This is a genomic window from Streptomyces sp. DS1-CR2 (assembly GCF_055760475.1).
Map to the genome: position 1 here is coordinate 112,904 of NZ_CM147085.1, position 112,353 is coordinate 225,256.

At 68.1% G+C, this 112,353-nt stretch carries 109 protein-coding genes and 9 pseudogenes (1 of these 118 running past the window's edge); 63 read left to right on the forward strand and 55 right to left on the reverse strand.

Annotation, left to right across the window (positions count from 1 at the left end):
- Window positions 1-429 precede the first annotated feature (429 nt).
- The 13 genes from ACY0PA_RS00580 to ACY0PA_RS00640 all read left to right on the forward strand — a co-directional run bounded on the left by ACY0PA_RS00580 (window position 430) and on the right by ACY0PA_RS00640 (window position 12,325).
- Window positions 430-807, forward strand: coding sequence for a hypothetical protein (locus tag ACY0PA_RS00580; RefSeq protein WP_473082813.1), 378 nt, complete (start codon window positions 430-432; stop codon window positions 805-807).
- On the forward strand, window positions 801-1,673 hold the full coding sequence (locus ACY0PA_RS00585; RefSeq protein WP_473082814.1) for an ATP/GTP-binding protein: 873 nt from the start codon (window positions 801-803) through the stop codon (window positions 1,671-1,673). The genes ACY0PA_RS00580 and ACY0PA_RS00585 overlap by 7 nt, the downstream gene beginning before the upstream one ends.
- Window positions 1,674-1,700: 27 nt before the next feature.
- A complete protein-coding gene (locus ACY0PA_RS00590) occupies window positions 1,701-2,417 on the forward strand; it encodes an SAF domain-containing protein (protein WP_473082815.1) in 717 nt (238 codons plus the stop codon).
- Between the two features lie 4 nt (window positions 2,418-2,421).
- Window positions 2,422-3,339, forward strand: coding sequence for a hypothetical protein (locus ACY0PA_RS00595; RefSeq protein ID WP_473082816.1), 918 nt, complete (start codon window positions 2,422-2,424; stop codon window positions 3,337-3,339).
- On the forward strand, window positions 3,336-4,952 hold the full coding sequence (locus ACY0PA_RS00600; RefSeq protein WP_473082817.1) for a CpaF family protein: 1,617 nt from the start codon (window positions 3,336-3,338) through the stop codon (window positions 4,950-4,952). Before ACY0PA_RS00595 ends, ACY0PA_RS00600 begins: the two co-directional genes overlap by 4 nt.
- A complete protein-coding gene (locus ACY0PA_RS00605) occupies window positions 4,952-5,860 on the forward strand; it encodes a type II secretion system F family protein (RefSeq protein WP_473082818.1) in 909 nt (302 codons plus the stop codon). Before ACY0PA_RS00600 ends, ACY0PA_RS00605 begins: the two co-directional genes overlap by 1 nt.
- Before the next feature lie 2 nt (window positions 5,861-5,862).
- Window positions 5,863-6,753 carry a hypothetical protein gene (locus tag ACY0PA_RS00610; protein ID WP_473082819.1) on the forward strand — a complete coding sequence of 297 codons (891 nt, stop codon included), beginning with the start codon at window positions 5,863-5,865 and terminating at the stop codon, window positions 6,751-6,753.
- Window positions 6,754-6,774: 21 nt separating this feature from the next.
- Complete coding sequence (locus ACY0PA_RS00615) at window positions 6,775-6,969, forward strand: hypothetical protein (protein WP_389491604.1); 195 nt, start codon at window positions 6,775-6,777, stop codon at window positions 6,967-6,969.
- A 189-nt stretch (window positions 6,970-7,158) separates the two neighbouring features.
- Window positions 7,159-7,356 (forward strand): hypothetical protein, encoded by a 198-nt coding sequence (locus tag ACY0PA_RS00620; protein ID WP_473082820.1) that lies wholly within the window; start codon window positions 7,159-7,161, stop codon window positions 7,354-7,356.
- A complete protein-coding gene (locus tag ACY0PA_RS00625) occupies window positions 7,353-7,778 on the forward strand; it encodes a TadE/TadG family type IV pilus assembly protein (RefSeq protein WP_473082821.1) in 426 nt (141 codons plus the stop codon). Before ACY0PA_RS00620 ends, ACY0PA_RS00625 begins: the two co-directional genes overlap by 4 nt.
- The gene (locus ACY0PA_RS00630; protein WP_473082822.1) at window positions 7,775-8,302 is read left to right on the forward strand and encodes a TadE/TadG family type IV pilus assembly protein; all 528 of its coding nucleotides are present in this window, start codon (window positions 7,775-7,777) and stop codon (window positions 8,300-8,302) included. The genes ACY0PA_RS00625 and ACY0PA_RS00630 overlap by 4 nt, the downstream gene beginning before the upstream one ends.
- Complete coding sequence (locus ACY0PA_RS00635; protein ID WP_473082823.1) at window positions 8,299-8,769, forward strand: pilus assembly protein TadG-related protein; 471 nt, start codon at window positions 8,299-8,301, stop codon at window positions 8,767-8,769. The genes ACY0PA_RS00630 and ACY0PA_RS00635 overlap by 4 nt, the downstream gene beginning before the upstream one ends.
- Before the next feature lie 7 nt (window positions 8,770-8,776).
- Window positions 8,777-12,325 carry a LysM peptidoglycan-binding domain-containing protein gene (locus ACY0PA_RS00640; protein ID WP_473082824.1) on the forward strand — a complete coding sequence of 1,183 codons (3,549 nt, stop codon included), beginning with the start codon at window positions 8,777-8,779 and terminating at the stop codon, window positions 12,323-12,325.
- A 681-nt stretch (window positions 12,326-13,006) separates the two neighbouring features.
- On the opposite strand, the gene ACY0PA_RS00645 is transcribed toward ACY0PA_RS00640, so the two are convergent.
- From ACY0PA_RS00645 to ACY0PA_RS00665, 5 genes are all read right to left on the reverse strand, one after another.
- A complete protein-coding gene (locus ACY0PA_RS00645; RefSeq protein WP_473082825.1) occupies window positions 13,007-14,512 on the reverse strand; it encodes a DUF2637 domain-containing protein in 1,506 nt (501 codons plus the stop codon).
- 355 nt (window positions 14,513-14,867) lie between these two features.
- A complete protein-coding gene (locus ACY0PA_RS00650; protein WP_473082826.1) occupies window positions 14,868-15,113 on the reverse strand; it encodes a hypothetical protein in 246 nt (81 codons plus the stop codon).
- A gap of 1,048 nt (window positions 15,114-16,161) precedes the next feature.
- On the reverse strand, window positions 16,162-16,905 hold the full coding sequence (locus ACY0PA_RS00655) for a hypothetical protein (RefSeq protein ID WP_473082827.1): 744 nt from the start codon (window positions 16,903-16,905) through the stop codon (window positions 16,162-16,164).
- The gene (locus tag ACY0PA_RS00660) at window positions 16,905-17,180 is read right to left on the reverse strand and encodes a hypothetical protein (RefSeq protein WP_473082828.1); all 276 of its coding nucleotides are present in this window, start codon (window positions 17,178-17,180) and stop codon (window positions 16,905-16,907) included. Before ACY0PA_RS00660 ends, ACY0PA_RS00655 begins: the two co-directional genes overlap by 1 nt.
- Before the next feature lie 353 nt (window positions 17,181-17,533).
- Window positions 17,534-18,151 carry a zeta toxin family protein gene (locus tag ACY0PA_RS00665; protein WP_473082829.1) on the reverse strand — a complete coding sequence of 206 codons (618 nt, stop codon included), beginning with the start codon at window positions 18,149-18,151 and terminating at the stop codon, window positions 17,534-17,536.
- A gap of 276 nt (window positions 18,152-18,427) precedes the next feature.
- Here ACY0PA_RS00665 and ACY0PA_RS00670 point away from each other — a divergent pair.
- Window positions 18,428-21,544 (forward strand): annotated as a pseudogene (locus tag ACY0PA_RS00670) (Tn3 family transposase); the annotation flags it as partial.
- A 58-nt stretch (window positions 21,545-21,602) separates the two neighbouring features.
- On the opposite strand, the gene ACY0PA_RS00675 reads toward ACY0PA_RS00670, so the two are convergent.
- The 4 genes from ACY0PA_RS00675 to ACY0PA_RS00690 form a co-directional block, all read right to left on the reverse strand.
- Window positions 21,603-21,833 carry a hypothetical protein gene (locus ACY0PA_RS00675; RefSeq protein ID WP_473082830.1) on the reverse strand — a complete coding sequence of 77 codons (231 nt, stop codon included), beginning with the start codon at window positions 21,831-21,833 and terminating at the stop codon, window positions 21,603-21,605.
- 169 nt (window positions 21,834-22,002) lie between these two features.
- Window positions 22,003-23,007 carry an NADP-dependent oxidoreductase gene (locus ACY0PA_RS00680; RefSeq protein ID WP_473086197.1) on the reverse strand — a complete coding sequence of 335 codons (1,005 nt, stop codon included), beginning with the start codon at window positions 23,005-23,007 and terminating at the stop codon, window positions 22,003-22,005.
- Window positions 23,008-23,009: 2 nt separating this feature from the next.
- Window positions 23,010-23,444: a hypothetical protein gene (locus ACY0PA_RS00685; protein WP_473082831.1), complete on the reverse strand. Its 435-nt coding sequence runs from the start codon at window positions 23,442-23,444 to the stop codon at window positions 23,010-23,012.
- 60 nt (window positions 23,445-23,504) lie between these two features.
- Window positions 23,505-24,197: an SDR family oxidoreductase gene (locus ACY0PA_RS00690; RefSeq protein ID WP_473082832.1), complete on the reverse strand. Its 693-nt coding sequence runs from the start codon at window positions 24,195-24,197 to the stop codon at window positions 23,505-23,507.
- Window positions 24,198-24,322: 125 nt separating this feature from the next.
- Between ACY0PA_RS00690 and ACY0PA_RS00695 the strand changes: the two genes are divergently transcribed.
- From ACY0PA_RS00695 to ACY0PA_RS00705, 3 genes are all read left to right on the forward strand, one after another.
- Complete coding sequence (locus ACY0PA_RS00695; RefSeq protein ID WP_473082833.1) at window positions 24,323-24,925, forward strand: TetR/AcrR family transcriptional regulator; 603 nt, start codon at window positions 24,323-24,325, stop codon at window positions 24,923-24,925.
- A 335-nt stretch (window positions 24,926-25,260) separates the two neighbouring features.
- Entirely contained in the window at window positions 25,261-26,331 is a 1,071-nt protein-coding gene (locus tag ACY0PA_RS00700) for a recombinase family protein (protein WP_473082834.1), read from the forward strand.
- Window positions 26,332-26,345: 14 nt separating this feature from the next.
- Window positions 26,346-26,699, forward strand: coding sequence for a hypothetical protein (locus ACY0PA_RS00705; RefSeq protein ID WP_473082835.1), 354 nt, complete (start codon window positions 26,346-26,348; stop codon window positions 26,697-26,699).
- 100 nt (window positions 26,700-26,799) lie between these two features.
- Here ACY0PA_RS00705 and ACY0PA_RS00710 read toward each other — a convergent pair whose 3' ends face one another.
- From ACY0PA_RS00710 to ACY0PA_RS00725, 4 genes are all read right to left on the reverse strand, one after another.
- Window positions 26,800-27,603, reverse strand: coding sequence for a hypothetical protein (locus tag ACY0PA_RS00710; RefSeq protein ID WP_473082836.1), 804 nt, complete (start codon window positions 27,601-27,603; stop codon window positions 26,800-26,802).
- 162 nt (window positions 27,604-27,765) lie between these two features.
- Window positions 27,766-28,332: a Uma2 family endonuclease gene (locus tag ACY0PA_RS00715; protein WP_473082837.1), complete on the reverse strand. Its 567-nt coding sequence runs from the start codon at window positions 28,330-28,332 to the stop codon at window positions 27,766-27,768.
- Window positions 28,333-28,616: 284 nt separating this feature from the next.
- Window positions 28,617-28,838, reverse strand: coding sequence for a hypothetical protein (locus ACY0PA_RS00720; protein WP_473082838.1), 222 nt, complete (start codon window positions 28,836-28,838; stop codon window positions 28,617-28,619).
- Window positions 28,839-28,859: 21 nt separating this feature from the next.
- On the reverse strand, window positions 28,860-29,747 hold the full coding sequence (locus tag ACY0PA_RS00725; RefSeq protein WP_473082839.1) for a Nal1-like putative serine protease: 888 nt from the start codon (window positions 29,745-29,747) through the stop codon (window positions 28,860-28,862).
- A gap of 325 nt (window positions 29,748-30,072) precedes the next feature.
- Here ACY0PA_RS00725 and ACY0PA_RS00730 point away from each other — a divergent pair, with 325 nt between their 5' ends.
- The 6 genes from ACY0PA_RS00730 to ACY0PA_RS00755 all read left to right on the forward strand — a co-directional run bounded on the left by ACY0PA_RS00730 (window position 30,073) and on the right by ACY0PA_RS00755 (window position 35,573).
- A complete protein-coding gene (locus ACY0PA_RS00730) occupies window positions 30,073-30,345 on the forward strand; it encodes a hypothetical protein (RefSeq protein WP_473082840.1) in 273 nt (90 codons plus the stop codon).
- A 178-nt stretch (window positions 30,346-30,523) separates the two neighbouring features.
- A complete protein-coding gene (locus ACY0PA_RS00735; RefSeq protein WP_473082841.1) occupies window positions 30,524-30,958 on the forward strand; it encodes an ATP-dependent DNA ligase in 435 nt (144 codons plus the stop codon).
- A gap of 54 nt (window positions 30,959-31,012) precedes the next feature.
- Window positions 31,013-32,176, forward strand: coding sequence for a tyrosine-type recombinase/integrase (locus tag ACY0PA_RS00740; RefSeq protein ID WP_473082842.1), 1,164 nt, complete (start codon window positions 31,013-31,015; stop codon window positions 32,174-32,176).
- Window positions 32,173-32,502, forward strand: a complete 330-nt coding sequence (locus tag ACY0PA_RS00745; protein ID WP_473082843.1) for a helix-turn-helix domain-containing protein — start codon at window positions 32,173-32,175, stop codon at window positions 32,500-32,502. Before ACY0PA_RS00740 ends, ACY0PA_RS00745 begins: the two co-directional genes overlap by 4 nt.
- Before the next feature lie 20 nt (window positions 32,503-32,522).
- On the forward strand, window positions 32,523-34,916 hold the full coding sequence (locus ACY0PA_RS00750) for a hypothetical protein (protein ID WP_473082844.1): 2,394 nt from the start codon (window positions 32,523-32,525) through the stop codon (window positions 34,914-34,916).
- A gap of 321 nt (window positions 34,917-35,237) precedes the next feature.
- Complete coding sequence (locus ACY0PA_RS00755) at window positions 35,238-35,573, forward strand: hypothetical protein (RefSeq protein ID WP_473082845.1); 336 nt, start codon at window positions 35,238-35,240, stop codon at window positions 35,571-35,573.
- 37 nt (window positions 35,574-35,610) lie between these two features.
- Here the strand turns inward: ACY0PA_RS00755 and ACY0PA_RS00760 are convergent, their stop codons facing one another.
- From ACY0PA_RS00760 to ACY0PA_RS00775, 4 genes and pseudogenes are all read right to left on the reverse strand, one after another.
- Window positions 35,611-35,904, reverse strand: a complete 294-nt coding sequence (locus ACY0PA_RS00760; RefSeq protein ID WP_473082846.1) for a hypothetical protein — start codon at window positions 35,902-35,904, stop codon at window positions 35,611-35,613.
- Window positions 35,905-36,138: 234 nt separating this feature from the next.
- Window positions 36,139-37,515 (reverse strand): IS1380 family transposase, encoded by a 1,377-nt coding sequence (locus tag ACY0PA_RS00765; RefSeq protein ID WP_473079639.1) that lies wholly within the window; start codon window positions 37,513-37,515, stop codon window positions 36,139-36,141.
- Window positions 37,516-38,308: 793 nt separating this feature from the next.
- On the reverse strand, window positions 38,309-38,611 hold the full coding sequence (locus ACY0PA_RS00770) for a hypothetical protein (protein ID WP_473082847.1): 303 nt from the start codon (window positions 38,609-38,611) through the stop codon (window positions 38,309-38,311).
- Window positions 38,612-38,760: 149 nt separating this feature from the next.
- Window positions 38,761-38,950 (reverse strand): annotated as a pseudogene (locus ACY0PA_RS00775) (NF041680 family putative transposase); the annotation flags it as partial.
- 191 nt (window positions 38,951-39,141) lie between these two features.
- Between ACY0PA_RS00775 and ACY0PA_RS00780 the strand changes: the two are divergent.
- The gene (locus tag ACY0PA_RS00780; RefSeq protein WP_473082848.1) at window positions 39,142-39,645 is read left to right on the forward strand and encodes a hypothetical protein; all 504 of its coding nucleotides are present in this window, start codon (window positions 39,142-39,144) and stop codon (window positions 39,643-39,645) included.
- A 593-nt stretch (window positions 39,646-40,238) separates the two neighbouring features.
- On the opposite strand, the gene ACY0PA_RS00785 is transcribed toward ACY0PA_RS00780, so the two are convergent.
- The gene (locus ACY0PA_RS00785) at window positions 40,239-40,910 is read right to left on the reverse strand and encodes a recombinase family protein (RefSeq protein ID WP_143606564.1); all 672 of its coding nucleotides are present in this window, start codon (window positions 40,908-40,910) and stop codon (window positions 40,239-40,241) included.
- Between the two features lie 277 nt (window positions 40,911-41,187).
- A complete protein-coding gene (locus ACY0PA_RS00790; RefSeq protein WP_181649889.1) occupies window positions 41,188-41,661 on the reverse strand; it encodes a MarR family winged helix-turn-helix transcriptional regulator in 474 nt (157 codons plus the stop codon).
- 184 nt (window positions 41,662-41,845) lie between these two features.
- Between ACY0PA_RS00790 and ACY0PA_RS00795 the strand changes: the two genes are divergently transcribed.
- From ACY0PA_RS00795 to ACY0PA_RS00815, 5 genes are all read left to right on the forward strand, one after another.
- On the forward strand, window positions 41,846-42,457 hold the full coding sequence (locus ACY0PA_RS00795) for an NADPH-dependent F420 reductase (RefSeq protein ID WP_398378859.1): 612 nt from the start codon (window positions 41,846-41,848) through the stop codon (window positions 42,455-42,457).
- 263 nt (window positions 42,458-42,720) lie between these two features.
- Entirely contained in the window at window positions 42,721-43,092 is a 372-nt protein-coding gene (locus ACY0PA_RS00800) for a DoxX family protein (RefSeq protein ID WP_057582123.1), read from the forward strand.
- Window positions 43,093-43,230: 138 nt separating this feature from the next.
- Complete coding sequence (locus tag ACY0PA_RS00805; protein WP_473082849.1) at window positions 43,231-43,884, forward strand: FMN-dependent NADH-azoreductase; 654 nt, start codon at window positions 43,231-43,233, stop codon at window positions 43,882-43,884.
- Window positions 43,885-43,932: 48 nt separating this feature from the next.
- The gene (locus tag ACY0PA_RS00810) at window positions 43,933-44,256 is read left to right on the forward strand and encodes a hypothetical protein (RefSeq protein ID WP_473082850.1); all 324 of its coding nucleotides are present in this window, start codon (window positions 43,933-43,935) and stop codon (window positions 44,254-44,256) included.
- The gene (locus ACY0PA_RS00815) at window positions 44,253-44,771 is read left to right on the forward strand and encodes a hemerythrin domain-containing protein (protein ID WP_398378857.1); all 519 of its coding nucleotides are present in this window, start codon (window positions 44,253-44,255) and stop codon (window positions 44,769-44,771) included. The genes ACY0PA_RS00810 and ACY0PA_RS00815 overlap by 4 nt, the downstream gene beginning before the upstream one ends.
- Before the next feature lie 316 nt (window positions 44,772-45,087).
- On the opposite strand, the gene ACY0PA_RS00820 is transcribed toward ACY0PA_RS00815, so the two are convergent.
- Window positions 45,088-48,219, reverse strand: coding sequence for a Tn3 family transposase (locus tag ACY0PA_RS00820; protein ID WP_473082851.1), 3,132 nt, complete (start codon window positions 48,217-48,219; stop codon window positions 45,088-45,090).
- Between the two features lie 98 nt (window positions 48,220-48,317).
- Entirely contained in the window at window positions 48,318-48,509 is a 192-nt protein-coding gene (locus tag ACY0PA_RS00825; protein ID WP_473086198.1) for a transposase, read from the reverse strand.
- 307 nt (window positions 48,510-48,816) lie between these two features.
- Between ACY0PA_RS00825 and ACY0PA_RS00830 the strand changes: the two genes are divergently transcribed.
- Window positions 48,817-49,359: an ATP-dependent DNA ligase gene (locus tag ACY0PA_RS00830; protein ID WP_473082852.1), complete on the forward strand. Its 543-nt coding sequence runs from the start codon at window positions 48,817-48,819 to the stop codon at window positions 49,357-49,359.
- A gap of 721 nt (window positions 49,360-50,080) precedes the next feature.
- Here ACY0PA_RS00830 and ACY0PA_RS00835 read toward each other — a convergent pair.
- Window positions 50,081-51,064: an NADPH:quinone reductase gene (locus ACY0PA_RS00835; RefSeq protein WP_473082853.1), complete on the reverse strand. Its 984-nt coding sequence runs from the start codon at window positions 51,062-51,064 to the stop codon at window positions 50,081-50,083.
- 20 nt (window positions 51,065-51,084) lie between these two features.
- Window positions 51,085-51,663 carry a PadR family transcriptional regulator gene (locus ACY0PA_RS00840; protein ID WP_473082854.1) on the reverse strand — a complete coding sequence of 193 codons (579 nt, stop codon included), beginning with the start codon at window positions 51,661-51,663 and terminating at the stop codon, window positions 51,085-51,087.
- A 99-nt stretch (window positions 51,664-51,762) separates the two neighbouring features.
- Here ACY0PA_RS00840 and ACY0PA_RS00845 point away from each other — a divergent pair, with 99 nt between their 5' ends.
- Window positions 51,763-52,182, forward strand: a complete 420-nt coding sequence (locus tag ACY0PA_RS00845) for an ester cyclase (protein WP_473082855.1) — start codon at window positions 51,763-51,765, stop codon at window positions 52,180-52,182.
- A 440-nt stretch (window positions 52,183-52,622) separates the two neighbouring features.
- Complete coding sequence (locus ACY0PA_RS00850; RefSeq protein WP_331718291.1) at window positions 52,623-52,853, forward strand: LexA family protein; 231 nt, start codon at window positions 52,623-52,625, stop codon at window positions 52,851-52,853.
- A 263-nt stretch (window positions 52,854-53,116) separates the two neighbouring features.
- On the opposite strand, the gene ACY0PA_RS00855 is transcribed toward ACY0PA_RS00850, so the two are convergent.
- Window positions 53,117-53,326 carry a hypothetical protein gene (locus tag ACY0PA_RS00855; RefSeq protein WP_473082856.1) on the reverse strand — a complete coding sequence of 70 codons (210 nt, stop codon included), beginning with the start codon at window positions 53,324-53,326 and terminating at the stop codon, window positions 53,117-53,119.
- Window positions 53,327-53,678: 352 nt separating this feature from the next.
- Here ACY0PA_RS00855 and ACY0PA_RS00860 point away from each other — a divergent pair.
- Window positions 53,679-54,475, forward strand: a protein-coding gene (locus ACY0PA_RS00860) for an IS5 family transposase (protein WP_376692667.1) whose coding sequence is annotated in 2 segments (ribosomal slippage) — window positions 53,679-54,011 and window positions 54,014-54,475 — 795 coding nt in all. Because the reading frame shifts where the segments join, the coding sequence is not laid out codon by codon here.
- Between the two features lie 114 nt (window positions 54,476-54,589).
- On the opposite strand, the gene ACY0PA_RS00865 is transcribed toward ACY0PA_RS00860, so the two are convergent.
- Window positions 54,590-54,883 carry a hypothetical protein gene (locus tag ACY0PA_RS00865; protein ID WP_473082857.1) on the reverse strand — a complete coding sequence of 98 codons (294 nt, stop codon included), beginning with the start codon at window positions 54,881-54,883 and terminating at the stop codon, window positions 54,590-54,592.
- Window positions 54,884-55,382: 499 nt separating this feature from the next.
- Between ACY0PA_RS00865 and ACY0PA_RS00870 the strand changes: the two genes are divergently transcribed.
- Window positions 55,383-55,646, forward strand: a complete 264-nt coding sequence (locus tag ACY0PA_RS00870; protein ID WP_473082858.1) for a ribbon-helix-helix domain-containing protein — start codon at window positions 55,383-55,385, stop codon at window positions 55,644-55,646.
- 99 nt (window positions 55,647-55,745) lie between these two features.
- Here ACY0PA_RS00870 and ACY0PA_RS00875 read toward each other — a convergent pair whose 3' ends face one another.
- Together ACY0PA_RS00875 and ACY0PA_RS00880 are read right to left on the reverse strand one after the other, a co-directional pair.
- Window positions 55,746-56,441 carry a hypothetical protein gene (locus ACY0PA_RS00875; RefSeq protein ID WP_473082859.1) on the reverse strand — a complete coding sequence of 232 codons (696 nt, stop codon included), beginning with the start codon at window positions 56,439-56,441 and terminating at the stop codon, window positions 55,746-55,748.
- On the reverse strand, window positions 56,441-57,028 hold the full coding sequence (locus ACY0PA_RS00880; protein ID WP_473082860.1) for an RNA polymerase sigma factor: 588 nt from the start codon (window positions 57,026-57,028) through the stop codon (window positions 56,441-56,443). Before ACY0PA_RS00880 ends, ACY0PA_RS00875 begins: the two co-directional genes overlap by 1 nt.
- Window positions 57,029-57,247: 219 nt before the next feature.
- Here ACY0PA_RS00880 and ACY0PA_RS00885 point away from each other — a divergent pair, with 219 nt between their 5' ends.
- The 5 genes and pseudogenes from ACY0PA_RS00885 to ACY0PA_RS00905 form a co-directional block, all read left to right on the forward strand.
- Entirely contained in the window at window positions 57,248-57,553 is a 306-nt protein-coding gene (locus ACY0PA_RS00885; protein ID WP_473082861.1) for a DUF6233 domain-containing protein, read from the forward strand.
- Window positions 57,496-58,707: a helix-turn-helix domain-containing protein gene (locus ACY0PA_RS00890; protein WP_473082862.1), complete on the forward strand. Its 1,212-nt coding sequence runs from the start codon at window positions 57,496-57,498 to the stop codon at window positions 58,705-58,707. Before ACY0PA_RS00885 ends, ACY0PA_RS00890 begins: the two co-directional genes overlap by 58 nt.
- A 480-nt stretch (window positions 58,708-59,187) precedes the next feature.
- Window positions 59,188-59,391, forward strand: a complete 204-nt coding sequence (locus ACY0PA_RS00895; protein WP_473082863.1) for a hypothetical protein — start codon at window positions 59,188-59,190, stop codon at window positions 59,389-59,391.
- 106 nt (window positions 59,392-59,497) lie between these two features.
- Entirely contained in the window at window positions 59,498-60,712 is a 1,215-nt protein-coding gene (locus ACY0PA_RS00900; protein ID WP_473086199.1) for an IS256 family transposase, read from the forward strand.
- 117 nt (window positions 60,713-60,829) lie between these two features.
- A pseudogene (locus ACY0PA_RS00905) lies at window positions 60,830-61,198 on the forward strand (ISAzo13-like element transposase-related protein); the annotation flags it as partial.
- A 130-nt stretch (window positions 61,199-61,328) separates the two neighbouring features.
- On the opposite strand, the gene ACY0PA_RS00910 reads toward ACY0PA_RS00905, so the two are convergent.
- Together ACY0PA_RS00910 and ACY0PA_RS00915 are read right to left on the reverse strand one after the other, a co-directional pair.
- Window positions 61,329-62,240 carry a carbohydrate kinase family protein gene (locus tag ACY0PA_RS00910; RefSeq protein WP_473082864.1) on the reverse strand — a complete coding sequence of 304 codons (912 nt, stop codon included), beginning with the start codon at window positions 62,238-62,240 and terminating at the stop codon, window positions 61,329-61,331.
- Complete coding sequence (locus tag ACY0PA_RS00915) at window positions 62,237-63,604, reverse strand: oligosaccharide MFS transporter (protein ID WP_473082865.1); 1,368 nt, start codon at window positions 63,602-63,604, stop codon at window positions 62,237-62,239. The genes ACY0PA_RS00910 and ACY0PA_RS00915 overlap by 4 nt, the downstream gene beginning before the upstream one ends.
- 292 nt (window positions 63,605-63,896) lie before the next feature.
- On the opposite strand from ACY0PA_RS00915, the gene ACY0PA_RS00920 reads away from it, so the two are divergent.
- On the forward strand, window positions 63,897-65,282 hold the full coding sequence (locus ACY0PA_RS00920) for a glycoside hydrolase family 32 protein (protein ID WP_473082866.1): 1,386 nt from the start codon (window positions 63,897-63,899) through the stop codon (window positions 65,280-65,282).
- A 231-nt stretch (window positions 65,283-65,513) separates the two neighbouring features.
- Here the strand turns inward: ACY0PA_RS00920 and ACY0PA_RS00925 are convergent, their stop codons facing one another.
- Window positions 65,514-66,548, reverse strand: coding sequence for a LacI family DNA-binding transcriptional regulator (locus ACY0PA_RS00925; protein WP_473082867.1), 1,035 nt, complete (start codon window positions 66,546-66,548; stop codon window positions 65,514-65,516).
- A 112-nt stretch (window positions 66,549-66,660) separates the two neighbouring features.
- Between ACY0PA_RS00925 and ACY0PA_RS00930 the strand changes: the two genes are divergently transcribed.
- The 6 genes from ACY0PA_RS00930 (at window position 66,661) to ACY0PA_RS00955 (ending at window position 72,813) form a co-directional block, all read left to right on the forward strand.
- On the forward strand, window positions 66,661-67,824 hold the full coding sequence (locus ACY0PA_RS00930) for a LacI family DNA-binding transcriptional regulator (RefSeq protein ID WP_473082868.1): 1,164 nt from the start codon (window positions 66,661-66,663) through the stop codon (window positions 67,822-67,824).
- A gap of 159 nt (window positions 67,825-67,983) precedes the next feature.
- Window positions 67,984-69,588, forward strand: a complete 1,605-nt coding sequence (locus tag ACY0PA_RS00935) for a glycoside hydrolase family 32 protein (protein ID WP_473086200.1) — start codon at window positions 67,984-67,986, stop codon at window positions 69,586-69,588.
- Between the two features lie 605 nt (window positions 69,589-70,193).
- The gene (locus tag ACY0PA_RS00940; RefSeq protein ID WP_473082869.1) at window positions 70,194-71,081 is read left to right on the forward strand and encodes an RNA-guided endonuclease InsQ/TnpB family protein; all 888 of its coding nucleotides are present in this window, start codon (window positions 70,194-70,196) and stop codon (window positions 71,079-71,081) included.
- Window positions 71,051-71,626 (forward strand): RNA-guided endonuclease InsQ/TnpB family protein, encoded by a 576-nt coding sequence (locus ACY0PA_RS00945; RefSeq protein WP_473082870.1) that lies wholly within the window; start codon window positions 71,051-71,053, stop codon window positions 71,624-71,626. The genes ACY0PA_RS00940 and ACY0PA_RS00945 overlap by 31 nt, the downstream gene beginning before the upstream one ends.
- Window positions 71,627-71,634: 8 nt before the next feature.
- Window positions 71,635-71,904: a hypothetical protein gene (locus tag ACY0PA_RS00950; RefSeq protein WP_473082871.1), complete on the forward strand. Its 270-nt coding sequence runs from the start codon at window positions 71,635-71,637 to the stop codon at window positions 71,902-71,904.
- A 360-nt stretch (window positions 71,905-72,264) separates the two neighbouring features.
- Window positions 72,265-72,813: an orotate phosphoribosyltransferase gene (locus tag ACY0PA_RS00955; RefSeq protein ID WP_473082872.1), complete on the forward strand. Its 549-nt coding sequence runs from the start codon at window positions 72,265-72,267 to the stop codon at window positions 72,811-72,813.
- 15 nt (window positions 72,814-72,828) lie between these two features.
- Here the strand turns inward: ACY0PA_RS00955 and ACY0PA_RS00960 are convergent, their stop codons facing one another.
- Window positions 72,829-73,080 (reverse strand): hypothetical protein, encoded by a 252-nt coding sequence (locus tag ACY0PA_RS00960; RefSeq protein WP_473082873.1) that lies wholly within the window; start codon window positions 73,078-73,080, stop codon window positions 72,829-72,831.
- On the opposite strand from ACY0PA_RS00960, the gene ACY0PA_RS00965 reads away from it, so the two are divergent.
- Window positions 73,081-73,326, forward strand: coding sequence for a hypothetical protein (locus tag ACY0PA_RS00965; protein WP_473082874.1), 246 nt, complete (start codon window positions 73,081-73,083; stop codon window positions 73,324-73,326).
- Window positions 73,327-73,486: 160 nt separating this feature from the next.
- Here ACY0PA_RS00965 and ACY0PA_RS00970 read toward each other — a convergent pair whose 3' ends face one another.
- On the reverse strand, window positions 73,487-73,729 hold the full coding sequence (locus ACY0PA_RS00970) for a hypothetical protein (RefSeq protein WP_473082875.1): 243 nt from the start codon (window positions 73,727-73,729) through the stop codon (window positions 73,487-73,489).
- Entirely contained in the window at window positions 73,696-74,220 is a 525-nt protein-coding gene (locus tag ACY0PA_RS00975; RefSeq protein WP_473082876.1) for a hypothetical protein, read from the reverse strand. The genes ACY0PA_RS00970 and ACY0PA_RS00975 overlap by 34 nt, the downstream gene beginning before the upstream one ends.
- Window positions 74,221-74,550: 330 nt before the next feature.
- Here ACY0PA_RS00975 and ACY0PA_RS00980 point away from each other — a divergent pair, with 330 nt between their 5' ends.
- Window positions 74,551-76,131, forward strand: coding sequence for a hypothetical protein (locus ACY0PA_RS00980; RefSeq protein ID WP_473082877.1), 1,581 nt, complete (start codon window positions 74,551-74,553; stop codon window positions 76,129-76,131).
- Window positions 76,132-76,362: 231 nt separating this feature from the next.
- Here ACY0PA_RS00980 and ACY0PA_RS00985 read toward each other — a convergent pair whose 3' ends face one another.
- From ACY0PA_RS00985 to ACY0PA_RS01005, 5 genes and pseudogenes are all read right to left on the reverse strand, one after another.
- Complete coding sequence (locus ACY0PA_RS00985) at window positions 76,363-76,875, reverse strand: RipA family octameric membrane protein (protein ID WP_473082878.1); 513 nt, start codon at window positions 76,873-76,875, stop codon at window positions 76,363-76,365.
- 115 nt (window positions 76,876-76,990) lie between these two features.
- A protein-coding gene (locus ACY0PA_RS00990) for an IS3 family transposase (RefSeq protein WP_473082610.1) occupies window positions 76,991-78,243 on the reverse strand; the annotation gives its coding sequence in 2 pieces (ribosomal slippage) (window positions 76,991-77,961 and window positions 77,961-78,243; 1,254 coding nt in all).
- 135 nt (window positions 78,244-78,378) lie between these two features.
- Entirely contained in the window at window positions 78,379-78,870 is a 492-nt protein-coding gene (locus ACY0PA_RS00995) for a hypothetical protein (protein ID WP_473082879.1), read from the reverse strand.
- 353 nt (window positions 78,871-79,223) lie between these two features.
- A complete protein-coding gene (locus tag ACY0PA_RS01000) occupies window positions 79,224-79,364 on the reverse strand; it encodes a hypothetical protein (protein ID WP_473082880.1) in 141 nt (46 codons plus the stop codon).
- 54 nt (window positions 79,365-79,418) lie between these two features.
- A pseudogene (locus ACY0PA_RS01005) lies at window positions 79,419-79,496 on the reverse strand (telomere-protecting terminal protein Tpg); the annotation flags it as partial.
- Window positions 79,497-79,721: 225 nt separating this feature from the next.
- Here ACY0PA_RS01005 and ACY0PA_RS01010 point away from each other — a divergent pair.
- From ACY0PA_RS01010 to ACY0PA_RS01030, 5 genes are read left to right on the forward strand one after another with little or no spacing between them, the layout of a single operon-like run.
- Window positions 79,722-81,014, forward strand: coding sequence for a helix-turn-helix domain-containing protein (locus ACY0PA_RS01010; protein WP_473082881.1), 1,293 nt, complete (start codon window positions 79,722-79,724; stop codon window positions 81,012-81,014).
- Window positions 81,015-81,026: 12 nt separating this feature from the next.
- Entirely contained in the window at window positions 81,027-81,782 is a 756-nt protein-coding gene (locus ACY0PA_RS01015) for a TIR domain-containing protein (RefSeq protein WP_473082882.1), read from the forward strand.
- Complete coding sequence (locus tag ACY0PA_RS01020; protein WP_473082883.1) at window positions 81,779-83,776, forward strand: hypothetical protein; 1,998 nt, start codon at window positions 81,779-81,781, stop codon at window positions 83,774-83,776. The genes ACY0PA_RS01015 and ACY0PA_RS01020 overlap by 4 nt, the downstream gene beginning before the upstream one ends.
- A complete protein-coding gene (locus ACY0PA_RS01025) occupies window positions 83,773-84,810 on the forward strand; it encodes a hypothetical protein (protein ID WP_473082884.1) in 1,038 nt (345 codons plus the stop codon). The genes ACY0PA_RS01020 and ACY0PA_RS01025 overlap by 4 nt, the downstream gene beginning before the upstream one ends.
- Before the next feature lie 51 nt (window positions 84,811-84,861).
- Complete coding sequence (locus ACY0PA_RS01030) at window positions 84,862-85,305, forward strand: hypothetical protein (protein ID WP_473082885.1); 444 nt, start codon at window positions 84,862-84,864, stop codon at window positions 85,303-85,305.
- Between the two features lie 96 nt (window positions 85,306-85,401).
- On the opposite strand, the pseudogene tpg reads toward ACY0PA_RS01030, so the two are convergent.
- Window positions 85,402-85,676, reverse strand: a pseudogene (tpg, locus tag ACY0PA_RS01035) (telomere-protecting terminal protein Tpg); the annotation flags it as partial.
- A 39-nt stretch (window positions 85,677-85,715) separates the two neighbouring features.
- Between tpg and ACY0PA_RS01040 the strand changes: the two are divergent.
- A complete protein-coding gene (locus ACY0PA_RS01040; RefSeq protein WP_473082886.1) occupies window positions 85,716-86,825 on the forward strand; it encodes a mechanosensitive ion channel family protein in 1,110 nt (369 codons plus the stop codon).
- 576 nt (window positions 86,826-87,401) lie between these two features.
- Here ACY0PA_RS01040 and ACY0PA_RS01045 read toward each other — a convergent pair.
- Complete coding sequence (locus tag ACY0PA_RS01045; protein WP_473082887.1) at window positions 87,402-87,902, reverse strand: hypothetical protein; 501 nt, start codon at window positions 87,900-87,902, stop codon at window positions 87,402-87,404.
- 146 nt (window positions 87,903-88,048) lie between these two features.
- Here ACY0PA_RS01045 and ACY0PA_RS01050 point away from each other — a divergent pair, with 146 nt between their 5' ends.
- The 4 genes and pseudogenes from ACY0PA_RS01050 to ACY0PA_RS01065 all read left to right on the forward strand — a co-directional run.
- Window positions 88,049-88,174, forward strand: coding sequence for an ATP-binding protein (locus ACY0PA_RS01050; protein ID WP_473082888.1), 126 nt, complete (start codon window positions 88,049-88,051; stop codon window positions 88,172-88,174).
- Between the two features lie 123 nt (window positions 88,175-88,297).
- A complete protein-coding gene (locus tag ACY0PA_RS01055) occupies window positions 88,298-89,920 on the forward strand; it encodes an ISL3 family transposase (RefSeq protein ID WP_473082889.1) in 1,623 nt (540 codons plus the stop codon).
- A 126-nt stretch (window positions 89,921-90,046) separates the two neighbouring features.
- Window positions 90,047-91,218 (forward strand): annotated as a pseudogene (locus ACY0PA_RS01060) (IS30 family transposase).
- 71 nt (window positions 91,219-91,289) lie between these two features.
- Window positions 91,290-92,876: pseudogene (locus ACY0PA_RS01065) on the forward strand (reverse transcriptase/maturase family protein); the annotation flags it as partial.
- A 325-nt stretch (window positions 92,877-93,201) separates the two neighbouring features.
- Here the strand turns inward: ACY0PA_RS01065 and ACY0PA_RS01070 are convergent.
- Both ACY0PA_RS01070 and ACY0PA_RS01075 read right to left on the reverse strand, forming a co-directional pair.
- Window positions 93,202-93,726, reverse strand: a pseudogene (locus ACY0PA_RS01070) (transposase family protein); the annotation flags it as partial.
- A gap of 76 nt (window positions 93,727-93,802) precedes the next feature.
- Window positions 93,803-94,171, reverse strand: a complete 369-nt coding sequence (locus tag ACY0PA_RS01075; protein WP_155347478.1) for a VOC family protein — start codon at window positions 94,169-94,171, stop codon at window positions 93,803-93,805.
- 146 nt (window positions 94,172-94,317) lie between these two features.
- On the opposite strand from ACY0PA_RS01075, the gene ACY0PA_RS01080 reads away from it, so the two are divergent.
- Entirely contained in the window at window positions 94,318-94,692 is a 375-nt protein-coding gene (locus tag ACY0PA_RS01080) for a MarR family winged helix-turn-helix transcriptional regulator (RefSeq protein WP_473082890.1), read from the forward strand.
- Between the two features lie 627 nt (window positions 94,693-95,319).
- Here the strand turns inward: ACY0PA_RS01080 and ACY0PA_RS01085 are convergent.
- The 3 genes from ACY0PA_RS01085 to ACY0PA_RS01095 all read right to left on the reverse strand — a co-directional run bounded on the left by ACY0PA_RS01085 (window position 95,320) and on the right by ACY0PA_RS01095 (window position 96,872).
- Entirely contained in the window at window positions 95,320-95,559 is a 240-nt protein-coding gene (locus tag ACY0PA_RS01085) for a LysR substrate-binding domain-containing protein (RefSeq protein WP_473082891.1), read from the reverse strand.
- Window positions 95,560-95,769: 210 nt separating this feature from the next.
- A complete protein-coding gene (gene istB, locus ACY0PA_RS01090; RefSeq protein ID WP_473082892.1) occupies window positions 95,770-96,540 on the reverse strand; it encodes an IS21-like element helper ATPase IstB in 771 nt (256 codons plus the stop codon).
- On the reverse strand, window positions 96,537-96,872 hold the full coding sequence (locus tag ACY0PA_RS01095) for a hypothetical protein (RefSeq protein ID WP_473086639.1): 336 nt from the start codon (window positions 96,870-96,872) through the stop codon (window positions 96,537-96,539). Before ACY0PA_RS01095 ends, istB begins: the two co-directional genes overlap by 4 nt.
- Between ACY0PA_RS01095 and ACY0PA_RS01100 the strand changes: the two genes are divergently transcribed.
- Both ACY0PA_RS01100 and ACY0PA_RS01105 read left to right on the forward strand, forming a co-directional pair.
- The gene (locus ACY0PA_RS01100; RefSeq protein WP_473082893.1) at window positions 96,840-97,133 is read left to right on the forward strand and encodes a transposase; all 294 of its coding nucleotides are present in this window, start codon (window positions 96,840-96,842) and stop codon (window positions 97,131-97,133) included. The two genes, ACY0PA_RS01095 and ACY0PA_RS01100, sit on opposite strands and share 33 nt — an antisense overlap.
- Before the next feature lie 77 nt (window positions 97,134-97,210).
- Window positions 97,211-98,007 (forward strand): IS5 family transposase gene (locus ACY0PA_RS01105; protein ID WP_376692667.1). Its coding sequence is split into 2 segments (ribosomal slippage): window positions 97,211-97,543 and window positions 97,546-98,007, totalling 795 coding nucleotides; the frame shifts between segments, so codons are not numbered across the junction.
- A 277-nt stretch (window positions 98,008-98,284) separates the two neighbouring features.
- Here the strand turns inward: ACY0PA_RS01105 and ACY0PA_RS01110 are convergent.
- Window positions 98,285-99,154, reverse strand: coding sequence for a hypothetical protein (locus ACY0PA_RS01110; protein ID WP_473082894.1), 870 nt, complete (start codon window positions 99,152-99,154; stop codon window positions 98,285-98,287).
- 235 nt (window positions 99,155-99,389) lie between these two features.
- A complete protein-coding gene (locus ACY0PA_RS01115; protein WP_473086201.1) occupies window positions 99,390-100,607 on the reverse strand; it encodes an IS701 family transposase in 1,218 nt (405 codons plus the stop codon).
- Between the two features lie 604 nt (window positions 100,608-101,211).
- On the opposite strand from ACY0PA_RS01115, the gene ACY0PA_RS01120 reads away from it, so the two are divergent.
- The gene (locus ACY0PA_RS01120) at window positions 101,212-101,493 is read left to right on the forward strand and encodes a hypothetical protein (RefSeq protein WP_473082895.1); all 282 of its coding nucleotides are present in this window, start codon (window positions 101,212-101,214) and stop codon (window positions 101,491-101,493) included.
- On the opposite strand, the gene ACY0PA_RS01125 is transcribed toward ACY0PA_RS01120, so the two are convergent.
- The 4 genes and pseudogenes from ACY0PA_RS01125 to ACY0PA_RS01140 all read right to left on the reverse strand — a co-directional run.
- Window positions 101,416-101,910 (reverse strand): transposase, encoded by a 495-nt coding sequence (locus ACY0PA_RS01125; RefSeq protein ID WP_473082896.1) that lies wholly within the window; start codon window positions 101,908-101,910, stop codon window positions 101,416-101,418. The two genes, ACY0PA_RS01120 and ACY0PA_RS01125, sit on opposite strands and share 78 nt — an antisense overlap.
- Window positions 101,911-101,942: 32 nt before the next feature.
- Window positions 101,943-102,227: an IS3 family transposase gene (locus ACY0PA_RS01130; protein ID WP_473082897.1), complete on the reverse strand. Its 285-nt coding sequence runs from the start codon at window positions 102,225-102,227 to the stop codon at window positions 101,943-101,945.
- A gap of 89 nt (window positions 102,228-102,316) precedes the next feature.
- On the reverse strand, window positions 102,317-102,622 hold the full coding sequence (locus tag ACY0PA_RS01135; RefSeq protein WP_473082898.1) for a transposase: 306 nt from the start codon (window positions 102,620-102,622) through the stop codon (window positions 102,317-102,319).
- 151 nt (window positions 102,623-102,773) lie between these two features.
- Window positions 102,774-102,998: pseudogene (locus ACY0PA_RS01140) on the reverse strand (IS30 family transposase); the annotation flags it as partial.
- Between the two features lie 1,038 nt (window positions 102,999-104,036).
- Here ACY0PA_RS01140 and ACY0PA_RS01145 point away from each other — a divergent pair.
- A complete protein-coding gene (locus ACY0PA_RS01145; protein ID WP_473082899.1) occupies window positions 104,037-105,200 on the forward strand; it encodes a hypothetical protein in 1,164 nt (387 codons plus the stop codon).
- A gap of 69 nt (window positions 105,201-105,269) precedes the next feature.
- Here the strand turns inward: ACY0PA_RS01145 and ACY0PA_RS01150 are convergent, their stop codons facing one another.
- The 4 genes from ACY0PA_RS01150 to ACY0PA_RS01165 all read right to left on the reverse strand — a co-directional run.
- Entirely contained in the window at window positions 105,270-106,292 is a 1,023-nt protein-coding gene (locus ACY0PA_RS01150; RefSeq protein WP_473082900.1) for an RICIN domain-containing protein, read from the reverse strand.
- Between the two features lie 55 nt (window positions 106,293-106,347).
- The gene (locus ACY0PA_RS01155; protein WP_473082901.1) at window positions 106,348-109,044 is read right to left on the reverse strand and encodes a right-handed parallel beta-helix repeat-containing protein; all 2,697 of its coding nucleotides are present in this window, start codon (window positions 109,042-109,044) and stop codon (window positions 106,348-106,350) included.
- Complete coding sequence (locus ACY0PA_RS01160; protein WP_473086202.1) at window positions 109,041-110,123, reverse strand: scabin-related ADP-ribosyltransferase; 1,083 nt, start codon at window positions 110,121-110,123, stop codon at window positions 109,041-109,043. The genes ACY0PA_RS01155 and ACY0PA_RS01160 overlap by 4 nt, the downstream gene beginning before the upstream one ends.
- 1,067 nt (window positions 110,124-111,190) lie before the next feature.
- A protein-coding gene (locus ACY0PA_RS01165; protein WP_473082902.1) for a hypothetical protein crosses the window boundary here: on the reverse strand, window positions 111,191-112,353 show its end. It continues 1,717 nt past the right edge of the window; only the last 1,163 of its 2,880 coding nucleotides appear in the window; its start codon lies beyond the right edge, outside the window — the gene reads right to left on this strand; it ends in the stop codon at window positions 111,191-111,193.

The following is a 112,353-nucleotide window of genomic DNA, read 5'->3' on the forward strand; positions in this document are numbered from 1 at the left end:
CGATGCGTCCCGTTGGACGGGATTGACGCGGTCGCAGCTTGTGAACTGCCGTTACCGGCTGTGCTGTTGGCGTGAATATGCGTAACGTGTGCATGTGCACGGCAACCACACCCGTCTCGCGCAGCACGACCACACCATCACCCAGCGCGATGCGCCACAGGTCACCGGCACAGCGGACGAGGAGAACGGGGAGGCGTAGTGACGCCAACGGCAAAGGCCAAAAAGAACCAGCTTCGCAGTCGAAATCGACTTATCGGCACGGCACTTGTGGGCTGTTCCGTCTTCGCCCTCACTGCCTGCAGTTCGGACTCCGACGGCAATTCCAAGTCGGCTGATACGCCATCCAGTTCGCCGAAATCCGTTGCGCCTTCAAACACTGCCGACCCTGACGCGGAGCAGAAGGCCGCAGCGTTGAAGGTGTACAACGCGATGACGGCCGAGGAGACAAAGGCGTACCAGCACGCCGACGTGAAGGGCACGGATCTGGAGAAGTACGCCTCTCTCGACGCTCTCGGAAAGATCCGCAACGACGTCGCGTTGATGAAGGAGGCCGGCACCGTCGTACGCGGAGGCGTTCAGCACGACGCCGAGGTGACGGGGATCAACCTCACTGCAAAGGTGCCCGAGGCGAAGCTCAAGGACTGTGTCGACCTGTCCAAGTACGAGACGTACGACACCAAGGCCAAGAAGGTCATCCCGCTGCCCACCAGCCAGCCGCTGCGGTACTACGCGACCGCCACGGCACAGCGGTGGGATGGGCGCTGGATCGTGACCGACGTGGACACCCAAGGGGGGTCCAAATGCTGAGGCGCACCATCATCGCAGCCGGGAGCACGACGCTCCTGGTGGTGGTCATCAGCGCGCCCACTTACGCAGCGGGCAGCGGACACGGCGGCGTGTGCAGGGGCGCCTCCAGGTACGTGAAGGTATGCGCTCGGGATTCGGCGGTACGCCCCGGCACGGGAGGGGCGAAGGGGGCCAGCAGTGCCAGCTCCGGCAAGTCGGCGTCCAAGGAAGCCTCCAAGTGCACTTACACGAAGCTCGTGCCGCAGCCGCCCGCGGAGAACCTCGCGCAGAAGGACGGCAAGAAGCAGGGTCGTAAGGGCGCCGTCTACCAGGTGAACTGCCCTGCCACCGGCCGCGTGGGCACCGTGTGGGTTCCGCAGGGAGCCGCTCCCAATGCACCGACCATCGACCCCGAAGTCGTCGCACAGCGCGCGGTCGACTCGATGAAACTCGTCGGCCCGGACATCGACATCAACCCGAAGCCGGGCGGCAAGGGCCTGGTGGGGATGCCCGTGTGGATGGCGGTGGACCAGTCACCGACCACGTACGGCCCGAACTCGGCGACCGCGACGGCTGGCGGGGTGACGGTGACCGCGACAGCGAAGGTGAAGTCGATCGTCTGGAACATGGGCGACGGGACGTCGGTGACCTGTAACGGTCCGGGAACGGGGTACCGGAAGTCGTTCGGGATGAAGCAGTCGCCGGACTGCGGCCACGTCTACAAGCAGACCTCCGACTCAGCGGGCGGGAAGTTCAAGGTGTCCGCGACCGCGACCTGGGCGGTCGACTGGCAGGTGGCCGGCGGCGGTGGGGAGAGCGGTCAGCTGACCGAGGTCCGCAATTCGCAGGTGGGGCTGACGATCATTGAGTCTCAGGCCGTCAACTAACCATTCTTGAAGGGGATTTCGTACGTCATGGACACCACGACGCCTGCGCCGCCGCCGATCGCTCCGCCACGTCAGGCTGACCTGCCGATCTCCGCGGGCGCCAAGAAGTCGTCCAGAGCCCCGCGCAAGCTGATCCAGGCCTTGGTCTGGACGCTGGCCGCTCTGGTCGGTGCCCTGGTGGCGATCTCTCAGGTGAACCGCGCCGGTGACCGGGTCGAGGTCCTGGCCGTGGCGCACGATGTGCAGGCCGGGCAGGTCGTGAAGGCCTCGGACGTGACGACCGCCCAGGTTGCTGAGGATCCCGCGCTCTCCCCGGTGCCGGCCGCCGACCGGAGCCGGATCGTGGGACAGCGGGCCGCGGTCGACCTGCGCCAGGGCTCGCTGCTGACCGCCTCCTCCGTGCAGGCCGGCGGCGGCCTCGGCGATGACCTGCAGGTGGTCGGCGTCGAGGTGAAGAAGGGCACCGCGCCGAGGGACGAACTGCGCCCCGGCGACAAGGTGCTGGCCGTGGTGCTACCCGAGCAGGGTGCCCAGTCCACGACCGGCACGGGAGCCGCGAAGAACGGCGCGGAGCCAGAGCCGGAGATCATCGAGGCGACGGTGAAGTCGGTGGGCCGTACGGACGCGACCGGATCGCTGGTGGTGAATCTCGCGGTGCCGACCACGGACGGGCCGCAGCTGGCGGAGAAGGCCGCGGCCAAGCGGATCGCCCTGGTACGGCAGCCGCGCGACGGAAAGCAGTGACGGCATGGCTCTGATCGCATTGGTGTCGGCCGCCTCCGACGGTGTGAGTACGTCGGCGACCGCGCTGGCGCTGTCCAGCCGCCAGTCGGTGCTGCTGGCCGAGTTCGACATGGCGGGCAGCAAGCTGCGCCACCGGCTGCTGCGCGGCATCCACCTGGGCGGACAGGCCCTGGACGGCAATATCGGCCTGCACAAGCTGGCCGAGGCGTACTGGAGCAGCGCGGCGGCCGGGGTACAGGATCTGGCGCCGCAGGTGGATCAGCATCTGTGGCCGCTGGACGATACCGGGATGCGGCTCGTGCTGCCGGGCCTGACTGATCCGCGGCAGGCGTCCTCGCTGCAGGAGTTGTGGCCGAGCCTGATCGACGTACTGCAGATGACCGACCACGAGCACCACTGGGACGTGATCGTGGATGGCGGGCGGCTGGCCTGGGAGAACGGGCAGCTGCACCGGCTGCTGACCCCGGCCCCGGTCCTTCACCAGGCCGACATCGTCCTGCTGGTTGTGAAGCTCGCCGATCCCGCGTCGGTGTTCCTGGCCTCGACGGCGATCGAGGCGCTGCAGGACGAGCTCGGCCAGCACGGCACCGGCGCACGGGCGTTGGGCCTGCTCACGCTGTCGTCCGGCTCGCGGCGGGAGTTCGCGCCGCACGAGGTGGAGGCCAAGTTCGAGGCCCCAATCCTCGGCTCGCTGACGTGGGACGAGCGCGCGGCCGCATATCTGTCGGCCGGCGGCGCGCCGCCGCGGAATCTGGCCCGCTCGGCGCTGCTACGCAGCGCGCGCGATGTGCTGGGTCCGCTGCGCGCGTATGCCCAGCAGCGTCGGCTGCACATGGAGATGCGGGCCCGCCAGGGCGTGAGCCCGGCAGTGCTGCATCAGGTGCGGCAGTTGGGGATGCGGCGTCGTAGGGAGGCATCGTGACGAACACGCCGGCAGGTGGGGACAAGGACGCAGCCCGGACACAGCTGGGTCGTCTGCTCTCCCAGCGCAGCACCCACCCCCAGGAGCACGTCGCGCCTGCAACACCGGATCCCAGGACGGCACAAGCCCACCCGGCCCCCACCGCGCGCCCGGTCGCGCCGGCGCCTGCCCCCGTGGCGCCCGTCGCGCCGGTGACCACCAGCTCCTCGGCGGGCGCCGGGGCGATGGGCGTGGCCGACTTCGCGCGGACCGCGTCGCTGCCCGGCACGCTGCCGGTGCCGCCGGAGGAGATCCAGAAGCTGCGGGTGCGGGTCGCCGAGGATCTGCGAGCCGTACGGGAGCGACAGCAGGCCCAGACGCTGGAGGCGGAGGAGGAGCGGGAGCTGGCGGAGCTGTTCGCCCGCCGCCAGATCGCCGCCTGGCATGCCGAGTTCACACAGAAGAATCCGCCGCTCAGCCAGGAACAACGCAGCATCCTGCACGAGGAGGTCCTCAACCTGACCTTCCGCGCCGGTGCGCTCCAGCGTCTTCTGGACCAGCCCGGTGTGCAGAACATCGACATCGACGGCGACGAAATGTATGTCGACGTCGCTGGCCAGCAGCGGCAGAAGATGGCCTCTCCGTTCGCCAGCCGTGAGCAGACGATCGCCTGGATCAACACCATGGCCGCCCAGTCCGGGCACGGCGAGCGGCAGCTGTCGTATGCGTCGCCGGCGGTGGAGTTCCGGCTGCCGGACGATTCGCGTGTGGCGGCGAATGTGCTGACCCGGAATGTGTCGGTGTCGATCCGCAAGCATGGCGGCCGCGCGTGGACGCTGGGCAACCTGCTGCAGGAGAAGACGGTCGACCAGCTGCTCGCCTCGTTCCTGTCGGCGGCGGTGCGGGCCCACATGAACATCGTCATCTGCGGCGGGATGACCGCGGGGAAGACCACGCTGATGCGCGCTATGGGCCGTGAGATCCCGGCCTCGGAGCGGCTGATCACGCTGGAGTCCTCGCTGGAACTGTTCCTCGATGACGCCGAAACCCCCTGCCACACCTTGGCGTTCGAGACGCGGCAGTCCAACGGTGAAGACGGCGCCGGCGCCATCGGCCTGTCCGATCTGATTGAGATCGCGCTGCGGTACAACGCCGACCGGATCATGGTCGGTGAGGTGCGGGGCAAGGAGTCCATGGCGATGCTGGAGGCGATGTCGGCCAGCCAGCCCGGCTCGATGTGCACGCTGCACGCCGACTACCCCAAAGACGTCATCACCCGCCTCGTGCTGCGCCTGTCGATGGCCGACCTCAGTGCGGAGACCTCGTACCGCCTCATCGAGGGCGCAGTGCATCTGATGGTGTTCGTAAAGAAGGGCGCAAAGCCCGGCGAGAAGATCGTCTCCCACGTGTGGGAGGTCGACGGGCTCAACGAGGACGGCACCCCGTCCATGACCCAGCTGTTCGCGCCGCGGCCCGGGGATGGACGGGCGGTGCCGACCGCGTTCCAGATGAGCCCGGAGCGGGCCGAGCAGATCGCCGAGGCCGGGTTCAACCCGCTGCTGCTGGCCCAGTACCCGCACGGCACCTGGGATCCGGTCGAGCACTCCGGCGAGGCCGAGAGGCGGGCATCGTGATGACCCAGTCGCAGCAGGCCTTGGTGGCCGGGCTCGGCGTAGTGGTGTTCGTGGCCTGCCTCGCCCGGGCCGTGACGGCGCTGCGCCGCCGCACCGAGCCGGAGCGCGGCCCGGTCAAACGACGTGGCGGGCCGGGGCTGCTGGACGAGCTTCCGCCGGTGTGGCAGGCCAACTACCGCTTCCTGTTCAGTGCCGCGGTCGTCGCCGGGGTGCTGGTGTGGGCGATCGCCGGACGTCCGGTGCACGGTCTGGTCGCGTTCGCCGGTGTGGCTGGCCTGCCGTTCCTGCTGTTCCCGGGCGGTTCGGCGCGTACCGAGCTGGAGCAGCTGGAGGCGTTCTCCGACTGGCTGCAGCAGCTGTCCAGCGTGATCGCTGCCGGAAAGCCGCTGGAGGTGGCGATCCCCGGTTCCCTGTCCACGGTGCCGGATCTGCTGCGTGTGCCGGTGACCCGGCTCGCGCAGCGGCTCGCGGACGGGGTGCCGCCCGCGCAGGCCTACCGGTACTTCGCCGACGACCTGGCCTCCAATACCGGCGACGAGATCGCCATGGTGTTCCAGATGCACACCCAGGCCCGCGGCCGCGGACTGGCGAACGTGATCAAGGAGATGGCGTTCAACAAGTCCGACAAGGCCAAGGCCCTGCGCAAGCTCGACTCTGACCGGGCGCGGACCCGGCGTAAGGCCCGCAACGTCACCGTGCTGACCCTCGCGGTCATCGCGCTCGGGCTGACCAGCGTCTCTTACACCGATTGGTATCGCACCGCGCCGGGCCAACTCGGTCTGATGGTGGTCGGGTTGATGGTCACGGGGTCGCTGGTGTGGATGCGTAAGACCGCCCGGAACAAGCCCGAGCCACGGCTGCTGCGTACGGCGGCCGAGCGTGCCACGGTGGGGGTGGAGCAGTCGTGATCATGTCTGTGCCTGCGATGGTGGGCGGCGCGGTGGCCGTCCTCGGCGCCGGGATGACGGTGCGGGCGCTGATGCCCGCCCGGCCCTCCGTGGATGCGCTGCTGAAGACCACCCGCTCCCCCGCCCCGCACACCGTGAGTGATGCGAGCGCGGGCCGCTTCGAGGCGCTCACTGACAAGATGGGCGACCGGCTCGTCGCCACGCCCACGGTCGCCTCGCGACTGCCGGCCACTGATCTGCGGCTGCTGGAGATGTCTCCCGCGAAGCTGCTGGGCCGGTGCGCGCGGATGGCCGTGGTGGGGATGGTGCTGCCGCAGCTGTTCATGCTGCTGCTCACCGTCGCCGGGAGGCGCCCGCCGCTGCCGGTGCCGGTGCTGCTCGCGCTCGCGGTGGGCGGGTTCTTCGCGTTCAAGTGCCTGGACGATGTGCGTGACGACGCCAAGAAGCTGCGCGAGGAGTACCGGTACACGATCGTTTCCCTGCTGGAGCGGCTCATCCTGATCCGCTCGGCGAACGCGTCGGCCGGCGAGTCGCTGCTGCGCGCCGCCTCGGTCGGCGACACGACACCCGCGCTGCAGATCCGCGAGTCCCTCGAGCACGCCAGGCTGACCGGCACCCCCTACTGGAGCGCGCTGTCCCAACTCGGCCAGGCGATCGGCGTGGAGGACCTGGCCAGGCCCGCCCGCGCCATGGCACTCGCCGGTGAGGAAAAGGCCGCCGTCACCCGCACCCTGGAAAACCAGGTCGACCTGCTCAACGCCGCCGTCCAGGGCGACCGCGAGACCCGCGCCAACCAGGCCACCGAGCAGATGGACCTGCCGGCGTTGACCGTCGGCTTGTCCCTGGTCGTCTTCTGCGCCCTGCCCGCCTTCATCAAGATCCTCAACCTGTGACCTGGCCCAAAGGAGATACGGATGTCGCTCGCTCTGTACGGCCTGTGGGTCCTGGCCGTCACGCTCGGCTTCGCCCGCACCGTGCAGTTGAACCAGCACGCGGCGGCGCGCAACCCCCGGGACACCGACCGGCTGCACCTGATCGCGATCGTCGTGGCGCTGAGCGTCATCACCCTGATCGCTCTACCCGCCCTCATCAAGATCTTGTCCGTCTAGTCGCCGTCCCTGCAGGGGAGTTCGTATGGGATCCACACGTGAGCTGCTCATCCTCTGGGCGGCGATCATCACCATCGCCACCGTCCTCACGATCGTTTTCCAGACCGTCCTGCCGTCCCCGTTCTGACCCCTTTCATCGCGGACACCGCATCCGGCGCGTCCGCTTGTCCTCACCTCCAGGAGGTTGTGATGTCCCGACGTCTCACCCGAATCCGCGCTGTGCTGCACCGCCGCTACGGCCACATGCGCGGCCGCCTCTCCGATGCCGGCTACTCGGTCACCGAGTGGGCCTACATCACCGCGGCCGGCGGCGGCATCGCCACGATCCTCTACCTCGCCATCGACGGCACCGCCCGCGCCAAGGCCATGGAGATCGCGGGCCTGTGACCAGAGTCGCCGGCAAGCGACGCCCGGTCCCGGAGTCGAGATGGTCCCGGCTTCGGGAGCGTCTCGACGACCGCGGTGACAGCGTCGTCGAGTTCGCGGTGATCTTCCCCGTCGTGCTGATCCTGGTGTTCACCGTCATCGAGGGCGCCCTGTACTTCCATGCCCGCTCGGTGGCCGCGCGGGCCGCCCAGGTCGGCGTGGACGCGGGCCGCTCCTACGACGCGAGCCCGGACGACGGGGCCGCCGCCGCCCGCGACTTCCTGGCCCGCACCGGCAACTCGGTCGAGGGCTCCAAGGTGGCGGTCGACTCTGGTGGCAACCAGATCGCGGTGACCGTCACGGGCACCGTCTCCTCCCTGGTGCCCGGTCTGGAGTTCACCGTGCGCCAGCGTGCCCAAGCCCCCGTGGAGGAATTCCGTTGAATCACCCGTGGGTTCACGCGTTCCGCGAGCGCCCCGTCGGGTGCGGCCGGCGGGCAGGCCGCCTTGCGTTCCGGCCGGTCCTGGGCTGGCGTGCCCGCTTCTCGGGTGCGGCCGCGGACCGAGGCAGTGCCGCGCTGGGTGCGGCGATCTTCACTCCGGTGTTCATCGCTCTGCTCGCCCTGGTGATCGCTGCGGGCCGGATCCAGATCGCGCAGGGTGCCGCGGACGCGGCCGCGCGGGATGCCGCGCGCACCGCGTCGCTGGCCGAGAGCCCGGACACGGCGCAGGGCGAGGCCCGCCAAGCCGCCGCCGAGTCGCTGCGCCGCTCCGGGCTGGCCTGCTCCGACATCGCGGTCGCCGTGGAGTCCGACGGGATCGACGCGCCCGTCGGGCAGGCCGCCACGGTCACCGCGACCGTGTCGTGCACCGTGCCGCTGGATGATGTGGCGCTGCCCGCACTGCCCGGCACCAAGACGCTGAAGAGCACCATGACCAGCGTTGTTGATCAGTGGAGGGCCCGATGATCAGGCCGCTCCCCGACTACGTGCATGCCCATGTCCGTCGTGTCGTTGGTGCGCTGCGCGAGCGCCGTGATGCGGGCGGCGTGGAGCTGTTCATGCCGATCATGGCGATCGCCATCTTCGTGATGCTCGGCCTGGTCGTGGACGGCACCGGCGTCCTCAACGGCAACTCCCGCGCCACCTATGCCGCTCAGGAGGCCGCCCGCGCGGCCGGCCAGCAGATCGACCCTGGCAAGGCCATCACCGGGGAGGCAATCGTCGTCGATCCCGACGCCGCCGCCGGCGCGGCCCAGGACTACCTCGACGCCGAGGGCCTTAACGGCGAGGTGGTGGTCTCCGGCGACGGCAAGACCATCACGGTGACCGTGCACGACTCCTACGACCCGCTGTTCGCCTCGCTCCTGGGCATCGACACCCTGCCAGTGTCCGGCGAAGGCAAGGCCACCCTGCTCCACCAGCCCGGAGGCTGACCCGCTTATGGCCCACCGCATCGTCCGCTGGCCCCTCGCCCTGCTGCGCCTGATCGCACGCCTGGCCGCACTCGCCGTACTCGCCGCCGGCGTACCCGCGCTCCTCCTCAAGGTCGGCACCCTGCCGCAGAGCGTGCCGTCACTGAGCGAGGCGCGTGAGGCGTTGATGGCGCCGGATGACGGGAGCCTGCTGTTCACCACGCTCACCCTCGCCGCGTGGATCGCGTGGCTGTGGCTGCTGGTGCCGCTCCTGGTCGAACTGGTCGCGGCCCTCGCGCACCGGGCCACGCCCCGGCTGCCGGGCATGGCCACCAGCCAGCGCCTGGCCGTCTTTCTGCTGGGCGGGCTGCTGCTCGCTTCTCCCGCGGCCGCGGCGACTGCCGCCACCCCCGCCGTCGCAGCGACCGCCACCCTCGACCACGCTTCCCCCGCCCCGGCCTCCGTGGATCACACCGAGCGCACGGCGACCGCGGCGACAACGGCCGCTGCCACCAAGGAGCATCACGTCGCAGGCGAGGGTGTGGTGGCGTACGACGTGGCTGAGCAGCGGCTCGGCGACGGGTTGCGCTGGCGTGACATCGCGCGCCTCAACCCCGAGTTGCATATCACCGGGCCCAGCTCCTCGCTGTCGGCGGGCACCACGCTCACACTGCCCGCCGACGCCACCCCTGCGGCCCCCTCCGCAGCGGGCGCGGGTTCCGGCCTGCAAGCTCAGCTGGCGAGCTCCTCGCGCACGGCGAGCGAGGACGCCTCGGAGCAGGATTCAGACAGCACGTACACGGTGCGGCCGGGGGACACGCTGTGGGACATCTCCGAAGAGCAGCAGGGCGATCCCACCCGCTACCCGGAGATCGTCGAGGCGAACCCGGACGTCATCAAGAACCCGAACCTGATCCATCCTGGCGATCACCTGGCTATCCCCGACCAGGCGCGGCCCTCCCAGCAGCCCGGCAAGCAGGGCTCCGACGGCCAGGAGAAGGAGCACGAGAAGCAGGGCCAGGACGACGGGGCGTCGACGGCGCCCTCCGAGTCTCCCCGGGCCAGTGACGGCGAGGCGGGCACGCCGGAACAGGAGGCCACTCCTGCCCCGTCCGCGAGTAGTTCCGCCAAGGAGGAGGGGAGCAGCTCCCCGGCCACGAAGGCACCGAGCGAGGACCCGGGCGTCGGTGTGCCCTCCCAGGCCGCGCCGACCGCGGAGCCCTCCGGGGCCGGCACCGAGGAGCCCTCCGCACCCGGCACCTCGGCACCTGCTGGGGCTGCGCCGTCGGCTGACGATCGCCACAGCAGCGCCCAAGACGCCTCGCCGGACGAGGAGTCCGGCCTGACCGTCACGACGATGGCGTTGGGCGCGTCCGCGTTCGTCGCCGCCGGAGTGCTCTTGATGCTGCGGCGCAGGCGGACGGTGCAGCAGCGTCGCCGGCGGGCCGGGCGCCGGATCTCGATGCCGGAGGGACGTGCCGCCGCGACCGAGCGTGCCCTGCGCTGCGTCGATGCCATCGAGGAGGTCGACTTCCTGGATGCGGCCCTGCGCACGCTCGCCCACCACTGCGCCGAGGCGGGGCGTCCGCTGCCCGCTCTCGCCGCCGTCCAGCTGGGCACCGAGGGCGTGCTGCTCCACCTCGCCGACACCGATGATGCCGACGAACTCCCCGCTCCCCTGCCACCGTTCACCGCCGTCGACGACAGCCCGCAGCTTTGGTGGTGCGCCACCGACACCGGGGACCTCGCAGACGCCGAACTCCTCGGCCGGATGGACGCCCCTTATCCGGCACTGGTCGCGCTCGGCGACGACACCCGCGAGGCGCTGCTACTGGTCGACCTGGAACGCTTCGGGGCCGTGCACCTCACCGGCGCCACACGGCTTCAGGTGCTGCGCGCCCTGGGTACATCGCTCGCGGTGTCCCCGCTCAGCTCGGACCTGGAGATCGCTGTCGCGGGCGAGGACAGCGCCCCGGGCCTGTCCCTCATCGACTCGCGCGTGACCCCGTACACGACGCTCGCCGACGCGGCCGACGTCGTCCGCACCCACCACGGCCGCCAGCACACGGCACTGTCCGGCAGCAACAGTACGGACCTGGGAGCCGCGCGGGCCGCGGACACGGTGGACGAGCTGTGGCCGATGGTCGTCCTTGCCGACCTCGACAGCTGCCCCGACCCCGAGGCCGCCGAAGAGCTCGCCGAGATCCTGCAGCAGGAACCGCGTACCGCGACCGCCATCATCACCAGCGGGCACATGCCCGCCGAGGCCGACGCGGTGTGGGTCCTGGACACCGACGACGAAGTCCATCCCGTGCCCGGTACCGGGCTGCACTGCCGCCTGATCGCCTTCTCGGACGAGGAATACGCCGACGTCGTCGAGAGCGCGCTGACGTCGAACTCGGAGACCGACCTCGCCCCCGACGAACCGCCTGCGACCTCCGTCCCGCTGGCGAAGGACACCGAGGCGCCCGCCGCCGCTGCAGCTCCGGCTACCGCCGAGTCGGTACCCGCCGCGCGGGAGTCGGACAGCCTGTTCGCCCGCCTGGCCGACCTCGACGACGACTCCCCAGCCCATCACCTCGAGGGCGCGCCCGCACCGGCCACAGTGCACCACGAGGACGACGCGGCCACGGAGGCCCAACCTTCTGCAGAAGAGGCTGGCCCCGTCATCCCGCGGACGGACGCCACCTCCCCCAGCCGGATCGTGCTGCCTGCCACAACCGCGACCTCTCGGGTCAACGCCCGGCTGCCCGAGCCCGTCAGCCCGCCGGCCCCGGTGCCCCAGGAGCCGGTGCCCACCAGTGCGGCCGACAGCCCACAGCGGCCGGCAGGCGAGGACGCAGCCGACGGGCCCCTGGTCCGAGTGCTCGGCCCCATCGACGTCACCGGCGCCCGCGGGCACATCGAATCCAACCGGCGCACCGTCGCCACGGAACTGGTCTCCTGGCTCGCCCTGCGCACCGACGGTGCCACCCGCCACGAGCTCGACGAGGTCATCGCGCCCGGCGGAGGGCGCGTGGAGAACAACACCAGGAACGGACGTGTCCGCGAGGTACGGCGCTGGCTCGGTGACGAGTACTACCCGAAGCTCAACGAACAGCCCGACCGCAAGCACCGCCTGGTCGGCGTCGCCTGCGACTGGCACCAGTTCCAGGACCTGACCACCCAGGCCGCTCGCGCCGGCGGCGATGAAGCGCGCGCAATGCTGCGGCGCGCGCTCGACCTCGTACAGGGCCGGCCCTTCACCGGCATTCCGCCGCGCCGCTACGTCTGGGCCGAGGCCCTGACCCAGAACATGATCTCGGCAGTGGTCGACGTGGCTGACGACCTCGCCGCCCGCTGCCTGGCAGCCCGCGACCCTCGGGGCGCGCTGTGGGCGTCGGGCCGCGGCCTGGATACCGCACGCGAGCGCGAGGTCCTGTGGCGCCACCGCTTCGAGGCCCTGGCCCAACTCGGCGCACACGACGAACTGGAAGCCGCCATCCAGCAGCTGAACCAGTACCTCCTCGACGCCGACCTGCCCATGGAACGCGAGACCGAGGAGACCATCCGCCGCCTGGACGCAGTCCGCCGCTAACCCTGGATCCACACCGGCCCGGCCACCCGCTCAGGTGGCCGGGCCTTCTGCTGGACGACCACCGGCCCCTGCGAGCTCCGGGCCCTGAGCCGTCCGGAACGCCCTGCGAGCCAGCCGCGGGTGCTCTGCCGTAGCCGACACACCGTCACGCAACGCAATCGGCAGCACGGTTCCGTTCCACCTCGCACTTCCCCTGCCCTCGCTTCACCCAGGGTGCCCGCAGGTCGCTTCGCAAAGTCCAGTCACCGGCTCGAGCCGTCGCAGCGGCGCCCGTCAGCGTGGAAAATTCCACCCCGGTCGTCTCGGCCGCGGATACTGCCGTCCACGTTTTCCACCCGGCCGCTCCCCGCGTGGAACGACCCGGAGGACGTCGACGGCCAGGCCCGCTCGCCGCACGTCCAACGGTCGCAGTGAGCGGCGTCGGAACGGGAGCGGGGTATACCCCAAACAGTGACCCACGGTGGAAAATTGCAGGTCACAGCGTTCCACCCCTCTAGGAAGCGGAGGTCCACCAACGCGAAGTCGGGCAGCCGTTAGGCAACTCCAGCCGCACTGAGCGGAGCACTTACGGCAGCGGACCTGTGCCCCACAGCCATGCTGGAAGAGCTGGCCCTTGCGCATTCCACCCCGCCGACGCGCATGCTCTGCTGCAGCAACTGCCGGATTCCACCGGGTGGAACGTCAGTCGGTTTCCTCGCCCGAACCGCGCCGCCGCATCTCGCCGATGTACTTGCGCACCGTGCCCTCCGCGTAGCCGGACAGTGCGGCAAGCTCGGGAGCGAGCGCCTTCGCGGACTTCGCCTGGGACTCCGGCGGCAACTGTCGGTAGTGGAATTCCACCAGGTCGATCCCCGACGGCTTCGCTTCAGTCGGCACTGTTCCGCTCTGCTCGGGCTCGGCGAGCATCCCGGTGCCGGCGTCAGGTGCTTCGCCCGTCGGCTCGGCCGCAGGCGCTTCCTGGCTCTGCGACCGCTCCCGCTCGCTGATACGCATCTGGACTGCGACCCGCCCCGCGTCCTCGGCCCGGCTGGCATTCACCGGCGCCTGGTCCCCCACTGCCACTTCACGAACGGACTCCGCCTCCCGGTTGACGGCCATCACGTACGGGGCGAGGTATTCGGGAGCGAGCGGGCGGCCGTACTGGTCGGCAACCTCGTACTGCTCCAGCAGATACGAGGACAGCTCATCAGCATCCGGCGCGTATCCCTGGTCCATTGCGAACTGCTCTGCAGCGGATCGGTAGAAGGACGCCCACTCCTCGTCAGGCTCACCGACCGATGCATCAGTCAACGAGGCCTGCTGCTCCTGCTCCTGCGGATGCGGCACCGGCATGCGCTCGGGATGCTCCTCGTGCCAGCTCTGGTGCTCCTGTTCCAGCGCGACCACGGGCGGCTCCACGTCAGCCTCGAGGTCGCCCGGATGCTGCGTCAGGCGAGGCGCAGCGAACCAGTGGTTCGGCGCCGTCTGCGCGAGCTCCCCAGCAGCGGGCTCCACGACCGGCTGATCCAGTTGTGGCGCCTGCGGACGCGGCGGCAGCAACTGCGGCTCGACGCCCGCGGCGACGAGCCCGGCCGGAGCCGTCTCCGCCAGAGGCACCCCGTAGCGCGCGAGGCGCAGCGGCATCAGGGACTCGACGGGAGCCTTGCGGCGCCAGGCCCGGCCGAAGCGGGACCGCAGCCGCGCCTGGTAGACGAGCCGCTCCTGCTCCAGCTTGATGACGGCCTCGTAACTGCGCAGCTCCCACAGCTTCATGCGGCGCCACAGCAGAAACGTGGGCAGCGGAGAGAGCAGCCAGCGCGTGAGGCGCACGCCCTCCATGTGCTTGTCGGCCGTGATGTCCGCGATCCGGCCCACCGCGTGCCGCGCCGCCTCGACCGAGACGACGAACAGGATCGGGATGACGGCGTGCATGCCGACGCCGAGCGGGTCCGGCCACGCGGCCGCGCCGTTGAACGCGATCGTCGCGGCGGTCAGCAGCCACGCCGTCTGGCGCAGCAGCGGGAACGGGATCCGGATCCAGGTCAGCAGCAGGTCCAGGGCGAGCAGTACGCAGATACCCGCGTCGATGCCGATCGGGAACACATAGCTGAAGTTCCCGAACCCCTTCTGGAGCGCGAGTGAGCGAACGGCCGCGTACGAACCCGCGAAACCGATGCCGGCGATGACCACCGCACCGGCGACGACCACGCCGATGAGTATGCGGTGCGACCGTGTCAGCTGCGGCGCGGACGCTCCACCTTCCCGCCCTGCCGCACGCTCTCCTCGCCCCCGCACGCCCGGTACTCCCCCGCCGTCAGCTGGTCAACTCGCCCATCACACTTCACTTTTGCACACCCGGTCAGGTCACGACACATGGAATCAATAACTGTCCAACTGGACACCGGTTGATCCTGACGACAGTGGCCGCGGAATTGCACCAGACGGGGCCTTCTACGGAAATGGCGAGAGCCCCCGGACCAGGACCGTGCCCTTGGGAGGCGATGTACTCGACGTACGTGGCGGTCGTGCAGGGCTTCGTGACGCGGCCCATGGCGGCGCACCATCATTCGAACATGCCGCGCTGGGAACGGTAGTTGCTGTCAGTGTTCTTCGGCGCGGACTGTTCGTCCATGCGCCGTGCGGTGGCTTCGGAGACGTAGAAGTCGCGCTCGCTGTAGCTGGGCCGTGTCGTGGCGGGGAGTTCGCCGGGACGCAGGATCGTGTGCCGGTCGACGAGCGGCCGCGGCGGGGCCTGCGATCTCGGGGAGGTCTGGAAGGCGGTCGCCGTCGACGAGCTCCGCGTCGACAACCTCGGTTGGCTCCCCCGGGTCGTTCGCGTCGGATCCCTCTCAGACAATCAGGTACGTATACGACAAATTATACGAGGGTGATCACTGAGAGATCCCCGGCACGGCTCGCGGCATCGGAGAAGTAGAGGTGATTCAACGTCAGGGCCTGCTACTCGATGAGCCCGTTCAGCGAGTGGCCGCATGCCTTCCGCTGGTTCCCCGGAACCGGGACGACCGCACTCTGGAACAGCACCCGCAGATGGGCGACTTGCTCCGGCCTCAGCGGCGGAGCACTGGCCGCCGTGCGCCGCGCCCTCTCGACGGCCGCGGGACCGAGGCGCTACTTGGCCATACAGAAGGGCTTGGTCATGCCCGGCCAAACGCTTCTGCATCGCTGGCCGATACCGGCTGATCGGGTGCATGGGAGCTTATCGGGCTAGACAGCATGGTCTCGCTGGCTCGGCCATCGGAACGGGAGTTGTTCGATGCGTTCGATTCTTCGTCAGGAACGATCCTAAGCTCCAGGTCGCTTCCGCCTCATCGACGACGACCGAGCGACGGAAGGCCGCCAGGAACCGTCCGGACACTCTTCGACCGTTCTTCCATCACGACCGGCCGTCGGTGGTCTGCCTCCGCTTCGAGATTTTCGAGATTGCGGAGGGGAGGCAACTCGGCAGGAGCGCCACCGCCGCCACGCAGCACCACGGAGTCGGACTCTCGGCACGCGATCAGCTGCTCCGGGGGCTGATGCGAATACAGCCTCCCCGTACGGCGGTTGGCTTTCGTCGAGGCCCCGCACTCCGGACAGGTGAAGGGTATGGCGTCAGGGTTCCCCATGCCGGTTGCCTTCCGACGAGCGAGTTCGCCCCCTGCTTGCCCGCGATGACTCAGCCTATCCAGTGCCGGGCCGTTATGCGCTTGCCTCAGAGCGACTCTGTGCGTGGCGCCGACAGTCGGCTTGACCATCGGGGCAGCCCTTGGCGCTAACGGCTGCCCCGATGGCCCTCAAGGCCGGAGTCCGTGTGCCGGGCAGCCAGGACGATCGGCCGACCGCACACGGAATGCGCGTCAGCCGCCGAGGAACGCCTCGCTGAACTTCTCCACCAGAGCGGTCGCCCCGGCACCGGCGGCGATTTCAGTGATCCGCTCCCACAGCGATCGGCGCAGCTCGGGGGTGTCCTCGACGTCGATGATCTCGTCCTGGAGACGCTCGATGGCTATCTGGTCGCTTTGCATGGCGAAGTCCATCTTCACGCGCCCCAGAAGGGAGACGAGGTCACCGGCCTCCAGTCCGGTGCGGGCGGCGCTCTGCGCGGTCGAGCCGCTGACATGAGCGCCGCCCTCGGCGAAGTTCATGGCGTTGCCCGTGAACTGGCCGCCGGAGATGCTGATGTCGATGTTCTTGCCGTTGCTCGCGTTGTCGTCCATGTATGCCTCTACATCTCCTTCATAGCGTTCGGCGCAGACGCGCCCTTGCGGGGTGAGATAGATCGGGGCCCCAGTCAGCCAGCCCTCCGGAAGAACCAGCAGACCGTAGTCAGCCAAAACAACGGCACATACATAGGCGCGGCCCGCGTGGTTGCAGGTATTCGTCCGCCGGGGGTAGGAGTCTCCGGATACGTAGACGTTGCGCTCCATGGTGTACATGCCGTACTGGGTGCGGGTGAAATCGCGCAGGGGGCGGGAAGCGGTGGCCGACCGCTCATTCATGCTGAGCCACATCAGAATCAGCCGCTGTGTCTTACGGGCGCACAACCCGTTCTCCGCGACTCCCAGAATGAAAATAAGGGCCATATCGTCCGGTTCGTTCATCACTCTCCTCGCACTGTTCCGCAGTTGGTGAGGAACATGGTCTCCGCCTGGGAGCGGCTCAGCGGGCCGTCGTAGGCGGAGATCAGGGCGCTTATCGCGGTGAAGTACGCGTCGATCCGGCTCTCGTCCCCTGTCTCGGCGAAGTGACGGCACGCGAGCCCGTGCTTGATCCGGGCGGCGCTGATGTCGGGGAAGTTCGCGATCAGCGCCAGGGCGGCGTCATCGTCGTCCAGGTGGGCCGGGGCGAAGGTCAGGTAGTGGGTGCGGTGGGTCATACGCGGTTCAACGCCGGAACGGGACGGAAGGCCATCACCCATTCGGCATCCGGCAGTTTTGCAGGGCATGGAACCCAACACGGTCTTCGAGGCGATCACCGGCGTCCCGGCTCCCCGGGACGAAGCTGTCGTTGCCGAGCCGATGAACATGGAGAACGCGGGAGCCGCCTGCGACTTCTGCGCGGACGGCTCGATCTTCGGAACCGGGTCGGCACCAGTGGTGTGGGCCTTCCCTGCCGGGCAGACCGAGCAGTCCGCCGAGCTCGTCCCGGGCTCGGGTATCCGGATCGGCATGCCCATCGCCGCGATGCTCTGGAAGGCGTGCGAGCGCTGCCGCCGGCACATCGAGGGCGTCAGCCGTGGCGGCTGCCCAGTAGGTCGCGTCGTGCGGGGACCAGGGCCCGCCACCGGGCACGGGTGGCCCTTTCGCCGTCCAGCCAGCGGGGCGGGGTGTGGTCGGCGGGCAGCGGAAGGCCAGCCAGGAAGTACGCGATATCGGTGTAGTAGGCGTACGTGCCGTCGCTGGTCTGCTCGCGCAGCCGGGCGATGGTGGCGCTCAGTGCCTCGTGGTCGTCGAGAACGGCCTGGTGGAAGGCGACGGCGACTTCGAGGGTGGGCGTCATGGAGGTGAGGCCAGCGACGTCGACCTGGGCCTGCCACCGCAGCACGTCCGGCCGCACCCGCACACCCGCAGTGCGCTCGTCCCTGCCCAGCAGGCTCCGATAGGAGGGATGCGCCTCCTTGTAGAGGTCGCAGCCGACCAGTACCGCGCCGCCCCGACGATCGAGCATCGCCTTCAACACCTGGCATGCGGTGGACTTTCCGCTGCCGGGCGGTCCGCCGACCAACACGACCACCGGACGCTCCTGAGAAACAGCATCGCCGGTCCAGACGGGCAGAATCTGCGCCGCCAGGATCTCCTCGTGCTCGTGCTCGGACAGCACGACCGGGACGACATCCGCGTCCTTCACCGCGCTCCCTTCCTCTCCACGGCCCGGCCCAGCAGGCGGGTCCGTATCCTCATGGGCGGGCGTCCGCAGCCAGCTCCAATGGCTGCGGACGCCCTTGTGCTGCTCGGGGTCAGAAGCCGATGTAGAGGCCCGGGCTTGGGGAACATCGGTACAGCGGTTGGCGCTGAGAACGATCATGGTCAGTGAGCGGGGAATTTCTAGCACGAGTGGTCTGCTTCCCGGGGCCCTTCGGCCAAAGAACCACGGTCTGTAGCGGCGGGTGGTTGGCTCCGCCGCATGCCGGTGGAATTTCTGACGGATGACCAGGCCGAGGCGTACGGGAAGTTCGTCGAGGAGCCGACGCGCCCGGAGCTGGAGCGCTTCTTCTTCCTGGACGACGTGGACCGCGATCTGATCGCGCTGCGGCGCACCCAGTACCACCAACTGGGCTTCGCTCTCCAGATGTGCACGGTGCGCTACATCGGCAGGTTCCTCCCCGACGATCCGCTGAGCGTCCCGTGGCCGGTGCTGGAGCACCTGGCCGAGCAGCTCGGCATCGAGGACGTCTCGGTGGTGAAGCGGTACACCGAGCGTCCGAAGACGGCGTACGAGCACGCGTGGGAGATCCGGGACGCGTACGAGTACCACGAGTACGACGACCCGGAGTGGGGTCGGAAGTTCCGGACGTTCCTGCACGGGCGGGCGTGGACCGCGCATTCGGAGGGGCCGAAGGCTCTGTTCGACTATGCGGTGGGCTGGCTGCGGAAGCACCGGGTGCTGCTGCCCGGGGTGTCGGTGCTGGCGCGGCAGGTGTCCGAGGTCCGTGAGATCGCGGACAAGCGCCTGCACACGACGGTCGCCAGGGCGGCCTGGCGGGCGGACTGGTCGCTGCCCGCCGATCTGGTGGCGCTGCTGGAGACGCCGGAGGGTCGGCGGTACTCGTACCTGGAGACCTTCCGCCGGCCGCCGACGAAGACCACGGGGACGGCGATGAAGCGGGCGCTGGAGCGGGTGGATGAGATCGCGGTGTACCGGTTGGGGCGGGTGAAGCTGGACAAGCTCCCGCCGAACCGGCTCGCTGCGCTGGCCCGGTACGGCCTGGGGTCGAAGGCGACGAGCCTGGAGCGGGCTCCGGAGCCGAAGCGCACCGCGATGCTGACCGCGGTGATGCGGCACCTGGAGGCCAAGGCGATCGACGATGCGCTGGAGCTGTTCACGGTGTTGATGTCGACCAAGCTGCTCAGCACGGCGAAGCGGCTCACGAACAAGGACCGGCTCTCCACGCTGCCGCAGCTGGAGAAGGCGTCGCGCATCACGGCCCGCATCTCGAAGGTGTTCATGGAGGAGCTGGAGCACATCGAGGAGAGCGGCGCCAAGGTGGATGCGGCCGCGATGTGGAAGGCCCTGGAGGAGGTTGCGCCGAGGGCCCAGTTGTGGAGCGCGGCCGCCACGGTGGCGAGCCTGGTCCCGGAGGGCGACGATTCGGCGGAGATCGCGATCCGCGAGGCGCTGGCCAACCGGTACAACACGGTGCGCCCGTTCCTGTCGCTGCTCGGCGACACCAAGATGCTCGGCGCGGCCCCGGCCGGGGAGCGGGTCCTGGCCGCGGTCAAGGGCCTGCCCGCGCTCAGTCGGCGCCAGGTGACGAAGAAGCCGCTGCTGAAGCGGGAGGTCGACGACAAGGTGGTGCCGCCGTACTGGCGCAAGGCGGTGTACGCGAACAAGGACCTGCCGCAGGGCGCGGTGGACCGCGACGCGTATGTGGTGTGCGTGCTGGAGCAGCTGTACCGGGCGCTGGTCAGCCGCGCCATCTTCGCGTCCCCTTCGCACCGTTTCTCCAACCCGCGGGCCCGGCTGCTGGACGGCAAGCCGTGGCTGGCGGTGCGCGAGGACGTACTGGCGGGCCTGAGCCTGGAGGCGCCCGTCGAGGAGCATCTGGCGGAGCTGGTGCGGGTGTTGGACGCGGCGTGGAAGCAGATGGCGGAGCGCCTCGAAGAGGCCGGCGCGGATGCGAAGGTCAGCATCGAGATACCCGAGGGCGGCGGCCGCGCGAAGCTGAACGTCGACAAGCTCGGGGCGCTGGGGGTACCCAAGTCGCTGGCCTGGCTGCGGCGCCGGGTGGAGAAGATGCTCCCGAAGATCGACCTGCCGGACCTGTTGTTCGAGGTGCACTCCTGGACCGGGTTCCTGGACGCCTTCGTGCACCTGGGCGACGGCAAGACCCGCATGAAGGACCTCACCACCTCGGTCGTCGCGCTGTTGGTGAGCGAGGCGTGCAACATCGGCATGACTCCGGTGACCAACCCCGGCCACGAGGCGCTGACCCGCTCCAGGCTGGTCCACGTCGACCAGTACTACCTGCGCGCGGACACCATTGCCGCGGCCAACGCCGCGCTGATCGAGGCCCAGGCGAAGGTGCCGATCGTGGCGCACTGGGGCAACGGGCTGCTCGCCTCCGTGGACGGCCTGCGCTTCGTTGTCCCGGTCCGCTCCATCAGCACCGCCCCGAATCCGAAGTACTTCGGGTTCAAGCGCGGCATCACCTGGCTGAACGCTGTCAACGACCAGGTCTTCGGCATCGGGCAGATGGTCGTCCCGGGCACGCCGCGGGACTCCCTGCACATCCTGGACGCCCTGCTGAACCTCGACGGCGGGGTGAAGCCGGAGATGGTCGCCACCGACAACGCCTCGTACAGCGACATGGTGTTCGGTCTGTTCAAGATCCTGGGCTACAACTTCTCCCCGAGGTTCAAGGACCTGGACGACCAAAGGTTCTGGCGGGCGGAGATGGACGGGATCGAGACCGGCGGTTACGGGCCGCTGGCGGATCTGGCCCGCACCAACAAGGTGAACCTGAAGAAGGTGACCGCGGAGTGGGAGGAGATGCTGAAGGTGGCCGGCTCGCTGGTCACCAACCAGGTGCGGGCCTATGACCTGCTGCGGATGTTCGGCAACCATGGACGGCCCTCGCCGCTGGGGCAGGCGTTCGCCGAGTACGGGCGGATCGCCAAGACCCTGCACCTGCTCCAGGTCGTCGACCCGGTCGATGACACCTACCGGCGGCAGATGGGCAAGCAGCTGTCCGTCCAGGAGTCCCGCCACACCCTCGCCCGGGACATCTGCCACGGCAAGCGGGGCACCATCCACCAGGCGTACCGGGACGGCATGGAGGACCAACTCGGGTCGCTGGGGCTGGTGCTGAACGCCGTCGTGCTGTGGACGACGAAGTACATCGACGCCGCGGTCGCCCAGCTGCGCGCCGAGGGCCACGCGATCAGCGATGAGGATGTCGCCCGCCTGTCCCCGCTGAAGTTCAAGAGCCTCAACGTCCTGGGCCGCTACAGCTTCACCCCCTCCACCCCGCCCCAGGGCCTGCGCCCGCTGCGCGACCCGGACGCTCCCGAGCTCGACGACGACGAAGACGGGGACGAGTGGGCCGCCCCGGCACAGGACTCGTCGACTTCTCGCAGTGCTACGACTGGGCTGGGAGCAGGGTGAGGCGGACGCTGCGGCCCCCCAGGTGGAGGCTGAACGGGGCCACGATCTCCTGGCCGACGGTCTCGACGTCCACGCCGTGCACGGACACGGCGCGGGTTCGCGCGTTCTTGTACGACGACGGGGTGGGCGTGGGGGAGCTGGACGGTGCGTTCGTGATCGGGTCTGGTGTGGGAGGAGGGAGCTTGAGTTCTAGAGATCGTCGCAACACCCCAGCTCAGGGGATGCGATGGACTTCAAGATTCGAGGGTCACGGGCTGTCGGCGGGCACAGGAAGCTCCGCGAGGAGCGGGAGCAATACTTGCTGCTCGTGGGGCGGGGTCTTCTCGTTGTGGCGGGCGGCGTTCTCGGCGTCCGGCAGGGCCGTTGCCCTGGGTTCACGTCATGGAGACGACGACTTTGCCGGCCTTCGCGCGGCCCTTTTCGGCGTACTCCATGGCCTGAAGGGTCTCGTCGAAGGGGAAGACCCGGTCAACGAGGGGGCGGATCTTCCCGGCGTCGATGAGGGGGGCGAGCTCGCGCAGCTGGTCGCCGCTGGCCTTGATGAGCAGGAAGGAGTACCGCACGCCGAGCTTCTTGGCGCTGCGCCGCGTCTTGGCGCTCAGGACGGCCGTGCCGATACGCATCACCGCGTTGAGGCCCAGCTGGCGGGCGACGTCCGGGTCGGGCGGGCCGGCGACGCTGATGGCCAGGCCACCGGGCTTGAGCACGGTCATGGACTTGGCGAGGTTGTCGCCGCCGAGGCTGTCCAGGACGAAGTCGTAGCCGCTCAGTACCTCGGAGAAGTCCTGCGTGCGGTAGTCGATGACCTCGTCCGCGCCGAGTTCCTTCACGAGGTCGACCTTGGCGGTGCTGGCAGTGGAAGCCACGTGCGCGCCGAGCGCCTTCGCCAGCTGGATGGCGATCGAGCCGAGGCCCCCGGCGCCCGCGTGGATGAGGACCTTCTGGCCCGGCTGCACGTTGGCCCGCTCGACCAGGGCCTGCCAGGCGGTCAGCGCGACCAGGGGGAGGGAGGCGGCCTCGGTCATGGTGAGCGTGGCGGGCTTGGCCGCCAGGTCGTCCTGGTGGACGGCGAGGAGTTCGGCGAAGGTGCCGATGCGGTCCTGGTCGGGCCGCGCCCAGACCTCGTCGCCCACCGCGAAGCGGGTGACGGACGATCCGACGCGGACGACGGTCCCGGCGAGGTCGTTGCCCAGGACGAGCGGGAGACGGTACGGCATGATCGCCTTGAGGGAACCGTCGCGGATCTTCCAGTCCAGCGGATTGACGCTGGCCGCGTGGATCTTGACCAGGACGTCGTCGGCGCCCACCTGGGGGTCGGGTATCTCGGCGGCACGCATGTTGGACGCGTCACCGTACTTCTCGACCATGAAGGCCTTCATCGTCATCTCCGTTCGTGTGGTCTCCCGTCCAAGCGGGAGGGGTGTTCTGTCCGTGAGTGGTTTGTCTCGTTAAGAGACAGTTTGTGGTGCTCTTCTGGTCCGTGCGCTCCGCGTCGGCACGGCAGTGGCCGGTGCTTGCGCGGAGAGCCCTGCGGCGGCCGTGTTTGCGGGCTCAGGCCACCGGCACGACCGGGCGGCATGGCGCTGACCTTGTCGAGGCGCGCGTACTGCTCGTCGGTGAGCTGGACGTCGAGGGCTGCGAGGTAGCTGTCGGCGCTGCCCTGGAAGGGGCCGCCGGCCTCGGCGAACCGGTCGAAGATCCGGCGGGTCTCGTCGGGCTCGGCGCCTGCGCCCCAGCCGGTGCCGAGGTTCGCGGTGCCGAGCGCGTACTCGCAGACGCGCAGTCCGGTCCTGCGGCCGAAGGCCGCGCAACGCATGAGAAGTCCTTGCGCAAGGGGGCCCGGAAGGCCGTCGTGCCGTGGTGGAGGGGGTGAGCGTCAGCCCGCGGTCGGCTGGGGCGCCGCGGACAGGCCCTGCTTGACCTGCCGGGTGACCTCGTCGGCGAGGATCTCGGGCTGGCCCGCCTCGATGCCGAGCAGTGCCTGTGCCGCGACGTCGGCGGGGGAGACCTTCTGGTCGGCGGGGACGCCGGCGGCCATGTCGGTGTCCATGTAGGCGACGTGCAGCGACGAGACCTTGATGCCGCGGGGCGCCAGCTCCTCGCGGGTCGCGTCGCTCATCGCCCAGGCGGCGGCCTTGGAGGCCGCGTAGGAGCCGGCGCCGGCCGGGTGGTACCAGGACAGGGCGGACAGGACGTTGAGAACGGCGCCGCCGCCATTGCCCTCGATGACCGGGGCGAAGGCCCGGGTCGCGATGAGCGGGCCGACGTAGTTGGTCATTACCTCGCGGTGCACGTCGTCCAGGTCGCCGCCGATGAGCGTCGCGCCGGTGGCGAGGCCCGCGTTGTTGATCAGCAGCGTCGCATCCGAGGCGATGCGGGCGGCCTCGTGGATCGACTCCGGGTCCGTCACGTCGAGGCGCAGCGGCGTGACGCCCGGCAGGTCGACCGTCTCGGGACGGCGGGCCGCCGCGTAGACCTTGGCGCCGTGCTCGACGAGCTGGGCGGCGAGGTGCCGTCCCAAACCCCGGTTGGCGCCGGTGACGACCGCGACCGCGTTCTTGAGTTCCATGCTCGCTCCTGGCCTTCGCAGGCGCCGTCGGAGCACCCGCGTCAATTAGATTGCAGCCACAATCTAAACACGTGACTAGGATAGATGCCAATCGACATCCAAACTGGTTCGTGCAGGAGGTGGCCATGGGCCGCGTATCGCAGGCGCAGGCGGAGGAAAATCGCAGGCGGGTGGTGGACACCGCATCCCGGCTGTTCCGGGAGCAGGGCACTCACGTCAGCGTCGCCGATCTCATGAAGGCGGCCGGCCTCACCCACGGCGCCTTCTACAAGCAGTTCGCCTCCAAGGAAGCGCTCGTCGATGAGGTCACCGCCCAGGTCTTCGATGAGATCGCACGGCGCAATGCGGCCGGGCTCGAGCGGCACGACGGGCAGCGGGATGCCGCTCAGCGGGCCCTGTTCGACACCTACCTCTCCGTCGAACACCGTGACAACGCGGCGGACGGCTGTCCGGTCGCGGCTCTCGCCGTCGATATCGCGCGCGGACCCGAAGGCCGCGAGGCGCGCCGTACCTACGCGGAGGGCGTGGCCGACTTCGCCGCGTTCCTCGCCCCCGCCGAGGCCGTCACGGACGGCGAGGACATCGGGGGCGGCGAGGGCGTCGGGGGCGGCCTCGCCCGGCTGTGCACCCTGGTCGGTGCTCTGGTCCTGTCCCGGGCCACCCAGGGCTCCCCGCTCTCCGAGGAGATCCTCGCCGCCGCGCACGCGGCCCTGACGGAAGCCGACTGACCGGGGGCCCGGCGTCGGGCGCCGCGCGGCGTGTGCGCACCGGCCGCACCCGCGAGGTGACGCGGGGTCCGACCACGAGTTCGACGCCGTGATGGTTTCCGTCGCGCGTCGACAGGTCGAACGGATACGGATGCTGGAGCGGGAACTCACGGGCGCCCACCCGAGCGACATCGACCCCGACGCCGAGTGATTCTCACAAACGGCCCTTTGCCCGAGCAAGATCAAAAATGACGTCCCGGTGATCACGAACCGGCGGTTCGGTTCGCAGAACTCGTTCTCACTCAAAAGTGGGTTCGGGGTACTTCTGGGAATCGTTTGTGACAGTCTCCGGTGCCATGACGGTCCCTCAAGAGGCTTCCGCGAGCGACGCGGACGATGTCGAGCGCCATCCCTGCCCGCGGTGCCGGGCCGAGCCCGGCTCGCCGTGCCGCTCGCGCTCCGGCGCGGTCGCCGGCACTTACCACACCGGCCGCTTCACCAAGGTGCCCCGGCTCGCCAAGCTCCTGCGTGTGCCCACCCCCGCCGACCGTGGGCCCGGTCAGCCGTGGCGCCCCGGCACCCCGGTCCCGCTCGCCCTCGCGCCGGACACCCCGAGTGCCGACATCCGTATCGGGTACGCCCGTTGCTCGACGCTCACCCAGGAACTCCAGTCGCAGCTCGACGCGCTCGCCAAGCACGGCATCGAGCGCGACAAGGTGTTCTCCGAGAAGATCAGCACCCGTGTACGGGTGCGGCCCCAGTTCGAGGCCGCGCTCGCGCTCGCCCGCCAGATCAAGGCCCACGCCCCGCACTGCCGGGTCATCTTCACCGTGTACGAGATGAAGCGCCTCGGCCGCGACGCCGCCGAACTCACCGCGCTCGCCGACCACCTCACCGCCCACGGCCTGGTCCTGGAGATGCTCGCCGGGCCCCTGCCCGGGATGTACGACCCGAGCGGGCCCGGCCGACTGCTGTTCGCGTTCTTCGCGGCGATGGCGGAGACCGAGCGCGAGAACATCCGGGAGTCGACCCTCGAAGGACTCGACGCGGCGGCCCGCAAGGGCAAGCACGGCGGCCGGCCGCCCGTCATCACCGACGACATGCTGCACACCGTGCTCAGGCGCCGGGCGAACGGCGAGTCGGTCGAGCAGATCCAGCCCGACCTGATCATCCCCACCGGCAAGCGCAAAGGTCAGGCCCCCAGCGTCGCCAGCGTCTACCGGGCGCTCGCCGAGCACGAGAAGCAGGAGGCGTACCCCGAGGCCGTCGCCCAAGCGCACGCCGACTTCGCCGACCTCCAGGACGTCGACGACATCCCTCGCCCTCGCAGAGTCCGCATCCGGCGCCCGGACGATCCGCTCACGCCTGAGGAGGCCGATCTCCGCCAGCGACTCCAGACCCAGCCTCACCCGAACTCGAAGCCGTAGAACGGTGGCCCCGTATGCCGATCCGCCCCGAGAACCGCGACCGCTACCCGGCCAACTGGCCAGAGATAAGCGAGGCGATCAAGAACCGTGCCGGGTGGCAGTGTGAGTGTGAAGGGGAATGCGGACGCGGCAGCCACACCGGCCGGTGCCCCAACCGGCACAGACAGCCCGCGTACGGCACTGGCTCCCGCGTCATCCTGACGACCGCTCACCTCGACCACACGCCGGAACACTGTGAGCCCGACAATCTTCGCGCGATGTGCCAGGGCTGCCACCTGCATTACGACCAGGACCACCACGCCCGCACCTGGGCCGAGGCCCGACTTGCAGCGCTCGAAGCCTCCGGACAGCTCACGTTCGAGATGTAGCCAACCCGACCAAGATCGTTCTCAGCGCCAACCGCTGTACCGATGTTCCCCAAGCCCGATGTAAGCCGCTCAGCGATGCCGCCCCTGAGCGGTGATGAAGTTAGGGAGTCTCTCCATCCAAATGGGCTCGTGCCAACCGAATGAATTCGCGTTGGGCTTCGTGGAGGGCTAGCCAATCACCTTCTGGGAATTGAACCTTAAAATCACTGCGTGGCTGTGTGGCCATGTGGAGGATGGACATCTTTCCGAGATGCGAAAGAAGATCGATTGCCTCCAGTGCTCGCCACAGTCTGGAGTGCATCTCGTCGGGCAACGGTGCGCCGTTAAGGGCAATTGCCTCGTCCAAGACTTGGGCGGCCTCGTGCGCAACCCCCCATTGCCCGGAGTTGCGCTGTTCTTCTGTCCGCAGGCCGTAGACAAGCATTCGCCCGTCTATGCAGTGCATCTCGATGCTTAGCGCGGCGACCACCTCAATAATTGAGGACATCAGTCTTTGCCCGACCTGGATCAGGTCGTCTGAGCTTTCCAACAGGAGCTGCTGAAATTTCTCTGACGCAAGATCAGAATTCTCTTCCATCTGGTCCCGCATGGGCATGGCTGAATGGTAATGAAGGAAGTTAATCTCTGTCCGCAACTTCACGACAGAGCGGGCAAATAGCTCGACTCTTCCAAGAAATTCGGACCACACCGTACGTTGGACGGTACGTCGCCACTGAGCGTGTTGATGCCTCCCTTGTGCCGCTACCGCTTCGATGGCCGCTTCCGACTGGCGGAGTGCGGCCACGATGGTTGCCTCTGCCTGCCGGCGCGCTCCGCGCGCCTGCCAATGGGCACCTAAAAGACCTATACATACGCCAACTATGGCAATTAGGGCCGCTGCAATGGCGGCTGCACCCTGGTCCATGCGGGCATATTGCCCCGCCAGCCTTGCTGATACTGCGGATAACGAGAACGACCTTCAGACGGCGCACGGTGCGGGCGCGTGCGTGATGGCGTGCCGGAACAGCTGCTCGTCAACATCGGCCGCTCTGTGCCGTAGCGCTCGGACGGGTTCGGGCGAGCTTTATTACTGGGTTGCGAGGCCCGCGGGGTCGATCTCGAACGGGAACGGGGTCTTCACCGCGGTGATGGTGCCGGCGATGGCGGTGGCCTGCTCGGCGTAGCGGCCGCGGTGCAGGGTGCCCATGATGATCCGCGGGGTGGGCTGCATCTCCACGCGCCAGTAGTGCGGGATTCCGGCCTCGGCGTACCGAATGGGCTTGACGGTCCGGTCTACGTCGGCGTTGCTCGGGGAGACGATCTCGACGACGAGTTGTACGGCCTCGGGGTCGATGACGGCGGGGTCGTCGGCGGTGGCTGCCTGGTCGACGACGACGAGATCGGGGATGAACATCCCGCCGGGGGTTCGCACGTTGACGGCTTCGAGGATCTCGACGGGAGCGCCCGCTGCGCGGGCGGCGGCCTCGATGGCGACGTGCAGCCGGTGACTGACCCGCTGATGACGTACGCCGGGGGCGGGGGACACGATCAGGGACTCCCCGAGAAGCTCGTACCGATGGCTCCGGTCCTCCGGGAGCGCGAGGACGTCGGCGACGGTCCAGGGGCCGGTGTGGTCGATGGCGGCGACGCTCATGGTCTCGCTCCTCTCCGTCTCGTGCGGGCCGTACGCCCAGTGTGACGTATGGCCTAGGCCGCTGTCCCGGTGCTGAACGCGCCGGGGGGATGTTGACCCTCGGAATATCGCTGCTGATGTCGGGCGCCCGTTGGGCGAGGGGTCCCACACGGAGGTTGGCACAAAGGGGCCCCGCCGGATTCCCGGCGGGGCCTGGACGCGCATGGTGGTGTCGGAGGTGGAGCTCGGCGGAAGCGGTTGAGGCGTTGAACCGAGCGGGAACCAATCGCGGAAGAGTTGGCGCTCTACAGGGACTGGGCTACGACGCGGCCGATCAGAACCTGCTGGATGGGCACTCCGTCGATCTCCGTCTCGAGATCCGGCCGATCCTCACCGCTGACTAGGTGGACGCGGACCACAGGACCGCTGTCCCCCCTTCCGATGCCGACGCCGTTGACTCGTGGATCATCGGAAAAGCGCAGGTCGAGCGCATTTTTCACTGCCTCAACAGTCTCAAAATCAACCATGAACCCTCGCCTCCTTCCTCATCAGGGTACGAGGGTGGCATTCAGACGCCTCAGCACGGGCCCCAAAGGTGTCACGAACGTTACGGGGACGCCGCGCTCGTCGTCTCTCTCCACACCCGCAAAGACAAGCCCAATGGGTTCCTTGGTGTCTTCGCGGACGACCAATGACCCACTGTCTCCCCCGTCGCTGAACCAGGGACCCCACTTCCGACTTCTTTCTACGACTAGCTGATTAACAAACGTCCGAGTGCCCTTCGTCCCGTACCCGACATCAGTGCTCATCCTGAAGGCCACAACTTTCCCCCGCGTGCGACCCGTGGTCCGCCCGCGCTTGACCACATAAATATCCTGGGTCGCAATCATCCTCGGTGTTAGATCAACCGGGGCAGCAAGACCAGCCATCTCCCCCCAGTCATGTGACTTGCCCTCGTCGAGTAGACAGAGAGCGATGTCCAAGGACACTTTCATACCGAGAGGGCTGTCCAGGTAAGTCGATGCGAGCGACACGTCTGACGCAAGAATGCCGATACGACTTATGTCGAGCCTGCCTCCGTCCTTGGGGCCCGGTTGCAGGATGATGTCGTTTTGAGCGGCATCGTCACAATTAGCCAACACGTGGTTATTTGACAAGATATGGACGCCGGGTTGGTCGTCGACATAAACAAACCCGCCCAGCGTGCCAGCGCTGATCTCCGGATGACCGATGGACATACCAGGCGTCAGAGGAAGAGTCGGAAGCGCTCCGCACTGCCTCTGAGCTTCGACGCGGCCGATAATTTCGATGCGCGCCTCTTTGTGCGCCTCTTCGTATATGTAATCAGCTACCTCTCGGGCTTCCTGAGTGTCCACCTGGAGGAGCACGAGGAGCGCAAACTGACCTCGTTCACCGACAGTGATACCGATACCCACACCACCGAGATCCGGGCTGAGTGGCCTGGGGCCTCTGCGGCATAGGCAGAAGCCATCTGCTCTTTGCGCGGCAGCAGCTTCCCTACTGTGAGCGACTCAAGGAGATGTTCTTGAAGCTCCACTGCTGACGCCAACTCCACGACGCGCCTCCCAAGCGGGACGACCTTGACGTGTCTGTCTCTTGTCAGGTTCTCATCGGACGGCGGACCTCACCAACGGGGAGGCCACGTGGCGCGGACTCTCAGAGCGGCGCCGGTGAGGCCGTCCGAGGGAATCGCATCGCTTGCGGCTCCCCGCTGAAGTCAAGAGGGGAAGGACTCGAAGCGTGCTAGCTGCTTCCTGCGGTTCCAGCGGTTTCCCGCTCACCGGACTGATCATCACTGGTGTAGGCGTCGCTTGTGTGGTGACGGGAATCGTCATGTCGTTGCACGAGCACCGCAAATCCCCCAGCGCATTGGGTGTTCTGGAAGGCCTGGCAAAACTCGCTGAAGCTCTGCGTGAGTACCCGACTGGCCGTTTCCTCGTCGTCTGGGGAACAGTCCTGATGCTGGTCGGCGGCGTGGTCGGTGGCGTGAGTGGGTTGGCGGCAGCCCTCTGAACCCGGTGGTCGCGAACGGTACCGGGACCATGAAGTGATGCGGCAGGACGAGGCCGATCGGCAGCGCGGCCGCGAACGCCTAGGCCTGCACGCACGTGACCTTGCGGAGAGCTGACGATGTCGGCTTGACCTGCTGGCTCTGGCGGGCTTCGGTGCCGGCCTCGGACTGGGTGGCCGTATGAAGTTTCCGGTGCGGGTGGCTGAGGCGGAGACGGCAAGCGATGTGCCCACCGGTGAGGGCTGGGCCTTTGAGTGGAAATTCGACGGCGACCGCGCGGTTCTGTGGCGCGAGGCGCCGGGCGTGCGGGTTCAGTCGCGGAGCGGGCGGGATGTGACGGCGGTCTGGCCTGACCTGGCGGCCGCGGGGATGGCGCTGCGGCCGGGGACCGTCTTGGACGGTGAGTGCGTGGTGTGGCGCGGGGGCCGGGTGGATTTCGGGGCGGTGCGCTCGCGGGCGTCATCCTCGGCGGCGCGGGCGGCGGAGCTGGCCGAGCGGTGGCCCGCTTCGCTGCCAACCGGAGTGCGCACGGGTTCGTTCACCACATCCGGAGTAAGGATCACGCGAAGTCAGCAGGTCAAAGACCCGTGTTCGAGACATCCCTCGTCAGCGTGAGAATTCCGCAATTACTCGCAGAATCCTGCAGCAAGGCCCGTAATCTGCCGGTCCATGGGGGAATCCGAAACCCGCCCGCACCGTGCAGACTGCGCGCCAGGTGAGCCGGCCGTCGGGCTGGCGGACGTCTTCACGCTCCACCGGCACCCGCGGACACGGGCTGGTCCGCAGAGCGAGCGCGACTACTTCTTCGACACTCTCGCGGAGTACCAGTGGGCGCGGGACGCTGCCGGCCTGATGCCGTCGACCATCGAGCAGTTGGTCAAGCCCGTGATCGAGGTGTGCGAGCACTACGACATCGTGCCGTGGGAGCTCACGCCGACACTGCTCGACCGGTACTTCGCCGGGCCGGGTAAGCGGAGTCGGGCGACGGTCCGGGCGAAGATCAACAAGGTCGACGGATACTTCGCGTTCCTGGAACAGCGGTACGCCGGGGAGATCGGCAGGCACTTCGGGGCGGTGGTGGAGTCGCCGGTCGATCCGTTCAACCGGCCGAGGCACCGTGGGGACTTCGGGCTGCGGGTGCCGCCGTCGCAGCGCGCGATGAAGGAGTTCTTCTCCCGGTGGCGGGAGGCGCTGCCTCTGGCCAGGAAGGAGGCGGTGGCCTACCGGGATTATGTGATGGCGAAGATCGCGTATCTGTCGGGGGTGCGGGCGGCGGAGCTGTGCGGCGTGGCGATCGGTGACGTGCATTGGGAGTCGGGGCGCTGGGGCCGGTTCATCGTCCAGGGCAAGGGAGCCCGGGGTTCGGGGCCGCGGCAGCGCGAGGCGTTCCTGTTCGAGCAGGGCCGGGAGCTGCTGTGGTGGTACATGGTCGAGGTCCGCGGGTTGTTCCGGGACGATCCAGAGAATCCGGCGGCGCCCCTGTTCCCTTCCGAGCGGTTGCCGGAGGCGGTGGCGGCGCTGGACTTCACGGTGGCGCCAGCGGTGGTGCCGGCGACGTTCCGGCGGTCGGTGAAGGCGGCCTCCCGGCTGTATTTGCCGGGGCCGGTGACGGAGTTGTTCCCGCACTTGTTGCGGCACGCGTGCGCGACCCACAACTACGAGCGGGGGATGACGTTGTGGGAGGTGCAGCGGATGTTGGGCCATATCTGGACGACCACGACGGTGACGTATTTGGCGACCGCGCAGGCTGATCCGGAGCAGGCGGAGCGCTGGCGGTCCTCGGCGGATCGGGCAGGTCAGCGGCTGATGGCGGACAAGGGGAGTTTGCGGTGAAGTGGAATCTGCGCTGGGCGGCTGCCCGGCAGGACATTTGGCGGCCGACAGATCTGCAGGCCGCGTTCACGCAGGTGGGTTTCACCCCGTCGCTGAGCAAGGTCTCGGCGTTGTGGGGCGGCACCCCTGTGACAGTGCGCCTGGAGGACCTGGACAAGATCTGCGCGGCCCTGAAGTGCACGGTCGCGGACCTGCTGGAGGCCGAGCCGGTCGCGTCCGCTGGCGGCGAGTTCGACCGGGAGCACAAGGCGGTCGGCGACGGGACCACTGGAGTGCGGCCGGTGCCGCGTCGGGACGGTCCGCGTCGGCTGCGGCCGCCGAACTGACCCCCCCGGGCAGGTCAGCGATGGCGGTATTGCAGTGCGTGGTGTGCCTGACCTGGGGAGTGTCGAAGGTCTACAACGGCGGGAAGTGCTGGAGCTGCGCGGTCTGGGTCAAGAGCCGCCCTGCGGGGGTGTGCGCGCGGTGCCGGCGCGACGGGCACGTCGACGGCGACGGGCTGTGCCGGCCGTGTCTGGCCGCGGTGCGCGAGGAGACCGCTGCCGGGATTGAGGCGGTCTTCCCGGCGGCGACACCATTGCGCCTTTACGCAGGGGCCCTGGGGGTGCAGTCGGCTTGGCGACTGCCGCGCCGTGCGCGCGGGGCGGCCGAGCCAGCGTTGCGCCCGGCTCTGGGCGCGCTGCCGGGCGACGCGGACGGCGGTCGGGTGTGCCCGGCCGCGGTATGCGGACAGCTTCCGTTGTTCGATGCTCGGCGGCGCCTGGAGCGCGCCCACGCCCAGCAGATCACCGGACGGCATTGGGCCGAGGAGGAACAACTCGCCATCCGTGTGGAGGCGATGGCGGTGGCCGGAGGGCTGAGCACGACCTGGCGGTGGACGCTACTGCGCATGCTGCGGTGCGCGCTGGCGATCCGGGACGCCGACGGCGAGGACCTGGTCGCCGAAGAAGTGCTGGACCAGATCGCGCTGCCGCTGGCAGGCGCGGCCCGCGAGGTACTGGCGCAGGCCGGGATGCTGCGACCGCGCACACGCCCCGCCCCGACACGCCGTCCGGTGCGAGCGTGCGGGCACTGCGGAAGCTGGGGAATCACCGCGTCGACGCTGTGCCGGGGCTGCAGCTGCTGGAAGGAGCAGTCCACGCGGTACCCGGTCGGGCGCTGCGGCAGGTGCGGCCGGGAGGCCCTGCCAGTCCACCGGGAAGAGGGGATGTGCCGGGGCTGCCTCACCTACGTGCGCGAACGCGGCGCCGAGGCGTCCACGGAACCCTTCACGCAGTTGACGTTCTCTGCCCCGCTGGCCCACCAGCTCAAACGCCGGGCCGGGGAGCTCGGCTTCGTCGTCCACCAACGCTCCGGGCCGGTGGCCCGCGAGCAGGCCCGCAGGCGCCAGGCCGCGGCTGCTGACCGGATCCGCGATGCCCGCGGGCCGGTGGATCCGCGTCAAGCTGCGTTGTTCGCGATGGCCCGCACCTGGAGCCGTGACCTGCACATAAGTCCCACCGCGCCGATGCCCCTGGACTGGCAATCCGAGGAACTCCTGGACGCCTTCACCGCCGACTACCCGCGCAATGTGCTGACCGACAAGCGCAGCGGGCCCGGCGCGGTCGTCCTCGTCCTGCGCGCCGTCCTAAGCAGGTGCGGCGGCGCTGCGGCGATCCCCGAACGTGACGTCCGGGCGGTAGCTGAGGTCGCCGCGGTCGGCGTCGCGACCGTGAAGAGGGTGATTGCCTTCCTCACATCGCAGAACCTGCTGGAGTCGGACGCGACGTCCGAGAATCCCACCCAGCTCCTCGACGACGTCGCGGACCGCATCAGCGGCGTGGTGCGTCGGCTGGATGACGAACAGCGCCAGGGCCACGACGAGAAGGCGCTGGCCGCCAGGATCGCGGAGCTGCCCGAGCCGGTGGCCGAGCAGATGCGCGCCTGGGTGCTGGTTCTGCGCGGCCAAGGCCGCTACCGGCACCCTGCCGCGGACTACCGCCGCATCCGCCGCTACCTGCGCACCGCCTGGCCCGCCGTGAGTGCTTGGGCGGCGGCCGGGATGGACCTGCGGCAGGTTACCGGCGACCACATCCGCGCCCAGCTTGCCGCCCGGCAGGGCAACCAGGCCCGCGGCCTGCACCACGCGCTGCGCAGCATCTTCCTCGCCCTTAAACAGCAGCGCATCACCTTCCACAACCCCACCGCCGGGATCACGCTGACCACCCCTGTCACGGTCCCGGTGCCACTGTCCAGCGACCGCCTGGCCGGCGCACTGGACCGGCTCAACAGTCCCGCCGCCCGGGTCATCGTCGCCCTGGTCGCCATCCACGCCGTCCACGTCATGGAAGTCGCCCGGCTCCGCCTGGACCACGTCGACCTGCGTGCCCGGATCTTGACCGTGCACCGGGGCGAGCGGGCGCATACCGTCCACCTCGACACCCTGACCACCAGCTTGATCACTGACTGGCTGCGCGAACGCCGCCGGTGCTGGCCGCGGGCCACCAACACGCACCTGGTCGTCACCGCCCAGACCTACCGGCACCCCGCCGGTATCCCCGTCAGCTACTGTGCCCTGCGCGCCGCGTTCGACCAGATCGGCCTCATGCCCCGTCAGGTCTGGGCCGACCGTGTCCTGGACGAGGCACGCCACACCGCCGACCCGGTCCACCTGGTCCGTCTCTTCGGGATCTCCCCCAACATCGCCGTCAAATACGTGCACGCCGCCCACCCCGACAAAGCCCTCCCCCGGATCCGGTGAGGGAGGCGGCCGCCACGGCCACCGGCTCCCTGGCCGATCATCGAAGCGGACAACGGGCAGCACGCGGGAGGACGCCGACAGCCCTCAGCACGCACGGGCGGGGCCGGGCGGGGGACCTCGCCGGGACCCGCGGTCGCACCGGGTAGATGTCGGTCATGCCGGGGACCTTGCCGGAGCCGATACTCGCCACCGCTGTAGACAGCCCCAGCCTGCCAGTAAACACAGCGGCGGAGCCGAAGTGGGACGGTTCTCCAGACACTTGAAGTTGTCTCATCCGAGTGACACCGCCGCAAATCCTGACAGCCACGCAAAGGGGGATGCATGGTTTTCCGGTTCACCGCGAGTGATCTACCGTGGTTCCTGAGCGCCATTGGCATGGCCGCGCTAGCAATCGCCTTCTTCGCGATGAGTGTCCACGCACTGATCCACGGACGGATGCCCGGCCGCCGACTGCAGGCAGCCGTGCGGTTCCCCCGTCTGTGGGGCGTCGGTGCCCTGCTGGTCGTCGTCGCGCTCGGTCTTCACTCCGCCTGGCTCCTCGGCGTCGCGGTCGGCATCGTCATCATCGGGCACGTCGCGAAGCGCGCAGTCTGGGCAGGACCCGCTACTTCCTCGGCAGCGCCAAGCCAGCAGCTGCCGTGGAGTCGGTCGCCATGACACTCAAGAAGGCCGAACCATGATCGCGTTAGAGCTCTTAGCTCAAGGCGAATTTCAACGCGGGAACCGAAGAACCGGAGTTGCGCGCAGGGATCTTCCAACGGAAAACGGTGCCGTCGCCGTCGACATAGATGAGGGTGCCGCCCCTCTCGGCTGCGGCAATATCGAAGACAGCCACGTCCTGGTGACCTATCTCGGGGGTAAGGACCGGCCCGCCTTCGCTGAATCCAATGGGAGCGACCTTTTTCGCGGCCTTGCTGTTCCTCGCCGTGACGGTGTGTCCATCCGCGGCCTTCCACCGCAAGCCGCCCTGTTCGGCGGTTGTGGTCACACGCGACTTGGTCCGATTCCTGGACTGGTAGTTGACGACAGCGAAGAGGCCGTGCTCCGGGGTGCCGAAGCTAGCCTCGAAGTTTCGTGACGGTCCGCCGACGGAGTCGGTGGACCGTTTTCGTGCCGTCGGCTGAGGCTGTGCATACCCAGGACCCGAGTGTCGTCTCGGGGTGGCGCCGGGTTCCACTGCTCCGGGTGTTGAGCTGCTGTCGTAGGGACGGGAATCCGTTGGTCAGCCGGGGTTCGGCAGGAGTGCGAGCCGTTCGAGGGCTGTGGTGATGTGGCTGGTCCAGGGCCAGTGCCGGGCCAGGCGGAGGATTCGCCGACGGCCGGTGGTCACGAGCTGTCCGGCCGCGGTGAACAGGCGGAGCCGCAGTCGGCGGGGCTCCCAGCACCTGGCCTTGCCCGTCAGTGCGAGCATCGGCATCCAGGCCAGCAGGTCCAGTGCGATCTGCACGATCTCCAGCCAGATCCGGTTCTGGGCCGTGCGGTGCAGAGGGAGATTGCGCAGGCCGGTGGCCCGGGCGGCGCGGATGCGGTCCTCGGCCCGGGCCCGCAGCCGGTGACGGAGCTCGAGCTCGGCGATCGGCCGGCCCGAGGTGTTGGTGGCGAAACAGGTCAGCCGCATGCCGTCCGCATCCGTGAGCCGCAACTGAGCACCGGGGTGCGGTCGTTCCTTCCTGACGATCAGCCGCATGCCCTCCGGCCAGCCGTCCAGAACGTTGCTGGTGAGTTCAGCGACCCAGGCGCCGTCACGGATCCCGCCCTCGGCCTCGACGGCCGCCGTCCAGGCCGATGCCGGAACCTTCAGCACATGCTGGTGGATCGCCTCGGTGATCACCATGCCGACCGAGTAGGACAGCCACCGTCCCCGCTGAGCGAGCCAGGCGACGAAGTCGTGGGTGCCGCCCGCGGAGTCGGTGCGGATCAACGTCCGGCGCCCGCGCCGGTACTTCTTCGGCAGCTGGGCCAAGGCCAGTCGGGCGGCGGTGATGTGGTCGGCGGCCGTGTTCGATCCCGCGTTGCCCGGCCTGAGCAGGGCCGCCACGGGCTCACCGGTGCCGCCCGGTCCGTGGTCGACGAACCCCATCAGCGGGTGGTGGCCATAGGTTCGCTTCCACGTGGGCGCGGCGTCCTCCTTGTCCGAGTGCGCGATCACCAGCACCCCGTCGAGGTCGACGGTCACCGTCCCGCCCGCATCAGGCGCTTCCCGGTCGGCCAACCGCCAGACATGTCGGCGGACTTCAGCCCGCGCGGCACGGATGGCCCGCAGGGCCTTCTCCCCGGAGGCTGCAAGGGTGTCTATGAGGCGGGAGACCGTCGGGTCGGAGGCCACCGGCCCGAACACGGCCGGCTCGGCCCGCAGCATGGCGACATCCGCGAGGCAGTCGCCGCCCAGCGCGACCGCCAGGGCCACGTCCAGCAGGATCTTGCCCGGGTCGTGCACCGCCCGAGTCTTCCGCCACGGCGTCAGCGCCGCTGATATCGCGGTGTCCAGGCCGGCCTTGCGGACGGTCTCGACCAGCAGCACGCCCCCAGCCTGCGAGACCACCGCCCGGCCGCCGCCCTCGATGCGGACACGCGGGTACGACCCGATACGCTTCTTCACCTGGAGAGTGCTTCTTTCCCTGCAGCCAACAGGACCCTAGACAAGTCCCATCGTTGCAGGTCAGGAGCACTCTCCGCTTATTTGATCAAGCCTCGGACACTCCACCTCGTGAAAGCGCGAGGCTAGTGCTGTCGGCGTAGACGACCGTATCCGGGGTGATCTGGGCAGCCCCCCGGCCACCGACACCTGCGGTATCCGCGCTCTGCCCCAACTTGAGCGTGGAGCGCGGGCTCGGCTGAGGTGTACTCCGGTCGTCGCTGCCCGTGCAGGCCGTAAGGCTCAGACAGCAGACGGCCGCCAGCGTGGAAACAGTGATGAGGTGGCGCATGATCCCCCCAATAGGAGCAGGCAAAGGAGGCGGATTCTGCCACAGCCAGAGAACCCTCGGAAGAGGGTTGCGTAGCCGTGACCGCCCTCCGAACCTGGTAAATCATGCAGGAGCCCCCACCTCCACGAACGTCAGCTTCACGTTACGGACCCGGTCGACCTTGCGCTGACCCGCCGGAAGGATCTCCGCCTGAGTGTCGCCGACCGGATGCACCCACCAAGCGTGGTTCCACATCGCCGGCGTCCGGCCTGACTTGAGGATCGTGCGGAGCGGGCTGGGGAGCGGGGAATCCCGGGGAACAACGGGCACCCACGGACAACATGCAACGCAACGGCCCCTGACCGATTTACCTGGTCAGGAGCCATCAACCTGCGCGGTGGGTGTGGGACTTGAACCCACGGTGACTCGCACCACGACGGTTTTCAAGATTGCCAAAGCGCCGACGCTCGCGTCCTCGATATCGCTCTACTTACGAACAGCCAAGTAGACGAAGAGCGCCGCGCCGATGCCCAACACGGACAACTGAACGGCCCCCGAAATGCGCCACCGTAGGGCGACAAGGCCAACACCTGTCACCGCCGCTGCCCCTACCAAGACCCACACCGCACGCCACGCAACCCTCGGGGCCTCCGGCACACTTTGCGGGTTCCAACGATCCCCCCATCCGATCCACGAATAGCTCCAGAGGAACCAGGCGATCACCGCCAGATCGACGATGAGAAGAACCACGGCGACCGCGACTTGTCGAAGTGCAGAAGGCTCACTCATGCGTTCAGCGTCCTCCGCCCGCCCCTGTTGCACATGAGCGCTCCTACTCAGTGTGGACCACGATCGGGAGCGTTCGCGGGGCCGTCTGGGCCATGGGAGGACGCTCAGCGATGACCAACGCTGACAACTGCCCACAGGCCCGTCGTACAGGCGCCATGACGGCGCCGGTGCTCGGCCGTCAGCGTGAGGTCCACTGGCGTGGTCGCTGGCCCGTCCGCGCACAACAGCGCATCGGTCAGCTCGGACAACGCGTCCCCGCGTGGTCGGGCAGTCGAAGAAGTCGTCCCGGAAGCGTGACGCCACCGCGAACGGCTCACGTCCGGCATCGTGATGCAGCAGACTCACTCCCCAGGGCCTTCGTGCTGGTCAGGTGCCTCTTTGGTCGGAACACAGGATCAGACGGCGGCCGTGTACATGTCTCCGGAATCCTCGGATGAGCGCATGCGTTCACTTTGTAGTTCGGAGGCAGGGGCCCTACGGGGTGCTCAGCTTGGCCACGAGTCGGTCTCGGCCTGGTGAACCGTGAAGCGGTGCACGACGTCACGTTCCAGCATGTGACCATGCCCTTCGAACCCAGTACGCGTGTCCCGCGCCTGCCGGAGAACGATGATGGCCCCGAGAACCCCTCGAACTTGCGAGGCGACGGGTTCGCAGGCGGCTGCATAAGCCTGATCGTGCTGCTCATCGAAATCCCGGTCGCTTATCTGCTGGGTCTGACGTCGGTCATCCGTGGGAGGGGCAGTGCGGACGGGCAAACTGCGGCGCCAGCGATGGACTGGGCTCCGATCTTCTGGTTCGGCGGGTTCACGCTTGGCGTGCTAGTGATCGCCGTGCTCTTCCTGTACTCGGCACATCCGTTCGCAGGCGCGGTCCAACTGATCTTGGCAGCCATTGCACTGATCTTCACGATCACTGTTTGGCATGATCAGTACGAACGTGCCCACCCAGGAGCAGCAACCGGCGCAGTCATGCGGTCTTGGCACGGCGAAGCGTCACGGTTGGCCACCGGCGACCATAGAACAAGCTCAGTTTGAGCAGGCCAGGCGGAGGGCGAGGCGCACTCAACAAGGCGGGTGATGCGAGTGGCGGAGCATCGAAGCCCGCGCAGGAGCTCAAGCTCCAGCTCGCGCACCTGCCGGCGCAGGGCGGCGATCTCGGCGACCTTGTCCGCCTCCGCCCGCGCGGACGGCGCTTCGGCCGTCTCCGGCCTTGGGGACCAGCGGAACAGCCAGTAACGCTAAGCACTTGATCTTGCTGCGTTCGCCTACAACTCGAACGTCAGCTGCCCGCCGGTTTCGAGCGCGGTATGCCGGGTCTGGGCCCGGGTGCGGGCGTGGTGGTTACGGTCGTAGTGCAGGTGGCAGCCCTGGCATGGCTTTGAGGTTGGCCAGGTGACAGTTCTCCGGCGTGTGGTCGAGGTGCGCGCTCTCGTCGTCAGGATGACCCGCGAACCGGTGCCGTTCACGGGCTGTCCGTGCCGGTTGGGACACCGGCCGGGGTGACTGCCGCGTCCGCACTCGCCTTCACACTCGCACCGCCAGCCGGCGCGTTCGTTGATGGCGTTGGAGATGTCCGGCCAGTCGGCGGGACAACGCTCGCGGTTCTAGGGACGGATCGGCACGTGGGGTCACCGTTCCGCAGCGTCGAGCTGGTGGGGGACGGCGGAGGCGCGCAGGTCTTGGAGGTCGGGGATGTGGTTGTAGAGGGTGCCCGGGGAGATGCCCAGCATTTTGGCGATCGAGGTGATGGAGCGGCCGGGGTCGGGCAGCAGGTCGCGGGCGGCGCGGATGACTTCCTCGGTAGCGACGGTGGGGCGCCCGCCGACCCGGCCGCGGGCGCGGGCGGCGGCCAGGCCCTCGCGGGTGCCCTGGACGATGAGTTCGCGGATGAACTCCGCCAGAGCGGCGAAGACGTGGAAGACGAGCCGGCCGCCGGGGGTGGTGGTGTCGAGGTTCTCGTGCAGCGAGGTGAAGCCGATCCCGCGCGTCCGGAGTTCGGCGACCATGTTGATGAGGTCCTGGAGGCTGCGGCCGTAGCGGTCGAGCGAGGGGACGACGAGGGTGTCACCAGCGTCGAGGAAGGCGTGGCACGCCTTCAATTCCGGGCGGAGGGCGTTCTTGCCGGACTTCTTGTCCGAGAAGATCTTCCGGCATCCGGCGGTGGTGAGGGCGTCGATCTGCCGGTCGAGCTTCTGTCCGCCGCTGGACACCCGCGCGTACCCGATCTTGATCTCGGTGCAGACAAGCGGTTCGGCAACGAGGAGTTCGGGGTGGCCGGACGGCTCCGGAGTGTCACTCATGACCCCGGATCATGTCAGAAAACGGTGGTCGAGGGTTCTTGAATGACCCAGGTTTTTGAAGGGTTTTTTGAAGGGGCTGCGGGGTGTGCGGACCCCCGCACGGTGATCTTCAGGAAACGTTCGTTTTTTGAAGGCGAGGCTCGTCGACCCGCATCGTCTTCTTTGTTGGATCGGAGTGTCGCAGTAAGGGCAGTTGGTGCGATGCCGGGCCCTCATCAGCACCCCGGGCGAGACTCTGACGGCACGGTCGGCGGCAGCCCGGCAGGGACGCAAGGGGTCATCCCGGTTTCTGATCGATCTCGGCGAGTCGCGCCTCCACCTGGTCTCCCAATTCGATCAGCAGGTCCATCTGCGCGGGGGTCACGTGGTCGATCAGCACATTGCGCACGTCAGCCAGGTGGAGCGGGGCGGCTGCCTCGACGAGGGTGCGGCCCTGTTCGGTGATGACCACGACGGCCCCTCGCTGGTCGGTCGCGCATCGCTCGCGGCGGATGAGGTTGCGGTTCTGCATGCGGGTCAGATGCTGCGACAGACGGCTCTTCTCCCATTGCAGCGCATCTCCGAGTGCGAACGACCGCAGGCGCCCCTCGGGCGCCTCGGACAGGTGCGCCAGCACCTGGTAGTCGGCGGTGGACAGCCCGCTGTGGGTGCGCAGCTGCCGCTCGATGTATTCGGACAGGCCGGCCTGCATCTTCATGAGGCTGCGCCAAGCCCGCTGTTCACGCTCGTCCAGCCATCGCGGTTCGTCCATGAAGCCCACCCTACCGCTTTGGTTGACATGTTAACCAGTCCGTCGTACGGTTTGGTTAACACCTCAACCAAATGGACTGGCGGAGGTCGGAGCCGCCTACAGAAACGCGGCGCCGACAGGCCGGACGACGAAGCTGCTCTGCCGCCTCGACAGCCTTCAGCAATTACTGGAACAGGGAGCACTCATGTCTGCAGACACCCGCTACGCCATCGTGGGCACCGGAAACATCGGTTCGGCGCTGGCGCGCGTCTTCGCCCGGGCCGGAGTCGAGGTCAGCATCGCCAACACCCGTGGACCGGGCTCGATCAGCGAACTCGCCGCCTCCTGGGGTTCCACGGTCCGGGCCGTGACGCTCACCGAGGCACTGGCGAGCGACGTCATCTTCATGGCCATCCCGTTCGGCGCAGTCGAGACGTTCGGCAACGCCCTGCCCGACTGGAACGGGAAGATCGTCGTCGACACCACCAACGCGCACTACGCGCCCAACGCGGGCGACATCCTCAAGGGTCGGCTCTCCTCGCAGTACGCGGCCGAGGTCCTGCCCGGCGCCCAGATCGTGAAGGGCTTCAACCACCTTCCCGCCCAGACGCTCGCCGCCGAAGTGCCCTCCGGCCAGGGCAATCGCGTGGTCTTCGTCTCCAGCGACTCCGGGGAGGCCAGCTCCCAGATCGCCGAGCTCGCCCGCACGCTCGGCCTGTCGCCGGTGGAACTCGGCAGGATCGACGAAGGCGGACGCCTCATCGAGGTTCCCGGCGTACTGGTGCTCAGGAACTTCACCGAACAGCCCCTCACCTGATCGGCCGCGTTCCGCCTTCCACAGGCGGTGCGGCCGGCGCCGACGAGCCGTCCCGCCTCAGCGTCTGCCGTCACCGGCCGCACCGCGGCGGCCGGCGCCCGGCCCGCGGCCGGGTTGCCGCGCAGCAGCGCTCTCCATCGATGAGACCGCACTTCAGCAACGCCCACGCGTGAGCAGCAAAACCCCTGGCACACCCATCCTCCACGGATGCCGGTCCCTCACAGCTCGGGCGGTCCGAATCACTCTCCAGAAAGGCATGACCCGTGTTTGTCTTCGCCGCCGTACTGAGCGTTCTGCTCGCCGTTGTCGGGCTGGCCGCCGGACTACCGAAAGCCCTGCTCAAGGGCAGCATTCCAGCCCAGTTGCAGTCTCCCGGAGGCTTCAGCGCCCCGCTGGTCCGGTTCATCGGGCTGGCCGAGCTGGCCGCAGCCGCAGGGCTCATCGCCGGTCTCTTCTGGCAGCCCATCGGCGTTGCCGCCGCCCTGGGATTCGCAGTCCTGCTCGTCGGAGCCGTCGGCTTCCACGCCAAGTCCGGCGACTACGCCAACCCCGAGACCCGCGGCAACGCGATGGCACCCATCATCCTCACCGTCATCGCGATCGCTGCCGCCGCCACGCTCGTCCTCGCCTCCTGACCAGCGCCTGAATCCGAGGCGCCACAGCTCACCTTCCGCCCGGCAAACCCGGCCGGGTGATCGCGAGACCGCCCTCGCCACGCGGACCGTCACCGATCATCCGCATTCCCGACCACTGCTACACCTGAGGAACATCCCATGGCCACTCTTCTGCACCTCGATTCCTCGCTGTTTTCCGGCGACGCCTCCTCCTCCCGCGCCGTGACCGCCGCCTTCCGCCGGACCTGGCAGGAGCACCACCCCGAGGGCACGGTCATCTACCGTGACCTCGCCACGAACCCCGTACCGCACCTCACCGCCGACGCCCACACCGCCGGCCAGACCGACCCGGCCACGCACACCCCCGCCCAGGCCGCCGCCCTCGCCCACCGGCTGACGCTGATCGACGAGCTGGAGAACGCCGACGCCGTACTGATCGGCGCTCCGATGTACAACTACTCGATTCCCTCGACCCTCAAGGCGTGGCTCGACAACATCGTCCTCGTCGGCCGCACCGCCGGCGTGGAAAGCTCCAGGCTCAAGGGCACCCCCGTCACCGTCGTCGCCAGCCGCGGCGGCTCCTACGCCCCGGGCACGCCCCGCGAGGGCTACGAATACGTGCAGAACTACCTCACGGCCGTTCTGGCCGACGCGCTCGCCCTGGACGTGAACTTCATCGTCCCGGAACTCACGATGGCCGTACACAACCCGGCGATGTCCCAGCTGATCCCCCTCTTCGAAGCCTCCCGCCAGCAGGCACTGGACGACGCAGCCTCCACGGCCAAGGCGATAGCCCACCGCATCGCCGCCTAGAAACAGCGCCCTCCGGACGGCGGCCGTGAAGCACGCTTCACGGCCGCCGTGGGCGAACTCCAGCGGGGACAGGCAGCTGGCTGCCCTCGAAGGAATTTCTCGCCCCGGATTGAGCTGGACGACGCGAACCGGCGAATCGACGAGGCGGCTGGCGCTGCCGGGCGGGACCCGAGCCGGACCAACCGGGTCTACAACCTGGTCGGTGACCGTTCGACTACGCAGCGGGTCGACCTGCTGACAAGCTGGCCGGTCGAGCACGGCATGAACGGCTACATCTTCAGCGGCCCGGCCAACGAGTCCGCGCTGCGCCCCATCATCGAGAAGGTCGCGCCCGCGGTGCGCGAGGCAGTCGCAAAGGAGCATCGACGATGACACAGCCGCAGGTGGGAACTGTCGCCGGCCGCCAGATGGTGCAGCAGCTGCTGATGGCGCATGCGCCGCTGCGCAGCGACGTCGCCGCCCTGCGCAAGGGGCTTGAGGTGCTCGATGCGGCGACCACACGCGCAGAGGACATTGAGGAGCTGCTCGGCGGTCTGACTGTCGCGGACCTCACCTGGCAGCTCAAGGTGGGCTGCCAGCATTTCTGCGCCCACCTGGACGCCCACCACACGATCGAGGACGCTCGGATGCTGCCGGTCATGCAGTACCGGTTCCCCGAGCTCAGCGGTCAGATCGGGCGGCTCTGGCGCGAGCATGAGGAGGTCAAGCAGATGATCGTGAGCATCCGCGCCGACGCGCGGCATCTGAACCCCAAGGACGAACGCTCCGTCCACGTGGTGCTGGAACAGATCGTCGCGCTTTCCGACCACCTCCAGGCACATCTCGACTTCGAGGAGCGCACCCTCTTCCCGTACTTCCTGCGGATGGACCACGGCTGGCACGCCTGAGCTGTCCTGGCCGGGAGCGTGAGTTTGGAGCCGCGGACGGCGGTGCCGCTGCGCCATGGAGGCTTTGAAGCTGGACGCTGACACGAAAATAGAGGCTTCGTGCAGGTCCGGTCGCCTCGATGGGTTCGAAGCGGATGGTCATCGTCGTGTCCCTGCGGTCGGCGGCGAACCGCTCGTTGGCCTCCCGCGGGTGCTCCCTCATCTCGTCGTACGAGTCGGTCACGGTCATACCGGCGCCCCCACTTCTCGCTGCTCCGCCGGTCGGCGGTGGCCTTCTCGAAGTACAACGACCCGCCCCGGACAGCGGATGCGGCGCTCACTCCTCCTGGCCGTCGTCATCGTCGAGGTCGACAGCATCCGGGTCGCGCAGGGGCCGCAGCCCCTTCACCGGCTGGGAGGCGGTGAAGTTGTACCGGCCCAGGACGTTCAGATTCTTGTGCTTGAGCGGGGAGAGCCGGGCGACGTCCTCGTCGCGGATCTCGTAGCCCTCCGCGCGGAGCTGGGCGACGGCGGCGTCGATGTAGCGTGTCGTCCAGAGGACCACGGCGTTCAGCACGAGCCCCAGCGCCCCGAGCTGGTCCTCCATCCCGTCCCGGTACGCCTGGTGGATGGTGCCCTTCTTGCCGTGGCAGATGTCGCGGGCGAGCTTGTGGCGGGATTCCTGGACGGTGAGCTGTTTGTGCATCTGGCGGCGGTAGGTGTCGTCGACCGGGTCGACGACGGCGAGCAGGTGCAGGGTCTTGGCGATGCGCCCGTACTCGGCGAACGCCTGCCCCAGCGGGGCGGGATGCCCCTCTCGGCCGAACATCCTCAGCAGGTCGTAGGCGCGGACCTGGTTGGTGACCAGGGAGCCGGCGACCCGCAGCATGTCCGGCCAGTGCGTGATCACCTTCTTCACGTTCACCTTGTTCCGCGCGATCGCCTCCAGCGGCCCGTACCCGCCGGCCGTCTCGGCGCCGGGCATCTGGGCCTTCCAGAACCGCTGGTCTTGAAGGTCCTTGAAGCGCGGGGAGAAGCGGTAGCCGAGCAGCTTGAAGATGCCAAAGACCATGTCGGAGTAGGAGGCGTTGTCGGTGGCGACCATCTCCGGCTTCACTCCGCCGTCCAGGTTCAACAAGGCGTCCAGGATGAACAGGGAGTCGCGCGGGGTACCGGGCACCACCATCTGTCCGATGCCGATGACCTGGTCGTTGATGGCGTTCAGCCATGTGATGCCGGTCTTCTTCGCGAAGTACTTGGGTGAGGGGGCGGCGTTGATGGTGCGGACGGGGACGACGAACCGCAGGCCGTCGACGGAGGCCAGTAGCCCCTTTCCCCAATGCTCGACGATGGGCACCTGGGCCTGGGCGGCGATCAGGGCCGCGTTCGCCGCGGCGATGGTGTCGGCGCGCAGATAGTACTGGTCGACGTGGACCAGCCGGGAGCGGGTCAGAGCCTCGTGGTTGGGGTTGATGACCGGGGTCATCCCGATGTTGCACGCCTCGCTCACCAGCAGGGCGACGACCGAGGTGGTCAGATCCTTCATCCGGGTTCTGCCGTCGCCCAGATGCACGAAAGCGTCCAGGAACCCGGTCCATGAGTACACCTCGAACAGCAGGTCCGGCAGGTCGATCTTCGGAAGCATCTTCTCGACACGCTCGCGCAGCCACTTCAGTGACTTCGGCTCACCGAGCGCATGGAGCTTCTCCACGTTCAGCTTCGCCCGGCCGTTTGGCTGCACCTCGATACTGATCTTCGCGTCGGAGCCCGCCTCCTGAAGGCGCTCGGCCATCTGCTTCCACGTCGCGTCCAGCACGGCGACCAGTTCCCGAAGGTGCTGTTCGGCGTCCTCGTCCAGGCTCAGGCCCGTCAGGACGTCCTCGCGCACCGCCTCCCACCCCTTGCCCTGAAGCAGCCGGGCTCGCGGGTCGGACCAGCGGTGCGAGGGCGAGGCGAAGATGTCGCGGCGCCTCAGCGCGCCGAACAGCTGCTCCAGCACACACACCACGTACGCATCCCGGTCCACCGCCCCCTGCGGCAGCTCCGCGTTCGCGTACACGGCCTTGCGCCAGTGCGCCGGCACCAGCTTGTCGTCGACCTCGCGCGGCAGCAGCGGCTTCTCGCCCACCTTCCGCCGGGAGAGAGCCGGGAGCCGCTGCACCCAGGTGAGGATCCGTCTGCCGGCGGGCGCCGCGTCCAGCGCCTTCGACTCACCCAGCAGCGACAGGAACGGCCTGACGGTGTTGTAGCGCAGCGCCAGCGCCCCACGCAGCGCGGTCTCCGCCGTGCCGTCGTCCTCCGGCACCAGGCTCACCACCGTGGCCGCCGCGCTGGAGAGCGCGGCCCGAGGCGCGACCTCCTCCAAGGCCCGCCACAGCGCGGCCACGTCGACATCGCAGCCGCTCGCCTCGATGAGCTCCAGCTCCTCGATGATCACCTTCGAGACCCGGGCGGTGATCCGTGCCGCCTTCTCCAACTGCGGCAGCGTGGACAGGCGCTGCTTGTCCGTGGACCGCCTCGCGGAGCTGATCAGCCGGGTGGCCATCAGGATCTCGAAAAGGTCCAGCGCGTCGTCGATCGCCTTCGCCTCCAGGTGGCGCATCACCGCGGTGAGCATCGCCGTGCGCTTGGGCTCCGGGGTCCGCTCCAGCTTCGGCGCCTTGGTGCCCAGCCCGTACCGGGCCAGCGCGGACAGCCGGTTCGGCGGAACCTGCTCCAGCCTGAGACGGCCCAACTGGAAGGCGGCGATGTCCTCGACCCGTTGCAACGCGGCCTTCATTGCGGTGCCGGTGGTCCGCGTCGGCGGCCGGCGCATCCGCTCCAGCTCCGAATGCCGTTTGCCCTCCGGCGTCTTCAGCGTGGCGACCAGGTCGCCGGGCAGAGCCGGGTCCGCCCGCCGGGCCGCCCTGGCGACCGTGGCGTGCAGCCGCTTGTCCGCGACACCACGGACCTCGGCGACCTGCCGGGCCAGCACGCTCACCCCTGGCAGGAGCACCCGGTTACGGCGCAGCCAGCCCACCGCGTGATCGAACAGAGCCTTCGGCCCCTCCGCGTGCGCCGTCCACGCCCGGCCGTGCAGGAAGGCCCGGAGCTTCCGGCCCTGGTCGTGGTCCTCGTACTGGTGATAGCCGTACGCGTCACGTATCTCCCACGCGTGCTCGTACGGCGTCGGCCTGCGCTCGGTATACCGCTTGATCTGGGAGACATCCCCGATCCCCAGCTGCTCGGCCAGATGCTCGACGACAGGCCACGGCACCGCGAGGGGGTCCTCCAGGAACAGCCCGATGTACCGCACCGTGCACATCTGGAGCGCGAAGCCGAGACGGTTGTGGTCCCCGCGCCGCTTCGCGATCAGCTTCAGGTCCTCGTCATCAAGGAAGAAGAACCGCTCCAGCTCGGGCTTCGTCGGCTCCTCGGCGAACTTCCCATACGCCTCAGCCTGCTCATCAGTCAGAAATTCCACCGGCATGCTGCGGACCGTAGCCATCCCCCACCAGTGATCGGGGACCTTCCGCCGAACCCCCGCACGGCACCGATCACCCGTGCTAGAAGCCCGAGATCAAGTGCTTAGCGTGACTGGCTGTTCCGCTGGTCCCCAAGGCCGGTCTCGGCTGCCTTGATCCACAGGCGGAGCGTCTCATGGTTCACGCCAAGGTCCTTGGCCACGGCCGCGACGGGCCGCCCCGGGCTGGAGCGGTACAGCGCAACGGCGTCGTTTCGCCAGAGCCGAATTGCGTGACCGTCGACATCGGGCCGCAGTTTGCGCTGTGCCCGTCGACCACCGACCCAGCGACGGCAGCCGAGTGGCTGTCATGGTCGTCGGCAGGGATGGAGGGCCTGGTCTTCAAACCCCTGGACCAGAGGTACACGGCGAGCCGCGGGTGGAGGAAGTACCGGGCCCGGGCGTCGACGGAGGCTGTGGTCGGCGCGGTCAGCGGCTCGCTCGCGTCGCCGACGACGGTGCTGCTGGGGCGGATGGACGGGGGAGCGGCTTGCGGTACGTCGGCCGATCGAGGCAGGGTTCCGCCCTGTTCGACGTGCAGAAACCGCGAACCCGTTCACTTCTGTGTGGGATGTCCTGTCTCATCCGGAGTTCGGGGACGTCCGGGCGAGGCCGTGGCGGGAGCGGCGTGCGCTCCTGGTGGAGCTGGTGGCGGAGCTGCGCGGGCCACCGATTCAGGTGGTCCCGGTGACCGAGGATCCAGAGACGGCGCGGGAGTGGATCAGGAGACTGGAGCCGAGCGGCGTTGAGGGCGTGGTGTGCAAGCGGGTGGGGTCGCCGTACCGGCCGGGCCGTATCTGGGTGAAGGTGCGGGCATCGACGCCGCAGGACGCTGAGGTGATCGGGTTCGCGGGGCCGTTGGCGCGGCCGCGGACGGTGGTGGTGCGGCTGCCGGACGGGCTGATGCGGTTCTCGCGGCCACTGTCTGCGGTGCTATCGGCGGAGGTGGCGGCGCATGTGCGGCGGACGGGCGCGGGTGGCCGTGAGGTCCTCGGCGGCGCCGTGTACACGGCGTGTGTGCCGCTGGCGGCGGAGGTGGAGGCGGGCACGACCCGGCACGCCACGGTGAGCGTTCGTCGGCTGCTGTCCTGTGACAGTGCACGTTGAGCGCGTGCCAACGAAGTCTGAGCGGCTCTGGTCCAGCGCCTGCGCGCTGCCTCTCTCCAGTTGCCGTTGGGGTGTGCTCAGCGCTTTCTGGAAGAGCGGGTGGAACCGCCCGCTCTTCCAGGAGGAGCACACCATGGCGCAACCGATAGGTCGGCCGACGATCAGCGCTGAACAGTTCAGCCGAGTGTGTGACGAGATTGGGAGCATGGCGGCGCCCGAGAAGGACGCTCAGTCCATTCGGGACTGTGCTCTGCGCATCGCGCAGACCCTGGGCCTGGCGCTCTCCACGGATGACCTGAGCAGGCTCCTCACCGTACTCATGGCCCCTAGAGTGGCCCCACCCCCAGAGAGCCCTCAGTACACCCGAGAGGCCATCCTGGACATGCCTGACGCACAGCCAGGAGAAGATGAAGGCCCGGTCAGGTAGACCCGGCCGCCACGCCTGACTACATCCGCGGCTCGCCGGAGGGTGCCTGGCCCCTACCGCTCAATCTTCGGTGACACGGACTCGCGGCCGTCAAGATTCGATGGCACGCGCTCAAGATCCGATGGCACAGGACAGCTGCGTCCGGATGTCCCTTGTCATCCAATCGAGTCGTTTGACAACGAACCCAGTCGTTGCGGCTTCGTTGGCAGTGAACCTAGTCGTGTGGGGTGAGCGATCCAGTAGCCGTCAATGAGACGGGGGTTGCTGGTGACGGGCCACTTTCCCGTGTCTGGGCTATCGGGGGATGGTGAGCAAGGTGCGGCCGTGGCCACCGCCGGTGTCGACGTGGTCGTGGGCCTTGGCGATGTCGTCCAGTGGGTAGCGGTGGCCGACGGTGACGGTGAGGGCCCCGACGGCTGCGGCGGAGGTGAGGTCGCGGGCGGCCTGGCGTTTGGCTTCGGCGGGGAAGTCGTCGCTGCCGAGCAGCCGCAGGGTGACGTTGTTGAACAGCAGGGGCCAGAAGGGGATTTCGGTGCGGTCTGCGCGGGTGGCGTAGGCGGCGATGACGGCGTTGTTGGCGGCGACGGCGTTGTCGAGGTCGGCGTTGTCGGACAGCGCGACCTCGATGATCCGGTCGATGCCCTGCGGCGCGTACGCGCGCATGGCTGCGGCGGGGTCGTCGGTGTCCAGGGCGACGGCGTGGGAGACGACGGCCGGGTCGACGTGGCGGAGGTCCGGGGTGCGGCGGACGGTGGCGAGCACGGTGGCGCCGGCCCAGTGGGCGAGCTGGGCGGCCAGGGAGCCGACGCCGCCGAGGACGCCGTGGACCAGGACCAGTTGGCCGTCGACCGGGCCGTCGGCGAAGACGGTGCGGTGGGCGGTGATGCCGGGGATGCCGAGGCTCGCGCCCAACTCGTCACTGAGGTGGTCGGGCAGGGGTGCGGCCTGGTGGTCGGGTACGACGGTGTACTGGGCGGCGGTGCCGAAGGGGCGGTAGGACTGGGCGCCGTATACCCAGACCCGTTGTCCGGCGCGGTGGGCGTCGACTCCGGCGCCCACGGCGTCGATGACTCCGGCGGCGTCGCTGTGCGGGATCACCCGTGGGAAGGGCATGGATGAGCCGAGCCAGCCGCGCCGTTTCTTGGTGTCGCCGGGGTTGACGCCCGAGACGGTGACGCGGACGCGGACCTCGCCGGGTCCGGGGGCGGGGTCTGGGAGTTCGCCGATGTGCAGGACGTCGGCGGCGGGGCCCTGTTCGTCGTACCAGGAAGCAAGCATGGGGGTACCTCCGTGGGCGGTCAGCTCGCGGGAGCGGCGGGCGCATGTGGATCGCTGTCGGTGCCCGTGGTGTCGAGTGCGGGCGGCTTCTCTCCGAGGGTCTCGCGCAGCCAGGTCCGTTCGGCGCGGCTGGTGGCGCGGGCGGTGAGCAGCATGCCGCGCCGGTAGGGGTCGGCGATCTCCTCGGCGCGCAGGGGCCGCTCGTTGTCGTAGAAGAAGCTCGCCGGTTCTTCCAGGAACTCCAGCCGTCTGCGCAGCACCGCGTGCTGTTCGGCCACGTCGGGCAGGTGGGAGAGGAAGGCCAGGACGACGTAGAACCGGGTGAAGTCGGTGATCTCGTGGTCGGCAGGCTCGCGCAGGCGCTGCAGCATGTCGGCCCGCCCAGCCGCGGTCAGGCTCACCACGTAGCGGGCCGCCCCGCCGGCCGGGTCGGCGTGCCGCTCGATCAAGCCCGCCCTGGTCAGGCGATTGATCGCCGGATACAAGGTCCCGTCACTGACCGGCCGTGTATAGCCGGTCAGCTGTGAGACGCGGCGGCGCAGCTCGTGTCCGGGCAGAGGGCCCTCGGCGAGGAAGCCGAGTATCGCGAGTTCCAGCATGAGTCCATCTTCACACGCGAACATCGAAACGATGTGAACATCGATTCGATGTTACGGTCGCAGGTACCCGCCAAAACGTCTCTGGAGAGGCACAGCAAGATGCCATCGCAGTCCACCGAGTCCGTGATGAACCGCTTCGTCGAGTTCATCAACACGGGCGACGAGGAGCTCGCCCGCGAGGTCATTTCTCCGGACGCGGTGTTCCACGCGCCAAGCCACCCGCAACCACTGCGGGGTCCCGGTGGGTACATGGAAGTCATCGGGATGATGCGCAGCGCCTTCCCAGACGTCCAGTGGGCGCTGGAGGAGATGGTCGCCGAAGGCGACACGGTCGCCGCGCGGTTCACCATGCGGGGCACCCACGACGGTGAGTTCTTCGGGATCCCGGCGAGCGGCAACAAGATCTCGGTGCAGGCCATGAACTTCTACTACCTGGCCGAGGGCCGGATCGTCGGCGAACGCGGCCAGCCCGACCTCCTCGGGGTGATGCAGCAGATCGGCGCCATCCCGGCGCCTTGAACCTCGTCGTGCGGGTGAGCCTTCTGCCGCACGGAACAACCGCTGCCGGGAGAGGCCCGTACGTCGCTTCGGCAGAAGTCGAAAGCCCACGCCGGGACGCGGGGCGACTGCATTGACAACGAAGTTAGTCCACGCAGGTCAGCGACTTCGGCCGGACTAACTTCGCTGTCAAGGGACACCGGACCTGGGGTGAGGCGACTCGTCGCCTTGCCGAGAAATTCGAACACCTGATCTACTTGGTTCATGGTGCACAGCGGACATTCCCCCGACATCGTGCAGTCTCAGCGCGAATGGGACCGCACCTATAGGGCACTCGCCGGGGCTTCGGCGGGCAGTAATACGCGGCTGCGGCGGCGCTTGATTGATCTGTCCCGACAACTCGTGCGGGACGTTCCGCGGGAGCGGCGGGAGGACCTGCGCCGTACGGCCGGGGAGGAGTCGTGACCCGGGTCCGACGGTCCTGGGAGGTCACCGAGCGGCAGCGGTCGGTGCTCGCGGCGATACGCGCCCACATCGCGGATCATGGTGAGGCGCCTACGGTCCGGGAGATCGCTGCGGCGGTGGGTCTGTCTAGCCCGTCATCGGTCTTGTATCAGCTGCGTCGTCTGGAAGAGGCGGGCGTCCTTCGGCGTGCTCCGGGTGCTGGCTCGCGGGAGTACCGGCTCAGCTGATGTCCGAGGAGATCCAACAGCTTGACGCGCTCAAGTTCCTGGAGCGAGTGCAGGTGCGCGACCTTGCTCGTACGCGCAGGTGGGATCGCGGACGCTGAGCGGAGCGCGGCGGAGCGGTTGCGCTGTGGGCAGACGCGGTCGCCAGCCCCGGACTGGGGTTCGGCGGAACTGACCATCACGGTCGGTCCAGACTGCGCGTCAGGTTGAAGGGCTCCCGCCGTCCATCGCGCTATCCACTCGAAGGGGCGCCGGCGCAAGCTGCGTCAGAGCCGATTGTTGCGGTCGTCGCTGGCGAAGAAGAACCCGAACGCGGCGCTGGTGAGGGCCACTACGGGGGTGAAGACGAGGCTCACTTCGCGGTACGCGTCGGTGGTGAAGTGCGTCCAGCGGGCGGCCAGCAGAGCGATTGTGGGCAGTCCTGCGATGAGCCCGACCATCCAGAGCATGCCGATCGCCAGTTTGTGACGCGTCATGTCGATCGCGTGCGGCGAGCTGAAGGCTGCAGTCTGGCTGTTCTGCGGTGATTCATCCTCGACCAGTGGGCCCAGGTTGCTGTCCGGTCTGGGTGACGGATCGGGGGGGAGGTCTTCGACGAACTCCTGCCGACTGGTACCTGGGGTGTTGGTCGCGGCGGGAGTGATCGGTAGTTGTCGCGGAGGAGAGATCTGGAAGAACGGTTCGTCGGAGGGCATGTCGTCCGACTGGAAGGGCTCCACCGGCTACTCGTCCTCCGTGCGTCTTCTCTGTACGGGAAAGACCGCCGGCTTGGCCGTCGGCTTAAGAGATCATCTCAATTGGTGATGCCGGTAGTCTGGTGCTGTGTTGCTGACTGAGCGTCTGGTCCCAGATGGGCTGTGGGAGTTGTTCCAGCGGGTGGTGCCGGAGGCGCCGACTCGGCCGCAGGGTGGTGGCCGGCGCCGTCATGGGGACCGTGAGGTGTTGGCGGCGATTGTCTTCGTGGCCACGACCGGGTGCACGTGGTCGCAGGTCCCGCCCGTGTTCGGGCCATCGGGGGCCACGGCTCACCGCCGGTTCATGGAGTGGAGCCGACAACGGGTCTGGGCGAAACTGCATCGTCTGGTCCTGGATGAGCTGGGGGCTCGAGGCGAGCTGGACTGGTCACGATGCGCAATCGACTCGGTGAACATGCGGGCCCTGAAAAAGGGGACCTGACGGGTCCGAATCCTGTAGATCGGGGCAAGTACGGCTCGAAGATCCACTTGATCACCGAGCGGACCGGACTGCCGCTTTCCGTCGGCATCTCCGGCGCCAACCTTCATGACAGCCAGGCCCTCGAACCGCTCGTGCGCGGCATCCCACCGATCAGATCCCGGCGCGGTCCACGCCGTCGGCGCCCCGCCAAGCTTCACGCCGACAAAGCCTACGACAACCGTCACCTGCGGCAATGGCTCCGCCTACGCCACATAACACCGCGCATCGCCCGCAAGGGAGTTGAGACGTCACAGAAGCTGGGGCGCCACCGGTGGACCATCGAACGCACCATGGCCTGGCTCGCCGGCTGCCGACGTCTCCACCGTCGCTACGAGCGGCAGGCCATCCACTTCCTGGCCTTCACCAGCATCGCCTGCACCCTCATCTGCTACCGCAGACTCACCAATTGAGATGATCTCTAAGTGCCTGCCTTATGGGGATGGAGGGCCCGAATCCACAGGTCTGCCTGGGCTCCAGCGGAGGTATGTCCTCGTAGAAGTCACCGTCAGACGGCGGCGGGCTGCTCACACATGCTCCCCCGGCTTGCAGATGCAGATGGTGACGCCCCTGGGGGCGCCGATGCGGTAGGTCGCCTCGCGACCGGGGGTCATGTTCTCGCAGAACTCCTGCTGCTGCTGGCGTACGACCTTCGCAGCGCGCTCCCTTCCCTTGAACCGATCAATCTCGGCCAACGAGCCTCGCTGTGAGCCGAGTTGGGGCACTACGTCGAGCTGCCGTTCGTTGTGCCAGTCCTCAAGCGGTGTGAGAAACCCCTGAACATGCAGCACCTCGGGCTTTGGGTTCTCGTGACTCGCCATACGGGGTGTCCCCTCCGGTGATCGTCGCCCTGCGGCTAGACACCCAAGCGGTGCTTGGCGGACACGTTACCACATACAATGTGATCTTTTTCAACATTAGGTGTTGATCCCATACGTACTGGGTACACACTGAGAGTGTATCCGAGCATCACTCGATGGTGATTCGCTTGACATAGAGTGCGTACGAGGGCACCATGTCAATACCGAGCGCCGCCCGGTCTGGTGGAGGAGATGCACAAATGTCCAAGTCTTTACACCCTTCAAGCTCGACTTGAAACGAGCAGGCCGGCCGACGCGGGCGCCTGGCTCCGCATTGCTGTGGGGGGAACCACGCCTGAGCGAGCGCATTAGTTGCCTCGCTCATTAGTGCGGCTCCGGGCGAAGACTCGTCTGCATGAGCCGTTGGGCAAACCTGGTCTTGGGGGGCCAGGGAGGGGGCCTGACGGCGGTTATGCACGGGTCTATTCGTGTGTGACATTCGAACTCAAGGAGCCTTGGCATGCCCGAGCACCCGACCCAAGCCGCTGCATCGACAGGTGCGGCCAGCGACACGACACAAGTGACTCGGCTCAGCGTCAACATCAATCACGACACCGCCGAGCAGCTCCGCTGGTACAAGGAACACAAAAACATCTCGATCACCGAGAGCGTTCGGCGCGCGATCGCACTGTTGGCCCTGGTGGAGAGGGAGACCTCTCAAGGTGGCGAGGTCCTGCTGAAGTCCCCAGACGGTAAGACAATCCGTCAACTGTGGCTGGTCTGATGGCAGAGACGGCCGGCCTGATCCGGCTTCCAGCGCAGCCGAGGGTGCAGGCAGCTCCTGCAGCGCACCTTTGTCCGTCTGCAGGAAGCTGCCGCGTTCTCATCTGATGCTCGTCTGTCGTCTGCCCACATTGGCAGGCAGGCCCGGGCCGGGAAGCGCGATGACACCGAAGTCTTCGTGGCTGACCTGCTCGATGTGCTGGTCGAGTTCGCGGCCCAATCCGATGGCTGTGCCCCAGTAGTGGGGTGGGTCTTCTGAGTGATCGTGGATGAAGTCGGCACCGCCCAGGCTCTCGTAGCAGTGGACTGCTTCTTCGGCTCTGTCGAGCAGTAGTCCGTCCAGAAAGAGGCAGTAGGCAGCGGTATTGCTGCCCGCGCCAGCTGCGAAGGCCCACCAGAAGCGGGCGTTTCTTACGTACCCGCACAGTTGGAGCAAGCAGGCAAAGACCAGGGCGCCCTGGCTTTCACCTGGCGTCTCCACAAGCGTCAGCAGTTTCTCCTCGGCATCACTGCGCCTGACGACGAGTTCGCACAGGGCGGTGAGATCGTCCGCCGCACGCTCATGCACCCGGTCACGGTCGGCCGTGTCGACCGGACTGTCATCGATTAGCAGTGCCGTGCACTCGGGAGAGGCCGGCACCAGCCAACTGCGGACCTGCAGGTTCTCCGCGACCTCGCGCTGCAAGACGGCCGCGCCGATGAGCAGATGCAGTCGCCGGTCGTCCTCTTCTTGCTGCGCCAGGGTGTAGGCGGGGAGGTCGAGTTCCAGCCCTGCCAGAACATCCGCGAATGTCATCAGTCCGCCTTCCTTGGTACCGGCATACCCCAGCCCTCGTCAGGCTGCAGAGCCTGCTTGAGTTCCTGGATGGCATGTTGCAGATGAGTACGGACGGTTGAGGGACTTCTGCCAGTCAAGTCGGCAATCTCCACGGCCGTGTAGCCAAGGACGTGCCGGAGCCAGAAGCACTCCCGCTGTCCCGCGGTCAGCTGCTGCAGGGCCCGGTGGACGTCCAGGCGGGTCAGCAGCGCGTCGATCGGATCGCACTCCACTGCCCAGTACGAGCGCACCGGCAGAAACGCCGTGTCCATCGGCACCGGCCGGCGGTCGCGGCTCCGGAGCACGTCCACGACGTGGTCATGCAGCATCTTCCAAGCGAAGGCAGCGACGTTCTCGCTTCGGAGCACCGTCTGCCATTTCAGGTGCAACTTCACGAAAAAATCGTTCAGTTCGTCCCGCGCCTCCGTAGATGAGGCAAGCTTGCTGCACAGATAGCGGTGGTAAGGCACTCGCATCTGGCGTGTGAAGGCCTCGAAGGGCACTTCCAACTTGAGAGGCAGCTCTGCCCTCAGTCGCTGAGTCGCGATGGCGACGGGCCCGTCCAAGTGCACTCCTCGCCCATGGGCACCGCGTAGATATGCGCTGCGCGGTGGAGGATCGGCGACCCTCACCCCTAACGCCGCACGGGGAGCTTCAAACGTCTACGCGAACACAGGAAAAACTTACTGAAGGCGACTCCTTGATCACTTCCGGTAACTGACGAGTAGCTTGCGTTCGACCACGCTCCCCACGGGCACGTTCGATCACGAGCGATCCTTGGGACGTTGAACCGGAAGGGCCGCGAACTCGACGTCCGTGCTCATTCCCCAGTCAGGCACCGAGGTGTCGGCCGCCGGCCACGCTCGGGCCAAGCGCCGATGTATGTCCATGTCGGGGACTGTCACATGGCGAAGAACCGAACCAAGCCGATCACGGAGGACCAGGCGCGGCGGCGCGCGCTGGCGTCATGCCGTTGGTTCCTGCTGCCAGACGGGCACTCTCCCCCGCCGCAAGGTCGGCGTACCGTGGCTGCGTGGCAAACGACGACCTGGGGCGAACTCTCCGACGCCTGCGGCGCCTGGCCTCCCTGACCCAAGAGGAATTGGCCGAGCGCTCCGACGTGTCCGTAGACGTAATCCGGCAGCTTGAGCAGGGACGGAAACACTCGGCACGCCTGCCCACGCTCCACGCCTTGGCGAACGGCCTCGGCGTGGAGCTGACGACCCTCCTGGGGGACCCTCCTGCCGTCTCGACGGGGGACAACGACGGGCCACGCTTCGTGGCCGTACGGCGCGCCATCATGCCCGCGCTCTGGGCGGCCGAGCCGAAGGCACCCGGGCCCAACTTCTCACTGTCCGACTTGCGCGAGCAGATCGCAGACGGCTGGACCCAGTACCACGCAGCCGAGTTCGACACCGTGATGAAGACACTTCCCGACATCATTTCGGACGCGCGCACCGCCACGGCATCGCCCGACAGCGCGGACCAGGGAGCCGGTTTCGCGGCACTGGGCAAGGCCCTCCAGCTGGCCGGGCACGTCGCCGTACGGATGGGGAAAACGGATCTCGCCCTGATCAGCCTGGAGCGCGCCATAGATGCCGCAGGGCGCTCGTCTGACCCGCTGCTACGCCCTATGATCGTCAACTCCGTTGCGTGGACCTACCAGCGGCAGGGGCGCCTTGGTGACGCCCTGAGCATCGCCCTGCACGCCGCGGACGACACGAAAGACAGTGGACTGACGGGCACCGCTGACGGCCTGAAAGTCTGGGGCGCGCTGACGATGTCGGCCGCCACGTCGGCCGCGCGCAGCAACGACTACGAGCGGGCCGCTGCGTTGATGGAGAACGCAGAGAAGGAAGCCGCTCGTGTAGCCAGGCTGCCGCAGGGCAGCGACAGCCGAATGGTCAGCGTCTTCAGCCCGTCATCGGTGCGCATCGAACGCGTTCGGCTGGCCGTGCAGTACGGGCGCCCCGAGGAGGCCCTGACTCTGGCGAAGGGGATGCGGCTGAGCAAGGACACCCCGCCGTCGTGGCGGACGTGGCTACTGCTGGACGTGGCGCGAGCCCATACGGATCTGGGTGACGCGGAGGGGGCGGTGAAAGCCCTCGAGTCGCTGCGCCGGGTGGCGCCTACGTGGATGCAGCATCACACCTTGGCGGTAGCCATCGTTCGCGATCTGTGGGCGCTCCCCAATCACCCTGCAGGGCTTAGGCCGTTGGCCGAGTTCCTAGGGGTCGGCGAATAGCGTCGCGAAACTAGGACGCCACGTCACTGTCACCCTGAGTAGCGCGCCGATTCCATGAGTCGTACAGCGCCCCGGCAACCGCGTGAACGGTCCCGGGGCTGGCCGACCAACAGGAGTCGACATGGCCGAGATTACGGGTCCGGCGTCCGGCGCGGGAAGCGGATCGAGCAGCACGCTCGAGGCACCGCCTATCCAAGTCCCAGCCCCCTCCAAGCTGTCCGAGCCGCAGGTACGCGGCCGGGCGTGCGTGTGGTGCGCCGTCACCCTGTGCACTACCTCAGCGGTTGATCTCGGTCAGTGGGATGGGATGTTCCACGGCACTGCGGCCCGCTGGTTTCCCCGTGGCTGCTGCCCCTGCGCCATCCGCCACGTCTATCCCGCGCAGCTCGACCACACGCAGACCTGCGAGCAGTGCGCCGACGACCCGGCGGTCTGCGCTCACGGCACGTGGCTGCGACTCGTGATGCGGCAGGCGCGGCGATGAGCACCAGGCGGAAGACGTTGCAGGAGCACGTGGAGATTCCCGGCATCTGCTTCATCCGTCAGCCCGAGAGCGCGCTGCGCTGCACCCTGTCCGCTGGTCACTGCGGGGATCACCAGCACTTCTATAGCGGCGAATTCCGCAACGGCTTCCGCGTCGGCACGGCGTGGCCGCGCAGAGAGGGCGAGACGCAAGCTGACTGAGACCCCCGCCGCCGGGTGCTTGGAGGTGGCCGGCGGCGGGACAGGGCGGGGCTGTCGACGGTACCAGGCGGATCCGTCGCCGGAGGCCGCGACGGTCGAGCAGAAACTGATCGACCAGCTCGTCGAGCAGGCCCGCAGCAAGGGGCTGCAGCTGACCGGCGAGGGCGGGCTGCTGCAGCAGCTGACCAAGGCGGTTCTGGAGTCCGCCCTGGAGGGCGAGATCACCGACCATCTCGGCTATGACAAGCACGACCCGGCGGGCAAGGACGGCGGCAACTCCCGTAACGGCACCCGGTCCAAGACGGTGCTGACGGACATCGGGCCGGTCGAGATCGACGTGCCTCGCGACCGGGAGGGCTCCTTCGAGCCGGCCATCGTCAAGAAGCGGCAGCGCCGGCTGACCGGCGTGGACGAGATGGTGCTCTCGCTGTCCGCGAAGGGTCTTACGCACGGGGAGATCTCCGCGCACCTGGCCGAGGTCTACGGCGCGGACGTCTCCAAGACGACCATCAGCACGATCACCGACAAGGTGATGGATGGCATGGCGGAATGGCAGAACCGGCCGCTCGACCGCGTCTACCCGGTCGTCTTCATTGACGCTATCAACGTCAAGATTCGCGATGGCCAAGTAGCGAACAGGCCGATCTACGTGGCCCTGGCGGTCACCGCCGAGGGACACCGCGACATCCTCGGCCTGTGGGCCGGCGACGGCGGCGAAGGCGCGAAACACTGGCTCCGAGTGCTCTCCGAGCTCAAGAACAGGGGCGTCGAAGACGTCCTCATGCTGGTCTGCGACGGGTTGAAGGGCCTGCCCGACGCAGTTGGCGAGGTCTGGCCGCGAACTGTGGTGCAAACGTGCGTGGTTCACCTGCTGCGGGCGTCATTTCGATACGCGGCCCGACAGGACTGGGACAAGATCGCCAAGGCGCTCAAGCCCGTCTACACCGCGCCGACCGAGGACGCGGCCACGACGCGGTTCCTGGAATTCGCCGAGACCTGGGGCAAGAAGTACCCGGCGATCGTCCGCCTCTGGGAGTCCAGCTGGCCCGAGTTCACGCCTTTCCTTCAGTTTGATGCAGAAATACCCCGCATCGTGTGCACGACCAACAGTATTGAGAGCGTCAACGCCCGCATCCGCAAGGCCGTCCGCGCCCGCGGGCACTTCCCCACGGAGCAGGCCGCCCTCAAATGTGTCTACATGGCCGTCATGAGCCTCGACCCGACCGGCGCCGGCCGTAAACGCTGGACCATGCGCTGGAAGGGCGCTATGAACGCCTTCGACCTGGCCTTCGACGGCCGCCTCAACGCAGGCCAACTCTAGCCACACCAAACCCAGTTACACCGCTCGCTTTACAGACCCGATGAGACTCGTACCCAACTCGCCGTGAAGTTAGCGGTGTTGCTCCCGCATCTGGACGAGCGGCAGCGACGGCTGTCGATGGCTGCGGAGGCCCGGGGGCTGGGACATGGCGGTGTCCGAGCTGTCGCCCAGGCGGCTGCGGTCAGCGAGACGACGGTTCGCAAGGGCGTGTTCGAACTTGAGGCGGGTGAGGAGCCTTTGGGGCGGGTGCGGCGTCCGGGCGGGGGTCGCAAGCGGGTCGCGGATCTGAATCCGGGGCTGCGGTCGGCGCTGTTGGCGTTGGTTGAGCCGGATGTGCGGGGTGACCCGATGTCGCCGCTGCGGTGGACGGTGAAGTCCACCCGCACGCTTGCGCAGGAGCTGACCCAGGCCGGGCACTGCGTCAGTGCCGATACCGTCGCCGGCCTGCTGCGAGAGGAAGGCTTCAGTCTGCAGGCCAACGTGCGAGATGACGCCGAGAGATCCCCGTGAACAGCAGATGCGCCAGCACCGCCCGATTGACCATGATCGCCACAGCGGCCGGATCATGCCCCACCTGCCAGGCACGACGCCGCACCCGCTATCACGCACCAACTCGTTACAGTTCCACGCCGTACGGCGGTTCCGCCCCGGCCCGCGAGCAGGTGACGGCCGCCGCTCGCGCCGCGAACCGCAGGACATCGCTCCAGTCGGCGGGCCCGAGCCCTGCGAGCCCGTCACGGGACAGACGGTCGCGGGAGTCCAGGGCGTGCAGCAGCGCCGCGTTCACTGTGTCGCCGGCCCCGATCGTGTCGACGACCTCGACGTCCACGCCGGGCACCGCGTGCGGGCCGTCGCCCATGGCGGTGAAAGCCGTCAGACCCGCACCACCACGGGTCACGATGACGGCCGACGGCCCGGCTGCGAGCCAGCCCTCGATGCCGCCGCCGAGCCACTCCGCATCCTCCTCACTGAGCTTGAGCAGGGAGACGTACGGCAGCCAGCTCTCGAAGCGTGCCCGGTAGGCGTCCGCGTCCGGGATCAGGCCGGCGCGGATGTTCGGGTCGAGGGCGACGAAGACGCCCCGCGCGGACTCGCGCCGCATCAGGTGCTCATACGCGCTCGCACCCGGTTCGAGGACGAGCGAGCACGTACCGACGGACAACGCCCTTACTCCCGACGGGAATTGAGCAGGGGCCCTGAACAGGCGGTCCGCGCTGCCCTCCGTATAGAAGGTGTACGTCGCCGAGCCGCCTTCGGCGACGGACGCGAGCGCGAGGGTGGTGGGTTCGGCGCCGCGCTGGACGAGGTCGACCGCCACTCCTTCCTTCTCCAGGTGCGAGACGAGTGCCGTACCGAACGCGTCGGTCGAGACGCGGGAGCAGAACGCGACGTCCGCGCCGAGCCGCCCGAGCGCGACGGCCGTGTTGTACGGTCCGCCGCCGCGCGCGGGCAGCAAGGGGGCGAGCGGGTCGCCGGTGCCGCTCTGCGGCACCAGGTCGATCAGGGCTTCACCGGCGACGACGATCACGCCAGGGCTTCCTTTCCGGTCAGGGTGATCCCCTTGGAGTCGGGGCGCAGGGTGAGTACGGAGACGGCGGTGACAGCGGCGACGCAACAGCCCATGACCGCATATGTGCCGCGGTAGCCGATGCTGTCGTAGCCGAGGCCGGCGAGCGGGGAGATGACGGCGGCGCCGAGCTGGGTGGCCAGCTGGAAGCCGACCAGATAGATCGTGGACGACAGCCGGGGCTCGAAGTGGCGGTTGATGTACTTGAAGATCGCGATCAGCATGATCGGCAGCTCGACAGAGTGCAGCAGTTTCACCGCGGAGATCGCGAGGGCGCCGGTGACCAGGCCGGAGAGCAGGATCCGGGCCGCCATGACGCAGCCGGAGATGAGCAGCGACTTCTTCGGCCCGATGCGGTTGACCAGGAACGGCGCGAGCGCCATGCCGCCCGCTTCGAGGAAGACCTGCACGGAGTTCAGGTCGGAGAACATCCGGTTGCCCTCGGCCTCGGTGGAGAAGAGCGAGGTGAAGTAGGAGGGGAACATCGCGTCGTACGTGTTGTACGTAGCTGTCACCGCGACCACGAAGAGCAGCAGGCCCCAGAAGGCGGGGTAGGTGAAGAGGGACTTCACGTCCGAGAGCGAGACCGAGGAGGCCGCTTCGTCGACGGCCTCGGCGCGGCGGCCGTCCGCGACCCGGATCGCGACGATCAGGCCGACGAAAACGGCGGCGGCGACGGACGCGGCCCAGAAGTTCAGATTCGGGTTGATGTTGAACAGGCGGCCCGCGAAGAAGGTGGCGGCGGCCCAGCCGAGCGAGCCGAACATCCGGGCCCGCCCGAACTCGAAGCCGTGGAAGCGGCCGAGGCGCTCGGTGTAGCTCTCCAAGGTCGCGACGGCGACGGCGAAGGCCATGGCCAGGTAGGCAGAGCCGACGACCAGGCCGAGGGCGAAGTGGTGCTTGAGCAGCGGCCCGTACACGTAGATGTACATCGGGCCGACCAGCAGCATCAGGCCGCCGATCCAGTACAGGAGGTTCTTGCGCAGGCCGAGGCGGTCCTGGAGGTAGCCGTAGACCGGCATCGTGATCAGACAGCCGATGGCGTTGGCGCTGATCACGAGCGAGCTGCGGCCGGCGCTCAGACCGATGTCCTGGGTCAGCCAGATCGAGAACAGCGACCAGGACAGCGACCACGTCACGAAGAACATGAAGAGCGCGGCGCTGGCCAGGGTGAAGTTCACCTTGCGCCGGCTGTGCCCGGGAGCAGGCGCGGCCCCGGACGCACCGGTGGGCCGATCGCCGCCGGGGTCCGTGCCCGTCTCCTGCCGGCCGGGACTGCCCGCGGCGGGGGACGTGGCCGTCACCGCTTCCTTCTGCATGGTCATGTGTGCGCTCCCTCGCGCCAGGCACCGCGTCGTACGCGCGGAGCCGCTTCATCATGCCGGAATGATTCATTCCGAATCTAGTCCCTAACACGTGCTAGGGCGGGATCACTATCACGTGTTAGGTTCCGTTTGGCAAGAGGCAGGACACGCACCGGCAACACGTCCGACACAGTGCGCCGGGCAGAACCACACACCGACGGTGGCGCGCACCCGAAACGGCGCGCCCGCGACGGCCCGACCTCCGGGCCCTACGGCAGTACCCGTGGGCCCTACGACAGAAAGTGACGCCGCCATGGCCGACCGGAACACACCCCGCCTCCACGTACGGCCCGCCGCCGGTCAGTGGTGCAACGACCCCAACGGCCCGCTCTTCCACGACGGCCGCTACCACCTCTTCTTCCAGCACAACCCGGGCGCGCCCGTCTGGGGCGACATCCACTGGGGCCACGCCTCCAGCCCCGACCTCGTGACCTGGACCGACCACGGCATCGCGCTCGCCCCGACCCCCGGAACCCGCGACGAGCTGGGCGCCTGGTCCGGCTGCGCGGTCGTCGACGACGGTGTGCCCACCGCCGTCTACACCGGAATGGACCGCACCGACGGCATCGGCTCGGTCATGCTCGCGCGCGCCGCCGACGAGGCGATATCGACGCTGAAGGCCGAGCCGGAAGCCGTCGTCCCCGGCCCGCCGACGGGCCTCGACCTGCTCGCCTTCCGCGACCCGTTCCTCTTCTCGTACGAGGGCCGGCGCTGGGCCGTGATCGGCGCCGGGCACCGTCGCGCGCCGGAGGCGGGCGGCCGCCCCGACGTGCTGCTCTACCGCGTCGACTCGCTCAACGAGTGGACCTACGCCGGCTCGCTCCTGGACGCGGCCCACCCGCTCGCGGCCCGCCACGCCGCTCCCGCCGACGCCTGGGAGTGCCCCGCGCTGCTGCCCACCGGTGACGGCCGCTGGATCCTGCTCCTGTCGCTGTGGGCCGCCGATATCACGTACTCGACCACGTATCTGATCGGTGATCTCGCGCCGTCCGGCACCGGGTTGACCTTCGTGCCGTCCTCGGGCGGCATGCTCGATCACGGCCGCGACTTCTACGCTCCCACCGCCCTCGTCGAGGACGGCCGAACCCTGCTGTGGGGCTGGAGCTGGGAGTCGCGTACCGAGGAGGAGTCCGTGACCGTCGGCTGGGCGGGCTGTCTGACGCACCCGCGCGAGATCGGCGTGCACGAGGACGGCACGTTGCGGCTCGCGCCCGCGCGGGAGTTGACGGGGCTGCGGGGCGCCGAACTGGCCGTGGGAGACGCGCTTCCCGCCGCGTACGAGATCGAGCTGGACGTGGCCGTCGGCCACCCCGACTCCGAGGTCGAACTGCACCTCGGGGACACCATCGCGCTGCGTCTGAACCCGACGCGCGGGCTCGCCACCCTCGACCGGACAGGCGCGCCAGCCACCTCGCACCATCCGCTGCCCAGGACCGCGCAGGTCACCGCCGTCGTGCCGGGCGGGTCCCGGGCGCGGCTGCGGGCTCTGGTCGACGGGCCGCTCGTCGAGGTGTTCGTCGACGAGCGGGCCATGCTGACGGAGAAGGTCTACCCCGCGCCCGAGGGCATGCTCGGCGTCGCGGTCGTGCGCGGTGCGGCCGAGGTCCGGGTGACCGCCTGGGAGCTGACCGGTCGCTGAGCCCGCGGGCGGGCGGCGAGAGCGCTACGGGGCGACGGCCCGGTCGCCCTCCCGACACCTGGGCGAGGCCCTTCCCACCCTCGGGCTCGTCGCCCCACCCCGTCGTGGTCGCCACCGGTCCCGCCATGGCGCTCGGCACGTGCATCGGCGGCCTGCGCATCAGGACGGCGGGTCACGGCATCACGGAGCTGTCCGGCGCCCAAGGCGCTTGCGCCGCCGCCGGTTCGCGGTTCAGCTCGGGCTGCCCACCGACTCCCGTTCCACCACCGGGCAGTCGAGCAGCAGGCCCGCCGACCGGTCGACGTCGTGCCCCGCGTCCGCCGCGTCGAGCAGAGCACGGACCGCCTCCGCGCCCATCTCGTAGTGCGGCAGCGCGACCGTGGTGAGTGCCGGGACCAGATGGGCCGCCATCTGGTCCTGGTCGTCGTAGCCGACGAGGGACAGCTTGCCGGGGACGTCGATCCCGAGCCGGGCCGCCGCCAGCATCGCGCCCGCCGCGACGCGGTCGTTGGCGCAGACGATGCCCGTCGGGCGGTCCTCACCGGGCCGGTCGAGGATCCGCAGGGCCGCCGCGTAGCCCTCGTCGATCTGCCAGCCCGCGCGCACCGTCCATCCCTCGCGCGCCGTGAGTCCGGCGGCGCGCAGGCCGTCGGTGAATCCGCGGGCGCGGTCGGACGCCGCGATGTTGCCGGTCTCGCCCGCGAGCAGCGCGATGTCGCGGTGGCCCGCCGTGATCAGCACGTCCACGGCCGAACGGCCGCCGCCCCGCTCGTCCGCCACCACGTACGCGTATGAATTCGGCTGCTGCGGGAGGCAGTTGGCGAGCACCGTGCGGGCCGGGTCCAGGCTGTCCGGGACCTGGGTACGGCGCATCGACATCGCCGCGTAGACGACGCCGTCGACCCGGCGGGCCCGCAGTTCGGCGATGGCCTCCGTTTCGGCGGCGGGATCGTTGCGTGACTCCAGGAGCAGGACCTGGTGCCCGCGTTCGCGGGCCGCGTCCATCGCGCCGAGCACCATCCGCCCGGCGAACGGGCTCGTCGCGATCTCGTCGCTGAGCAACCCGATGACCGCGCTCCGCTTGCGCCGAAGGGAACGGGCCACCTCGTCGGGCCGGTAGCCGAGTTCGTCGGCCGCCTTCTTGATCCGTTCCTGCGTGCCGGCGGAGAGGTTGCCCGCCGCGCGGCCGCTGAAGACGAAGGAGACGGCGGCCCGTGACACCCCGGCGAGTTCGGCTACGTCGCGGGCGGTGGGGCGGCGGTTCACGGTGTCGTCCTCGATTCATGGGGCCCTGGGTCGCGCCCGTTCGTGTACGCGGCCCGTGCATGCGTCCAGTATCTCCGTACGAGGTCACGAGTGCCGTCGGTAGGGTGCTCTCATGGTGGGCAGAGGCGGTTCGGGCGGCAAAGTGGTCAGTGCGCGGGGGCAGGACGCCGCCGGTGCCGGTGGCACTTCGGGCGCCGGCGCCCGGGGTGATGCGGGGGCAGCCGAGCCGGGTGCCGTCGCGCGGCCCACCTCCCGTGACGTGGCACGGCTCGCGGGCGTCTCGCACACCGCCGTGTCGTTCGTGTTCAACGGCCGCGCCGACGGCAATCTCTCCGCCGAGACCCAGCGCCGGATCCGCGAGGCTGCGACGGAGCTCGACTACCGGCCGAACGCCGTGGCACGCGGTCTGCGCAGTCGGCGTACCGCCGTGATCGGCCTGGTCACCGACCACATCGCGTCGTCGCCGTTCGCGGGCGCGCTGCTGCGCGGCGCGATGGAGACGGCCTGGGAGCATGAGCATCTGCTGTTGACCGTCGACTCCTCGGGCGACGCGGCGAAGGAGGACGCCGCCGTCGCCGAGCTGCTCGACCGGCGGGTCGACGGCATCGTGTACGCGGCGATGTCGCTGCGCCGCGCGGACCGGCTGCCGAAGGGGCTCGACCGCACGCCGTTCGTGCTGGCCAACTGCCTTCCCCCGGAGGGGAGTCCGCACGCCGCCGTGGTGCCCGCCGAGCGGGCCGGCGGGCGGGCCGCGGCACGGCTGCTGCTCGACGCGGGGCACCGGCGGCTCGCTCTCGTCGGCGGGCTCGACGACATCGCGACCGCCGAGCGGCTGCGCGGCTTCCGTGACGCGCTGCGCGGGGCCGGGCTGCGCGCGGCGGCCGAGGACGTGGTGCGCACGGGCGGCGAGATCTCGGCGGGGTACGAGGGGGGCCTGGGCGTCCTCGACCGGCCGCGCCCGGACCGTCCGACGGGCATCGTCTGCTACAACGACCGCGTCGCGGCGGGGGTGCTGCATGCCGCCACCCGGCTCGGGATCGACGTACCGGGCGAGGTGTCGCTGGTGGGGTACGACGACCAGGAGCACATGGCGGCGTTCCTGAATCCGCCGTTGACCAGCGTCGCGCTCCCGCATCGCGCGATGGGCGAGGAGGCGGTGCGACTGCTGCTCGACGCCATCGGCGCGCGGCGCGCGCCCGAGGCGCGGGTGCGGAAGCTGGAGTGCCCGGTGGTCGTGCGGGAGTCGGTGGGAAACGGGCCGGGCGCGCGACGGTAATCGGGCGCCCAGAGAGCCGGTTGCCGGGAACGGTTCGTTTCGGGCAGTGACCTAAATCGTGTCAGGAAAGTGAACCTGGCCCCTTTCCACCTTTAACGAGTTAGGTCTACAGTCCTGGTCGCCCCCCGTCAGTGAAGCTGGGAGAACCGAGGACCGATGATGCCCCCTGAGCCGCGCCTGAACCGCAGGACCCTTTTCCGTACGGCCACCGCCCTCGGCGCCGCCGCGGCGCTGCTGCCCGTCGCCGCGCCCGCGCAGGCCGCCGCCCCAGCGGCGCACAGGGTGAAGGCGAAGTCGAAGGCGAAGTCCACGTCGACGGCCACCGGCTACCGCGACACGTACCACTTCACGGTCCCCGACCAGTGGAAGAACGACCCGCAGCGGCCGATCTGGATCGAGGGCGAGTACCACTACTACTACCTCTACAACCCGGACTACCTCACGGGCGGGACGGAGGCCGGTACCACCTGGCGCCTGGCCACCAGCACCGATCTGGTGTCCTTCCGCGACCGGGGTGTCGCCGTGCCCAAGGACACGACTGCGAACGGGGACGTATGGTCGGGGTGCGCGGTGGTCGACCCCGGCAACACGGCCGGGTTCGGCGCGGGCGCCGTCATCGTCGTCGTCACGATGGCGCCTGACAGCACCGCCAACTCCCAGGCGCAGTACCTGTACTACTCCACAGACGGCGGCCACACCTTCACCAACCACGGCACCGACCCGGTCCTGGCCAACCCGGGTGTCAAGGACTTCCGCGACCCGAAGGTGATCCGCGACGAGGAGCGGGGCCGCTGGGTGATGGCCCTCGCCGAGAAGACCAAGGTCGGCATCTACCACTCCGACGACCTCAAGTCCTGGACATACGCGAGCGGCTTCACCCACGAGGGCCTCGGCACGCTGGAGTGCCCGGACCTGTTCCACATCACCGGCACCGGCGGCACGGCCACCTGGGTGCTCGGTGTGAGCGCCAACGGCAAGGCGTCCGGCCTGCCCAACACATACGCGTACTGGACCGGTTCCTTCGACGGCACCACCTTCACTCCGGACGCCGCCGCCCCCCAGTGGCTCGACCACGGCTTCGACTTCTACGGCGCCGTCACCTTCGACAAGCACCGCGCCGACGGCTCCGTCGACCCGGCCATGCGGTACGCGATCGGCTGGATGAACAACTGGGACTACCCCAACACCACGCCCACCATCGACTCCGACGGCTTCAACGGCACCGACTCGATCGTCCGCGAGGTGACCCTGCGCAAGGACCTCTCCGGCACGCTGTATCTCGCCACCAGCCCGGTCACCGCGCTCGACGACCACGTCTCGAAGACCGTGGACCTCGGCCATCTCACGGTCGACGGGGAGCTCGCGCTGTCGTACACCGGCATCTCGTACGAGCTGACCTGCGAGATCACCTGGGACGGCGCGCTCACCGGAGCGGGCGTCCAGCTGCGCAAGTCGGTCGACGGAGGGCGGCACATCGACGCGGGCGTCTATGACGACTTCGCCTTCGTCAACCGTCGTGGCGTGCCGAATCCGGACTCCTCCGGGAACTACCAGGAGAGCCATACGCCCTTCGACGCGGCCACGCGGTCGGTGCGGCTGCGCGCGCTCGTGGACCGGACGACCGTCGAAGTGTTCTTCGACGACGGGCGGTACGTGCACTCGATGGAGGCGTTCCCCTACCTGGTCGACACCGGGGTCTCGCTGTTCACCACCGGGGGCTCGGCGGTGTTCCGCGACACCATGATCCGGGAGTTCACCGTCTGAGGCACGACACACAGGGGTGAACCACTTTCCGCTGCCCGTCACTCGGACACCGAGTGACGGGCAGCAGGAGAGCCGCGGAACGCGAGCGCCGCGCGAACCGGAGCGCACAGGTCTTCACGGGCGGGGTGCTCCTTGCGCTGGGGCCGTCCCTGCCCGCGTGGAGCGCACTCGGGGGCGTGCTCGGTGTGCTGCATGCACCAGGGCCGTACCTGCGCACACGGAGCGCACCTTGCTGGCCTGGGACCTCTCATAAGCCCACGACGGTTTCCGACTACTTTCACAGGTTCCGGCAAACAGCACTTAATCGCGCATACGCGTTAAGGACGGGTGGCTCGGTCACCCGGCCACGGTGCCTGCCTGCTCGCAGGAGCAGGCAGAGCTGCGCCGCTTCCTTCCGTGCCGTGCACGGGGTTTCCTGCCCTTGCCGTAAGGCTGGTGCAGTCCACGGGCGTTCTACTCCCCCACCCAGGGGACGAGTTCACCCCCGCCAACGGCGAGGCGAACACCAGCACCATAAGACCGCCATCACCGGAAATCGAGAACCGACACATAACAGCAATAACGGTTCATATTGATTGTCAGTGGTGGCTGCAACGCTGGCCGGCATGAGTGAGAACACTGTCACCGTCGTCGTCCGTGAAGCTCTGGACCCGAGCCCCGGGCAGCGCGAGATCCTGCACCGCTATGCAGAGGCTTCCCGCCGCAGTTTCAACTTCGCCTACGGGATCAAACACGCCTGGCAGCAGCAGTGGAGTCACGGGCGTGATCGGCTGATTGCCCAGGGGCAGTCTCTGCAGGAGGCTGCGCGGAACGCGCCGAAGGTGAAGGTCCCGGGCCAGTTCGACATCCAGAAGACTTTCCTTGTCGTGAGGGACCGGCCGTTGCCGGGGCCGGTGTGGCCGGGTGAGGAGCCGCGGTCGTTGTATCCGTGGTGGCGTGGGGTGAACGCGATCGTGTGCCAGCAGGCGTTCCGGGACGCCGACACGGCGTTCTCGAACTGGAAGAGCGCTGCGCGGCGCGGTGTTCAGGTCGGTTATCCGCGGCCGAAGCGGTACGGGCGGTGCCGGGATTCGTTTCGGATGTTCAGCGTGCGGCTCGTGTCCCAGAACCTGCGCCACGTGCGGATCGCCGGGGAGAAGACGCCCGGCGGGCAAAAGGCATTTGTCGTGCGCCTGCGCCGCCCCGCGCGGCGTCTGGCACGGCTGCTTGCGCGGGGCGGGGAGGTCAAGTCGGTGACGATCGCGCGGGAGGGGCGCACCTGGTTCGCGTCCTTCAACGTGCGGATCCCGGCGCCGGAGCCGGTGCGGGCATCGCGCCGGCAGCGCAATGCAGGCGCAGTTGGGGTGGATCTCGGCGTGGCGGTGTTCGCGGCGACGTCCAGCCCGCTGGCTATCGGCGACGACAAGGTGCAGCTGTTCGAGAATCCGCGGCACTTGGACAATGCCCGGCGGCAGCTGCACAAGTGGCAGCGGCGCATGGCCGCCGGTATGTGAAGGGGCTGCCCGTCTGGCGGCAGTCGGCGGGCTGGTGCCAGGCGCGGGACGAGGTGGCGCGGCTGCATGCGCTGGTCGCGGCGCGGCGTGCGTCGACGCAGCATCTGCTGACCAAGCGTCTGGTGACGCAGTTCGCGCACGTCGCCCTGGAGGATCTGCAGGTGAAGAACATGACCCGCAGCGCGCGGGGGACGGTGCAGGAGCCGGGACGGAACGTGAAGGCGAAGGCGGGCTTGAACCGGTCGATGCTGGATGTCGGGTTCGCGGAGATCAGGCGGCAGATCCAGTACAAGGCCCCCTGGTACGGGGCGCGGGTGAGCGCGGTCAACCCCGCCTACACCTCCCAGACCTGCAACCGGTGCGGCCACGTGGACGCCAAGAGCCGCCGCACCCGTGACCTGTTCACCTGCACCCGATGCGGGCACCACACGCACGCCGACATCGGCGCGGCCGTCAACATCAAGCACCGCGCCCTCGCCGCCCAGGAAGAAGCTGCTGGACGGGAGCCGGACGGCGGACAGAGCCCAGGGGCGGACGGGAAGTGAGTCGAAGGATGCGTGACGGTGCTGCCAAAGGCCCTGACCTGCCCGATCCCCGCGAGCCGATGACCGTCGAGGCGGTCCTTTCACGGTGGCCTACCGGCGCATGGAAACGCGAGCTCATCGACGGAGTCATTTACTTCTACGGCGAGTTCGACCAGCGGGATGTCGAGATCGCCGAGCGGACATACCCAAGGCGCCGTGTGCTGGTCAACCGCGCTGGAATCCTTGAAGTTCATCCAGGCGGCGCGGGCCCGGTACGGTCCGTGCTGGACAGCTCGTGAAGCCCGGGGACGCTGCGACGCTGCCCGCTCCTAGAGGGCACGCCGTCTTCAAGACGGCTGCCGACGGCCCGCGCCGCCTCAGCGCAGTCTTGAGCTGGCGTGTCTCCGACGGGCGGCCCCCCTCCTCGCCTGGGCCGAGCCTCATCTACTGGGGCACCTGCTAGTTCTTCAGCTCCCCGACCTGGACCGCGAGCTCCTTGTTGCGCGACGCGCTGGATGAGCATGACGGCGACACTGTCGTTGATGACGTGCGGGCTGAAATGACCCTGCGGCCGCAGGGCGCAGGGGTTCTTGGTGTTCACGGTGTCGGCTTCGTGTTCACGGTGTCGTGGAGAGAGCCGGTGTCTTGGCCGGGAGGGGTTGCTGGGAGACTCGCTGCCTGTGACTCACTCTGATCTTGCTCGCCGTATCCATGCTGCTTCCCATCTGACCGGGCAATTCACGCTTCGGTCCGACCGTACTGCCACGGAGTACTTCGACAAGTACCGGTTCGAGGGCGACCCGGTACTGCTGGACGAGATCGCCCGGGAGATGGCTCCGCTGGTGCCGCCGGGCACCGAGGTCCTGGCCGGCCTGGAGATGGGCGGCATCCCGGTGGTTACCGCACTCGGCCGACACACGGGGCTCCCCTACGCTTTCGTGCGCAAGCAGGCCAAACCGTATGGCACCTGCCGTCTCGCCGAGGGCGCCGACGTCGAAGGCCGTCGGGTGACGGTCGTTGAGGATGTGGTCACCAGTGGTGGACAGATCGTGCTGTCGACCGCGGACCTGCGGGGTCTGGGGGCTCAGGTGCAGGAGGCTCTGTGCGTGATCGACCGTGAGCAAGGCGGTGCCGCTGCCCTCGCGGCCGAGGGCATCGGACTGTTGTCGCTGCTGACGGCCGCAGATCTGCGGGCCGCTGCCGTCTGATCGGCCGGGCTCCCTTCAGTCCGTCGCGTGTGTCTCGGTGATGGCGAGGCGCGTGGAGGACTCGTCCACGATGCTCTTCTCGTCGGCGAACGCGGCGATGAGCGACTGCAGGGCGATGTTGTTGACCGAGCGGGGCAGGCCGCGGCTGGTGAGGTGGATCAGGTCGACGGCGTCGTCGGAGAACAGCGGATCAACGCGTCCAGCCAGCAGGCACAGTGCTTCTGTGAGAAGGGGCTCTGTCGTACCCGCGACGTAGGGTCCGGACACGTGACCGATGAACCCACACGTGAGATGAACCGTCTGATCGATCTGGAGCGAGCAGCCGTCGCCGCCTTCGCAGCCGTACGGGGTGAGCCCTACTCCGCGGAGGCATGGAAGCCCTGGTACGACGCGACATGGGCCTTTCAGAAGGAGGTCACGGCCTATGCGAAGCAGGACGGGGTGGGCATGAGCCGCTACGAGGTTGAGATGGCCGCGAAGGCAGCCGCCAGGCACGAGACGCCCGCTGAGTGATGCGCAAGTGCGGAGCCCCCGTCACCGGCCCAGTGAATCCGGTGGCCGCGGCCGCCCTCGCTGCCCGCGTCGACCAGATCCGCGGCCGTACGGAACTGGCTGGCTCACCGCCCTGCACCACCTCGGCGGCCGTGAGGGCGCGTTCTTCCGGGCGCGCACCTCACGCGGCACCCTGCACGAGCCGGGCCGTCGCGAAGGAACGCTGAAGTCCAGGACGGCGGACGGCGGGTACCGGTGCAATGAGGGCGGTGATCTGGTCATTCAGCCGTACCAGGTCCCGGGCCAGAGCCTGGGCCTTGCTCGGCTTGTCCCCGCCGCGGCCGGTGCGGCCCTCGCGGTCACGGCGGCGCTTGTCGTCCATGGCCCGCTTCACCGCGTCGCGGAAGGCGTCGTCCTCCTCCACCAACTCCCGCAGCACCTTGTCCCGTTCCACGGGAGGCAGGGACCCGAGGTACTGGGCCACGGACATGTCGCCGGCGGGGTCGAGCAGGTCCTGCAGGCCGGGGCCGATGCCCAGGGCACGGAGGTACTGGATGCGGCCGACGCCGGCCCCGCCGCTTCCTGCAGCAGCAAGCGGAGCGTGCTGTAGTCCTCGTCGTACGGCTTGCCGGAGGGAGCCAGGCGGGCCCCTTCGCGAAGCGCGCTGTAGCTGACGTGGACGCCGCTGTCGGCCACGAGCTGCCGCACGGGCGGGGTGCACATGCGGACGGTGTGCCGGTACTGCCGGGCCGCCCTGGGGCTCAGGCTGATCTCGTCGTAGTACTGGTCGAAGGCGCCGTCCGGGCCGCCCGGGGCCGTGACAGTCAGCAGCTTGTCGCCGATGACGAGGCGGTTCTCGCAGCGCTCGTTCATCAGCCGGCGGCCCTCGCGCACGTCATGGTCTGTGTAGCTCATACGGATTCCTCATTGAACCGATGGGATGAGCGCACAGAGTAATCGGGTGAATGCGTACCGTTTGATCTTCCAAGATGCCTTGTGGTGTGCCGTGTTGACGCTCGCCGGCTCCGAACAGCACAGTTTCGGCGTCAAGTCGGGGCAGGGCTGCACCCGCACCGGTGACGGCGAGGGAGGCTGCGGTCCTGCTTCAGCAAACGGGGCGCCCGCAATCGTGCCACGCCCTTGGCGAAGGCGATTGCGTCACCGATCTGCCCGCCCGTCAGCACAAAGGTCAACACCACGCCTGGCCACTTCACGCGAGTGGTTATTCTGTGCGATTGTAGCCGAATGCCTCCTGTTCCCAGTATTGTTATGTGGATCGCCTTTATCGCTGCACTAATCCAGGCGATCACAACAGCCATTCACGTCCGTCACGACCGGACAACGAGCGATTCCATCCCGCACAGGGAAGTGCCGAATAGATTAGCCATACTAGGCCTGATCGTCTCGACATTCACAACACTCTCGATAGCCAGTACAAGCTGGGCGTGGGAGCGCAGGGAACTCGGAACGCTATCCTACTATGTGATCCGAGACGAGTTGCACGCTAAACTCTTTCGCGCTGCGCTCCTTATTATTAACGTGGCGGGCGAGATGATCCTCTACTTCCCGGCGGCGCTATTGCTTGGCGTGATAATCGGCAGTCTAGTTGTTGGACACCTGGACAGGACGCAGATTTATGTACACATCGCAACGCTAGTCACGACCGCGACGGCTAGTGTGCTGGTTGTCGTCGCCGAGACATGCATCGACGAGGTACTGCTTATTGACTGGCCGTTTATCGATTTCCTTGTCCTCTGTGGCTTTGAGGCGGCAACTGAAATTCCAGTCGAGCAATCAAGTGACGACGGCAGTAAACTCAACACCACAGCCAATCCCGACACTGAGGCGTTGTCCGTAGACCCTATTGACAAGCGGGCATATCAAAGCCCTAGCCGAGGACGCGCGTTGACCGTTCTAGGGTGGGCGCTGGGCGCCCTGGGATTGTTGTTAGCCATCATTTGTCAACCGTTATACGATGCCCTTGTGTCGGATTTCCCATTGTGGGTACATCCGCTGCTCGGGTTCGTGGTCCTGGTGCCTTCGTTCCTGCTCTGGAATGTCGGCAATGTTCTGTTGAAACGGGGAAGGCGGCACCGCCACCGGATCATTCCTTCGTTGGAGGAGCTCACCGGGGAGCGATATCTGCTCTACCTGCGGCCCTTCGCCATTGACTCCGCAATGGCCTTACCACCGGACGAGGCCCCCGGCTGGATTGCGCGTTCACCTTTCGAGCTTCCGGGAACGCACGAAGAATTCTTGGTGCGTCAGTTCCGCGGCCTCGGTCGTACCGTCGCGATCGGGCAACCCGGCGAACTCCTGCCGGCCCTCGGGGCGGAGCGCGGTTATCTGCCCGTCGACAACTGGAAGGACACGGTGAGCAAGCTAATCCAGGGCGCCCACGCAGTGATCATGATGGCAGCCCCAGGTCCGGGGACAGCGTGGGAGTTCACTGAAGCGTTACGCACTGCCACACCTACGCGGTTACTATTGCTCGTCTATGGCGAGGAGATATACCACGCTTTCCGGGAAGATGCAGCAGAAGAGTACGCGGCAAGGTCGTCCGCCGAGCCAGACGTTAACTGGCCACCACTACCGCAATTGCCGGACATTCCACCGCCCGCACCGTATGCCAAGGGGATTCGATGGGACTTTCCCTTCGAAGGAATTCTGTCTTTCGATAACCAATGGAGTCCGCAGTTCACGCGATTCCTGCCAACCGTGCCACGAATAAGACATGTTTGGACCATCCGCCGACTGGTACGGCGCGAACTCGATCCAATTCTGGGCCCGTTGTCTCGACTGCCCCCAGCGCCGCCACTCCCGTAACGGCGGCGAGACGACACAATCGACAGAGATGCCTCACCACGCCGCGTCGAGCCGCCTTCGAATCCGGGCCACGCGCTCAGGCATCGGACGCTGACTGAGAGCAATGATGGGACTGGTCAACTCCCGCAGGAATGAGCTGTTCTCAGGACCAACCGACCCGACGTCCTTGGCGCGCACAATCACCGGAAACCCGGTCAGGGCCGAGTCGTCCGAGGGCCTCTCACCCTCGGACTACCGAACCACGATGGCGCAGAATCCCACCAAGTAGGAGAGAGCGAAGATGCCTGGTACCCACTGCTCGACGTAGGTCAGGGGAAGGTACTTGCGCCAGTCGCGGCCCTCGCCGAGCGCCCCCCACTCCGCCCGGGAGTATGCAAACGCCGGCAGTCGTTCCTCCAGGGCTCCGATCACGGCGTACTTGGCGGAGTTGAGCTGCCGGTACGAGCGCACCATGACGAACCATGCGGCGCATTGGGCGAGCAGGATGACCAGCCCGGCCAGAAGCACTAGGACCGACATGTGGGCCAGCCTGCTGGAGGACGTCGCCGCCACGATCGCCACGACCGCGCTATTGAGCGACAGGAAGAACGTGTTGGTCAGGTTGCGTCGGGAACTGACCCGGTCCGCCATCTCCACACAGAGCTTGTACTGGTCAAGCATCGCCTGCAGATACCGGTCGTTGGCCTCCGAATAGTCGGATGGGCCGACCGCCGTGTTCCACAACGCATCCCCGATGTCGCTCATGCCCTCAGCATGGCCAACAGCAGAGACAGATGGGACCGATTCGGCTTGATCGGTAGCCGCGGGCGTCATTCTTGGAGTGGAGACAGAGTGAACCGTTCCGGGTTTGATCGAGACTCTAGGTTGTGACTGTGACCTGGGGTTTCGTGGTTGCTCGGTAGTAGTTGTTCTCGTATTCGACGGGTGGGATGTGCCCGATCTCACCGTGGAGTCGGCGGTGGCAGTACCAGTCGACCCACTCAGCAGTGGCCAACTCGACCTCGGACAGCGTCTTCCAAGGTCGGCGGGGCTTGATCAGCTCGGTCTTGAAGAGTCCGATCGTGGACTCCATCAGGGAGTTGTCGTACGCGTCGCCGACCGATCCGATCGACGCGGCGATGCCGGCCTTCTCGAGGTGCTCGGCAAGTGCGAACGATGTGTACTGCGACCCGGCATCGGAGTGATGTATCAACTCGCCCTTCCGATAGGAGTGTTGGTCGCGATCACGTTGCCACAGGGCCATCTCGAGAGCGTCCAGGACGAGCCGTGTCTCCTTCGAGATGGCCGCTGACCAGCCGACGATACGGCGGGAGAAGGTGTCCACGACGAACGCGACGTAGACGACGCCGGCGAACGTGGCGACGTGGGTGAAGTCGGCGACCCAGCAACGGTTCGGGGCCGGGGCGACGAAGTCACGGTCCACGAGGTCCGGGGCCCGCTCCGCGCTCACGTCGGGAATCGTGGTGATCACCCGCTTGCCGCGGACCGCGCCGGTGATCCCGAGGTCACGCATGAGGCGTTCGACGGTGCAGCGGGCCACCGCGACATCCTGGCGGTTCAGGTGCCGCCAGATCTTCCGGGCACCGTAGACACGGTAGTTGGCCTCGTACGTCTGGGTGATCAGGTCCTTCAGCTCGGCGTCGCGGAGGGTGCGGGCCGCAGGCTTGGCCTGGCGTTTGTGGTGGGCGTAGTAGGTGGACGGGGCGATCTTGCAGTCGTGGTCGGTGAGGACCCGGCAGATCGGCTCGACGCCGCCGAAGCGGCCCTTGTACTCGTCGATGAACGCTACGAGCGTGTGTGTGGCCGGTCGAGCTCGGCCGCGAAGAAAGACGCCGCAGCCTTCAAGATCTCGTTCGCCCGCTTGAGTTCGGCGATCTCCTTCTTCATCGCCTTGACCTGCGCGGACTCCTCCGTCGTAGTGCCCGGACGGGCACCTGCATCGATCTGGTCCTGCCGCACCCACTTGCGCAGCGTCTCGGTCGTGCCGATGCCCAGTTTCTGGGCGACCGCTTTCATCGCGGCCCACTCGGTTTCATACTCGGGCCGCACCTCGGCGACCATCCGCACCGCACGACGGCGCAGCTCAAGCGGGTACTGGGAAGGACGTGCCATGACTCGATCCTCTCAAACGATCGAGTCCCTACCGAACCCGGAACGGTTCAGAGCGCGGGCGGGTGCTCAGCCGTGCGTGCCGCTCGCGCCAGGAACGCGTCCTGGCAGGAGCCTCATGGCAGTAGACACACACCGTCAGCTTTGGCGTGAGGCCCCGTCCGGCCACACCACATCCACGGGAATGCCCATCGCTTGCGCTTCGAGGACGGTGTCGGCCGTGCCGCCCCCCTTGCCACTGGGAGGTTCGCCGTTCCAGACGGCGACGAGGCGGTCGGCGCGTTCTAGCAGTACGGAGTTGGCGGCGTCGTATGCCTGCCGATCGGCGGTCGCGCGGGGCAGGACGACGACTTCATCAGCGGCGTCGACGAGATAGTCAAAGAGGGGGGCATCGTGGGGCTCGACCGTGTTCCGGCGATAGTCCTCGGAGGGGATGACGACGATCAGACGTCCGCCGGCGGCAAAGACGGCTTCGGCGAACAGGGAGTCGGAGCCCTTCGCGATGCAGGAAATTCCGACGAGCGTGCCCTCGTCGGTGTACTGGTCGAGCAGTTCGGCCAGGGCGGTACGGACCAAAGGGATGCTGTCCTCGGTCAGGTCCATGTGCCCGGTCACCGCGATGGTCGTCACAGTTCATCCCCTTCTGTCCCCGGCACCGGTGATCGCGACCCCTACGGTAGCGAGCGTTCGAAGTCGGGGAGTGCCAGGAGAGACCTGAGCTTTCCCATCCAGATCACGGACGATCTCCGCGCACATGCCTAACTTGCCTTGCGGTGCTGTAACACGCTGATCTGCGATGACAGTTGACAGCCCTAGATAATGATTGGTCTCCCCCAACTACGAACCGCTGAGCGCAGTAGATCACCGAGTGAACACGAGTGGCAACGGAGCGGCAAAGGAAAGCTCCACCGCCGGTAGGGCTACCGGGTCGGTCTGGTGGTGCCCTTCGGTGCGAGGTGCCAATAGGCCCCCAGCAGCCCAGGTCAGGGGCCGAGGTGTCGGCGCAGCTTGGTCTCGGTCAGCTCGGCCTGGGCAAGCAGGTCGAGGAGGTCCCGGGTGAGTTCGTCGACGGTGTCGTGCACGGGCTGCGTGTGGCTGCCGGATTCGTCGGCCGCGCTGCCCACGTACCTGCCGCACTCCAGGGCGCGGCGATGTCAGGCGCGGCGTGTAGATCTGGCTTTGACATACCGCTCGACGGTGCGCTGGGAGATCCGCAGCATCTGGGCGACCGCCTTGGTGCTCTTGAGCTGCTTGACCTTCCCCGCGAACGCACCTGGGTGGCGGGGCGGGCCCCAACCTCAGGGTGAGCGGTCACTTCATATCGGGCGGCAGTCAACGCGGCCTGTCGCTTCGGGAGTAGCCCGTCCGGCGTGTGGAGAGGAAACGGGAAACAGTGCCATCTGCCTTGTCCGTCCAGTCAGGGGGCCGCATTCTTTCGTGCAGCAACCTCTTGCACGGGATGGACGGTCCTGGAGGTTTCCGTGCCGCAGCCGTCCAGCGAGTTCGGCGAAGAGCTGAGGGAGCGGCGCTTGGGCGCCGGCTTGAGTCTCACAGCGTTGTCCGCCGTCGTGCACTACAGCAAGGCGCAGTTGAGCAAGGTCGAACGAGGCATCAAGGCGCCCAGCCGTGACCTGGCTCGGTTGTGCGACGCCGCCCTCCACGCCGGCGGTGAGCTGATCGGCTTGGTCGCCACGCCCGCTACTGGTACGTCGAAGGAACCGGCTCGCTACGGAATCGATGAGGAGGAGTGGGTGATGCGGCTGTCGCCGGGTGGTTCGAGCTGGTTTCAGCCCGTGGGTCGGCGGGAGGTCGTGAGCGCCGGGGCGGCCTCGTTGGTGAGCTGGGGTACGGGCAGCCAGGGCCGGGTATCGACGACCGGGGGTGTCGGGATGTTGGACGCATCCCGCTCACTGTTCACGCACTACAGGCGACTCGGCCAGAGCGTTGAGCCCGGATTCCTGCTGCCGGGGCTGATAGCGCAGACCCATACGCTGCGGGAACTGTCCGCGCACGTGGATCCCCGCACTCGCCAGGAGTTACTGGCGCTGGGGTCCCGATATGCCGAATACGTCGGCTGGCTGATACAGGAAACGGGCGACGAACAGGCGGCGCTGTGGTGGACGCAGCATGCAGTGGACCTTGCCGCGGCCGGTGGCGACCGGGCACTGGCCGGGTATGCGCTCGTCCGGCGGGCCCTGGTCACGCTGTACCAGGATGATGCCGAGCAGACCGTTGCTCTGGCACGTCAGGCGCAGAACGGCATGCTCCCGCCGCGGATACGAGGGCTTGCCGCGCAGCGTGAGGCGCAGGGGCACGCTCTCGCCGGCGATTTCGACGCGTGTCTGCGCGCTCTCGACCGGGCCCGGACACTGCTCGCCCGCCAGGAAAGCGAAGGCGACGCTCCGGTGATCGGCAGCATGCATCTGCCTGACTCGGTCGGCATGATCACCGGCTGGTGTCTGTTCGACCTCGGCCAGCCGCAGCAGGCGGCCGAGGAACTGGACCGCCAACTCGCGCTGGTCTCGCCTGATGCGGTGCGCACGCAGGTGCGCTACGGCGTCCGCCGGGCGCTGGCCTATGCGTCGCACGGCGAGATCGATCAGGCCTGCACATTGGCGGCACCGCTGCTCGATGGGGTAGCGGCCGTCCGGTCCGCGACCGTGACGGTCGACCTCCGTCGCCTCGCCCGCGTCCTGGCCCGCTATTCCGGCCACGCCCTGGTACGCCAGCTGGAGCCGCGCCTGGCAGTGCTATCCCGACTCCCTTTCTCCTGAAAGGAACCTGTCATGCCCGACGTGTTCATCAACTACCGCACAGGGGACGGCAATGACATCGCCGCCCTAATCGACAACGAGCTTGCCAACCGTTTCGGCAAGGACCGGGCGTTTCGCGCTTCGAGGTCCATTGCTCCGGGCTCCACCTACCCAGACGCCCTCCTTATGAGCGTGCGCCGCAGCGCACTGGTGCTGGCGGTCATCGGGGCCGACTGGATCAACTTCCAGTCCAGACTGCGCGACCCGGAGGACTGGGTCCGCAAGGAAATTGTGGAGGCGTTCAGCTGCGGAGTGCCGGTGGTGCCCGTCCTGGCAGGCAGGGGGACGGAACGCCTGCGCAAGGCAGGGCTGCCGGACGAGCTGGCGAGGCTGGCCGAACTGCAGTCCGTGCGGCTGGACACGCAGAACGCCGAAGCGGACTTGAAGCGCCTGGGTGACCTGGTGGCCGAGATGGTTCCCGAGCTGTACGACCTCGAACACGGCGAAGCGCCGTCCCCCGGTCCCGGTTCCGTGTCCAACTCGACCGGTGACGTCAGTGGAACGGCGGTGCAGAGCCGGGACTTCACTGGAGATGTCGGCAACACGGTGATTAAAGGGGCGACCGGTCCCGTGCATTCCGGGCAGGGGAACATCTACCAGAACTCGCGCCACCTTTCGGGTGACCGGCACTACTCGGGTAACGGCATGACGAACATCGAGGGGAATCAGCGCGGCGACATCCGCCACCGGTTCGGGGACTCGAGCCGGCCCGAGGACGACGAACGGTGAGCGATGGGTCCACCACGCGCGTCGAGCAGCCTTCCGGACCCGTACACGCCGGCCCCGGCACCCTCAACTACACCGTCAACATAGGCCTTGGCGACCAGGACAAACCCGGCCGAAGTCCGCGCCGCATCGCCGATGACCAGCTCCGCCTCCTAAGACAGCAGTTCGTCGATCCACGCGGAATGGGAGCGGCACGCCGTCTGCGAGACGACAGCAGGACGGTGATCCTGCACGGCGCTCCCGGCAGCGGCAGGACCGCTGCAGCACGCGTCCTCCTGTACGAGTTGCACCAGGACACCGGTATCTTCCGCGAGCTGCTGCCCGGCGAGGAGGAGGGTGCCCTCACCGATCCCGAACTGGTCGGCGTCGGCGACCGGCTGCTGTTGAACCTTGCCGAGGCGGACGTCTCCCAATGGGCTCAGATGCGTAGGGACCTGTCAGCGCTGCGTGCAGCCGTGCAGGAGCAACGAGCACACCTGGTGGTCGTCATGCCGTACGACGGGATGCTGGAGTCCCATCTCCAGCCCTACCGGGCCGATATCGCTCGCCCTCCAGACATCGAGGTCTTCCGACGTCATCTGCGGCTTCACCGGATCCCGTACGAGGAGTACCTGCGCCGCGCCTCAGCGTTGGATGCGTTCCTGGCGGAACAACCGCCGATGGAAGAGGTCGCACTGTTCGCCGACCGTGTGCGCAGAGCCCGTGCTGCGCATCCGGTTCACGACGGGTTCCCCACCTGGTGCGAACGCTCCCGTGACGGACTCAAGCAGTGGCGCAGGGAAGTCGCCGAGCTCGTCGCGAAGCAGAAGGCGGCATCGCAGCGCGCGCTGCTGTTCGCGACCGCCATGCTGCATGGCGCACACGCTGACGTCATCCACCACGGTGCAGCCCTCCTGCTGCGCATCCTCGACACGCCGAAGGACGAGGGGCCCTTACTCGAAGGCAAGGACCTGTCCGAGCGTCTGGCCGAGATCGGTGCGGCAACGGAGCCGGGCGGCCATGTGCGATTCGACAAGCTGGACTACGATGCCGCGGTCCGGGCCCACTTCTGGGACCACATGCCCGACCTTCGGCATCAATTCAGTACCTGGACCGTCCGCAGTACGGAGCTGGACGATCCGCACATCACCTTCGGCCTTCGCGCAAGGCTGGTGAGCCGGCTCGCCGACCAGTATCTGCGCACCGGGCGGGGAATCGACCTGGCCTTCCTTGCAGAGGAGTGGAGCGCTGCACCCGCGACCCGCGCCGGTCGGGAGGCTGCCATAGGCGCGCTGGCCTGCGGTCTCCACGACCTGCGTTACGGCCAGAGTCTGCGCACGCTCGTCTACGACTGGTGTGTCGGCAAGCAGCTGACGGGCAATCTCGCCCATGTTCTTCTGCGCGTGTGCACCGATGTGATCGCCCCCACCCATCCCGATCAGGCCCTGACACGGCTGCATCACCTGGCCCGCCGGGAGCGCGGCGCCACCCCTGCTCTCGATGCCCTGTGCGACCTTGCAGCAACCAGTGCCCGCCTGCGACGGCGCCTGCTGGACCGCCTCACCCGCTATCCGTCCGCACCCAACGCTGACGACGCTCGTCTCTTTCTGCGGATCTGCGACCCAGTGGCGCTGACCGACCCGGGAGGTGCGCCGAGAACGCTCATCGACGAGAAGGCCGTCCGAGCCTCAGTGGTAACGGGCTGGGCAGAGGTATTCACGAAGATGCAGCAGTCGCACTGGCAGCCTTATGCGGAACGATGGCTGCACACGGCCTGTGCGGCCGGCAACCATCGCGACTGCCTGCTCGCTCTGCTGGTCGATGCTGCAGGCCGAGACGGCGGCATTCTTGCTGCGCTGTACTCCACAGCCCGCGCCGCAGAGCCTGTCGCGCCCGGTGGGCGGGCGCGCGGCGCTGCGATCACCGAACGGCTGCTGTTGAAGATCTCCACGGCCCAGGGCCTGTACCCGTCGGCCGCATCAACTCCACCGGCACCGCCCAGGGGGACTACACGATGACCACCGGCCGGAAGACGACGACCATATTTCTCGCCGTCCTGTGTGCCTTGCTGTCGACGATCCTCGGCCTGATGCAGGAGTGGCCTTCATGGGCATGGGCTGCTTTGGCTGTTGTCGTCGTCGGTGTACCAGTGGCTGCCTTCAAGATCGCTGCCATGCGTCGCGGCTCCCTACCCGCCGACTTCACAAACTTCGTGCCCGCCGCTCCGATCGAGCGCAGGGAACACCAAGTCAGCTGCGTCGCACTGCCCAGCCATTGGCCCGACTACGACTTCATCTTCTCCGCGACCGTGCGGTGGCATCCTCTCGAGGCCCGCGGCGACCACTCCGTTCTCAACCCTGCGGGCCTCGCCGTCGAGGCGGTGCTGGAACGTGCCCGCGCCCTCACCGAGCAACGGGACCCCTGCCGGTCCTCACTCGTCCAACACGAACTCAACGGTGTCCTCAGCAGACTTCGCCCCGACCCCACTGGACACCTTCAGGTCATGGCGGAGAACATCACGCTCACCTTGCAGGAATCAGACCAGGAACGCCTGGACAAACTCGCTGAAGTCCGCAAGGACAAGGCGGTGTGGGAACACCAGCGCAAGTACGAACAGAGCAAGCGCGAATACCTGGGCGACGACGTGCTCAAGGACACTGGCAGCGCGGTGGTCTGGTGGCTGGCCAAGAATGACAACCAGATAGAGAAGACCGTGTCAGACCTCGGTCTCCTTGCCCAACTCACGTCGGCCGCCAACGACACCGACATCCCCGAACGGCTTCAGGACCTCATCCCCTCATCCAGTGGGCCCTCGACCCCCGTCATCGAACAGGAGCCGACCACCGCCGACCATTTCGAAGCCTTCCTTTCTGGCATGGGCTTCACCGACGGGGATGCCCGACGGGGGATGCTCACCAAGCAGATCGCCGACATCATCAGGACGCAGGACAAACACGAGACAGCCGATGAACTCCTGCGCCGCTACGACCCTCCAGCAGCCTTCACCTCCCACGCGGACGACCAGCCGGAAGAGCCGGAACACCCCAGATGACGCAGATGCCAGCCGAGCACCTGGAGTCCGAGCTCTACTTGAAGGAGAACCATGGACAGCGAGTTGGCCGCATTGACCGCGTCGGGAGCGACCACCCTGGTCTCGCTCATGGTCACCGATTCCTGGACGCACGCCCGCGAGCTCCTGCGGCGGTTCCTCTCACGCAGCGATCCAGACAACTCCACGATCACCGGCCTGGACGCCGCGCGGGCCCGGCTCCTCACCACCCAGTCCGCAGGTCATCCGCACCTGGCCCGCGACACCGCCGAACAGTGGGACGCCTACCTACGGCATCTACTGGAAGTCCGAGCCGTCTCCGGCGCCGAACTACGCACCCTCATCACAGGGTTGCAGCACCTCCAGAGCGAAGTGGCGCGGCCTGGCACCGTACACAACAACATCAACGGCGGCGTACAGCACGGCCCAGTCATCCAATCAGGCCGGATCACCGGACTGACCATCCACGCCCACCACCCTGACCCGCCACAGGACTGAGACGTCATCCGCTCCCCGAATCAGCGATGTAACGCAGGCGCGCACCCCGGGTAGCCGGATCACGTCCAGGGGCGCGGGCTATTCCAGACATAGCTGCTACAGATCGAACTCGAGGTGCTCGACGTCCGTGAACCGGACCTCTTCCAGGCTGCCGGCGCGGCGGCCGCCGTCCTGAAAGTAGACCTCCTTGAGTGCTTCGGCCGCGATCTCCTGGAGCCGGGCGTCGCCGGCACCGGCCTCCTGGGCCTTGAAGAAGCGGGCGGCGTAGCGAGGTGGCAGGGCGACGGTCAGGTGCCGGATGCGGTCCTGGTCCGTCGACCCGATCGGCGCGCGTAGCCGAGGCAGGCGCGGATGTCGATGACAATGCCCCCCATTAGTTAGAGGTTGCCGATCCCGGTTACCGTCGAGTCATGGAGAACGTACTGCGCCCACTGATCGTCGTCGGTGGCTCGGTCGTGCTTACCCTGCTGGTGGGGTGGGCCGTCGACCGTCTGCTGCAGCGCGCCGACCGCCGGCATCACGAGACCCCGCTGTGGGGCCTGCTGCGCCGCTGCCGACTTCCCCTCCAATTCGTGCTCTGCACGGCCCTGTTGAGAGGGTCGTACGACCAGGCGAAGATCGTCGAGGATCACTCCGCGGGGATCGGACAGACCCTCAGTCTCGGCTTCATCGGTGCGACCGCCTGGCTCGTCGCGCGGATCGCGGCCGCGATCGTCGAGTCGTCCTACGCCCGTTATGCCACCACCCATCGCGATCCGGCCCGGGTCCGCCGGGTGCGCACCCAGGTCACGCTGATCCAGCGGGTCGTGATCGCGATCGTCGGCGTGGTGGCGGTGGCCGCGATGCTCTTGACGTTCCCCGCGTTCCGGACCGCGGGCGCCTCGCTGCTCGCCTCCGCCGGTGTCCTCGGCATCGTCGCTGGTGTCGCCGCCCAGTCCACGCTCGGCAACCTCTTCGCGGGACTGCAGATCGCGTTCGGCGACATGGTGCGGATCGGCGACACGGTCGTCGTGGACGGCGAATGGGGCACCGTCGAGGAGATCACGCTCACCTTCCTTGCTGTACGCACCTGGGACGAGCGCCGGATCACGATGCCGGTGTCGTACTTCACGTCGAAGCCGTTCGAGAATTGGTCGCGCGGCGGCGCCCAGATGACCGGCACTGTCTTCTTCCACCTCGACCACAGCGCGCCGGTCCCGCAGATGCGCGAGCGACTGCACGACATCCTGCGCGAGTGCGCCGCCTGGGACGGCCGCGACTGGGGCATGGCCGTCACCGACACCACCCCCAGCACGATCGAGGTCCGCGCCCTGGTGACGGCCAAGGACGCGGACGACATCTGGACGGTGCGGGTCACGGTCCGTGAACAGCTGGTCCGCTGGCTGGCCGAGCAGCACCCCTACGCGCTGCCCCGCATCAACACGGCGACGGCCCTGATCGCTTCCGACGAGGCGGCGTCCGCCCTCCCGGACCACGTGATCGAACGTAACGGCCGCGCGCCGCGCATCGGCCGGGGCTGACGATCGGCACTGCCGCAGCACCCGGTCGACGACCTCCGTGTCGGCGCCCGGTTCGCTGCGCGCGCCTGGATCCGCCGGCTCCGCTTGATCCGGGCGTACCGCTTCGCCTGCCACCCCCGTCGTTCCTCCACCCCCAGCTCCGAGTTGATGCGAAGGCCGATGTCGCACGCCCGGCGACGTCCTTGGGGATGTCGTCGGTAGCCAGCGCGTCCATGAGGGCAAGGGCCTTGCCGATCTCGTCCTCGGAGCCAATGGCGCCCCCGAACCACTTCCAACCTGTGAGCCCGCAGCCCGACATCTCGAAGCGTGGAGAACGGCCGCCCCGGCTATCTCGGGAAGAACACACAGATCAGCGGGTCGGGTGACGCCCGAGGTTAAAGACCAAGCTCAGACCGGAAGTAGTTACTCAACACCGCGGCAGAGTTCTCGAAAGCCGAGGTAAGGCCGGCCGCGGCGCGTCAGGACAGCGGCGCCCACGACGAGAGGTTCGGCCAGCCTCGGGTAGATGACGGTCAGGCACATGACTGCTCCAGCGCGCACAGTCAGGGAAGAAGCTCAGCCCTGACCGTGGCCCGGTCACTTGAGTCCGCTAGCCGCTCTGAATGCCGCGTTGCGGCGTTTCTGGTGTGGCAGCGCACTGCGCCCCTTCATCGAAGAGTCAACCTTCTTTGCGAGGTGAGGCGCACCGGCGAGGGCATGTCCGATCGCCTTCGCAAGGGGCTCGTCGGCTTCGACCAGCGGTTGCGCCAGGAGCTGCACGACGTCGTCTGGTGCGGCCTGTGGGTGATGCGTCAACAGATGCCCGGCCAACTTCGCCGCGCGCGCAGCAGCGGCCTGGTCTTCGCCAAGGTGCTCATCCACGATCGCCCACAGTCGTTGCGGCGTGCGGGACGCGGCTACCGCTGTGGCGCACAGGTCGTCCTTGAAGGGTTCGATCGTCATACCTGCTTGCAGGTAGTCGGCGATGGCTTCGTCCAGATGCCTGGCGTCGGCGAGCAGCGCGACGGCACTGTCCAGGTGGGCGCCCGATGTCGTAAGGGCGGCGCTCAGCAGATCGGTCTCGGCGTCGGCGGCCAACTCCCCGAGTTCGGGGCAGCGTCCGCGGGCGTGAGCCAGCAGGCCAATGCTCTCCTCTGTTGTGGCGGCGCTCCACAGTGAGTCTGCGTGCTCCCAGGGGGCTGCTGCTTCGGTTTCGACTAGGTGCTGTACCAGCAGGTGAGACCGTGGCCGCCGCCATGATCGACCGCCTCGTCCACCACGCCGAGGTCCACTCCCTCAAAGGCGACTCCTACCGCATGCGCGGACGCCAACTCGGACGCGTCCCCACCGCCACACACGACACCGACTGAACACCGGCAACCAGACCCGGTGGGTCAGAACTCGACCGCCCAAACTGGGTCAGGATTCAGGTTCTGGATCACTTTCAGTGCAAGGGCCACGGAGGGTCACCGAAACCGCGATCATGAACGGCCGTGGCTGATGTCCTCCTCCAGGATCTGTGGTTCCACCAGGTCGAAGGTGTCGTGATCGAAAACGTCGTGTCCGACGGCGAGTTGGTGGCTGTACGGGCCCGGACGACTGTGGAGCGAGCCGCCTGTCCGGCGTGCGGGGCATGGTCGTCTCGGCTGCACAGCCGGTACGTACGCCGGCTCGCCGACAGCGCGGTCGGCGGGCGCCCGGTACTGATCGAGTTACAGGTGCGACGCTTCCGCTGCGGTCAACGTCCCTGCAGACAGGCGACGTTCGCCGAGCAGGTCGACGGGCTGACCGTCCGGCACGGTCGACGCAGCATCGGACTGCAGAAGGTGCTGGAACGCCTGGCGGTGATGCTGGCCGGCCGGGCCGGCGCTCGCCTGTCCCATGCTCTGGCGGCCGGGGTGAGCAGGTCGACGCTGTTGCGGTTGATCCGTCGCCTGGCTGAGCCCGAGACCTCGGTACCGCGGGTGCTCGGAGTGGATGACTTCGCGCTGCGCAAGGGACACAACTACGGCACGATCCTGATCGACATCGAGACCCGCCAGCCCATCGACCTGCTGCCGGACCGGACGACGTCTACGGTGGCCCGATGGCTCGCCGACCATCCCGGCGTCGAGGTGATATGCCGCGACCGCTCCACCGCCTATGCCGAGGCAGGACGCCTCGGCGCCCCGAACGCCATCCACGTCGCGGACCGGTGGCACATCTGGTCCAACCTCGCCGAGGCCGTCGAGAGGACCGTCGTCCAGCACCGCGCTCTGCTGCGTGAACCGCACGGCTCCGCTACGTCCCAGGTCACCGTGGCCATGGAGAGCGCGGCGGACCTCGACCAGTCCTCGCCCACCGGGCCGAGGACAACCGGCCGGCTCTCCGACCGCGTCCGGGAACAGCACACAGCTGTCCACGCTCTATTCGACCAAGGCATCGGCCTGCGCGCGATCGCCCGCCAGCTCGGGCTCGCCCGCAACACCGTGCGCCGATATGCGAATGCGGCGAGCGCGGACGAGCTCCTGGTCGGTCGGTGGACCGGCCGCACCAGCATCCTCGACCCCTACAAGCCCTACCTCCATCAGCGATGGGCCGAGGGCTGCACCGTCGCCCGCCGCATGTTCGAGGAAGTAAGCGAGCGCGGCTACCCCGGCGGCGAGAGCGTCGTGAAGAAGTACGCGGCCAAACTCCGCGAGAACTTCCCGCACGACCCGCCCCGCCAGGTGCCATCCGTGCGGAATGTGACCAGCTGGCTCACCCGCCACCCCGACCGCCTCACCGACGACCAGGCTCAGCAGCTCAAGGCGATCCTGACCCGCTGCCCAGCACTCGACCGCACCGCCCACCACGTCCGCGCGTTCGCCGAGCTCATGAACAACCGCCAGGGCAAACACTTGGACCAGTGGATCGCGAGCGTGACGGCCGACGACCTCCCCGCCCTGCACACCTTCGTCACCGGGCTCGGTCAAGATCTCGACGCCGTCGTCGCCGGCCTCAGCCTCCGCTACAGCTCCGGCGCCGTCGAAGGCCACAACAACAAGATCAAGATGCTCAAGCGGCAGATGTTCGGCCGCGCCAACTTCGACCTGCTCCGCAAGCGAGTCCTTCTCAGCGCGCGAGGCCGTTCATGATCGCGGTTTCGGTGACCCTCCGTGGCCCTTGCACTGAAAGTGATCCAGAACCTGAATCCTGACCCAGTTTGGGCGCTTGGGTTCTAACGCTTGTCGCAACATTCCTTGATCATTAGGGGTGTGTTGATGGCGAGGCGGGGACGGAAGCGCAGGCTGGAACTCGAGGCCGAGTACTGGCGGCTGCTCGCGGCCGGGATGGGCTCGGTCGAGGCATGCAGACAGCTCGGGATCGGACGCAAGACCGGATACCGGTGGCGCTCAGAGAACGGCGGCCTGCCACCGGACTACCTGCCGGAGTCTTCCCGGTCGGGCAGGTACCTGTCCCTGCTCGAGCGGCGGCGTATTGCCTCGTTGCGCGAAGGCGGCCTGACGATACGGGAGATATCTCGCCGCCTCGGTCGCGCCCCGTCGACGGTCAGTCGGGAGCTTCGTCGTAACAGCCGACCGCATGACTATGGCCGGTACGACGCGGACCTGGCGCATCATCGCTGCCGGAGCGGGCTGTGCGTCCACGCCGAGCGAAGCTGGCCACGGACCTTGACCTGCGGGCGGAGGTGCAGGCCAAGCTCGATCTGGAGTGGAGCCCTGAGCAGATCGCTGCCCACCTGCGCAGACGTTGGCCGGATCGGCCCGAGCGACATCTGTGCCACGAGAGCATCTACCGCGCCCTCTATCAGGGCGCCAAGGGCGGTTTGAGTAGGACGCTGACCAGGAAACTCCGCACCGGCCGCCCACTGCGCAGACAACGCCGCCGTCCCAGCCAGCGCATGCCCCGCTTCGTCGCACCCGCCACCTTGATCGACCAGCGGCCGACGGCGGTCGAACTCCGCCAGCGCCTGGGTGACTGGGAAGGAGACCTGGTCGTGGGTGTCCGGAGCCAGTCCGCCGTCGCCACCCTCGTCGACCGCCGCACCCGCTACCTGCGCCTGGTCGCACTTCCCGAAGGACACTCAGCCGGCCACCTACGCGACGCGCTCATCACCGCGCTCACCGAGCTGCCCGAACTTGCTCGCCGGACTCTGACCTGGGACCAAGGTTCGGAGATGGCTCAACACCACGAGATCGCCGCGTACTTCACCGACGGCGTGTTCTTCGCGCACCCCGCCAGCCCCTGGCAGCGCGGCACCAACGAGAACACAAATGGTCTTCTTCGCCAGTACCTGCCCAAGCGCACGAACCTCGCGCTGCACTCCGCCGAGGACCTCCGAGCCATCGAGGAACGACTCAACAACCGACCCCGAAAGACCCTGGGTTGGAAGACCCCCGCCCAAGCATTCGCCGCCGCTCTGGCACCATGAGCCTGCAACGTTGCGACGATGATGCGAATTCACCTTAGAACCCAAGCGCCGTCAGAGGGTCACGATTCACCCGTCGCCGACACTATCGGTTCCGCCCCACGAGACGAGTTCATATCCCGAAGAAACAGAGCGGGAAGACTCGGCCTCTCGGCCTGCCTACCTGGTCGGATAAGTTGGTTGGCGAGGTGGTGCGACTCCTGCTGGAGGCGTATTACGAGCCGGTCTTCTCCGGCAGGTCCCACGGATTCCGTCCCCGGAAAGGTTGCCACACCGCGCTGCGCGAGGTGGTCAATACCTGGACGGGGACGACCTGGTTCATCGAGGGCGACATCGCCGACTGCTTCGGCAGCCTCGACCACGAGGTCATGCTCCGAGCCCTGGGCGAGAACATCCACGACAGCCGGTTCCTGCGGCTGGTGCGGAACATGCTGACAGCCGGATACCTGGAGGACTGGACCTGGCACAAGACGCTGAGCGGAGCTCCGCAAGGCGGCGTGGCCTCACCTGTCCTGTCCAACATCTACCTGCACAAGCTGGACACCTACGTCGAGCAGACACTGATCCCGGAATACACCCGAGGAAGACTCCGTGCACGAAGTACGGAATACCGGCGGGTGGAATCGGCGATTGCACGTGCACGCCGCAGAGGCGACCGCGCCGAAGTGCGGTCTCTCTACAAGCGGTTGCACCGTCTCCCCAGCCAGGACCCCAACGATCCTGACTACCGGAGACTGCGATACGTGCGTTATGCCGACGACACCCTCCTCGGGTTTGTCGGACCGAAGGCCGAAGCCGAAGAATTCAAACGGCGTCTGGCGACGTTCTTGCGTGAAGACCTCAAGCTGGAACTGTCGCAGGAGAAAACGCTGATCACTCATGCCCGGACAGGCAGGGCTCGATTCCTCGGCTATGAGATATCGACGGCGAGTACGGATCGCAGAACGCGGCGACCGTCAGCGACGGATCGACGCAACCGCCGATCCCTCAACGGAACGATCGTCCTGCACGTGCCCACCGCCGTAATCAAGGCCAAATCTGCACCCTTTCTAGCGGGTGGAAAGCCCGCCTGCCAGAACTCGCTCGTGAACGAGTCCGACCATGTCATTGTCGGAAAGTTCGCCATCGAGTACCGGGGTGTCGTCCAGTACTACCTGATGGCCGGTGACGTCTTCCGACTTCACCGGTTGCGCTGGGTCATGGAGACCGCAATGCTCAGGACCTTGGCGCGAAAACACGGCTCGACGGTGTCGAAGATGGCGGCCCGATTCAAGGCCAAGATCCAGACGCCGTATGGGCCGCGCACCTGTTTCGAGGCTCGCATGCCACGGGACAACAGGAAGGAACTGGTAGCACGGTTCGGAGGGATTCCCCTCAAGCGTCAGAAGACGGCGGAGTTGACCGACCGTCTGGCGGGACCCGCCTATCCCCACAAGGAGTTGATCCGTCGACTTCAGGGAAATCGGTGCGAGGTTTGCGATCAAGCTGGTGAGGTGGAGGTTCACCACATCAGGTCACTCAACGACCTCAGCCGACTGGACGGGTCGTCCCCCGAATGGATGAACCTCATGGCCAGGTGCCGACGCAAGGCCCTCGTGGTCTGCGGTGCCTGTCACGAGCGCATCCACACCGGGAAGCCGACCGCGACGCTCACGCAGTAGTCACTGGAGAGCCGGATGCTCGGAAACGGGCCCGTCCGGTTCGGAGGAGGGAGGCCGAGCGGAAAAGGCCCTGCCCAACAGGGACCTCGCCGCTCGGCCGACCCTACCGGGACGGTACAACGCGACCGCGTCCGCCTTGAACTCGGCGGGGTAGTGCTTCATCCCCACGGGGACTCCGTTCTCCTGGACCATCAAGATCCAAGTCTCTCCGGTGTCCAAAATCCGGGGTCAGTGCCCACTCATGGGCTCACCACCGATCAGCACACCGACGGACCCACGGGTTCCCGCTGAACACCCCTCAGTTTCTCTGAACTCACGGCGGAGTGATCGTGGCGTAGCGGTGGCGCCGGCGCAGGGCGAAATCGTCCACGCCGATCACCCGCGGGACCGCCTGCTGCGGCAGCGGCAGGCGCCGCAGATGGCGCAGCGCGGTGCTGCGGGAAACGGGCACGGCCAGCAGACCGGCGAGGCGTGCGGCCGCCCGGCCGCACAACTCCCGCGCCACCTGGGATATCTGCCCGGCAAGCCGCACCGTGCGGCGCTGATGGCGCTCCAGCAGTCCGGGAATCCGCTCGCGGAAGGTCTGCCTCCCGCAGCCCAGGACCGGACAGACCAGCCGTCGTACCCGCAGGTGGACGACGACCGGGCGGCCGTCGACCGGCACGTCCGTCACCGTCCGGAAGTGATACCCGTGCACCTTCACCGTCGGCGTCCGGCACGCCGCACACGGCACCGCCACATCCCGCGTGCGGGCCGTAACCATCACCGCGTCACCACCGTCCACCACGTCCTCGACGACCAGCACCGACAGCCCGGAAAACACCGTCCCGATAAGGGAGTTGACATTCATCACAAGATCATGATCACGGATGGCTACTCGGCGTCACCACCGACTACGGGCCAGACCCGGACGTTTTACAGTCCCGTCAGGCGCGGTCGTGGAGAGTGATCTGGTAGCCGTCGGGGTCGGCGAAGGTGAATGTCCGGCCGAAGGGGCCGTCGATCGGTGCGGAGACGATGGTGTGACCGTCGGCGACGAGAGCATCGTGGATGGCCTGGACGTCGGTGGCGTGGAGCCAGATCGCGGCACCAATGCCGGGCTGAGCAACGGATGCGAGATCGGTGCCGGGAACGACATCGCGGAGTGCGAACGCGATCGGCTTCGTCTCGAAGACGACGGCGTGCGGAGGTCCGGCCTGCGAGCGGACGAGGCCGAGGTACTGCTCGTAGAACGCCTGCGAAGCGTCGAGGTCGCGCGCCTGGAGCGAGATGAAGTCGGGGCCGGTGGCGGGCATGATGATGCTCCTTCTCTTCGTGTCAGATTCCTGACACAGGTCAATGTATGTCAGAATCCTGACATGAGTCAAAACGGTGCCGCGTCGACCTGGACAAATCACTGGGCTACCTGCTGAAAGAGGCTTCGAGCGCCCTGCGCGCAGCCATGGAGGAGGTGCTGCGGCCACTCGGGATGAGCGTGACGCACTACTCCTGCCTCGAGCTGCTGGCGCAACGACCGGGCTTGTCGAACTCCGAGCTCGCGCGGGGCGCGTTCGTGACACGGCAGACGATGAACGCGCTGCTCCAGACCCTGGAACGAGACGGCTACGTGACCAGGCCTGCGAAGGCGCCCGTCGGGAAGGTTCTTCCCGCGCGGCTCACGCCGCGCGGCCGACAGAGCCTGGAGAAGGCGACCGCAGCCGTCCGGTCCGTCGAGGTCAGAACGCTGGCCGGCATGACCGAGACCGAGCAGTCAGGCGCGTTCCGGATCCTGCAGAGCATGATCCATTCCCTGCGCGATGGCAACGAGGGTGCATAGCTCGTTCCGCGGAGCACGTCTCGTCGCGCTCGGACAGGAGTGCAGCCGAGCCTGAAATCCGTGTCGGCGACCTCGAAAACCGACAGACCCCGACTACACCCGGGTGGCGAAGTCCCTGCGACCACGGGCTCGGCGCCGCTCACGCAGTATCCGTAGACCAAGGATGCGATGTCCTCGGTGAGGAGGTGGTCGTAGTGGAACGACCCCTCGAAGCCGGCCCAGGCCACGGCTCGGCCGTCCGCGCACAGGCGGCGCAGGTCTCGCACGTGTAGGTAGACAGGGTGAGAGAGGTGTCGCGGAAGGCGAGGTCGTACGACATGAGGCCGAGCGACGCGATCCCTGCCGACTGCTCCATCAGCATGAAAGGGTGCACTTCGTCGGGCACGAGTCCGGCGAGGTGGAACGCCTCCGGCGGCAGCGGTTCGTTGCCCGCGCCGATGACGAATATGGTCAACGTGGCGGGACCCATGAGGCAGAGCCCCTCCTCTACCTCGTTCACGGGGATCCCTTCCTGCCGTTCGCGGCCTGGCTTCCTCATCCTCGCAGGGAGAACGACACGCGCCCGAACTCGCTCGCCGGAGCCAGAAGATCCTCGCCCGCGGCGGAGCCCATGTCGTCTGGTGCGGGTCAGGTTTCGTCCAGCGCTGCTGCCTGCCTCTGAAGAGCTTGTATCAGCGCCCTGGCCTGGGTGTGCTTGCGGCGCAGGATCGTGGCAACGATGTACTGGACCGGAGTTGGCGGCGCGATCCGGACGGCCCGTAGCCCTGATATCTGCGGGTTCTGTGCGATGGAGGGGATCAGCGAGATTCCCATACCCGCAGCGACGAGGGAGCGGGCGAAGAAGTAGTCGGTTGTCGTGGCCCGCACGTCCGGGTCGAAACCGGCGCGTTCAGCGCACCGGGCGCAGGTACGTCTCGGTCTTGAGGCAGCCAAGTACCCAGGGCTCAGCGGCCAGTTCAGCGATGTCGAGGGTCCCGCGGCCGACCAGAGGATAGACATCGGGCAGGACGACATGCAGAGGGTTGTCGGCGTACGAGGTGAAGTGCAGAATCGCGTACGGATGAACGTGCAGAGCTGTCAGGCGACTTCGTTCTGGCGCTCGATAGCCTGGAGGCGGTTCTTGAGCCGGTAGCTGGGGCCGTTGATGGAGATCACTTCGCAGTGGTGGAGTAGTCGGTCGAGGATCGCGGTGGCGAGGACCTCGTCGCCGAAGACCTGGCCCCACTCGCTGAAGGTCTTGTTCGAGGTCAGAATGATCGAGCCCTTCTCGTAACGCTTGGAGATCACCTGGAAGACCAGGTTCGCCTCGGCTCGTTCGAGGGGCTGGTATCCCACCTCGTCGACCACGAGGACGCTGGGCCGCAGGTAGGTGCCGAGTTTGTTGACGAGCCGTCCGGCGGCTTCGGCGGCTTTGAGGTTGCGGACCATGTCGTCGAGGCTGGTGAAGTAGATCGAGTAACCGGCCCGGCAGGCCGCGACCGCCAACGCGACGGCGATGTGCGTCTTGCCGACCCCAGGCGGTCCGAGCAGGGCAGCGTTGGCCTTCCCGTCGACGAACGAGAGACTGGCGAGGTCTTTGACCTTGCGTGGGTCGAGCTCGGGCTGAAACGAGAAGTCGTACTCATCCAGGGTCTTGTGGTGCGGCAGCTTCGAGAGCCGCAGGCCCTGACGAAAGCGCCGGTCGTCCCGGACAGCCAGTTCCTCGGAGAGGACCAGGTCGAGGAAGTCGAGGTAGCCCATCTTTGCCTCGTCGGCCCGGCGGGTGTACTCGTTGATGGTCTCCGCCAGGTGGGGCAGGCCGAGCTTTCCGGCCGTAGTGCGGATGCGGTTGCCGGTCAGCTCGCTCAAGAGGACTCCTTTGTCGGGGAGTTGGTGGTGAAGGGCCGGGTGCCGGTCAGTTCGTCATAGACCGACAGCGGCCGGCGGCTGACCTCGATGCGGGTGGCTGCGGCCCGGTTCAACAGAGCCTGCAGAGGCCCGACCTGACCATCCGCAGGTCGTTCGCGACGCGGCGCGGTTGTGGTGCGACGCCCCTTGCCGGTGGGCAGGCCGTCCCAGTGGGTCTCCTCGACGACGCGGACGCCGCGGCCGACCGCCCGTGGGTGGGCGGCCAATAGGGTCTCGCCGCTGGCGTCGGGGACGGTCGAGTGCAGCATGACCTGGGACTTCGTGGCCCTCACCTCGACCAGCAGACCGAGGAATGGCAACGACGCTATGCCGTCCGCGCCGGCATTGAGGCGACGCTCTCCCAGACCGTCCGGAGCAACGGCCTACGCCGCACCCGCTACCGAGGGCTCGCCAAGACGCATGTTCAACACGTACTCACCGCTATGACCTGCAACCTCACCCGCACCACCGACTGGATCGCCGAAACACCCCGAGGGCGTACACGATCAAGCCGTTTCCACACTCTGTGCACCGCAGCCACCGGATACCCCTGAAGATCACCAACAGAGTCACGGCATTGGGTCTAAGAGATCATCTCAATTGGTGATGCCGGTAGTCTGGTGCTGTGTTGCTGACTGAGCGTCTGGTCCCAGATGGGCTGTGGGAGTTGTTCCAGCGGGTGGTGCCGGAGGCGCCGACTCGGCCGCAGGGTGGTGGCCGGCGCCGTCATGGGGACCGTGAGGTGTTGGCGGCGATTGTCTTCGTGGCCACGACCGGGTGCACGTGGTCGCAGGTCCCGCCCGTGTTCGGGCCATCGGGGGCCACGGCTCACCGCCGGTTCATGGAGTGGAGCCGACAACGGGTCTGGGCGAAACTGCATCGTCTGGTCCTGGATGAGCTGGGGGCTCGAGGCGAGCTGGACTGGTCACGATGCGCAATCGACTCGGTGAACATGCGGGCCCTGAAAAAGGGGACCTGACGGGTCCGAATCCTGTAGATCGGGGCAAGTACGGCTCGAAGATCCACTTGATCACCGAGCGGACCGGACTGCCGCTTTCCGTCGGCATCTCCGGCGCCAACCTTCATGACAGCCAGGCCCTCGAACCGCTCGTGCGCGGCATCCCACCGATCAGATCCCGGCGCGGTCCACGCCGTCGGCGCCCCGCCAAGCTTCACGCCGACAAAGCCTACGACAACCGTCACCTGCGGCAATGGCTCCGCCTACGCCACATAACACCGCGCATCGCCCGCAAGGGAGTTGAGACGTCACAGAAGCTGGGGCGCCACCGGTGGACCATCGAACGCACCATGGCCTGGCTCGCCGGCTGCCGACGTCTCCACCGTCGCTACGAGCGGCAGGCCATCCACTTCCTGGCCTTCACCAGCATCGCCTGCACCCTCATCTGCTACCGCAGACTCACCAATTGAGATGATCTCTAAAGCGATGGTCCGAGTCAAGGAGGCGCCCGCAGTCTCCGAGGCAATCGCACGCCATGGCGGGCGAGTTGAACGATGCGGAGATCACCCGCCACGCAATCGAGAACTTCGATGTCCTCATCGACGCCCTACCGGACAGGCTGGCGAGCCGACGTCGACCGCGGTCGGCCAACGGATTGTCAGCGGGGGCTGACAGCCCCACTGCGGCGTCGGTGCCAGGGCCGGCCGCGCTGGCACCCAGGACTACCGCGAGATGAAGCCGGGTGTGTCAGTCCTCGTTGTTCGGGATGTAGCGGGTACGCGGCGGGCGGTTTCCGGGCGGCGCGTCCTTACGGCGCTCAGCAAGGGCGGCCTCCGTGAGGTGGCGGGTGGCGATGCGGGCAAATACCTCCAGGGCCGCTTGCGCCTCCAGATGGTCGAGGCTGTCAACGCCCCCGGCTACGAGGGGGCTGTCACTCGTCAGGCTGGTCCAGCCGTTCTCGTCCCGTCCCACCTGAAGGGTGATGGCACCGCCCGTCGGCAGAGTGAGAGTGAGGCTCGCTCCGTCGGCCACCGCGTGGCGGCCGCTGTGGAGGAGGGCTTGTCGGCGGCTGTCGGAGTTCGCTGCGAGTTCGGCTGGTTCGGCGAGGGCGGCCAAGGCCCGGCGGCTGAAGTACGCAATTTCGTCCCCCTCGCCCGCCAGGCTCGGCAGCGTCTCTTGGGGTGTCCAGCCGGGCCCCTGGTCCGTCGGTGGTTCCAGCACGTCGGCCACGGTCCTCAGGGCGTGCGTGGCGGCGAGTGTCACGCGCACCAGTGGGTCCTCGTGGTCATGGACGAAGGCGGGCCGGGCGACAGCGTCGGCGATCCTGGCGACGGTGCGCACCGAGTCGCCTCGGAGGGGCACCCCGCTGAGCTTCTGGGGTCCTCGGATCTCTTGCTCGCGAGAGGCGAGGTCGATGGCTCGGGCGGCCAGATCGGCGTAGATGGTGTCGCGGGAGACACGGGCGAAGCGTGCCAGCTCCGCAACGTTGCGGGTGCCGGTGCGCCACGCGGTGGCCACGGCGTCGGCGCGGTCTTCGCTGAGCCGTTCCCGGCGCTCGGCCCAGGCGATGAGGTCGGACAGCCCAGCGATGCGTGCTGCTTCGTTTGGTTCGGTCACACCGAAGATGCTATGCCGAATGAATCGACATGTCGAATGAGTCGACACCACACTGCTAGTACTCCAGCCGTACTTCTCCATTACTGCTGGTCAACGGCCTGGGTCTGGGGAGCGTAGCGGGGTGGGTTTGGGTGCGGGGCGGTCCTGGCGGACCGTCCCGCGAACGTGTGACCGCGCCGCATGTAGTGACAGTGCCGGGCGCGTGCTTGGTGGCGGCGTCTCCAGTGCGACCAGCTCACTGCGTGCTCGCGCCGTGGAGCGCGGCGGTGGGGTTCAACTGCCAGCAGACGGCGGATTTCTGCCGGGGTGAGATCCACGAGGTCGGGTGTGTCGGCCGCGTCACCCCTTTTTCGCGCTCCTGGACGGCCATCGCGGCGAGGAAAATGTGCGCGAGCATGACGAGTGTGATGTGCCGGTACCAACCGACGTATCGGCGGACCTCGTACTGGTCCAGGCCGCACTCGTTCTTCGCGCTCTGGAAGCACTCCTCGATCTTCCAGCGGCAGCCCGCGATGCGGGCCAGGTCGGCAACGGTGGCATCCAGCGGCGCACTGGCCAGGTAGTAGGCGATCTCGTCGGGCCTGGTGATGCTGCGGCGGGCGAGCATCCAGCGTTGCCGGGTGGGTTCGTCGCCGTCGAACTCCCAGACGGCGGGCAGCCGGGCGGCGGCCCAGTCGTAGAGGCGCGGCCCCTTGGCGCCGTCGCCGCAGGACAGGCGTTGCCATGCCTCGGGTGGCGCCTGGCCGATGAGGTAGTCGATGCGCGGGCCGTGAACCTGCTGTGACTTGGGCACCGCGACGACGTAGGACAGGCCGGCGTCTTCCAGGAAGCGGCGGAAGCGGGAATCCTGCCCGTAGGCGGAATCCGCGGTGACCCAGGAGAAGACGAGCGGAGACTCCAGGGCCCGCCAGACCATGGCCCGGGCGAGATCGTTTTTGGTGGTGAAGTCACGCTCGTCGGGGATCCGGGCCGCTCGGCAGCGATCTGGGTCGTTCGTCCAGGACTTGGGCAGGTAGAGCTCTCGGTCGACCAGGCCGTGGCCGCGTGTGGTGGCATAGGCGGCGAAGACACCGATCTGGCAGTTTTCGGTCCGGCCCGCCGTTCCCGAATATTGTCGTTGCACCCCGGCCGAGGTGGTGCCCTTCTTGACGAAGCCGGTGTCATCGATGATCAATACACCGTCTGATGCTCCGAGTTGCTCTGCTGCATAGGACTGCAGGTCATCGCGGAGATGGTCGGCGTCCCAACGGCTGCGGGCCAGCAAGTGCTGAAGTCCGTCCGGGGTGGCATGGCCGGCGTACTCGGCGAGCTGCCAACCGTTCTTGCGCCCCACCGGGCCCAGCAGCCCACGCACGTAATCCCGCATCCGGCGTCGTGGCTCTACCCGGACGAAACAGGCTCCGACCCGCAGGAACAGATTCTCAAGTTCACGGCCCCAGACACTCGTGGGCACATCATTGATCACGTCTACGGACTGCTCGGTCTGCTGTCACTACATGCGGCGCGGTCACACGTTCGCGGGACGGTCCGCCAGGACCGCCCCGCACCCAAACCCACCCCGCTACACTCCCCAGACCCAGGCCGTTGACCAGCAGTAATGGAGAAGTACGGCTGGAGTACTAGGCGCGCGTTCGAGAGGGCTGCTCGGTCTGCCGCGCGAGGACAATCGTCCGGCCGCGGCGTGTCCTTGCTACCGATCACGTCCGCCCTCGCAAGGCAGATGTCGGCGGTCCGAAACCGTCCGCGCCAACAGGTTCGAGACGCGAGCCGCACCGGCAGTCCTCGATCGACGGCGAGGCCTGCTAGATACCTGACGGCGGTCTGCGAACCGGTGGCGCGGTGGAACTTTCTCTACTTCATCAAGCATCTGACTGCGCTCCGCTCCGCCGGGCGGGCTTTCCGGCTCCGCTGCCCTTCGCGCTCACCCCAGGCCATCGATCCCTGTGAGCAAGACGAGTCGCAACAAATCCCGTTGCGTCAGAGTCGCCGTGACCCGACTGTGTTGCTACGGCTGCAGCCGCAGCCTGCACGGTCGTTGGCCCATCGAAAGGGACCCGATGTCAGCCGTCGTTGTCGTCGGCGCGGGAATCGTCGGCTCGTCAGTGGCCTACCACCTGGCCCGTCGGGGCGTCGGTCACCCTGCTCGAGCAACAACCCGCACCGGCCAACGGGGTCACCGGAGACTCAGTCGCCTGGGTCCGCGGCGCGGGAGGCCACTGGCCCGGCGGAGCACAAGACATCCGAGAACACATCCTGGCGGACTACCGACGCCTGGAGAACGAACTGCCCCATCTGACACTCCGCTGGACCGGCTCGCTGCCCTCGAACTCGCCTCGTGAGCGAATTGGGCAACAGGGTCCCTCGATGAAGCGGAAAACGTCGGCACGGGCCTCGGCCCGGGTCGCCCACGCGCTGGTGCCGATCTCGGATTTCAGGACGGCGAACCAGCTTTCCGCGGCGACATTATCGTAACAAGAGCCGACACGGCCCATGGATTGCCTCATGCCCAACTTCCGTATCTCCTTGCGGAATTCGTCACTCGTGTATTCCGAGCCGCGGTCGATGTGCGTGATGCAGCCCGGTTCCAGGGCGCCCCGGCCCGCGGCCATCCGCAGCGCCGCCACCGGCAGCTCGGCCCGGTGGTGGTCCGCGATGGCCCAGCCGATCACCTCGCGCGTCGCCAGATCGATGCAGGTCGCCAGGTAGACCTTGCCCTCGGCGCTCACCAGCTCGGTCATGTCGCCGACCAGCCGCATGCCCGGCCGCGGCGCGGTGAAGTCCCGCCGGATCAGGTCGGCGGCGAAGACCCCCGCTTCGCCTGCCGGCCCAGCCCGCCCCGCCGGCGCCGGGTGATCCCGACGATGCGATGCTCGCGCATCAGCCTCTCGACCCTCTTCTCGTCGACCACCCGCCCGGCCCGGCGCAGGGCGGCATGGATCCGCGGGGCGCCATAGGCGCCCCGCGACCCGGCGTGCAACACCCTTATCTGGCCGACGAGTTCGTCTTCCGCGCGCTGGCGCACCCGCCGGGCGGGCCTCGCCGCCTGCCAGGCGTAGTACGCCGAGCGGGACACCCGCAGCACCCGGCACAGGAACGCCACCGGACGGCCGCCCGGATTGGTCTCGGACGCCTTCTCCGCGTCGATGAACGCGTAGCGCGCGGCTACTTCGTCTTCTGCTGCGCGAAGAAGGCGGTCGCTTTTCCCAGCACCTCGATCGTCGCCTCCTGCTCGCGGACCTTCCGTCGCAGGCGTGCCAGTTCCTCGCGCTCGGCCGTGGTCAGCGCCCCGGCCGGCCCCTCACCCCGGTCGGTCTTTGCCTGCTTCACCCAGTTCCGCAGGCCCTCCGGGCTCACGCCCAGGTCCCGGGCGACCTCGGCGACGGTCTTGTCCGACGACAGCGCCAGCGCGACCGCGTCCCGCTTGAACTCGGCCGTGTACCGCTTGCTCGTATTGCTCTTCTTGCTCACTACCTGTGACTACTTCCTCCGGGACGTACCGTCCCAGTATCAGACTGTCCAGGTCACAGGGGGAGCCTCACCCGTGACTGCACCTACGGCATCATCAGCCGCCTCTCCAATCGGTCAGTCCACTCAAATTCGTGCAACTTCGTGTCGCACGGTCGCCCTCCCAGTGGCCTGGAACGGCGCGGTCGGTGACCTCGGCGGGGCGCTCGCGGATCGAGACCGCGTCACGGATCTGCCCGCGGGCCTGGCCGGCCGTGGTGGCATTCCGCGACCGGCGCATCGTGCGCCGCCCGCGCAGGTGAGCGATGAGTTCCTTCTTCAGCACTCCGCGGGCCTGGATGAACAGGCTGCGGTAGATGGTCTCATGGGACACGTACATAGCGAGCCGGTTGCCACCGCGCCGGCTCACCCCCCTCCACTTCACTGTGCCCGTCGTGTAGCTCCCGTTGTAGTTGCCGTTCCGGTCGGATGAGTCCCACCGGCTGGCGATGCCGTAGTACGACGCGGACCACCGCACCGCGCCGTCCGTACCCTTGACCTGCACCTTGAAGTACGCGTTGCTGATGTAGCCGCCGAGCTGCGAGTTGGGCCCGTCCCAGGTCACCCGGGCGTAGGCATACACCCAGCCCCGCGATCGCTTTGCGCACAGCGTCGTCTTCGTCTTCCGGTTGTCCGGCCATGGGCCGCTGTATTGCGGGGTGTCCAGCTCATGGCTCGACCTCGTGCACCGATATCCAGCAGCTGCGCGGCCGGAGAGGCCGTCACCACCGCTGAGGCGAGCACGGCCGCCGAGACGGCCATCAACAAGGAACCTCAGTGATCACAGTTCGCATGATCGCCGTAACCCACATGCCGATCATGCGGGGTACGGATCGACCGGCTACCGTTTCACCGTAGATACATGTGGGCAATCGACAGCTGTGGCCAGATACGTCCACTCCTTTCCGGCGAGTAGACTCCGGGCCGACTGGATACACACGTGTGAGTGATACTCTCCGGCGTCATCACATGTGCCCTGATCGTCGGACAGAGAATGTCCCCCGTTCCAGGCCCGCGTCGACCACGGCACTATCGTAGGTGTGTTGTCCATGGGCAGTCTGCGCGCCATCGGGCACACCTGGTCCTCCCGGGCCACCCACATGTTAAGGACACACCATGAGCGAGAACGGCCCCGTCCGCCGAGACAGCCGCATGTCGCTGGAGGTCTCCCACGTCGACGAGCACATCCATCTGGTCCACACGGAAGGCAGGCCGCCGGCGTGGCTCACCGGGCTCGCCGGTCGGCTTTCACCCAGGCGAGGCCGTCGTCCTCGTCGGTCCCCTGCTGCCCGGGGACGGCGCGGAGGGGCTGTGCCAGCTGCTCGCGCCGGCGCTGGAAGCCGCCAGGGACGCCCACATACGCCTGTTGCTGCTGGCCATGACCGGCGGAGCCGACGAGAGCGCGGGCCGCGCCTCGGCGGCACGGCTGATCTGCGAGCGGTGGGGTCTCGACGTCCTGGCCGCGGCCGGGGACGCGCTCGTCACGGCCGACGGCAGCCTCTTCTCCCCGGACCCCACGAGCACGTCCGGCGGCTGGTGGCACTTCTCCTCCGGCGCGGACGCCCGGCGCGTGGGCAGCCACGTGCCGGTTCCCTCCTGGGAGCCCGCGCTGAGGCGTGTGGGCCGGCAGACGGTGGCCGGGCACGTCGTCGAGCCCGTCCCGGCCGGGCTTGTGGTCCGGCCCACGGGCCCGGCGCCCGCCGCCGCCCGGGCCCGGCCGCACGCGGTCCCGCCGGATGCCGACAGGGCGCAGCTGATCATCACGTCGTCGAGCGTGCCCGCCGCCGCGTTGGCGGTGCTGATGGCCGCCCTGCCCGGGAGCGTCCGCGCGTCGGCACGGCTGGTTTCGCTGGCGGGACGGCCCTTGCAGCGGACGGGACAGGCGGTGGCGGATCTGCTGGGGGCCGATGTCCACGTGGCCGTGGGGGCACCCGTGGTGTCCGGGAGCACCGACGACGCCGTTGCGGACCATACCGCGGCCGGTGACGCCGCCGTGGAACTGTGCTGGCTCGACGCCGACGGCCGGCCGGCATGGCGGCCCTTCGCGCAAACCGTTGTCTGTTCACCGGCTGCTGACGAACCGGTCCAGACCGTCATTTGTACACCTGCCGCTGACGAAGCGATGCGGGCCGCGCGCGTGGCGGAGTGGCGAGTTCCCGCTGCCGTGCTGGAGAAGGGCGCCGGGCCCGACGCGCTGTCCCTCGGGCGGCACGGGAGAGCAGTCGTGACCCCGTCGGGCCTGTGGGTCGGGCCGTGCGACAGCAAACCGCCGCTCGTCGCCGCCGCCCGTCCCGCCTCTGCCGAAGCCATCGCTGTCGACCTGGGGACTCCGAACCGGGCGCTCGACGCGTCACTGTGGTCCGGTCTGGACACCCTGTTCGGACAGCTGGAACCCGAGGAGCGCGGACGCGTCGTGATCCACGTGCACAGCAACCTCGACGCGCACGGTCGCGAGCGGCTGTGCGAACTCACCGCGCGGCACGGGCTCGTGACGGCGGCCGTGAGCGACCCGGGAGCCGCCGTTCCGCTGGGGATTTCCTGAGCACCGCACAACTCCGCCCACCGGGGCCGCGGTTCGCGGTCCGGCGGGCGGGCCGGGGCGCCCGATGGGTCAGGCCAAGCGCCACTTCTGGTTGGGAGTACCGGCACAGCTCCACAGCTGTACGAGGGTGCCGGCGGCGGTGCTCTTGTCCTTGGCGTCCAGGCACAGGTCCGGGTCGACGCTGTCGACCAGGTCGTAGGACTTCTTCAGAACGAAGCTCTGGTGATCGGCGCGCGACGAGGAGCAGGCCGCGAGACGCACCGTCGTGCCGTCGGAGTGGCCGGAGACAGCCAGGCACATCGTGCCGCCGAAGGTGCGGGCGGTGCCGTCGGACGGGAATGTCCAGCCCTGCGACGGGTCGCCGCTGTCACAGTCGGCCAGCACCGTCGGGGTGCCCGCCGCCTTCGAACCACCCTGGCTGGCCAGGCAGCGGTTGGCGGCGAAATTGAGGACGAGCCCGCCGGTGAAGGTCACGGACGGGCTGCCCGACTTCGGCTTCTGGGTGGAGCTCTGCCCGCTGTCGCCCTTACCGCTCCCGGTCCCCTGCCCGGTGGACTTGCCGCCACTGCCGCTGCTCCCGCCGCCGGTGTCCGGCGCCGCGGCGGGCTGCTCGGGCAGTCCGGCGACACCGGCTGGCGGGGATCCGCCCTTCTTCTCGCCGGAGTGGGGCTTCGTGGAACCGGAAGGGCGGTGCGAGGCCTTGCCCGGGCTCGCGGACGGGCCGTGCGTGGCAGGGGTGGAGGCCTGGTCGGTGGCTTCGACGGTGGCCGCGGCCTGAGCGGTGTCGCCGCCGCCGAGCCGCGAGACACCCGCGACCACACCGGCACCGACGACGGCGAGGCCGATCACGCTAGCCACCGCGATCGCCACCCGGCGGCCGGGCCGGAGCAGGCGCGCGCCGGAGAAGTAGTGGCGCCGGGCGAAGCCCGCTGAGAACGACCTGCCGTCCGGCGTGGACGGCCCGGCGGCCAGCCTGACGAGCGACGCTTCGCCGACGGTGGGTGACGAAGCTGTCGGCAGCAGTTCCTCGTCGGTCCCGGGCGGGGGCGTTCCCTCGGGCTGGGGCCCGCCGGACGCGGAGGGTGTCGTCATAGGAGTGTCTCCGGGTAGAAGGACTCGAGGGTGGTCAGGGGGCGGGGCCGGCACGTCACGGCCATTCGGGCAGGTCCTGAGGGCGCAGAGTGATCAGGTCGGTCTCGTCGGGAGCCGCCATCTCCGCCACCCGGTACGCCTGGCCTTCGGTCATGGACTGGAAGGTCTGACGGGCGGTACGGCCGTTGCCGAACCGCTCGCCGCGGGGGGTCGCCTCGAAGTACGCGGTGAGCGCCTCGCGGGCGGAGTCCGTCAGCCGGTACTGGTGGTTCTCGGCGTGGTGCTCGACGATGCTCACGAGTTCCGGGGTGTCGTAGTCCTCGAAGAGCAGGGTGCGGCTGAAGCGGGAGGCCAGGCCCGGGTTGGAGTCGATGAAGTGCTCCATCTCGTCGGGATAGCCCGCGACGATGACCACCACCGAGTCCCGGTGGTCCTCCATCAGCTTCACCAGGGTGGCGATCGCCTCGTGGCCGAAGTCGTTGGAACCGGCGGCCGGGGTCAGCGAGTACGCCTCGTCGATGAACAGCACGCCGCCCATCGCCTCCTCGAAGACCCGCTGTGTCTTCGGTCCGGTGTGGCCGACGTACTCGCCGACCAGCGAGGACCGGTCCGCCTCGACGAGGTGTCCTCGGTCGAGCAGGCCGACCGCCGCGAGGATGCGGCCGTAAAGCCGGGCCACCGTCGTCTTGCCGGTGCCGGGGTTGCCTGCGAAGACCAGGTGGCGGCTGAGCGGAGGTGCCGCGAGGCCCGCCTCCTCGCGGCGTCTGACCATCTGCATGAGCTTCACCAGCGACGACACGTCGTGCTTGACCCGCTCCAGGCCAACGAGCAGGCCCAGTTCGGCGAGCAGGTCCTCCAGGCTCTCTTCGGGTATCTCCTCGGCACCGTCGCCGCCGGACCCGGTGGCTGGGGCGGACGTGCCGTCCGCCGCCCCCTGCGGGCCCGCCGTCGAAGTCTGCACGGGTTCGGCGCCGGCGAGAGTCCTGGCGGGTGTGCCGGTGGCGGGCCATACCGCCTTCTCGACACCGCGTGAGACGCAGCCATCGGTCTCGGGCCGGGCGCCCTCGTCCACGCTGAAGTCCTCGCCGGTATCCGTCACCAGCAGGTTGCGCAACACCGGCCGCGCCTCGGCGCCGACGTGGACGGCGGGGTACCCGGTGGCCGACAGGACGCAGTCCTCGTAGCGGCCCTTGCCGCCCTCTCCGACGAACAGGCCGTTCTTCCCGGTCTCCTTCACGGTGGTCCGCAGGACCGTCGGGTCGCCGTCGCGGGCCACGACCAAGCCGGAGCCCGTCGTGCCGGACACCGCGCAGTCACGAAGCGTCGGTGCCGCCTTCTCGGCGACGACGACGCCTGCCGTGCCCGCGCCGCTAACCCGGCAGTCGGTGAACTCCCCGGTGGTGTCGGGCCCGCAGGTGAGCCCGGCGCGCTCGACGTCGACGATCCGGGCGTCCTGGAGCCGCACCTCGCCCTGGGAATGGGCGGTGACGCCGTTGCGGCTGCGCCGTACCGTCATGCCGTCGACCGTGGCCGCCGCGTAGCCGTCCAGATGCAGGCCGGACAGCCCGCAGCGGGTCAACTGGCAGTCCTCCAGCGTCAGTCGGGCTCGCTCGGTGACGCCGATGCCGTGCTCCGGGGTCTCCTCCACCCGCAGGGCGGTGAGTTCAGCCTTCGCCTCCCCCGCGACATGCACGGCGCTGTAGGCCGATTCCCGCACGCTGCCGCCGGTTATCCGCACCTCGGCCCGCTCGCCGACCAGGATGCCGTTGCCCTCCGCGCCCCGCACGGTGGTGTCGGTGACGACGGCCCGCGCGGAGCCACGCACCACCACTCCGGAGGCGCGCGAGTCGCTGATGCGGCAGTCGACGAGTTCCAGCCATGCGCTGCCGTCGGCCGAGACCCCAGCCGCGGCGCTGTCCCGCACGGAGCACGTCGACACCAGGACGTCCCCGGTGCCGGCTGCGAGGATCCCGGTGGCTCCGGCGCCGGTGACCTCGGCACCGGTGATGCGCACACCGCCGGTCCCGTCGTCCTGCGCGCGAGGGGAGGAGCCCAGCACCCGTACGGCCTCGGCGGCCGCGTCCTTGAGCCGGCACTCGTCCAGCAGGACGGCAGCATGCTCCTCAACGAGGAGCGCGTTGCGGCCCGGGCCCTCGACGGCGCAGCGGCGGATCTCCACCGTGGCCTCGCCGCGGACCCGGACGCCGGAGCCGCTGACCTTACGCATGGTCGAGTCCGTGAGGTAGGCCGTCGCGCCGCCGGACACGACGATGCCAGTGCCCTCGATGTTCGTGACGAGCGCGTCGGTCAGCCACACCGTGCCGGTGGTGTCGGCGTGCACCCCGGCCAGGGAGGCGTCCCGGACCACGCTGCGGGTGACGCGCAGCGAGGCCGCTCGAACGGCCTCCACCCGGCCCCCCTCGATGTCGCAGTCCTGGAGCTCCGCGGTGCCCGCCGTGACCAGCACCAGGGGCCGGGACGGGTCCGCGCCCAGCACGGTCATCCCGTTCAATGTCGCGGAGTCGGCCAGCTCCAGCGCCGGGAGTCCCGGGGTGACCGGCACCAGGCGCACCGTGCCGGGGCCGTCCTCGGCGACGAGCGTCACCGCGCGGTCGAGCAGCAGCCGCTCGGGGTAGTCACCGGCCGCGATCCGGATCTCGTCCTCGGCGTCCGCCGCCCGCACCGCGTCGGCGATGGTGCGGAACGCGCCGCGGCGGGCGTTCGGCCGTACGTGATGGATGGCGGGGCTCACCTGTCGGTTCCCTCTGTGAGTGTGCTGCGGGTGTCGGGCTCAGCGAACCCGGGGTTGGTCAGGTAGGGGCCGACCGGACGGCCGCCTTCGAGGCGCTGCGCACCGCGGATGTACCGGCTGTCCACGCCGCCCGGGTAGAGCACCTCCGCGCGCTCGGGGTGCGGGTCGGCGAGGTCGAGTGTCCCGGCGACGTCGACTCCGCCGGGCGCGGCGATGTCGTACCGCCAGCCGTAGTGGCCCAGCAGTCCGGCCGCGTCCCCGGCGGCGGCCTGCTCGCGCAGCCAGCCGATCTTCCGGGTGGCGGTGAGCCAGGCGCTGTCGGAGACGCCCTCGTCGCTCACGTGTGCCGCCACATGGACCAGCGCCTCGCCCGCGGGACGCAGGCCGTCGGCGAAAGCCGCGGCGGTGCGCTCCGGTCCCGCGGGACCGAACACGTACAGCTCCTCGTCGTCGGTGCGCCAGTGCAGACCGGCGCTCCAGGGCGCGGCCTCCACCACCGACGCGAGATGGCCGGCCGCCTCGGCAGGCCGCGGGGACGTCGCGGCCGTGCCGGTCGGCGTCAACGACGTCGGCAAGGTCAGGGGTGTGACAGCCACCGGCCGGGTCTCACCCGGCAGATGCCAGTGCCACGTCCCGAGACTCCCGTCCGCGCCAGGCGGTACGAACAGCCCCCGCAATCCGAGCGCACTGTTCTCGATCGCGTACGCGGAGGTGTGGGGTGTGTCTCCGTCGTTGCCCCACATCATCCAGCGCCCGGTGCGGACGAGGGGGTCCGGGAACTGCTGCCGAACGGCCTCGAACGCCTCGGACGGCGTCATATCCGCGGGTCCGGCCGGCTCGGATGTCCTGACCAGCACGGCCCCCTCCTCCACCATGATACGTATTCCGTTCTCAACCATACCCCGGTTAGGTGTCGACTCCGCAGGCAAGGTGTGCACCGCAAACATATCGACGGTTTCGGTCGCGTCGATGTGCGCTGAAATAAGTGTGACATCCCGGCCAGGAGTCCCCGACGGCAGGGCGGCCGCTCTGACCGCTCCGGGTTCGAGTACCTCGACGAACACGGCCGGGTCCAGCATGTCGTGCGGGCCCGCACCTGCGGCTGCCGACGGTCCTTCGATGTGGACGGCGTCCGGGACGCCGTGGGCGACCGCCGCTCCCTGCGGCGTGCTGGCCGGCTCGGTCTCACGCCCGGGAGTCGCACCGAGAGCGTCCCCGGACTGCCGCTGATGCTGAGGCCGCGTGTGGAGTTCCGGTTCAGTCCCGTACGAGACGTGCTCCTCGCCGGTCCTGGAACCGGAAAGATCCGTCGTGGAGACCTGAGGCTCGGCAGTCTTGGAGGTCTGCGGGTAGGCCGTCTTGGGCTCGGCTCCCTGGCTCTCGGAAGTCTTGAGTGCTGTCGCGTGCACGTCGGGGACGGTGGAGTCGTGAACCTGGTGACCCGCACCGCCGTCCGGGCGCGGCGTGTCCGCGTCCCGGGTCACGGACACGTCGGTATGACTCGGTCTCGACGTGGCCTCGTGGACACTCGCCTGCTGCGCCGGTGAGGGGAGTTCCGGCCGGACCTCCGGCGGCAGGAGGAGTTGACCGCCGTCCTCGGTCAGCAGCAGTCCCCCGTTCACCCTCCGGACGAGGCCTGCCTTCTCCAGGTCCTTGGAAACCTTGTCGTAGGCGCGCTTGCTGAGGCCGAAGGTGTTCCCGGGCCCAGTCGCCGTGGTGAGGTCGCCGTGCTCGGCCAGGCCCCGGGCCACGGACACCAGGTCGTTCGTGGCCTTGTCCCCCAACAGCGGGGAAAGCACGGTCTGCAGACGCCTGCTCTCGGCGTCGGGCAGCACGGCCCCGGAGCTCTGGGCAGCGGGGGCCTTGGATCCGGAAGCCTTGGGACCGGATCCCTTGGGACCGGATCCCTTGGGACCGGCGGCCTTGGGACCGGATCCCTTGGGACCGGCGGCCTTGGGAGCGGCGGCCTTGGGAGCGGCGGCCGGGGCCTGGCTCTGCCAGTCCTTCAGCTTCGTTTCGATCTGCTCCAGGAAGTCCTTCCGCTGCTGGAACAGCTTGACTGCCAGATCATGGCGTTCGCCCGTGGCGTTCTCACGGAACTGCTTCGTCAGGTCGACCGACTGCTGGGCGTGTGCCTTCGCGGCCTTCAGGTGGTCCTTGGCATTGCCATCGTGCCCGGACGTCTTGCTGTTGTCGGCCTGGCGCAACGCGTCCGACGCCAAGTCGTGCTGCTTGCCGGCGGCGCGGGCGACGGGATCGAGGGTGCCGTCGGAGAGGTAGCGCCCGTCACCGTGTTCGTTGACGACGTGCAGAGGCTGCGGCATCCCGGGGTGGACCACCGCTCCCATCGGCGTGATGGGCAGACCGGACCCGAACTTGGCCTCGGGACGGAAGAGTTGGGAGATGACCGAGCGAGGGCCTCCACCACGTGCTTCCCGTGGAAGACCTCCTGCTCGAAGGTGACGGTGCGGGTGACGCCGCTGTTCTCGGGATAGGTCTGGGTCCACTGGGCCCGGTTGCCGATGCCGTTGAAGTCCTCGTCGTACTTCGCGGCACGGAAGACCTTCGTACCGGATCCCAGTTCCTGAATGGTCTTCTCGTCCAGGGACAGTTCCTGCATCGTCTTGCGGTCCAGCGGATGCAGCTGGTCGTGGAGGGACACCCAGCCGCCGTGTTCCTCGAGCACCTTGGCGTCGAAGACGATGGTGGTCGGGCCGTAGCGGCTGTCCATGGCCCCGTCCCCGGCTTCCATGCGGAAGAAGACGAAGTCGTCGTTGCCGAGGTTGGACGTGTTGTTGGCCGAACTCTTGCCGGAGGCCAGGTGTTTCACGTTCCTACGGGCCAGGTCGCCCTGGGACGACATGACGCCGCTGTTGGCGATGGCGTGGTAGGCCGGTGTCGCGTGTTTGATGCGGTAGGGCAGGTCCAGCAGTCGGTCCTTGAGGGCGCGGAAGGCCTCCTGCTGCTCGGGCGGCATCTTCTTGAGAAGGGTGTCGACCTCCTTCCGCAGATTTTCGAGGTTCTTCTCCGAGAGAGTGTGGACGAACGCCTTCTTCTGTTCGGCCTCCTCGCGCAGGTTCTTCAGGTCGGCCTGCGCGAGGTTGTTCGCGGATGCCGTCTGCTGCTTGGACGTCAGCTTGTCGATGTCACCGAAGACCGCATTCCACTGTCCCTCGCTCCCGGGGAGCACCGCCTTCCACTGCTCTCCGGTCGGGATGTCGGCGTACGCCTTGCCGGTGCGGAACTCCCTGAGCCAGCGCGTGGCCCCGCTCTGCAGGCCCTTGGTCGCTCTGTCGGTGTTGAACGGCT

What these genes read in the sequence shown, in the direction of transcription:
- ACY0PA_RS00750 (WP_473082844.1), top strand. Translation starts at nt 32,523, where the DNA reads ATGGCGGTATTGCAGTGCGTGGTGTGCCTGACCTGGGGAGTGTCGAAG.
- ACY0PA_RS00870 (WP_473082858.1), top strand. Translation starts at nt 55,383, where the DNA reads ATGCCCGAGCACCCGACCCAAGCCGCTGCATCGACAGGTGCGGCCAGC.
- ACY0PA_RS01125 (WP_473082896.1), bottom strand. Translation starts at nt 101,910, where the DNA reads ATGCGGCTGGTCGGCGACATGACCGAGCTGGTGAGCGCCGAGGGCAAG.
- ACY0PA_RS00985 (WP_473082878.1), bottom strand. Translation starts at nt 76,875, where the DNA reads ATGAGCGACATCGGGGATGCGTTGTGGAACACGGCGGTCGGCCCATCC.
- ACY0PA_RS00975 (WP_473082876.1), bottom strand. Translation starts at nt 74,220, where the DNA reads ATGAGCTACACAGACCATGACGTGCGCGAGGGCCGCCGGCTGATGAAC.
- ACY0PA_RS00790 (WP_181649889.1), bottom strand. Translation starts at nt 41,661, where the DNA reads ATGGACGAACCGCGATGGCTGGACGAGCGTGAACAGCGGGCTTGGCGC.
- ACY0PA_RS00615 (WP_389491604.1), top strand. Translation starts at nt 6,775, where the DNA reads ATGTCGCTCGCTCTGTACGGCCTGTGGGTCCTGGCCGTCACGCTCGGC.
- ACY0PA_RS01160 (WP_473086202.1), bottom strand. Translation starts at nt 110,123, where the DNA reads ATGCTGGACCCGGCCGTGTTCGTCGAGGTACTCGAACCCGGAGCGGTC.
- ACY0PA_RS00690 (WP_473082832.1), bottom strand. Translation starts at nt 24,197, where the DNA reads ATGGAACTCAAGAACGCGGTCGCGGTCGTCACCGGCGCCAACCGGGGT.
- ACY0PA_RS00930 (WP_473082868.1), top strand. Translation starts at nt 66,661, where the DNA reads ATGGTGGGCAGAGGCGGTTCGGGCGGCAAAGTGGTCAGTGCGCGGGGG.
- ACY0PA_RS00740 (WP_473082842.1), top strand. Translation starts at nt 31,013, where the DNA reads ATGGGGGAATCCGAAACCCGCCCGCACCGTGCAGACTGCGCGCCAGGT.
- ACY0PA_RS00920 (WP_473082866.1), top strand. Translation starts at nt 63,897, where the DNA reads ATGGCCGACCGGAACACACCCCGCCTCCACGTACGGCCCGCCGCCGGT.
- ACY0PA_RS01080 (WP_473082890.1), top strand. Translation starts at nt 94,318, where the DNA reads ATGGAGGAGGTGCTGCGGCCACTCGGGATGAGCGTGACGCACTACTCC.
- ACY0PA_RS00610 (WP_473082819.1), top strand. Translation starts at nt 5,863, where the DNA reads ATGTCTGTGCCTGCGATGGTGGGCGGCGCGGTGGCCGTCCTCGGCGCC.
- ACY0PA_RS00590 (WP_473082815.1), top strand. Translation starts at nt 1,701, where the DNA reads ATGGACACCACGACGCCTGCGCCGCCGCCGATCGCTCCGCCACGTCAG.
- ACY0PA_RS00660 (WP_473082828.1), bottom strand. Translation starts at nt 17,180, where the DNA reads ATGACCCACCGCACCCACTACCTGACCTTCGCCCCGGCCCACCTGGAC.
- ACY0PA_RS01150 (WP_473082900.1), bottom strand. Translation starts at nt 106,292, where the DNA reads ATGACGACACCCTCCGCGTCCGGCGGGCCCCAGCCCGAGGGAACGCCC.
- ACY0PA_RS01075 (WP_155347478.1), bottom strand. Translation starts at nt 94,171, where the DNA reads ATGCCCGCCACCGGCCCCGACTTCATCTCGCTCCAGGCGCGCGACCTC.
- ACY0PA_RS00595 (WP_473082816.1), top strand. Translation starts at nt 2,422, where the DNA reads ATGGCTCTGATCGCATTGGTGTCGGCCGCCTCCGACGGTGTGAGTACG.
- ACY0PA_RS00980 (WP_473082877.1), top strand. Translation starts at nt 74,551, where the DNA reads ATGCCTCCTGTTCCCAGTATTGTTATGTGGATCGCCTTTATCGCTGCA.
- ACY0PA_RS00835 (WP_473082853.1), bottom strand. Translation starts at nt 51,064, where the DNA reads ATGCTTGCTTCCTGGTACGACGAACAGGGCCCCGCCGCCGACGTCCTG.
- ACY0PA_RS00715 (WP_473082837.1), bottom strand. Translation starts at nt 28,332, where the DNA reads ATGAGCGTCGCCGCCATCGACCACACCGGCCCCTGGACCGTCGCCGAC.
- ACY0PA_RS00855 (WP_473082856.1), bottom strand. Translation starts at nt 53,326, where the DNA reads ATGACGCGTCACAAACTGGCGATCGGCATGCTCTGGATGGTCGGGCTC.
- ACY0PA_RS00840 (WP_473082854.1), bottom strand. Translation starts at nt 51,663, where the DNA reads ATGCTGGAACTCGCGATACTCGGCTTCCTCGCCGAGGGCCCTCTGCCC.
- ACY0PA_RS00640 (WP_473082824.1), top strand. Translation starts at nt 8,777, where the DNA reads ATGGCCCACCGCATCGTCCGCTGGCCCCTCGCCCTGCTGCGCCTGATC.
- ACY0PA_RS00705 (WP_473082835.1), top strand. Translation starts at nt 26,346, where the DNA reads ATGCCGATCCGCCCCGAGAACCGCGACCGCTACCCGGCCAACTGGCCA.
- ACY0PA_RS00865 (WP_473082857.1), bottom strand. Translation starts at nt 54,883, where the DNA reads ATGGCGAGTCACGAGAACCCAAAGCCCGAGGTGCTGCATGTTCAGGGG.
- ACY0PA_RS00895 (WP_473082863.1), top strand. Translation starts at nt 59,188, where the DNA reads ATGAGCACCAGGCGGAAGACGTTGCAGGAGCACGTGGAGATTCCCGGC.
- ACY0PA_RS00950 (WP_473082871.1), top strand. Translation starts at nt 71,635, where the DNA reads ATGCGTGACGGTGCTGCCAAAGGCCCTGACCTGCCCGATCCCCGCGAG.
- ACY0PA_RS01145 (WP_473082899.1), top strand. Translation starts at nt 104,037, where the DNA reads ATGACCGGCGGAGCCGACGAGAGCGCGGGCCGCGCCTCGGCGGCACGG.
- ACY0PA_RS00805 (WP_473082849.1), top strand. Translation starts at nt 43,231, where the DNA reads ATGGCCACTCTTCTGCACCTCGATTCCTCGCTGTTTTCCGGCGACGCC.
- ACY0PA_RS00680 (WP_473086197.1), bottom strand. Translation starts at nt 23,007, where the DNA reads ATGAAGGCCTTCATGGTCGAGAAGTACGGTGACGCGTCCAACATGCGT.
- ACY0PA_RS00815 (WP_398378857.1), top strand. Translation starts at nt 44,253, where the DNA reads ATGACACAGCCGCAGGTGGGAACTGTCGCCGGCCGCCAGATGGTGCAG.
- ACY0PA_RS00735 (WP_473082841.1), top strand. Translation starts at nt 30,524, where the DNA reads ATGAAGTTTCCGGTGCGGGTGGCTGAGGCGGAGACGGCAAGCGATGTG.
- ACY0PA_RS00655 (WP_473082827.1), bottom strand. Translation starts at nt 16,905, where the DNA reads ATGAACGAACCGGACGATATGGCCCTTATTTTCATTCTGGGAGTCGCG.
- ACY0PA_RS00795 (WP_398378859.1), top strand. Translation starts at nt 41,846, where the DNA reads ATGTCTGCAGACACCCGCTACGCCATCGTGGGCACCGGAAACATCGGT.
- ACY0PA_RS01025 (WP_473082884.1), top strand. Translation starts at nt 83,773, where the DNA reads ATGACCACCGGCCGGAAGACGACGACCATATTTCTCGCCGTCCTGTGT.
- ACY0PA_RS00785 (WP_143606564.1), bottom strand. Translation starts at nt 40,910, where the DNA reads ATGAGTGACACTCCGGAGCCGTCCGGCCACCCCGAACTCCTCGTTGCC.
- ACY0PA_RS00710 (WP_473082836.1), bottom strand. Translation starts at nt 27,603, where the DNA reads ATGGACCAGGGTGCAGCCGCCATTGCAGCGGCCCTAATTGCCATAGTT.
- ACY0PA_RS01120 (WP_473082895.1), top strand. Translation starts at nt 101,212, where the DNA reads ATGTCAGCCGTCGTTGTCGTCGGCGCGGGAATCGTCGGCTCGTCAGTG.
- ACY0PA_RS00635 (WP_473082823.1), top strand. Translation starts at nt 8,299, where the DNA reads ATGATCAGGCCGCTCCCCGACTACGTGCATGCCCATGTCCGTCGTGTC.
- ACY0PA_RS00770 (WP_473082847.1), bottom strand. Translation starts at nt 38,611, where the DNA reads ATGAGTGAGCCTTCTGCACTTCGACAAGTCGCGGTCGCCGTGGTTCTT.
- ACY0PA_RS00845 (WP_473082855.1), top strand. Translation starts at nt 51,763, where the DNA reads ATGCCATCGCAGTCCACCGAGTCCGTGATGAACCGCTTCGTCGAGTTC.
- ACY0PA_RS00585 (WP_473082814.1), top strand. Translation starts at nt 801, where the DNA reads ATGCTGAGGCGCACCATCATCGCAGCCGGGAGCACGACGCTCCTGGTG.
- ACY0PA_RS00755 (WP_473082845.1), top strand. Translation starts at nt 35,238, where the DNA reads ATGGTTTTCCGGTTCACCGCGAGTGATCTACCGTGGTTCCTGAGCGCC.
- ACY0PA_RS00875 (WP_473082859.1), bottom strand. Translation starts at nt 56,441, where the DNA reads ATGACATTCGCGGATGTTCTGGCAGGGCTGGAACTCGACCTCCCCGCC.
- ACY0PA_RS00580 (WP_473082813.1), top strand. Translation starts at nt 430, where the DNA reads ATGACGGCCGAGGAGACAAAGGCGTACCAGCACGCCGACGTGAAGGGC.
- ACY0PA_RS01015 (WP_473082882.1), top strand. Translation starts at nt 81,027, where the DNA reads ATGCCCGACGTGTTCATCAACTACCGCACAGGGGACGGCAATGACATC.
- ACY0PA_RS00605 (WP_473082818.1), top strand. Translation starts at nt 4,952, where the DNA reads ATGACCCAGTCGCAGCAGGCCTTGGTGGCCGGGCTCGGCGTAGTGGTG.
- ACY0PA_RS00915 (WP_473082865.1), bottom strand. Translation starts at nt 63,604, where the DNA reads ATGACCATGCAGAAGGAAGCGGTGACGGCCACGTCCCCCGCCGCGGGC.
- ACY0PA_RS00685 (WP_473082831.1), bottom strand. Translation starts at nt 23,444, where the DNA reads ATGCGTTGCGCGGCCTTCGGCCGCAGGACCGGACTGCGCGTCTGCGAG.
- ACY0PA_RS00720 (WP_473082838.1), bottom strand. Translation starts at nt 28,838, where the DNA reads ATGGTTGATTTTGAGACTGTTGAGGCAGTGAAAAATGCGCTCGACCTG.
- ACY0PA_RS00935 (WP_473086200.1), top strand. Translation starts at nt 67,984, where the DNA reads ATGCCCCCTGAGCCGCGCCTGAACCGCAGGACCCTTTTCCGTACGGCC.
- ACY0PA_RS00700 (WP_473082834.1), top strand. Translation starts at nt 25,261, where the DNA reads ATGACGGTCCCTCAAGAGGCTTCCGCGAGCGACGCGGACGATGTCGAG.
- ACY0PA_RS00820 (WP_473082851.1), bottom strand. Translation starts at nt 48,219, where the DNA reads ATGCCGGTGGAATTTCTGACTGATGAGCAGGCTGAGGCGTATGGGAAG.
- ACY0PA_RS01040 (WP_473082886.1), top strand. Translation starts at nt 85,716, where the DNA reads ATGGAGAACGTACTGCGCCCACTGATCGTCGTCGGTGGCTCGGTCGTG.
- ACY0PA_RS01030 (WP_473082885.1), top strand. Translation starts at nt 84,862, where the DNA reads ATGGACAGCGAGTTGGCCGCATTGACCGCGTCGGGAGCGACCACCCTG.
- ACY0PA_RS00695 (WP_473082833.1), top strand. Translation starts at nt 24,323, where the DNA reads ATGGGCCGCGTATCGCAGGCGCAGGCGGAGGAAAATCGCAGGCGGGTG.
- ACY0PA_RS00620 (WP_473082820.1), top strand. Translation starts at nt 7,159, where the DNA reads ATGTCCCGACGTCTCACCCGAATCCGCGCTGTGCTGCACCGCCGCTAC.
- ACY0PA_RS00940 (WP_473082869.1), top strand. Translation starts at nt 70,194, where the DNA reads ATGAGTGAGAACACTGTCACCGTCGTCGTCCGTGAAGCTCTGGACCCG.